This window comes from Halomonas sp. McH1-25 (assembly GCF_022348165.1).
Taxonomy (GTDB): domain Bacteria; phylum Pseudomonadota; class Gammaproteobacteria; order Pseudomonadales; family Halomonadaceae; genus Modicisalibacter.
This window is the reverse complement of record NZ_JAKRFI010000009.1, coordinates 54,767-170,109: the sequence shown is the minus strand read 5'-3', so window position 1 is coordinate 170,109 and position 115,343 is coordinate 54,767. Positions and strand designations below refer to the sequence as shown.

The following is a 115,343-nucleotide window of genomic DNA, read 5'->3' as shown; positions in this document are numbered from 1 at the left end:
AGCTCGATGTGTTGCCCGCCAGTCGCTATCGCGACACCTTGGCGGAGCTGGCCAGGCTCGCGGTCGATCGCCAGGCCTGAAACGCGCGCAAGGGGGTTGCGTGCGTCAGAGCGATGCGTATAATGCAGCACCGTTGAGGCGCAAGCCCAACAGCGTCGGAGTGTAGCTCAGCTTGGTAGAGCACTGTCTTCGGGAGGCAGGGGTCGTAGGTTCAAATCCTATCACTCCGACCAGAAATTCCCGCAAACCGCCACCTTTGGATTCGTCCGGGTGGCGGTTTTCGTTTCCGCTCGCGTTCACTTCTGCCCTGCCGCCGCACCGCCCCCGGCCTCGATCTCCCGCCGCCGGTCCATCCAGCCCATGAGCGGCGCGGAAAGCATGCCATATGACACGATCGAGACCAGCACCACGAAGCTGATCAGTGTCCAGGCCGTATCGACCTCGCCGAAATTCTCGATATTGGTGGCATAGGCCAGATAATAGAATGAGCCGACGCCACGAATGCCGAACAAGCTGACGATCGAGCGCTCACAGCGGTACATGTTGCTCCCGGCCAGGCTCAGCATGCCGACAGCCGGCCGGATGATGAACAGCACCACGATAGCGGCAATGGCGATCGGCCACGTCAGGCCGTCGAGCAGCGGACCGGCCAGGCTCCCTCCGAAGAGTACCAACAAGGTCATCATCAGCAGGTGTTCGGCCTGCTCGGTGAAATCGTAGAGCCGGTGATTGTACTCGTTGTGGTTGTCGCGCCGGCGCATGACCAGCGCCGCCACGAAGACGGCCACGAATCCGTAGCCATGAATCAGTTCCGCCCCGGCATAGGCCACGAAAGTGATCCCCAGTGCGGCAAACCCCTGCCCGGTACGCGCAATGATCTTGTGACGCACGCGATAGACGATGTTGCCGAGCATGCTGCCCACGACCCAGCCAGCTGCAAAGCCGGCAGCCACCCGCCAGACCACGTCGAGAAGCAGCCACTCCCAGGTCCAGGTGCCCCAGCCGATACCGTGCGCCGCCAGACCGATAGCCAGGTAGGTGAACGGAAACGCCAACCCGTCGTTGAGCCCGGCTTCCGAGGTCAGACTGAAGCGCACTTCATCCTCCGGCTCGGCCTGGGGCGGCCCCACCCGCACGTCCGCCGCCAGTACCGGATCGGTGGGGGCCAATGCCGCGCCGATCAGCGCTGCCGTCTCCCAGGGAAGGCCGAGAAAAAAGGCGCCAAGTGCCGCAATCGCTGCGATGGATAGCGGCATGGCCAGTCCGATCAGGCGGGCAGTATTGACCCACTCCCGCCATCGGAGCCGCCTATCGATACTCAGCCCGGCACCGGTGAGCGAAACGATGATCGTCAGCTCGGTCAGAAACGCCAGTGCCTGCGGGTAATCCCGTGGCGTCAGTCCCGCCTCGCCCATCAGGTGGAAAAAGCCGTAGCCGATCGCCACGCAAATGATCGGCAGCGTCAGCGGTAGATTACGGATAAAGATCGGAAACCAGGCCACCAATAGAATCAGCAGCCCGAAGCCCCCGAGAAAATAGATATGCGATTCCACGCCAATAGCCCTCCCTGGACACCCCAGGCCCCGTCGAGGTACTCATCCATGAGCCTCGAATAGACGGAGCGATCGAATAGCGATGCCCTACAGCTTAGCGGCCCGAGCCATAAGTGGCATGCGCAACCTGCAATAGGCCAGACCTATCGGCACAGTGAGCAAGTTCAAACGGCAGAAAACCTCAACCCGGGCCATGGTGATAGGAACACCAACAATAAGCCAAGGGTGCGCCATGCAACGACTGTCATTGGATACGGGAATACTTCGCGTGCGAGACTTGGATGCCATGAAGGCGTTCTGCATCGACATGCTACGTCTGCCCGTATTGCTGGAAACCGCCACCTCGGTGACCTTCGAACTGGGTACGGACGCCCGTGGACAGACCCAGGTATTCATGCTGCTTAGCGACGACCATGCCGATGCACCTCGCCGCCTGACCCTGGAAGTCAGTGACCAAGAATTCTCTCCCTTGTGCGAGCATCTGCGCCAGCGCGGCGCTCATCTGTTCCAGAGCGAGGACAGCAGCGCCCCGGGATGTGCCTGGCGCATTCTGAGCTGCAATGCTCCGGAGGGGCATCGACTGATCGTCGTCGGTATCGATCCAACGCGCTGCGCGCCGACCTCGGCCCTCTCTCCCGCCGTCTCGAGACCATGACGCCTCAGCCCGACATCTCGCCTTCCGAGGCCTTACGAGCGCGCTCGACGGCTGCCTTGCGCGCCTTGTTACGACGATAACGACGCATCAGCGCCACGCCCAGCGCAACGAGTAGCATGACGCCCAGCGTGGCGCCCTGCCAGGGCCGGGCTGCATCCTCCAGCAGGGTCTCCAGGGTAATGATAAGCACGAATCCGAGCGCCTGGCTGGCAATGGCCAGCGCACGCAGCGGATCGAAAGACTTGCCCATGACGGCACTCCAGCGACGCCAAACGCCGCATGATGACAGGAACGAAAGACAACAGTAGGCTGGCTGCATTGTAACCGGCGACGCTCGCCGGAAGAAAACCCGTTTCCCCAAGGACCCTTTGCACCCCATGGATGCCCTCGCGCTAGGCCCACTGCTGATCCCTCTGCCCCGTCTGTACGCCTTCGCTGTGGCCCTGGTCTTGGTGCTGGCCAGTCAGGCGGCCCTGCGACTCCCCAGGTTGCAGCGCGGCCGCTGGTTCAACGGCCTGTTGCTAACCTGGCTGATCGCCGCCCGCCTGGGCCACGTATCGATGCACTGGGACAGCTATGCCGCCGCCCCGCTGGACGCGCTGAAGTTCTGGCAACCCGGCTACAGTGCCGCATGGGGTATGCTCGGCGCTGCCGCATGGAGTGTCTGGTTCCTGCGCCACCGCCTGGTCGCGCTGGTCACTGCCCAGGTCCTGCTGGCCACCGCCTTTGCCGTGTGGCTGGGGCTCATGCTGTGGAATCCATTGGGTAGCGACAGCCAAGTGCAAACATTGCCTGAACTGACCCTGGAAAACCTCGACGGCGATCCCGTGACGTTGTCATCGCTGCAGGGCGAGACGGTGGTACTCAACCTATGGGCGAGCTGGTGTCCGCCATGCCTGCGCGAGATGCCCTTGCTCGCCGAAACCGATGCCCGTGACGGTGTGCGGGTGGTCGTGGTCAACCAGGGCGAAAGTCTGCTGCAAGTGGTCCGTTATCTGGACGCCCATGCGCTGGACTTCGAGCACGCCTTGCTCGACCCTCAGCAGCGGCTGATGGCGCTGACCGCTGCGCCCGGCCTGCCCACCACCCTGCTCTTCGATGCCTCCGGCCGCCTTGTCGATCAACACGTCGGGGAAGTGTCTCGGGCGCAGCTCGATGCCTGGCTATCGCGCTAGGCACCGATCGCGCCTTGAAGCTAGCTCACGACAACGCTTAATCGTCTACATCATTTCCTGTAAGATACCGCGCCCCGTCGCTGCCAACGCGGCTTGGCAGGGTTGATTGCGACGGGCGAGCACCGTTTTTCGAGCATCGAGGCACCATGAGCGAATTCATTCCCGGCCAGCGCTGGATCAGCGACGGCGAGGCCGAACTGGGCCTGGGCACTATCCTGAACGTCGATTTCCGTAGCGTGACCGTCCTGTTCGCCGCCAGCCAGGAGACGCGCACCTACAGCGTGCGCCAGGCACCGCTGACCCGCGTGGTCTTCGGTAGCGGCGATCGCATCGATGCCGCCGAGGGCTGGCAACTGATCGTCGACGACATCAAGGAGATCGACGGCCTGATCGTCTATATCGGCGAGACAGACGACGGCGAGCTGCGCGAGCTATCGGAAGCGCAGATCGCCGACAGCATGCAGTTCAATCAAGCACGCGACCGCCTGCTGACCGGCCAGGTCGACCGCAACGACTGGTTCGACCTGCGCTTTCGCACCTTGCACCATTTCCATCGCATCGAGCAGAACCCCGCGCTGGGCCTGGCCGGTCCCAAGATCGATCTGATTGCCCATCAGCTCTACATCGCCGATGAGGTCTCGCGGCGTCACGCCCCGCGCGTGCTGCTCGCCGACGAGGTGGGACTGGGCAAGACCATCGAGGCGGGGCTCATCCTGCACCGCCTGCTGCTCACCGGACGTGCCGAGCGCGCATTGATCCTGGTGCCCGACAGCCTCACCCATCAATGGCTGGTCGAGCTGTTGCGTCGCTTCGGTCTGGAAGTCACCCTGCTCGACGAGCAGCAGAGCCAGGCCTACGGCGATGCCAATCCCTTCGAGACCGGCCAGTTGGTCCTGGCCAGCCAACAGTGGCTGTTCGCCAACCCGCACCGCCAGTCCCAGGCAGAAGCCAGCCGCTGGGACATGCTGATTGTCGACGAAGCACACCATCTGGATTGGTCACCCGAAGGCAGTGGACCGGGCTATGCCTGTGTCGAACGGTTGTCCCATGCCGTGCCCGGCTTGCTGCTGCTTACCGCCACGCCGGAACAGATGGGCGTGGAGAGCCATTTCGCCCGCCTGCGTCTGCTCGATCCGGACCGTTACCATGACCTGGTCGCCTTCAAGGCCGAGGAAACGGGCTACGTCGATGTCGCTACCGCCATCGACGCGCTCGAGACGTTGCCCGGCGACAGCGACGCCTTCACCTCGGTCGACCGCGTCATCGACGACAGCGATAGCCAAGCCCTGCTCGACATCCTGATCGATGCCGAAAGCGGCGAAGAACAGCGTGCCGCCGCACGCCGCCAACTTCGTGAGCAGCTACTCGACCGCCATGGCACCGGCCGGGTGATGTTCCGCAACAGCCGTCGCCACGTTGCCGGCTTTCCCGAGCGCCACCTCCACGTCGCCTCGCTGGAGCTGCCGTCGGCCTACCGGCGTCTGCTGCGCAAGCTGAGCCGCGACGAGGATGCGCTCGACGAGCTGCTGATCGAGACCGGCCTCGACCACCCCGACGTGGTGCTGTACCTCGATGCCACCTATCGGGCCCTCTCCGACGACCCGCTCAATGCCGAACCCTGGTGGCAGATCGACCCACGCGTGACTTGGCTGCTCGAGCTGCTCACCGACGCCGGCCGCGACAAGGTGCTGGTCATTGCTCACGACCGCGAGACCGCTACCGACCTGGCTGAAGCGCTGCGCGTGCTGGGTGGCATGCACGCCCCGGTATTCCACGAGGGCATGACACTGGTCGAGCGCGACCGCGCGGCAGCCGAGTTCGCCGACGAGGAGGATGGCAGTCAAGTCATGGTGTGCTCGGAAATCGGCTCGGAAGGGCGCAATTTCCAGTTCTGTCGCCATCTGGTGATGTTCGACCTGCCCCAGCATCCCGACCAGCTCGAACAACGCATCGGGCGTCTCGACCGTATCGGCCAGCGCCACGCCATTGAGCTGCATGTGCCGGTCTTTGCCGACAGCCCGGGGGAGCGGCTGCTGCGTTGGTATCGCGAGGGAATGGACGCCTTCAGCGCCCCTCATGGGGTGGGCAGCGATTTGTACGACGCCTTCGGTGACGCCCTGGCCGATGCCCTGCTCGACCCGGAGAGCCTCGACGAGATCATCACCGAGACCCGCTCCCTGTTCGAGGCGCGCCTGGCCGAACGCGACGCCGGGCGCAATCGCCTGCTGGAACTCAACGCCTGCCGTCACGAGCGCGCCGAGTCCGTCGCCGCCGCCATTCGCGAACTGGATGCCGACAAGGCGCTGCCGCGCTATCTCGACCAGGCTTTCGACATTTTCGGCATCGACAGTCAGGACCTGGGTGGCGAGCTGATTCATCTGCGCGCCGGCCCGCATATGCTGGACGGTCTGCCCGGCCTGGCGAAGGGTGAGGAAGGCTTCACGGCCACCGCTTCACGCGCCCGTGCCCTGGCCCGTGACGATGTACAGCGCCTGTCCTGGGAACATCCGCTGGTTCGCGAGATGCTGGGGCGCATACTCGACGGTGCGATGGGCAACACCGCCCTGGCGCTGCTCAATCATCCGGCGATTCCCGCCGGCCGGCTGATGGTGGAACTGGTGTTTCGCACCTACTGTCCGGCGCCGGCGCGCCTGCACGTCAATCGCTTCCTGCCGCCCACGGCGATCCGCGTGCTGCTCGACGAATCCGGAGCCAACCTGACGGATAAGGTGTCCTTCACCGGCCTCGCCAAGAACCTGCAGAAGGTCAAGAAAGCCGTAGCACGCGATCTCATCAAGTCACGCCACGACCAACTGCGCGACCTGCTGGTCCAAGGCGAGAGTGAGGCCGACCGCGAGTTGCCGAGCCTCATCGAGACGGCACAACGACGCATGCGTGACGAGCTCGACAGCGAACTCACTCGTCTGCAAGCGCTTGCCCGGCACAATCCGGCGGTCCGTGACGATGAGATCCAGGCCCTGCGCGACGAGCGTCAGGCCCTCGACGCAGCCATCGAGGGTACCCGTCTGCGCCTGGACGCCGTGCGGGTGATCGTGACCGTGGATAACGAAACACGGCGTTAGCGGTTCAGCGTCCCAAAATGGCAGTGAGCGCTTCGTCCAGTGTCGGATAGAGGAAGGTGAACCCCGCCGCCTCGAGCCGCCGGGGCCGCATGTCGGCCCCGGTCAACAACAGTCGGGACATTTCGCCCAGGGCCAGTTTCAAGAGCGGTGCCGGCGCAGGCACCAGTGCCGGGCGCTGCACATGCTTGGCCAGGGTGCGCGTGAACTCGGCATTGGTCACGGGGCGCGGCGCCGAGCCATTGAAAGGACCCTTCAACGTTGTCTCTCGCAATAGGTACTCGATGCTGCGCACCAGATCGAGACGGTGAATCCACGGCATGAACTGCCGCCCGCCGCCCATACGCCCACCCAGGCCCAGCCGAAAGGCGGGCAGCATCTTCTGCAACGCGCCGCCATCGGCGTCCAGTACCAAGCCAGTACGCAGCAGTGCCACCCTGACATCGTAACGCTCGGCGCCGCGTGCCGCCGTTTCCCATTCGGCACATAACCGATGGGCGAATTCGTCATGGGGTTCGGTGTCCTCGTCGACGGAACGCTGGCCCTGGTCGCCGTAATAGCCCATGGCCGAGCCAGAGACCATGACCTTGGGTGGCGTCGGCAGTCGTGCGCACAACGTCACGAGATCGTGTGTGATCCCCAGCCGGGAGTCGAGCAGACGCTGCTTCTGCGCCTCGCTCCAGCGCCGTCCGGCGATCGATTCGCCCGCCAGATTGACGATGGCGTCAGGTGACGTATCCACGAAATCGAGTACATGCTGGCGGATGTCGCAGCCGGCAGGCAGGTGCCGGCGCGCCTTGTCCGGTGATCGGGACACGACCGACAACGCATGGCCGCGCTCTTGAAGGTAGCGACACAGCAGCTGCCCAACGAAGCCACTGCCTCCGGTGATGAGAATTCGCATGGTGCTCCAAGTTGCTCAGCATTTATACAGATATTCTACATAACTGCTAATCTGCTAAGTCTAGCTGCGATGACCGTTGGCTGCGCCGGTCTCATTGAAGATCGCAAGGATTGTACAATCCAAGCATCTTGTACAAAATAATGACCACGACTTGTCGAGGTAAAACGAGCAGCCAGCCTCGCCAGGGCGCGGCAGCAAGGCTTTTCCAGCGAGAGGAATGCGTGTGCATGAACGATAAGGCGATGAATCCGGCCGATGCGCCGCTTTACCCAATACGCGAAGTGTCCCGATTGACCGGCGTCAACTCGGTCACCCTGCGTGCCTGGGAGCGCCGCTACGGGCTGATTCGCCCTCAGCGAACCCCCAAGGGACATCGTCTTTATGCCCGCGACGATATCGCCCGCATCGAGCGCATTCTGCAATGGCTCGGCCGGGGCGTTCCGGTCAGCCAGGTTCGTGACCTGATCGATCAGCCAGAAGCCGCCACGCCTGCCCCCGATACCGAAAGTGGCGACTGGGTCAGTCAGCGTCAGCAGCTCATGGTTGCCGTGGAGGCGCTCGATCTGCCGAGACTCGAAGCGTTATTCAACCAGAGCCTGGCGCTCTATCCGGTCAATGTCGCCTTGACCGAACTCTGGCAACCCGCTCTTGCCCAGCTCGAAGACGGTTGGAGCGACAAACTAGGGAACGGGCTGCAGCGCAGCTTGCTTGAGGCCTTTCTGCGCACCCGGATAGGGACTCGTCTCTACCACGCCAATTATGTGGCCCGCGGTCCTCGCTTGCTGCTGGCGCGACTGCCCGAGGAAACCAGCCAGCTGGGCGTGCTGTTACTGGCGCTAGCCGCCTCGCACGAAGGGTATCGGGTGGTGTTGCTGGACAGCGTTCCGCCGCTCAACGAACTGTCTCTTGCCGTGGACCGCCTGCATGTTGCCGCCGTGGTGCTGGTCAGCGCCCAGGCAGAACGCTCCGATCTGATGCGCCGCCAACTGCCTCGCCTGGCCGGACAGCTAACCACGCCCATCTGCCTGGCTGGCCCCGTGACACGCATCCGTGCAGCGGAACTCGCAAGCAGTGGCCTGGAAACGCTAGGCGAAGACCCCGTGCAATCGGCCAGTCGACTGGGCCCGCTCCTCAATCAGTAATTTCCCAGGGCAGGAACTCAGCGATGGCTCGCCAACTCGTCTGGTTTCGCAGCGATCTGCGCACGTTCGACAACACGGCCCTGGCCGCCGCAGCGGCAAAGGGACCGGTAATCGCCGTGTTCCTGCATTGCGCCCCTCAGTGGCGGGAGCATGGCCATGGCGCCAACAAGATCGATTTTTGGCGACGCGGCGTCGAGGCGTTGGGTGACGCCCTCAACGGCCTGAACATTCCGCTATTGCAACGCAGCATTGCTCGCTTCGAAGAGGCCCCGGAGATGCTGCTGACGCTGGCACGTGAGCATGACATCGCCTCGTTGCATTTCAATCGCGAATATCCACTTAACGAATGGCGTCGCGATCAGGCCGTCGCCGAGGCTTTCCGGCAGGCCGGGCTAGATGCCCAAGCGCATACCGATGCCGTGGCCTTCGCTCCAGGCGAACTGCTCACCGGTAAAAATGAGTACTACCGTGTCTTTACTCCATTCGCCAAGGCCTGGCACCGTGCAATAGATCACCAACGCCTGGCCCTACGCGATACCCCGGCGCCTCAGGCACGCCTGAAGCTCGATAGCGATCCCCTACCCAAGCTACCTGATGGCTTCGTTCAGCCCATCGACCCTGTCCTCTGGCCCGCCGGCCAGGACGCCGCCGCCGACCGGCTCGCGCGCTTTCTACGCTACCGTGCCCGCCATTATCGCGACGCTCGCGATCTGCCCTCGGTGCCTGGCACCAGTGAGCTTTCGCCTTACCTGGCCCTGGGAATGATTTCCCATCGTCAGTGCCTACAGGCAGTCATGAGCGAGAACGGCGGTCAACTGGCCGATGGCGACGCCGGGCTGACCAGCTGGGTCAACGAACTGATCTGGCGGGAGTTCTATCAGCACATTGCCTTTGGCTTTCCCGAGGTATGCCGCTATCGCCCCTTTCAGGCGCACACGGCGAACCTGCCCTGGCGGGACGACAACGAAGGCTTCCGGGCCTGGTGCGAGGGACGCACCGGCTACCCGCTCATCGATGCCGCCATGCGCCAACTGGTGACGACGGGGTGGATGCACAATCGGCTACGCATGGTCACCGCCATGTTCCTTAGCAAGCATCTACTGATCGACTGGCGACGCGGCGAAGCCTTCTTCCTCGAACACCTAGTCGATGGCGAATTCGCGTCCAACAACGGGGGGTGGCAATGGGCCGCCTCGACGGGAACCGATGCAGCGCCCTATTTCCGGATATTCAATCCCATGACACAGTCACGGCGCTTCGATGCCAGCGGCACGTTCATCGCCGAATTCCTCCCCGAGTTGGCGGAACTCCCCGAGAAAGCCCGCCATGACCCGTCCCGAGAGCAGCGCGAGGCACTCGGCTACTCGCCTCCCCTCGTCGATCACAAGGCGGCGCGTGAACGCGTCCTGGATGCCTTCAAGTCGCTGCAGAGCTCGTCCTGAGTGGTGGCTATCCGGGGGGGGACAGAGCGGCTAGCGTCACTAGATCACTACGCCAGGCTCGCTCAGTTGATCGGCTGGGAGGCGTTGAGATAGCGCGCCTCGATCGCCGTGACCGACTCGGGGCGGGCGAACAGGAAGCCCTGGGTCAACGGGCAGCCATGCTCGATGAGAAAGTCGCACTGGGCCTGAGTTTCTACACCTTCGGCCACTACGTCCAGGTGCAGGCCGCGTGCCATGGCCAGTACCGCCACGACGATGGCGGCATCGGCACGGTCATCGGGCAGAGCCTGGATAAAGGCGCGGTCGAGCTTGAGCTTGTCGACGGGCAAGCGCTTCAGGTAGGCCATGGAGGAGTAACCGGTACCGAAGTCGTCGATGGCGATCTGATGCCCCTGATGTCGTAGCGCCTCGAGACGCGGGGAGATATCGCCGGCACGTTCATCGAGTAACACCGACTCGGTCAGCTCCAGCCCCAACATGCTCGCCGGCACCTTGTGCTGCGCTAATGCCGCGGCCAACCGCGATTCCAGATCGCCCTGAATCAGCTGCAGTGCAGAGATGTTCACCCAGATGGGTACGCGCGGCATGCCACTGGCACGCCAGCTTGCCTGCTGCGCGACGGCGCGCTCGATGACCCAATTGCCCAAGGCAGTCATCAGACCATGGCGTTCGGCCAACGGAATGAAATCGGCCGGCGAGATCATGCCCTGCTCCGGATGGCGCCAGCGCAGCAACGCCTCCATCCCCACCAGCGCGCCATCGACCAGGCGATGCTGGGTCTGATAGAAGAGTTCGAGCTGGCCGCCCTGTGCCAAGGCACGTCTCAGCTCATTGACCAATGCCAGCTGCCGATCTCCCGCGACTTCGAGCGAGGGGCGAAAACGGCGGTCGTGGTTGCGGCCATGACGTTTGGCACTGTAGAGCGCCGACTCCAGACGCTGGAAAAGCACCCCCGAATCGCCGCCATCCTCCGGCGCACGGCAACTGCCGATGGTCAGACCCAGGCGCAGGGAGTTGCCGTTGAGTTCGAAGGGTTCGCTCAGGTGCTCGCGCAGGCTGGCAATCCACTTCTCGTGATCGTCGAAGGTCGTGGTGCGTATCACCATGAACTCGTCGCCGCCCAGGCGTCCGACCACGCCACCGGCCACGAAGGCGGCGAGACGCTGGCCGAAGCGCGCCAACAGGCGGTCGCCGTTGTCCACCCCCAGGCCGTCATTGACCGCCTTGAAGCCGTCGATGTCGATCAGCGCCAGATCGAGCCCCTCGCCGGCACGCAGGCGCTGGAGTCGCGATGTCAGCATGTCGTGCAGGCGGCGGCGATTGGGCAGGCCGGTCAGCGGATCCTCGAAACCGATACGACGCAGGTCCTGCTCGCGGGCCTTATGGCGTGAAATGTCGGTGAACAAGCCCACGTAGTGGCTGACGTGCCCGCGTTCGTCGGGGCAGGACTGAACCCGCAACCACTCGGGGAACTGATCTCCATGCTTGCGCTGGTTCCAGATCTCGCCCTCCCAGCGTCCGGTGGCATGAAGCGTCTGCCAGTAGCGGTCATAGAACGCCTTGTCGTGACGCCCCGCCGAGAGGGCTGACGAGTCGAGGCCGCGCACTTCGTCATGGGTATAGCCGGTGATTTGAGTGAAGGCCGGGTTGACGGTCACGATACGATTGCGGTCATCCGTGATGACAACCCCATCCTCGGAAAGCTTGAGTGCTTCCTCGCTCAGCCGGCGCCGGCGATGCTCACGGCGCACCTGGCGCCAGCAGTCGACCAGGCCGACGATCACGATGGCCAGGCACGCCAGACGCAGCGAGGCAAATGGCAGCCAGGCCATTGCCATCAGGGCAGCCAGGCCCATCCAGGCCAGGGGTCGATTAAGCGAAAAGGAGGGCCACATGGTATCTCGTCGTTGGGTTCGGCAGCCGACATAAGCGGGCATCATGCCCCGCAGAGGAAGTTGGGCGCAAGCCGAAAGCGGTCAACGGCTGGCGTTGCGCCGACCCGAGCAGCGAACTAAGGTGATTGACATGTCGCAAAATGCCGTCAGTAGTAATCCGCATGGCGTGCATTCGCCACGCGCTACCAGTAGACTAGGCGCGTCTGCGCAGGGCGCACGATGCTCAATTCTGACTCTCGGAACGATTCAGTGACCAAGCAACACTCCTTTAGCTACGAAGAGCTGCTGGCATGCAGCAGAGGCGATCTGTTCGGCCCAGGCAATGCCCAACTGCCAGCCCCCAATATGCTGATGCTCGACCGCATCACCCGTATCCACGAGGATGGCGGCAAGCATGGCAAGGGGGAACTGGTGGCCGAACTGGATATCCGCCCTGACCTGTGGTTCTTCGATTGCCACTTTCCCGGCGACCCGGTCATGCCCGGCTGCCTGGGCCTGGATGCCATGTGGCAGCTGGTCGGTTTCTATCTCGGCTGGCTGAGCCATCCGGGACGCGGCCGCGCACTAGGCTGCGGCGAGGTCAAGTTCTCGGGCCAGATCATGCCCGACGCCGACAAGGTTACCTATCACATTCACGTGAAGCGGATAATCACGCGCCGGCTGATTCTAGGTATCGCCGACGGCACGGTGGCTGTCGACGGTAATGAGATATACCAGGCCAATGACCTGCGTGTCGGCCTGTTCACCTCCACTGCGAATTTCTGATCAGGAGGCTTGCATGCGACGAGTGGTAGTCACCGGTCTGGGTATCGTTTCTTGTCTCGGCAATGATCAGCGTCAGGTGCTGGATGCCCTCAAATCCGGACGGTCAGGTATCCGTTTCAAGGAAGAGTACGCCGAGCGGGGTTTTCGCAGTCAGGTCGCCGGTACGGTCGAGATCGATCTCGATGCGCTGGTCGACCGCAAGCAACGCCGCTTCATGGGCGACGCCGCAGCCTACGCTTACGTATCGATGGCCCAGGCCATCGAAGACGCTGGTTTGACGCCCGAACAGGTATCCAATGACCGTACTGGCCTGATCGCCGGTTCCGGCGGCGCCTCCAGCGCCAACCAGGTGGAAGCCGCCGATGTTCTGCGCGAGAAGGGCTTGCGCCGCGTCGGTCCTTACCGGGTCACCCGCACCATGGGCAGCACGGTATCGGCATGTCTGGCGACGCCCTTCCAGATCAAGGGCATCAATTACTCCATTTCCTCGGCCTGCGCCACGTCCGCGCACTGCATCGGCAATGCCGTCGAGCAGATCCAGCTCGGCAAGCAGGATATCGTGTTTGCCGGCGGCGGCGAGGAGGAACATTGGACCTTGTCGTGCCTGTTCGACGCCATGGGCGCCCTGTCCACCGGCTACAATGACACGCCCGAGAAAGCCTCGCGCCCTTACGACAAGGCCCGTGACGGCTTCGTCATTGCCGGCGGTGGCGGCATGCTGGTACTCGAGGAACTCGAACACGCCAAGGCCCGTGGCGCCAAGATCTATGGCGAAGTGGTCGGCTATAGCGCGACCTCTGACGGCTACGACATGGTCGCTCCGTCCGGCGAAGGCGCGGTGCGCTGCATGCGTCAGGCCATGCATGGACTCGAAGGCGGAATCGACTATATCAACACGCATGGCACCTCGACACCGGTCGGCGACCTCGCCGAACTCAAGGCGATCCGCGAGGTGTTCGGCAATGCCACGCCGCCGATGAGTTCCACCAAGTCATTGACCGGTCATTCGTTGGGCGCGACCGGCGTGCAGGAAGCCATCTACTCGCTGCTGATGATGGAGCACGATTTCATCGCCGCGTCGGCCAACGTCGAACAGCTCGACGAGCAGGCCGAGGGCTTCGATATCGTCACCGCCCGTCGCGACGTTCCGGTGAAGCGCGTCCTTTCCAACAGCTTCGGCTTTGGCGGCACCAATGCCTGCCTGGTCATGGAAAAACTGCGCGATTGACCCGGGATATGTCTCGATGCTAAACGGGCGCCCTGCGGGGCGCCCGTTTTTTGTTGCAATTACACCGGCATTTGCGGTGAGGGTGCTTGGGCCCGCTCGGGACGCGGTACCTCGGATATTTCGTCGAGCTGAGCCTCGATCCAGCGCTCGACGTCGACCAACACGTCTTCCGGCGTACGCCCCTCGGTGGCGATGGGATCGCCGACCACCACCGACAGCCTACCGGGGTTCTTGATCCAGTGCCGGCCGGGCCAGCGCTCGCCGGCATTATGGGCAACAGGTAACACCGGTACCCCGGCGCGACAGGCGATCACCGCGCCACTCTTGTTGTAGCGACGCCGCTGGCCGGGGTCGACCCGTGTCCCTTCGGGGAATATCAGCACCGACAAGCCTTCCTTGAGACGCTGTGGCCCTTGGGACAGGACCTGTTTCAGCGCCTTCGAGGGGCGCGAGCGATCCAGCGCGATGGGATGCAGCAGGCGTAGTGCCCAACCGAACAGCGGCAGGCGCAACAGCTCCTGCTTGAGCACGGTACACACCGGTGGCTTGAGCACCTGCAGATAGATGGTTTCCCACTCGCACTGATGGTTGGAGAGAATCACCATGGGTCCTTCCGGGAGGGCCTTGTGTCCGCGAAAGTCGTAGCGAATGCCGCAGATCCAGGAGAACCAGGCAATGATGAAGTGATTGTAGAGATTCAGTAACCGATAGCGGGACGGTAGCGGCAATAGCGGCGCTATCGGCAGGCATAACAAGCCGAAGAACAGTATGGCCAGAAAATAACCCGCATAGAATATGACGCTACGCAGCGCGTTCATTCCTTGCCTCCCTGCGCTCTGTAGGCCTGGCACCAGGTATCCAGCAGGCGCCCCAGCTCCAACCGCCAAGGCTTTTGGTGCACCCCGAAGACATCGAGGACCCGCCGACAGTTGAGGACACGCCGCAGCGGTTGGTCGTGGTGGTGGTTGAGGGCGACCAACCGGCCCAGCTCGACCGTCTCGCCCACCCCTTCGAGGCGTGTCGCCAGTTGCGTGCGCACCACCGAGGTGAACGTGTAGGCACTGACCGGCTCCGTACCAGCCAGATGATAGGCGCCCCACGCATTGGCACCGCAGGCTTGCTGCTGCAGCATGCCGATCAGCGCCATGGCGGCGGCGTCGGCCGACGTTGGGCAGAAGATGACATCCTCGGCGGCACGGACTTCCTGCCCGGTCAACAGACTGTCGACAAGCTCGGTCAGCCAGGCGCCGGCGCCTTCCAGCGCGAACAGTGGTCCCAGCCGCACGATCAGGTGTCGGGCTTGATGCTCCCGGATACGGTCACCGGTCAGTATCAAGCGCTGCAGACTCTCGTCGCGTGGCGCCGGGATGACATGTTCGTCGATAGGCGCCTCGGCGCCGTCTTCATAGAGCTGATCCGAGACACACCATACCAGAGGCACGCCGGCCTGCCGGCAGGCATCCATACACGCCTCGACTGCCTCGGCGTGCGCCGTCACTGCCGCAGGATCGGCACTGATCGGCTGGGCCAAGGGTGGAATCACCAAGGCATCCGGGGCCACCTCGTCGAGGTGGTCGGGACTCACCGTCACGCCCTCCTCGATTTCCAGCACGGTATCACCGCGCCGATTGGCCTCGCGGGCCAGCGCCAGGCTGAGACAGTGCCCGGCATCCAGAATCAACAGCTTCACGGCGCTTCCTTTTCTCGCAAACTCACCTGCCCGGAACGCGGGCAACGGCTCCGTTGCCCTCCTTGGCCAAAAGGGGCCCATACTTAGCATGTCACCCAAGCGCTGTCATCATCACCATTCTCATCGCAGTCGCTTTGCGGCACCATGCCGATAACCATTCCTGACCCACCGAGGGCATTCCATGACCGAGACCGTTCACTGTGTCTGGCCCGGCCGCGCCCAACTCGGCGAAGGCCCGCTGTGGTCGACCGAGCATCGGGCGCTATTATTCGTCGACATTCGCGGCAGTCGGCTGCTGGTGCATTACCCGCAGGACGGGGCCACCCATGCCTGGCCCCTGGAAGAGGCCTGTTGCTGGCTGGTGCCGCACGCCCAGGGCGGTTTCGTCGCCGGGCTGCGCTCCCGCATCGTCCGCATGGAGCTTGATATCGACGGGCCCCGGATCGTCGAGACACTGGCTCACCCGGTCGCCGGCCGGTCGGGACAACGCCTCAACGACGGCAAGGCCGACCCCTCAGGGCGTCTATGGTTCGGCACCATGGACGATGCCGAGCAGGAGGCCAACGGAGGTTTCTATCGTTTCGACCGCCGGGGCCTGAGCGAGGTCGATACAGGCTATGGCGTACCCAATGGCCCGGCGATCGATGCCAGTGGCACCACGCTTTACCATACCAACAGCCCGACCTGCACCGTCTACGCCTTTGACCTGACGGCGACGGGCCAGCTTGCCAACAAGCGAGCCCACCTGCGTTTCGATCCTAGCCATGAGGGCCACCCCGACGGTATGACCCTGGACGCCGAAGGCGGCCTCTGGGTGGCCCATTGGGACGGCGGGTGTATCAGTCGCTTCCTGCCGGACGGCACACTCGATCGCCGGATTTCGCTTCCTGCGTCACGCGTCACCAGCTGCGCTTTTGGCGATGACGATTTCGCTACGCTGTATATTACCACTGCCAGCGTGGGCCGCGATGCCGAACCTCAGGCAGGCGCGCTGTTCGCGGTCCGCCCGGGGGTGGTCGGCCGGGCACCCTGCCACTATGTATGAAGTATCCTCCGCGCTGCCCCGCACATTCTATGCACGCTCGGCCCTGGAGGTCGCCCGAGATCTGCTTGGCAGGCATCTGGTGCGCCATATCGGCCAGGAATGCTTGGTGGGTCGTATCGTCGAAACCGAGGCCTATGGCGGTGCACTTGATTCCGCCAGCCACGCCTCGCGGGGCCTGACGCCGCGCACGGCCCCGATGTTCGGCCCACCCGGCCACGCCTACGTCTATCTCATCTACGGCCTGCACGACATGCTCAACGTGGTGACCGACCCCGACGGCGAGCCCGGGGCCGTGCTGATCAGGGCCATGACGCCGGTTCGAGGTGAGGCGCAGATGATCGCTCACCGTGGCGGCCGACGCGGGCGCGTACTCAGCGATGGCCCTGGCAAGCTGGCCCAGGCCATGAACGTCAGCGTGAGTGAACTCAACCGCCACGACCTGTGCCTCGGCGAACGGTTATGGCTGGCGCCGGGCGAGCCGCCACCCGACGCTCGCGTCACGGCCGGTCCGCGTATCGGCATCGACTATGCCGACCCGGCGGACCGCGAGGCACCGTGGCGCTTTGTGATCGCCTGATCCCGACATGAAAAAAGCCCGCAGAAGCGGGCTTTTTCATGCACATTGCCAGGGCATTCGTCAGAACGGGATTTCGTCATCGAAGTCGTCGAAGCTGCCGGGGCTGGGGGCACCGTAATTGCCGCCTCCCTGCTGGCCGCCGGCCGGGGGCTGCTGGGGCGGCTGCTGAGCGGGGCGCTGCTGAGGCTGCCCACCACCTTGGGGGGCATTGCCGTAGCCACCACCCTGCTGGCCGTAACCGCCCTGAGGTGCACCATAATTGCCCTGAGGCTGCTGCCCGTAATCGGCACCGCCGCCCTGCCCACCACGGGTATCGAGCATCTGCATGTCGTTGGCGACGATTTCGGTGCTGTAACGATCCTGGCCGTCCTGGCCTTGCCACTTGCGCGTCTGCAAACGGCCTTCGATATAGATTCGAGAGCCTTTCTTGACGTACTGCTGGGCGATCTCGGCCAACTTGTTGAACAACACGACCGAATGCCATTCGGTGCGTTCCTGACGCTGACCGCTCTGGCGGTCGGTCCAGCTATCGGTAGTCGCGATACGCAGGTTCGCCACCGGGTTGCCCGACGGCAGGAAACGTACATCGGGATCCTGCCCCAGGTTACCGATCAGAATGACCTTGTTTACACCACGGGCCATGGTTGACTCCTTACATGATCTTGGAATTGAAAGACCTGAGACAGGCCGCGTGACACGCCCTCGTCAGTCAGGCAGCCTGGCTACCTGCCAAGCGATGGCGGTCACACACCGCGATGCGTACGCCCGGAGCCGACGACTCGGGCCAGCGCATCGGCATCGAGCCGCTGGCGATCCACCTTGAGATAGGCGACTCGCTCTTCGGGCACCACGAGCACGTCTTCCACGCCCGCCACATCGGCAAAACGCGCCATCAACGTATCCAGCGCATCACCTTCCTGCTCGTCCAGGGCCACCACCTCGCTCGACAGATGGCGCGGTGCCGGCATCCCCCAGATGACGATCAGCCACACGGCGGCAAGCAGGGCGGTGCCGAGAAATACTGCATCATAACCGAAACGCTGCGCGAGAGCGCCCCCAAGCACGCCTCCCAGGAACGCACCCATGAACTGGCTGGTCGAGTAGATCCCCATGGCGGTGCCTTTGGCCCCAGCCGGTGCCAGTTTGCTGATCATCGAAGGCAGCGTCGCCTCCAGCAGGTTGAAGGCAACGAAGAAAGCCAACAGCAAGCCGAACAGTTCCCAGCGCTGATGGCCAAACTCGCCCAGCAGCAACAGGACCAGGGTCATCGCTGCCACGGTGCCTAGAAAGGTGGCTTTCATGCGGCGATATTTCTCCGCCACGATCACCAATGGCACCATGCATATGAAGGCCAGCCCCATCACGGCGAGATAGACCCAGCCTTGATGGTCGGCCTCGATGCCCACCGCCACCAGCCGAAACGGCAACGCCACGAAGGCGGCCATCAGGATGAGATGCAGCGAGAAGATCGAGAAGTCCAGACGCAGCAGGTCGCTGCGGGCCAGGGTGCTGCGCAACTGGCTACGGTCCAGCCCCACGTCGCGATGCCGGGCTCGCCGCGGTGCAGCCGGCACCAGGCGCCACAACACGATGAGGCTCAATAGAGCCAGCAGCGCCGTGAACCAGAACACCCCGGACAAGCCGAAAGTCGATGCGACCAACGGGCCGACTACCATGGCGATGGCAAACGCGACACCGATCGACAATCCAATGGAGGCCATGGCGGCGGTGCGCACCTGTTCACGCGTCTGGTCGGCCAGCAACGCCATGATCGCCCCGGCCACGGCTCCACTGCCCTGCAGGCAACGTCCGGCGATGATTCCACCGATCGTCGTCGCCTGGGCAGCGACGATGCTACCGACGATGAACAGCACCAGGCCGCCGGCAATGACAACCTTGCGCCCGATCCGGTCGGAGAGCAGGCCGAAGGGAATCTGCAACACGGCCTGGGTCAGGCCGTACGCGCCCAGCGCCAGTCCGACCAGTAACGGTGTGGACCCGGCCAGGTCATCGGCATACAAGGCAAGCACCGGCAGCACCATGAACAGGCCCAGCATGCGCGTGGCATACAGGCCGGCCAGGCCGGTGATGGCGCGACGTTCAGTGGCAAGCAGACGAGAGCTCATGAGCGGGATCGCATACAGATGGAAGCGGGTTTGCAAAACGGCGGCTCGCGCACCGGCAGCCGTCAGCGGGGATAACATTCTACCGGTCCGAGCGGTCGGAGGAAAAGCATAGTGTCGTTTTGTCGCCCTACCCGAGCGTCGGGTCCGGCACACGCTCACTGGCGTGCTATGGTGAAGGCGGCCTAGATCGTATAATTGAAACTTTTGCGATGCGAATGAGGTGGGAATGGACAAGATCCAGGTCAGGGGTGCCCGAACGCATAACCTCAAGAACATCGATGTCGAACTGCCGCGCGACAAGCTGATCGTGGTGACCGGGCTGTCCGGGTCCGGCAAGTCGTCGCTGGCCTTCGACACGCTGTACGCCGAGGGGCAGCGCCGCTACGTCGAGTCGCTTTCCACCTATGCCCGGCAATTCCTGTCGATGATGGAAAAGCCCGACGTCGACCATATCGAGGGGCTGTCGCCGGCGATCTCCATCGAGCAGAAGTCCACCTCGCACAACCCGCGCTCCACCGTGGGCACGATCACCGAGATCTACGACTATCTGCGCCTGCTGTTCGCTCGCGCCGGTACACCGCGCTGCCCCGAGCACGGCACCGATCTGGAGGCCCAGACCGTCTCGCAGATGGTCGATCAGGTGCTGGCCCTGCCCGAGGGCAGCCGGCTGATGCTGATGGCGCCGGTGGTCTCGGGACGCAAGGGCGAGCATCTGCAACTGATCGCCGAGCTGCGTGCGCAGGGCTTCGTGCGCGCCATGGTCGATGGGCATGTCGTCGAACTCGACGACGTGCCCGCCCTGGAGAAGAACAAGAAGCACGACATCAGCGTGGTGGTGGATCGCATCAAGGTGCGCGGCGACCTTCAGCAGCGCTTGGCGGAGTCCTTCGAGACCGCGCTGAACCTGGCCGACGGCATCGCCGTGGTTCACTTCATGGACGGCGAACGGGAAGACATCCCCTTTTCGGCACGCTTCGCCTGCCCGGTCTGCGGCTACTCCATCGCCGAACTCGAGCCGCGGATGTTCTCGTTCAACAACCCCGCAGGCGCCTGCCCTTCCTGCGACGGATTGGGCATGCAGCAGTTTTTCGATGCCGACAAGCTGATCAGCCACCCGGAACTGTCACTGGCCGAAGGCGTGATCAAGGGCTGGGACCGACGCAGCGTCTATTACTTCAACCAGCTTGAGGCCGTGGCCAAGCATTACCGCTTCAAGCTGGAGACACCGTGGAACGATCTCGCCCGGCATGAACGCGAGGTCATCCTGCACGGCAGCGGGCACGATGCCGTCGCCTTCAGCTACGTCAACGACCGCGGCCGCAAGGTGACGCGTGAGCACCCCTTCGAAGGCGTGCTGCCCAACATGCAGCGCCGCTACCGGGAAACCGAATCGAACATGGTGCGTGAGGACCTTGCCAAATACTTGGCGGTTCAGCCCTGCCCCACCTGTCACGGCAGCCGACTGCGTCGCGAAGCCCGCAACGTGTTCATCGATGACCACACGCTACCCGACATCGTGCACTTTCCGATCGGCGAGGCCTGGAACTATTTTCGCCAGCTCGAACTGCCGGGACGCAAGGGTGAGATCGCAGTAAAGATCATTCATGAGATACACGCGCGTCTGGAATTTCTGGTCAACGTCGGTCTCGATTACCTGAACCTCGAGCGCAGCGCCGACACCCTGTCGGGCGGCGAAGCCCAGCGTATCCGCCTGGCCAGCCAGATCGGCGCCGGGTTGGTCGGGGTCATGTACATCCTCGACGAACCCTCCATCGGGTTGCATCAGCGTGACAACGACCGGCTGCTCAAGACGCTGGAGCATTTGCGCAACCTCGGCAATACGGTGATCGTCGTCGAGCATGACGAAGACGCCATCCGCGCCGCCGATCATGTACTCGACATCGGTCCCGGCGCCGGTGTGCATGGCGGCACGATCGTCGCCCAGGGCACGCCCGAGGACATTCTGCGCAACGAGGCCTCGCTGACCGGGCAATACCTGGCCGGGACGCGGCGTATCGAGGTTCCGCCCCACCGGATTCCCGGCAACCCGGAAAAGGTGCTGCGCCTGACCGGTGCACGCGGCAACAACCTGCAGGACGTCGACCTGTCCCTGCCCCTGGGGCTGTTCATCTGCGTGACCGGCGTGTCCGGCTCCGGCAAGTCGACCTTGATCAACTCCACGCTGATGCCCATCGCGGCCCGCGAGCTCAACCGCGCCACCACCTTGACTCCCGAGCCCTACGAGCACATCGAGGGGCTCGATCAGCTCGACAAGATCATCGATATCGACCAGAGCCCCATCGGCCGCACGCCTCGCTCCAACCCGGCGACCTACACCGGCATTTTCACGCCGATTCGCGAGCTGTTCGCCGGCACCCAGGAAGCCCGGTCGCGCGGCTACAAGCCGGGGCGTTTCAGCTTCAACGTCAAGGGAGGGCGCTGCGAGGCCTGCCAGGGCGAAGGCATGATCAAGGTCGAGATGCACTTTTTGCCCGACATTTACGTGCCCTGCGATGTGTGCAAGGGCAAGCGCTACAACCGCGAAACGCTCGAGGTCAAATACAAGGACCGCAACATCCACGAAGTGCTCGAGATGACCGTCGAGGAGGCACTCGAGTTCTTCAGCCCGGTGCCCGCCATTGCCCGCCGGCTGCAAACGCTAATGGACGTCGGCCTGTCCTACGTGCGCCTCGGACAGAGCGCCACCACGCTTTCCGGCGGCGAGGCGCAACGCGTCAAGCTGGCCCGCGAACTGGCCAAGCGCGACACCGGCAAGACGCTGTACATCCTCGACGAGCCCACGACCGGGCTGCACTTCGAGGACATTCGCCAGTTGTTGACCGTCCTGCATCGCCTGCGCGATCACGGCAATACCATCGTGGTGATCGAGCACAACCTGGATGTGATCAAGACCGCCGACTGGCTGGTGGACATGGGCCCCGAAGGCGGTTCCGGCGGTGGGCGCATCATTGCCGAAGGTACGCCCGAGCAAGTAGCGGCAATGGCACACTCGCACACGGGACGTTTTCTGCAACCGCTGCTTGAGCGAAAATCGATGAACATGGCATAAGCGACTCGGGCCCCGATGGTTTTCATCGGGGCCCGGGGTGGTCCGGGGCTTTTCAGAGCGGATTCGGCGCTCAGTATCGGAACGAGCTCGGTTATGCCTGACTCGCCAGAATCTTGTCGGCGACCTCGCCCATGTCCTCGCCCTGTAGGTCCGGCTGGATCCCGACCGGATTGAGCACCTTGCCCGGCCGCGCCACGAATGCCGTCTGGCAGCCGGCACTCGCCGCACCGGCAATATCCCACGCATGCGCTGCAACCATTGTCATCTCGCTCGTGGCAATGCCCAAGCGCTCCGCAACCATCCGATAAGGTTCCGGGGCTGGCTTATATCGCTTCACTTCGTCCACCGCCATGATGGCGTCGAAGCAGTCCGCCAGTCCGGCCAGATCCAACTGCTGCTTCGCCGTATCCAGGCTGCCGTTGGTCAACGCGGTGAGATTCAGGCCATGGTCTCGCAGCGATTGCAACGCTGGTAGCACGTCGGCATGGGGCGGCAACGACTTCAGCCCCTCGACCAGTTCCTGGCGCTGGTCGTCGTTCACCTCGATCCCCCGCCGCGCGCCAGTCATGACCAAGGCCCCCTGGGCCAGCTCACCGAAGGGCTGATAGCGGTCGATGACAGTGGCCGTCAGCCAGTTCTCTTCCAGGGTCAAAAACCATTCGATCCGCGTACGAGCGTCACCGAACAGACGCTCGAAGAAGGAATCGAGCGCAGCGACGTCGAGCAGCGTCTCGTTCACATCGAAGACGATATTCCGTGTCATGTTGCTTCCTCTTATTTCTCGCTCATGCAGTGTCGATAAGCGATCGATCGAAAACCTGCCGCTCGGTGCGGTTCAAGGCGTACGCCACTGGTTACCATTAGCCCATGGACCTCGCTGTTACCAGCCAAGCCGTCGCGCTGCACTCCATTCGCTAACAGCCCTGGAATGCTGCCTTTAGGACTCGGATTGGGCCTGCATGGCATAGTCAAGAGAGATGAAGATGAAAGTATTCGGTAGGAAGAAAAGTACGTAACAATATACGCAGAAACGAAAGCCGCCTCGAAGGGCGACCTCTTTGCAGAAAATCTTCATCAACTGGTTGATTTAACTAACTTAACCATGGTGCCAACCTCAGGAGCCGCACCTAGCCCCCAAAAAGTTCCCTGCCCAAAAAAGCTCCGGCTTAGCCGGAGCAAGATAGACGAAGGGTATTTCATGGCTTTTAAAGGCTAGCTCTTCAGTCCCGCTATGAATTTATCGTTTCTGGCCATTCATGTTTTATTCAGTTAGGCAGAGTGTGTGAAAAACAATGATACACAAATATATCTAAACAAACGTTTCTTGCCTTGCGTGCCACCTATCCTGCATCTAGTTTACCGATACGCCTTTGGTATACAGGCGCTAAGCAATACAAGGGAATATTGCTTACCATGCATTCAGAAACCCCTGAGATAAGGAGAGTTTCAATGGCGGACGATAAGCGTAACCAAGGAAACATGAGCGTAAACGAAGCTGGCAAGAAAGGCGGTGAAGCCACTTCAGAATCTCATGATAGGGAATTCTACGAAGATATCGGCCACAAAGGTGGCGAAGCCACCTCAGAAACGCATGGCAAGGAGTTCTACGAAGATATTGGCCATAAAGGCGGCCAAAACAGCGGTGGTAACTTCAAGAACGATCCTGAACGTGCTGCTGAAGCGGGCCACAAGGGCGGCCAGAACAGTGGCGGTAACTTCGCCAACGATCCAGAAAAGGCCTCCGAGGCTGGCCAGAAAGGTGGTCAGCATAGTGGTGGCAACTTCGCCAACGATCCAGAAAAGGCCTCCGAGGCTGGCCAGAAAGGTGGCAAGCATAGCGGTGGCAACTTCGCCGAAGATCGGGAGAAGGCTTCTGAAGCCGGCAAGAAAGGCGGCGAGCATAGCCATGGCGGAGGCCGCCGCTAATCCTGATTTTAGCGAGCCAAAAGAAGGGATAAGCTAAAAGGGAAAGGAATCCCGTGTCGCTGCAGAACTGAGCCCGGCCTTTATTTATAGGCCGGGCTCAGTAGTATTACCGACATGCCTTGAGCCTGTATCCCTTACATAGGTACCGGGATCAAGTACCTGCTGGTAGTATAAGTATCCCTGTCTAGGTTTCTTGATTCTTACTGGTGTGACAGTGCGTAGATTTAATGCTAAGGGAGAATAGAGCAGGCATTCCTTCGCGAATACAAACTGATTATAATTTTTTCGCCTGCACTATCAGGCGGCCACAGGTTCCAAGACAGTGGAGATCAATGGGCCACTTGAAACACTCTCTTGAGATATTGTATTTATCTGGAGAAGTTACAAAACCAACCAAGTGGCGGATAATTACAATGAATCGCCAGTTGGGCAAGAGAGACTAGTACTACTGTTGGCCTTCCCCCCTGGTTTAGGTCCGCTATCAATGTAAGGAACCGCTCCTCATGCGCACTGCTCAGCATACGCTACCGGTGACAAATAACCCAGTGAGCTGTGCGGTCTGACATGGTTGTAGTGGGTTCTCCATTGCGTGATTTCGTGTCGTGCATCCGCCAGGCTCAGGAACCAGTGCTGGTTGAGGCAGCCGTCCCAGAACTTGCCGTTGAAGCTTTCGATGAACGCATTCTGCGTCGGCTTGCCCGGCTGGATGAAGGCCAGCGTCACCTTCCGCTCACGCGCCCAGAAGAACATTGCCTTGCTGGTTAGCTCCGGCCCGTTATCGCAAACAATCGAGGCTGGTAGAGAGCGCTGCTGAGCAATCTCGTCCAGGAACCGGGCCAAGCGGCGGCCGGAAATGGACGTATCTATCAATTGCCCGACACACTCTCGGTTGAAGTCGTCCACGATGTTCAACACGCAAAACCGACGCCCCGAGGCCAACTGATCCGACACGAAGCCCATCGACCAGCGCTGGTTGGGGCGGTCCGGCAGTGGCATCGGTGTCCTCGGCCGGATCAGCCGCTTGCGCCATCGGGTCCGGACCTGGAGGCCATGCTCGCAATACAGCCAGTAGGTACGCTTGCGATTGATCACCAAGCCTTCCTGACGCAACAGTGCATGTAGCAGCAAGTAGCCATAGCGGGGATAGCAGGTCGCCAAAGCTTGCAGGCGTGCCCGAAGAGGCGCATCGTCACGCGGTATGGCCTGGTACCGAGCCACTGATCTCGCCAGGCCCAGCAGTCGACAGGCGCCTCGCTGGCTGAGTCAGCCGCCTGTCACCAGATGTTGTACCGCACGCCGTTTCGCTGCGGGCGTCACCACTTTCCCGAGACGATCTCCTTGAGCGCGGCATTGTCGAGGGCGCTTTCCGCCAACAGCTTTTTCAGTCGGGCATTCTCGGCTTTACCCTTTCGTATCTTTGCTATTCTCTTCGTAAGTGTGGGGCCCCGGATGATCAAATGAGCTATAGAAGTTATCCTCTGCTGGCAGCCAGAGGGCTTCTAGAGCAGCTCATTTGGGAGCGCAAACGTGGATATCAAACTGCATAAACAAGCCATCACCGCGCGGCAGCTCCTTGCCAAGACCCAGGCGGCACCCAGCGTCAGCGAGTTGGCCCGTCAGTACGGCATACTAGTTTTGCCCTAAGATGCCTTCCAAGCCCGCCGATACCAGAACGAACAGAACGAAGCCGCCGACGAATGACAGTGGCGAGATATGCGTGTCATCACCGCTTTCGTGAGCCTCGGATATCATGTCCTCGATGGCGGCGACCGTAAGAAGACCTGCCGTGAAGGTCAGCGCCGCTAGCTTGAACGTCTCCGGTTGGTTCCTAAGTACGAAGTAAGCGAAGAATGCCGCCGAAAGTACAGGAATTGCAAAGGAGGCAGAGAGCAGTATGCGTTTGCTGCGTGGGATTCCCTTGTCTTTCATGTTGGCGATCGTCGCGAATCCCTCAGGAACATCAGCCAGCACTTGCCCCGCTGCCAAAATCAAAGCAACCGATGGCGATACTGCCGATCCTGCCCCGATCAGAAGTCCATCGCTGAACAAATCAATGGATACGGCGACATAGATCATCCAGACACCAGCCTGGCCGCTTTCACCCTGCTTGCCTTGCCGAGTCTGGATATCTTCTACGAGCTTCTCGATACCTACGTAAACAATACCGCCCAAGGCGAAGGTGAGGGCAATCAGCCACGCTGAAAGGTTTTCCAACGCAAGCGGCATGATTTCAACCGCCACCACTGCAATGACGAGGCCGGCGGCACCGTGAAGGGCGTAATTGAGTCGGCGGCTGGTGGTCCGTGAGGCCTCCGCAGCGAGTCCGCCACTGAAGTTTCCTAACGCAGGAAGCAGCGCCAAGCCGAGTACAACCCAAATGCCATCCATAATCGCCATCCTTAGCCGACTGCTTATTTTCCGTTACTACCAAGCAGATGAATTACCTATATATTATCTCGTAGTTGCACTTCGCTACTAATCGCAATATGGCAGGAATTGCTTCCAGCAATTCCTGCGTCGCCTTTAATTACCTGGACAGCGCCCAGTACTGAAACAGCTAGGCCACTATTGTTCTACTAGACATGCTCTAGGTAATGTACGCTGAACATATCTTTTTCGTCGGTCCAGCATGATCGCGCCGTAAACCCAGCACGCCCCGCTAATGTCTGAAAGCCTTCGATCGTGTATTTGTAGGAGTTTTCAGTATGAATCGTCTCTCCTTCCAGAAAGCGGAAACGCTCCCCTTCAACCGCGACGACTTGGGGCAGTTGGCTGACCAAGTGCATCTCGATACGCGACTGCTCTTCGTTGAAGAACGCCTGATGGGCAAAATGCCGGGGATCGATCTCGGCATTCAGCTCATGACGTAGCCGTTCCAACAGGTTCAGATTAAACGCTGCTGTCACACCTGCCTCATCATTGTAGGCAGCTTCAAGGGTTGCCTTGTCCTTGATCAGGTCGATACCTACCAATAACCCACTGCCCGTGGGCAGCAAAGAATGCAACCCGCGCAGGAAATTTTCGGCGCTCTGTGGATCGAAGTTGCCAATGCTTGAGCCAGGAAAGAAGCCGACGGGTCGTTCGCAGCATACCCCATCGGGTAAAGCCATGTTGCAAGAGAAGTCAGCACAGGCTGCGTGAACCTCAAGCCATGGATAATCGGCAGCCAGACGACGCGTACTCTCAAGAAGAAATTCGCGCGAAATGTCGATGCCCAGATAGCTTGAAGGTCGCATGGCTTCCAACAGGAGCCGCACCTTACGGCTGGCACCACTGCCTAGTTCGATCAAGGTTGCCTCATGCCCAGCGATTTCCGCTATATCAGCGGCAGCGGCAGCAAGAATCAGCTCCTCGGTTCGTGTCGGGTAATATTCCGGCTGTTCACAAATCTGATCGAACAACTCAGAACCACGCTGGTCATAGAAGAACTTTGGCGAGGCGAACTTTTGATCGGCCCTGAACCCCATCAATATTTCATCGCGAAGCGACGTTGCTGCAGGAGTCGGGTGCAAATCGTGGAATTTTACGGCCAGGGTCATGGTCAGCTCTCCTTAGCAAGACGAAAACCGGAAAACGCCCACCGGGCATGTGGCGGGAAGAAATTACGGTAAGTTGCGCGTATGTGATCGGCTGGCGTCGCACAGCAGCCACCTCGTAGCACCATCTGCCCCGACATGAACTTACCGTTGTACTCACCCAGGCTACCCGGCAATTTGCGAAACCCCGGATAGGGTCGATAGGCACTACCGGTCCACTCCCAGACGTCACCGAACATTTGCCCCGGCACTTCCGCTGACTGCGCAGCCGCGACCGGCTGCAGATGGTCCTGGTCGACAAAGTTACCCTTCATCGGCACATCGCGGGCCACCGTTTCCCACTCAGCCTCGGTAGGCAAACGTGCCCCGGCCCACTGGGCATAGGCATCAGCCTCATAGAAGCTGACGTGGCACACCGGCGCATTCATGTCGACCGGCACCAGGCCGCCCAAGGTATAGTGATGCCAGATTTCGTCCCGCTCGACCCAGTAGAGTGGCGCCTTCCAGCCTTCTGCCTTGACCGTGGCCCAACCATCCGATAGCCAGTAGTCAGGTTTGTCGTATCCCCCCGCCTTCATGAACGCGAGAAACTCGCCGTTGGTCACCGGGCGGTCAGCGATCTGGAAAGCCTCGACAAACTGACGATGGCGCCCCATCTCATTGTCATAGGCGAAGCCCTTCTCGGCCTCGTCATGGCCTATGTGCCTAACCCCAGCTGGGTAGGCATGCCAGCCAAGCTCGCCCACGTCATACGCGGGCGGCGGCGTAAGGTCATTCCGATAAGCCGGGCACAGCGGATTCTGGGCCAGAATGTGCTTGATATCCATGAGCAGCAGTTCCTGGTGCTGCTGCTCATGCGGCAGGCCTAGTTCGAGACGCCGAAGAATCTCGGGCAGATGTTCCGGCGGCGGATCGGTAAGCAACTCTGCCATCGCCCGGTCGATATGCGCACGATAGCGATACACATCATCCACGGTGGGCCGTGAGATCATGCCACGCTCGGGGCGGGGGAATGGCGTGCCATGAGTCACGTAGTAGGAATTGAAAAGATAGTCGTACGCAGGATCGAGGGTCTGATAGGTAGGATGAAAGGGTTTCAGGATGAAGGCTTCGAAGAACCAGCTGACATGGGCAATGTGCCATTTCGGCGGGCTGACATCCGGCATGCTCTGCACCATGTAGTCTTCCTTGTGCAGAGGCGCACAAATTACTTCAGTGGCAGCGCGAACCCGCTGGTATGCGCGCAACCACTCCTTGGCATGAAGACTATCTGACGTATCGATAGCCAAACCTTGAGCAGATGACATATATGACTCCCTCCCTAAGTAACACTCCATTGAACTTGCTCAGACAGGCCGCCAGACCTGCCAATACCTACAGTGCAAAGCGTATCGAGTCGGTGAATATCATGAGCGTCTCTGCGCCAAGCCCCCCGACAATTAGCAGCAAGCCAGCCACGACCATGGTGGTTCGTGCCCACTGGCCCATCAGTACATGTACGGTGGTTCGGCTACCACTAAACATCATCGGTGCCACGATGCGCAGGTAATAGAACAGCGAGACAACCGTATTGGCGGCCGCCACGAAGGCTAGCCAGGTATACCCCCCTTCGATCGTGACACTGAACAACATGAATTTGCCAAAAAAACCAATCAGCGGCGGGATGCCCACCAGGGATAACAGCGAAGCAATCAGTATCGTTGCAGCAATCGGTACTTTTCTGGCCAGCCCCTGATAATCGTCCAGTGCGGTACGCCCTCTCAGGTGTGTGACCACGGCGAAGGCCGCCAGGTTGGCAATGGCGTAGCTAGCCAAAAAGAATACCAGAGCCGACAGGGCCTGCTCGCTGGCTCCCATCACCACAACCGCCATCAGGGCATAACCGGACTGGGAGACCGATGACCAACCCAGCAGGCGCCGCACGTCTGTCTGTCGCAGTGCGGCCACGTTACCCAGCGTCATGGTTGTGACCGAAATCATGGCTACAATCGCTCGCCAGGCAACATCCGGCGGGAGTATTGATACAAAACGGGCCAACGCGACGGCAGCACCGATCTTGGGAATGACTGTCAAGAAAGCAGCCACGGGCGCCGGGGAGCCCTGGGCTACATCTGGCATCCAGGCGTGGGCAGGAAAGGCCGCCAGCTTGAAGGTCAGGCCCAGTACAATTGAAGCCGTGGCGATGGTTAATGCCAGGCTGTCGTAACCCTCCATAAGCCTTTGTGCGATGTCTGGATAACCTGTATTGCCAGTCAGGCCGAACAACACGACAACACCTATCGTCAGCAAGGTGTTGGTCAAGGCGCCAACCAGGAAATACTTCATGCCGGCTTCCAGCGCAGGTGCCCAGCCACGGTGATAGGCGGCCAACGGGTAGCTAGCTACCGAGGACAGCAGCACACCCAGCACCAGCTCCATCGTGTCACTGGCTGATGCCATCATGATTACGCCCAGCAGAGCGAACAGCACCAGCGCGTAGTATTCACCATGGCGGCGGTCGGTCCGCATCCACTCAGGGGACATGGCAACGACCAATGCGCCGGCAAACAGCACAACCAGTTTGCTGGAGAGCGCCACACCATCCAGAGCCCACACACCAGAGAACGTCAACCGCGGCGGTCCATCCCACTGCGCGAAGGTCAATCCAACACAAAGCCCAATCGTGAACAACGCCAGAACGGCTGCCCAGACATGCTGCTGCTGTCGGGTAAAAGCCGAGAACAACACGATAATCACAGCGCCGAGCGTCAGGCTGATTTCAGGCCACACATCACCGATAGGCATCAGCGGGCTCCTACCAACAGCGTTGCTGAAGCCTCTATCAGCGTCAGCAAGAACTGCGGCGCTATACCGATGATCACGAAGCCTGCCGACAACACCCCGAGCACGCCCCACTCAGTGGATCGCAGATCGTCAAACTTTGCCCAGCGCTGAGGCATTGCCCCGAAGAACAGTTTCTGCAGCATCTGCAGGAACAACGCTGCCGTGATAAGGATACCCAGCACACCAATGACAGCGAGCCAGGGGTAGACGGCAAAGGTCCCTGCAAAGATGTGAAACTCGGCCACGAAACCGGCCAGACCAGGAAGACCCAAACTGGCAAACGAGGCGAGTATGGCGAACGTTGCCAATAGCGGTGCCTGCCGGAGCAGCCCACCATAGCTATCCAAATCGTATTCCTCGGTGCGCTGCCAGAACGAGCCGCAGATCAGAAACAACGCCCCGGTAATCAGGCCGTGTGCCACCATCTCTACCGTGGCCCCTACCAGTGCCATCTCGCGGGCATATTCCGCATCCTGGAACAAGGCGCCAGCCACGGCGATCCCTAGCACCGTGTACCCCATATGATTGATCGAGGTGTAGGCAATGCGTCGTTTCAAACTTCTCTGGCCAAATGCCACGAGGGCACCATAGAGGATAGAAACCACAGCAAAGAGAGCGATAATCAGAGCGTAGCGGGCAAAGATCTCCCCCATCATCGAGTACGGAATTCGCAGAATCCCGTAGGTGCCCATCTTGAGCAACACCCCGGCGAGAACCGCCGAGGCCGGTCCGGGAGCGTCGACATGCGCTTGGGGCAACCAGGTATGCACGGGCACGATGGGAGTCTTAATGGCGAAGCCGAGCATGAGGGCGAGAAATATTAGGCCAGCAACCACACCCGCCCCCGCCAATGGCTGCTGCTCGATGAGCACACGCATGTCAAAGGTATGCGGCTCGACTGACAGATAAAGCCCGATGAATGCCAGCAGCAAAAGTAGCGAACCACAGAAAGTGTAAAGAAAGAATTTGAATGCTGACTGCTGAGCCTGGCCGTGCCCCCAGCGGCCGATCAGGAAAAACATTCCCACCAGGCTCAGGTCGAAAAAGACATAGAAGAGCAGCAGGTCCAACGCGAGGAAGACGCCAAGCGACACGGACTGCAGAAAGAGCATCCAAGCATAGTACTGCCGAGGCTGGTTCTGCGTGTTCATGGGATAGGCGATACTGGCGGCAAACACCAAGGCACTCATCGTCGCGATAGCCAGCGCAATGCCGTCCACGCCTAACCGGTATGCCATACCCAGGCTGGTTACCCAGGGCACCTCTTCGACAAACTGAAATAGTGCGCCTTGCGTATCGAACTGCAGCCAAGTCCAGGCCAGTAATAATACAGGTAGCAGAGAAACCCCTACGGCAAACAGGCGAGCCGTACTTTCTGTCCAACGGCGTGAAACGGCGAGTACGAGAGCCCCCAGCATGGGGAGCCCCAAGGTTGCGGTGAGAATCAAAGGAGCGCTCCTATGCCCAGAATTATCAGGATCACGGCGAATCCTGCCGCGATGCCGGAATAGTAATGATGTGTCTGTCCGGTGTGTGCCTGGCGCGCTACCTGGCCCGCCCAGTCGACGCCTTTCGTAAGCAGGCTCGTTGCGCCATCGAATGCCCCTTCGCCGCGTCGATCACTGACTTTGGCGAGCCACACGCCCAAACGGGCGCTGGCGCGAATGCCGGCATCCACCGCTCGATCGTCGAAGCGCGCCAGGCCATGGCTGAACGCCATCGCGGCACTTACGCCATAACCCCACAATCCGGCATCCACTACGCGATCATCGAAACGTGCCAGGCCACGGCTGAACCGTATGACTGTATCAACGCCCTGTTCTGCTAGAGCCGGCAGGCCAAACCAGTTCGCCATAGCGGCACGCTTCTCGCTCTGCCGGCTCTGGCTCGACACTTCCCGGCGCACCGCCCAAAACCCAACGCCAATGCCCAGCGCCACCAACAGTAGCGACAGGATCAGTTCCCACAGTTTGGTTTGAGGAAGCTGGATCGACAGCAGGTCAGCAAGGGTACTTCCGACCCCGGGCCACCAGAGGAAAGATAGCGCTAGCGTGCCTGCCGAGAGCAGGTAGAGCGCACCGGCTTCCACCGAGGAGTGCCCTGGCTGGGATGGGGGCGTTCTCGTGCGGCCATGTAGCCCTCGCCCAAATGCCAGTAGCTGAAAGCGTGTCGCATACAACGCGCTGAGCCCTCCAGCGATGGCAGCGATCACGGCCAGCCAGGACGCCTGATGACCAGCGGCAGTGATAATCTTCTCCTTACTCCACGCCACACTCAGCGGAGCGCCCCCTGCCAGCGCCAGACTGGCGACCATGGTCGCCGCTGCAATTCCAGGAAGCAGGCGCCCAAGGCGCATCGTATTTAGCAAGTAGCTGCCGACATGACGTTCGGCAATGCCAGTCGCCAGGAACAAAGCCGCTTTCGTGAAGGCGTGGGTGACGAAGTGCACCAGGGCGACACCGGGAAAACCTGCCCCTACCGCCACCCACATCAGGCCATACTGGGCCGATGTCGAAGCGGCCAACAGCTTCTTGGCATGCCCCTGTAGATAAGCCACGACCCCACCCGCCAAGGCGGTGGCCAAGCCCAACGTAATGGCAACCGGCCCAAACCAGGCAACAGCGGCCATCTCCGCATGCAGCCGGATCACCAGATAGATACCTGCAGCGACCATGGTCGCCGCATGAAGCAATGCCGACACCGGGGTCGGCCCGGACATGGCAGCAAACAACCATGGCGAGAAGGGAAGCTGGGCGGACTTTGCGGCTGCGGCCAACACGGCGCCGGCAACGAAGACGTCCAATAGCCATCCATCGAGCTGTGACAGGTCCGCAAAGGCAAACGAGCCTGTGCCGGCAAACGCTGCCGCCGCGGCAATATACAGCCCTAGGTCCCCAAAGCGGGTGACCAGGAACGCCCAGGCGGCATCCCGTAGGTTATCGGCCTCTTGCCACTCATGGGCAATCAGCGCCCACGAGCAGGCCCCGACCAGTTCCCAGGCGATGAGCAGGGTTACCAGGTCCTCGGCCAGTACGAGAAGCTCCATCGCCCCGATAAATGCCGTCAGCAGGGCGATCAGCCTGACGGGCGGACGCGTTGGCATGCCCTCACTGATGGGCTCAGATTCATGGTAGGCACTATAGGCAATGATCAATATCGCGATCAGTGGCACAACAATGGCGAATACGCCACTTGCTGGTGTCATCCCCATCGACAGGACGATCTGAGAGCTCCAGCGATAGGCGCCGCTCCAATCCCCCATAAGAGCCACACCCGCGAGCAGCAAGGTAACGACAGCCACTGCCGCCCCCACTAGGCTCAACAAGGCACGGCCACTCTCCTTGCCAGCCCAGTGCTTGCCAAGCCAATACATTCCGGGGGCGGCAAGCAGCGGCAAAAGAGGAACGAGCCACAACATCAGTGCTTCAACCCGGTCAGTGACTCGGTCATGTCGGCCTGTTTGCCGCGGAAAACCGCCACCACCAAGGCAAACCCCATGGCCATCTCGATGGCCATCACTGCCATGACGATGATCGTCAGCAGTTGCCCTTCCGGTACACCTGCCCCGCTAAAGGCCCAGAACGCCACTGCAGCGAGCATGACGCCATTGAGAATCAGCTCCAGCCCCATCATCAGCATCACGAACGATTGCTGGGAAAGCGCGCCATAGATCCCGATACCGATCAGTGCCGCTGCCAATAGCAAGAGTGTTGTCAGTGTCATGCAAGCCTCCCTGCCTGTCTGCTCTGGTTCAGTGATGATGATGGTGGTGTTGATGACCGCCACCCTCGCCCTCTTCGTCCTCCTCGGGCTTGCCCGCCGGGTCACCACCCGGATCCAGGCCCGGCGGTAGCGAGCCCTCCGTAGCTGCCCCATAGCGCCCTCGGTGGCTTGATAACACCACCACACCGATCATGGTGGTGAGTAGTACGATGCCCGCCGACTCGAAGATCAGCATCGAGTTACCGAGCATCTCATTGCCTAGGGATCTAACTGGATCGAGGTCTGCCGAGACCGGCTGGTCAGGAAAGGCAGCAAATAGCGCCATGGCGCCCAACACCAGGAAGCCGACAATCCCCGCCCCGATAGCGATACGCTCCTGGTGAACCATGTTCATCGGATTGAGGCCGGCGGGATTCATCATGAACATGACCATGAACAGCGCCATGACCGTCATCTCCACGGCCATCATGAAGAACATCGCCACGCCTAGGTATTCCGCTGCCAGCAGAATCATGATCACGCCCACGGCGATGAACGACACCAGCAGGAAAAAGGAGGCGCGTACCATCGAGTCGGTACGAAACACTCGCCACCCGGTGACCACCGCGAGCGTGGCCAACAACAGAAACGCGATATCTATGCCAATGCCGTGATTCATAGCAGCGCTCCTATGCCAGCCCACACCAGGTCGATAAACGACAGTGGCAACAGCACCACCCACATCAGAGTGACGCAGCGCTCAGGGGCAATACGCGGCAGTAACCGCCCAAGCAGTAGCAACACGAGCAGTACCGCCAGCATCTTTATCGCCATCCATAACGGACCGGGTAGCCAAGGCCCCAGCCAGCCACCCAAGAAGGCGCTCGCTGCCACACCACTGAAAGCCACCAGCATGGCCGCTCGCGCCACGTCCCAGACCAGCCGCGGGGGGCCAGAAATTTCAGAGGCCGTGCCACCAGCCAGGTCCGCCGAATCGGCCAGGTTAAGCGGTCCCCAGAAGGTCATGCCCAGGCCGACGATCAGAAACAGTGGCAACCCCAGCGGCTGGCGTATGACATTCCATAGCGAGTCTTGCGAGGCAACCACTTGGGTGAACTGCAGCGATTCGGCCGGCAATGCCACGCCAATCAGTACGAACATACTAATCAGGATGTAGGAGAGCCCTAGCGCCACATAACGATAGCCGCCAATAAGTGCCAGCAGTGCGTTCGCCGACCAGCCATGCAAGAAGATGACCACTGTCGCCAGTGCTTCCACGCTGCCCCACAGCACTACGCTGGTGACCAAGTCAGTGGCGACCAGCGACTCCGACCACGGCACCACCGCCAGTCCGATTGCAGCCAGTGCCAAATACAGTGCTGGCGCCAGCCGCCAGGCTTGCCAGTCCGGGGCTTCGGTGGCATTGGCGTGCTGGGTCATCAGCCAAGCCCCTCGGGCCATGGGGGCAAGCCAGACACTGCCTGCCTGAGGGGCGCCGAGTGCGCCAGCGATAAGCCGATCAAGCACCGCCACGACATATGCACCGACAGTCAGCATGAACGTCACCATCAGCACTGGCAGGAACAGCTCATTTAAAAACATTTCCGGAGCCTCCCTGGACTACCCGAAGTTCATCAGGCGTCTGTGTTCCGCCCCCCTCGTCGACTACTGCCGCAACATCCAGGCTCGCCACAGTCGCCAGCGCCTCGCCCCACTCCAGGTCTGGCAGCACTTCGTCGAGGAGCGAGCTGGCATCCTCTGGTCCCTGCTCGGACCAAGGGCCACGCGGCGTCTCGATGTGATTCACCTCGCTCGTGTGTACGTCATCGCATTCGGCCAGGCGAGCCAGATGAAGGGATTGATCGATTTCTTCGAGAACCTGCCACCAGCGAGCATAGGTATTACCTTCGGTCTGGCACACGGGAGAGAACCCCAGCCGGCGATAGCCGGTATCGTGTGAGCGCAAGTCGTTAGCTAGCCCAGCAGCACGAGCGGCAGGCCCACCAATCTTGCGGGCCTGTTCGTGATTGAGCACACCGCCTTCCATCGAAGACAGACTAAAGAAGCCAACACGCACCAGATGGCGGCGCAGCCCGCCCAGCGAGCTTGAGGTCGAGAGGTTTTGTGCCAGGCGCAAGACTTCCAGACTGGCGCTCTCCAGCCCGGCAAGATGCAGGGCATGAAACAGGCGATGCAGATGATGGCGGGCCCGGGCGAGCTCAAGCTCGGCGATGGGGACCGGACGTTCCCGGGCGATGATGAATACCGGGTCGAGGCTCTGCGGATACGGGGCGAGCTGGGTGTTCCATGTCTGAACGAGATCGCCCTGTAGAGTGATTTCCGCCACCATGCCAGGCGGAAATGCCGTGAAGAACGGCCCGAGCCGGAAGGTCAGCGAATCCAGCGTCAACCCATCGCGGATGTCGTCCTGCATATTCATGGCCATGGGCCGCCCATAGGGCACTCCTCCCATCATGCCTTCGCCACCCTGACCGAAATCGCCCTCGCCTTCCCAGGGGTTGGGCGGCTTATCCGTCAAGATGCGGGGCGCGCTGTCACGCTGGCCTGCCATCAGTTCCCGATGTGCCGTAATCAGGGCCCCAGGCAACTCGTCGAGTTTTTCAACACTGGGCACGTTTTCCAGATGAGGCCACGGCTCGCTGCGAAACCACAGGGTGGTAAAGGGATATGGCAACTGGTCGTGGACACGCCGCAAGGGCTCGAATCGGTCAGCCGGAATCTCCCCCGCAATCAGTAACACACTGGCATGGCGTGGCGAATCGACCAGCTCGATTTCCGGCGATAGCGCGAGGTACCGCAGCGCTCTATCGCCCTGCTTGCCTAGCACGGGAAATACGGGAACCCGCGTGCGCGAGGCGAGCTTCCGTAACCAGCTCACTGCCACTTGAACACCCCCTCACGCCAGGCATAAACGATGCCCACCGACAGGATGGCAAGAAACATGCCCATCTCCATCATCGCCTTCATGCCCTTCGCGACGAAAACCACCGCCCACGGATACATGAACATCATCTCCATCTCGAAGGCGATCAGCAGTAGTGTCATGGGATAATAGCGGACGTGATAGCGGCTCCATGCGTGGCTGTCAGGTGTGCCACCGCCAAGAAAAGGTGCGCGCTGAGGATAGGTGGGCATCGGCTGGTGGCGCACAGGCAGCCACTGCACTAGCAGGCCGGCACCTAGACTAAGTAATAAAACAAAAAGTAGAGTCAACAGCTCCATGCGAATCCCTCGCGTCGCTGGCCAGCAATCCTTACCGTCACTACAAACGTAGCAGCCTTACCTACTTATTATTCTATGTATTCAGACTTCAAGCTTAGATAGCAATCCTGAACGCAAGCTGAATCCACTTATGTAAAAATGTAAAATACAGTAACCATGTGCAATACTCAGCATTCATCGCTTCAGATTCACCTCATCAAATGTACCATTCTATCTATCCAATTGATTAGACAGCACTTAGCTTTATGATTTTAATCAGATCGCTTCCTCTTCCAACTAGCACCTGCTAGCTTAGCTATTGCCGACAGGAGTTATCATCTTATTTATAGAGAAAGAATGGAAACATTGAGCTCCATCAATTCACGAAAAGCAGAAACCGTCCATCCTTTCTCTATGTATTTAACGAAGGAGGAGTACGCAATGCCCCTTTCCAGATTAGTGATGTTGTCATTGGCTGCACTAACGATTTCGAGCCCTGCCTTGGCACAACAGGAAAACCATAATATGGAGGAAGGCATGAGCGACGGCCATATGATGAATGGTGGCCAGGGCGACATGATGCCCATGATGCGTGAGCATATGGAACAGATGCAGCAGCACATGGAACAGATGTCGGCTGCCAATACTCAGGAAGAACGCTCGGCCATGATGCAGGAGCACATGCGCCAGATGCAGAAGCACATGCAGATGATGCAACAGATGATGGGCAACATGCATGGCAGCAACGGCGAAGGTATGGGCAATATGCAAGGCGAGGAGCACAAGCACTGACCTTCGTGTCAGCCAGCCACGGAAATTAACAACCTAGAGTTTGAGCACTTTTCCCGCCTGTGGATTTCCACAGGCGTTCGTTTCGCTCGTCAGGGAAACAGCCATGCAAGTTGAATACCGCCTGGGCGTCTCCACGGTCAGCCTGGTGAAACGTCGCCTCAAGCTCAAGCCCAGTAACTCTGAAAAGCGCCAGGTAGCCATCGCTGAAATCGATCAGCTCTAGGGCCTGGATAGCGTATCTTTCAACGAGAGTAAGCAGCGGCTCGATCTGGCCTATGATGCATCACGTCTGTGCATCAATTGTGTGGAGGACATTCTAGCCAAGCATGCTGTTGAGGTAAGCCATGACTGGTGGACCCGCTTCAAGGAAGATCCCTATCGGTTCGTCGACCAGAACGTGGAAGACAATGCCCACCACGAGCCCTGGAGTAGCCATCAGTCCCCGCCGGGAGCAGGAAAATGAGCGGTACTTGACCGCTCAAACACATTCAGGCTCACCATAATGGAATGTCATAGCGCGCCCTGCTTTCGCATATCCATTCCGCTTCTTCTCGTCTTTAGGGTCGCTGCCGTTCTCGTTGTGCCGCGCGCAACAAGTACTTCCATCTACAACGTCATGAAAGGTGCTGCCTCCTGCTCCTCAAAGCTAATGATCTCGAATGGCGCCTGCTTGGGCCCCGGCATGCCCGGAGAGCCCTGAGGCATACCAGCCAGGCCAATGCCGTCGGCGTCCGGACGCTCGGCAAGCAGTTTGTCGATAGCGGCCAAGGGAACATGGCCCTCAATTACGTAGTCGTCCAGCATGACTGTATGGCACGACCCGTAACCGTAGGGGACGCCAGCCTCCAGTTTGACATTACTAAGATCTTGGCTTTCAACGATTTCGACCTCGACACCTCTGGCTTCCAGATGCTTAGCGTATTCATCACAACAGCCACATGAAGGATTCTTGTAGAGTCTAGCGCTATCAGGCATCACCGCTTGAACGTTGGCTGCACCGACCAGCAAAAAGCCGGAAATCAATAGCATAGTAAATCGTTTTTTCATGAGAATTTCCTCACTTCCTGCCGTGAAAACAAGTATTTAATCAAAGCAGCAATTCCTAAGCCTACCAGTAGCAGTAAGCTGCCTCCCATCAGGAGCATCATCCAGCTCATGGAACCAGTCATCATGGTGCAGTCAGCAAACATTGAACACCTCGATTACATTAAAAACCGCTCAGCGGGCATATAGGAGGCATTACATCAGGCCAGCCGCGCGCTTCCTTCTAACGTAATGTAAAACGTATGTGCTGCTCATAGGTCAATAGATAAAGAAGGAAATACCTATCTCTGATAAGCAATGTAGAACTGCCACATCCACCCTTATATTACTATTTCAACAGACGTTCTAAGCATCGCACTTTAACGGCCTTCCTTTACTGGTAGACGTTGGCAACCCTGATGAGAAAAAATGCTAACTTAAATCCTAGTTTTTTGCACATGCCGAGACAAGTTCAGCTCGGAAACTGCTAACCACCTACTTTCTCTCGACGAGCATGAAACCATGCGCATCGCCTGAAATAGCGGACGATAAAAAATATGTAACAGCATGATCTGCCGATCAGTTGAGGATCCGGGACATGCCCCGGCCTTGTGCTCTCCGCCACTAGCACTTCTTCAACTTTCCAAACTGCAGCTAGAAGTGATTAACAGGGCAGCACGATGCGCACGTGGAGGCCTTCGCCAAAGGGAGAAAAGAACGTCACCTTGCCTCGATATTGTGAAACGATCTGCTTCAGAATGGCTAATCCCAGTCCATGGCCGTAGGTGTTCTCATCGAGTCTTTTCCCTCGCTGGCCAAGTTGCGATAAATCGGACGGTTCCACCCCTACACCATCATCCTCTACTTCAATGATCAGTCCGTCATCTCTGAATATGCGACACGCCACAAATTCGCGAGCCCATTTGCCACCGTTATCAAGTAGGATGCCAAGCATCTCGTTAAGGTCTTGGCGCTCGATGGCAATACTATGTGCGGGTGGAAGCGAGACATCCAATTCAAAGCGCTTATCGGGATAAAGTGTTCGCATCATATCAATGAGCGTTTCCGCCTCCTTAGCCACATTGGCTCGCTGTCCACTCATTGGCCCGGCGAAACGAGCTCGACGTAACTCGGAGGACAATTGCGCCTGCATACCTTCCAGGCGTTCAAGCATGCGCTTTCTCCGCTGATCATCAATCGGGCGGCTACCTCGTAGAACTTGGGTAACAGCCGCTAGCGGCGTCTGCAGTGTATGCGACAGGTTGGCCACAGCCTCACGCGAACGAAGCAGCCGTTGTTGTAACTCATGCATGAAATTATTCAACTGAGCAAGCAAGTCGTCCAATTCGGATGGCGTGTCAATATCGAGCTGCCCCCGCTGGCCCGACTGAAACTCGGCCAGCTGTCGTTGTAAGCGAGACAGTGGACGTAAACTACGGTTGACTGCGACTAAATTCAGAAGAATCAACAGTAGCAGCAGGATACCGGCGATGCTTCCCACCCACCAATGCAGAGTCTCAAGGCCGGACTCTACCTGAGCGAAGTCCTCACCAATCAATAAGACACCGGGGCGGCCATCTACCATTAGCGTTTCACGATAGATGAGCAGCTGATGCCCCTGCCACTGGACATCAAAGACCTCTGCGTCGGCGCCATCAAAAAACGGCGCCAGGAAGGCGAGCCAATCTGGATGTGAAGAGAAAACCTGATCCCCCACCCGCAATACATATAGGTGATGGAAGACCTCCGAGGCGAACGAGCCCGGTTCGAGCCACTGGCTTGGTGGCTCGCCAAGCTGCTGCAATCGCTCGATGGTGTAGTGAGCCTCCTGACGCAACCGCTCCCCGAGAAATTCACGAGCCAGATCACGCAGTAAGATGCCGTGTAATAGCCACGTCACACCGACGACGACTAACGCGACCAACCCTAGCCGGGTCAGCAGGCGGACTCTTAGGCTCCTACGATCTATGCGAAGGAAAAACATAGCCCTGTCCACGCCGCGTTTGAATGCTGTGCTTGCCTAGCAGACGCCGTAGCCGGCCAATATAGACTTCTATCAGGTTAGGCGCAGCAGCATCCTGGCCTAGGGTATAGAGTTGGCTCAGTAAGCTCTCCTTCGAATGTACCCGATCCGGATACCGCATCAGGTAGCGCAGTAGACAATACTCGGTCGAGGTGAGTGTGTGCCAAGAGCCGTCAGCACCACTAGCCTGTTTCGCCACCTCGTCGAGAGTAATCCCGTTCACGCTTAGGACCGCTTCCACAGCTCCCGTGCTACGCCTTAGCAGAGCATGAAGCCTGGCCAGCAGTTCGGCCTCATGGTAGGGCTTGGTAAGATAGTCATCCGCACCGCGACGTAAGCCATCCACCTTATCTTCCCAGCTATCGCGGGCCGTCAGGGCGAGGATCGGCAGGCAGCGTCCATCGCGCCGCCAGCGATCCAGCAATTCCAAGCCGGAACCATCGGGTAGTCCCAGATCAAGAATCACTAGGCTATATTCCTCGCTGGCCATCAGGGATACAGCTTCTCGCATCCGCGCCGAGACATCTACCCGATATCCTTCGTCCTCCAGGGTTTCCGACAGGCTCTCGGCCAGCAGATCGTCATCCTCTACGAGTAACAACCGCATGACATGCCTCGCTGGTCCGACTCTTAGTGGCTGTGGCCATCAGCATAGTGGCCTTCTTTACTCTCATCCGCGCCCGAGGATGTCTCAGATAGCTTGCTGTCATCATGCCCCTGGTCGGCCTTGTCCAGGGCAGCTTTCGATTCCTTGGACGTCGACCCCATTATTCCACTTGTGTCTCCGTGCTCATGGCCATGACCATCATCCTGCTGGGCCTCAGAATTGCTTTTTGTTGGCGAGCCCGTCATTCCACTTGTGTCTCCATGCTCGTGAGCATGACCATCGTCTGCTTGGGCGTTGGTAGGAGACCCAGCCGGTTGCAACAGCTCGCGATATTCCTGCTCGGAGAGCTCGGGTAGCTTCTGCAGGAATGCCACTATTTCCCAGAGTTCCTTATCCTCGTGTGTTGCGCCCCAGGCCGGCATGCCGGTCATTTTGATGCCATGCTTGACGATCCAGAATTGCTCGGCCGGTTCCCAATGGCTCTGCTCCGTCAGGTTGGGCGGCATCGGGTTGAGCCCTGCACGTAGCACCGTGTCCTTGAGCCCGGGTTTGAGATGACAGGCTGCGCATAGCGAATCATAGGCGCTCGCACCCTGCTGGATCATGGCATTGTCGCTCAGGTCAGGCACGGTGATATCGTCAGCTGACGCCCTGACGGAGTTATGCATCGTTGTATGCATTACCCATTTACCCAGCGCCGTATGATCGTCGCTTGCGGCAACGTTATACGCTCCGCTATAGATAACAGCGACACCGCCAATAGCCAGCACGGCCAGTGCCAGGATGGCTCCATAAAATATCGGCATCTTATTCTCCTTCAGATCGCCTGCAGGTTAGAACCACATCCTGACACCAGCGACGACGCCGGTGCCTTCGACCTCACCGAACTCTTCCCGCGTCATGTCCGCAGTATTGCCGTACTGTTTTTCCCAGTAAGCGCCGATATAAGGCGCAAACTTGCGAGTAAGCTCGTAGCGCAGCCGCATACCTAGACGGGTAGAATTCAGCCCCTCGCCGATCCCGAACGCCTTGACGTCACTGGCCGCCACTTCGATTTCAGCTCTTGGCTGTAGGATGGTTCGCTGTGTCACTCGAACGTCGTATTCTGCTTCCAGGCTTGCCGACACATCGCCTTCATCACTGACTCGCAGTGAGGTGTCGATCTCGATGCTGTAAGGCATCGTGCCGAGGAGGCTGAGTACCGCATATGTGCGCTCAGGATGATCGCTGGATGCGATACCGCCCTGGTAGCCGACACCGCCCTGCAGTTCCCAGAAATCGGCAATCAGGTGGCTATAGAGCACTTCGAGCGACTCGAACTCGGCATCTTCCCCATCGCCCTGTTCATTCTCGCCCTCGCCCTTGATGTATACGCGCTGGAAGTCACCGCCATACCAACCTTGAAAGTCCCAGACCACGGCTTCTTCATTCTCGTCTGTCCAGGCATACTCCAGGCGATCGACGAGAAACGTGCCAAAGTTATGCTGTTCCATCGGCAAGCCCCATCCTGGCGGAACATCATAACCCTCATCGGAAACGCCATCGGCATGCACCAAGGTAGCCGAGGTAAACGTCAGGAAGCCTAGCCCCGCCAATAAATGAGTAGTAAAACGCATGATCCGCACTCCTTAAGCGACCTTGACGACCCGGAACATGCCGGCATCCATGTGGTAGAGCAGGTGACAATGGAAGGCCCAGCTTCCTGGTGCGTCGGCGCTGACTAGGGCGGACACCCGCTCCCCCGGCTTGACGTTCAGCGTATGCTTACGCGGGATCAGCTTACCGGCGCCGTTTTCCAATTCCATCCACATGCCGTGCAGGTGAATGGGATGCTCCATCATGGTGTTATTGACGAAGATCAACCGCAGGCGCTCGCCATGTTCGAAGTGAATGGGACCATTGACTTCACTGAACGTCTTGTCATTGAACGACCACATATAGCGCTCCATGTTGCCGGTCAGCTGCAGTTCCAGCTCGCGTCCAGGCGGGCGAACATCCGGCCAGGGGGTGTAGGCCTTGAGATCGCTATAAACCAGTACGCGCCTCTCGCTGGGATCGATGCCGATACCCGCCTGGTCATAGCGCGAGCCTGGCTGGGCCGTGCCCACCGGTAGTAGCCCAGTAGTACGGCTCTCTGGGGTGGGCTCCTGCTCGCCGGGGTAGTCCATGCCCTGCATGTTGGAGTGATCCATGCCCTGCATGCCGGAGTGATCCATGCCCTGCATGCCGGAGTGATCCATGCCCTGCATGTTGGAGTGGTCCATGCCCTGCATGTTGGAGTGGTTCATGCCCTGCATGCCGGAGTGATCCATGCCCTGCATGTTGGAGTGATCCATACCCTGCATGCCGGAGTGATCCATGCCACCATGTGCCGCCATCGCTTCCATGCCGCGATCTGCGATCTTACGGCGCGGCGGAATCGGCGCCACCATGCCTAGCCGAGGAGCCAGAGTGCCGCGTGCGTAGCCGCTGCGATCCATGGATTCGGCGAACACGGTATAGGCACGGTCGCCTTCGGGCTCGATGATCACATCGTAGGTCTCGGCCACGGCAATCCGGAACTCATCGACGGGTACCGGCTGTACCGGCTGGCCGTCGGCGGATACTACGGTCATCTTCAGGCCAGGAATACGCACGTCGAAGTAGGTCATTGCCGAGCCATTGATTACTCGTAGACGCACCTTCTCGCCAGGCTTGAACAGCGCCGTCCAGTTATCGTTCGCCGCATGTCCATTCATCAGGTAGGTATAAGTGCTGCCCGTGACATCGGCGATGTCACGGGAGCTCATGCGCATTCGCTCCCACATCGAGCGCTGCGCCACCGTATCGGCAAAGCCGTTCTCCGCCACATCGGCGAAGAAATCGGCAAGCGTGCGCTCCTGGTAGTTGTAATACCCCTCCGCCACTTTCAAGTGACGGAAGACATCCTGTGGGTCTTCAAAAGTCCAATCGGTAAGCAGCAACACATGTTCACGGTCATATGTGAACGCCTCAGGTTCTGCAGCATCGATAATAAGCGGACCCGCGTGGCCAAGCTGCTCCTGTAGACCGGAGTGGCTGTGATACCAGTAGGTGCCGTTCTGGATGACAGGGAAACGTGCCGTGAACGTTTCACCCGGAGCAATGCCAGCAAAGCTGACGCCAGGCACTCCATCCATTTCCGGTGGCAGGATGAGCCCGTGCCAGTGCACCGATGTTTCCTCATCCAGCAAGTTGGTCACCTTCAAGACCGCATCCTGCCCCTCGCGCAGTCGTATCAAGGGCCCTGGACTGGTACCGTTAAGCGTAATCGGTTTCCCCATCTTGCCGGCGATAGGTAACGACTCGCGCCGTACCGTAAGGGAGATTTCGTTGCCTTGCTCCACCCCTTGGGGATAGATGTTGCTGAGGCCTGCGGAACTGGCCCAGGCGGGGCGCAAACCTAGTGCAGCGGTAGACAAACCTAGCGCGGAAGCGACCTTTAGCAGTTGACGCCGTGATAGCGTCTGTACTGTCGATGAGGATGCCATAGCACGGTTCCTGTAATGAGTGAACAGAAGCACGAAATGGCAGCCAGTCTAACGCAGCAAGCTGAAATTAAGCTGAGTGCAGCTTAAAGTGGTCCAATTGAAGCGGACAACCCAATAAGTCTCATTGTGAAGATGGTAGAGACGTTCAAGATCAAGAAGACTTCTGGTGGCCCAATAAACCGACTATCCACATGAGAAGTATCCTTGCCATCCTTAGAAAGCTGCCTGATGATCAGAAAACGAAGCTCCTTCACGCCCACGCTCAGGCAGGAAGCTGCCTGTTTCATGCTGGACTAGGTGAAGCCAGTCCCTCATTCGGCATTGTTGAGAGCATCCTGCGACGCTGAATAAAACAGCTTGCAGGAAAACATGACGGTATCACGTCCAAGTTCAAGGCGCTGAAGCCAAAGGGATAGCGGATACAGGTAATGGAAGTCCGGATCTATCGCCTACCTGACCAACAGCCTTGTGCATTTTGGTTGCCTTACGGTCTGTCCGAAAACTAATGCCCTGCTGGACAACATAAGTTATTCGAGAGCGCAACCTAATAGCTTACAATCCGTAAGTTACGTTACGAGGCGCAGCAGGCCCGTAGTGCTATCACTACCTTTCCCCGGAGTCCGCTGCCTGTGAGCCTTCAATCGAGCGTCACCATTCGTCAGTTCAGTCAGTACTGCACGTTAACGACCGAGGACAAGGAGATACTACTCTCCTTGGAGCAATACCCCATCCGTGTGAGCACAGGACAAACTATCTGGCCGGAGGGCGCCCAGCCCGACCAGTTCTTCACTGTCAGGGAGGGCTGGGCCTTCTCGTTCCGCACCCTAGACGATGGGAGTCGACAGATTCTCAAGATCTATCTCCCGGGTGACATCATTGGGATGCGGGACTTCTCGTTTTCTCAGCGCCTGGCCGGTGTCGCCATGATCACCCCTGGTGTGCTCTGCCCTTTCAACCACCAGCAGCTACTCTCGATCTTTCACCGTTCGGGGAACCTGACGGTTGGCTTCTTCGCGATTGCTAGCCGTCAGCAGGCAATGCTGACTGAGCGCATGATTTGCCTGGCGCAGCGGACCGCACAGCAGAGGCTGGCGCATTTCCTGTATGAGATGTACCTACGCCTAAAGCGGATCGGCGCGGTACAGGACGGGCAATTTCTATTGCCCCTGTCCCAGGAGCAGATCGGGGAGGTGGTGGGGCTCAGTGCCGTTCATGTCAGCCGCACCTTCACTGCCTTTCGTGAAGAGGAAATAGTCAGGCGGGAGCGCCACCAGGTGTACCTTCCCGATCCTACAGTTTTGGCCGGCTTGGCTGAGTTTGATGAGGGTTATCTTAAAAGCGATGTTCCACCCGAGTTCTTTAACCCACAGTGGGCGAACCTGTCTTCTATCGAGACTCTTTCAACTTCGTGAAGGCGGCTACAGTCACCTTTTTTCGGCCACTGTCATTGCCCAGACTGCGGCGGTGCCATTTCCAATTGTGCCGCTCTGGCATGCCTCCCTACAGGAGGCATGCACATGACCACTGCCATCGCTCAACCCATGATCATCTGCTGGCCGCGAAGGGACCGTAGTCTGGTCTTTAGAGGTCTTCATCTCTATCCGCCACTTCTGTACCCTACCTTGGCAAAGCTATAAGCACACGAGGAAATCAGCCCAATGGACAGATTGCTGTTATCTGCACTGACGCTCGGCTGCCTCTCGGTGGCACTCGTCTACTTATCTTTGCAGGAACCAGGCGAGCCCGAAGCCATTGCCATCCAGGCCATGGAAAGAGCTCACAAACCTAGCGCAGCAGACATTCGGCCACGTACTGTGAGTCAACACATCTTCCTGCACTCAGCTTCCCCTGCCCTCTCTGGACCGAGGCTCCACGTTTACAAGATCTAAGATCGCGGGATGAATGCGAAGGTGGTTGCAGGTCAGGTTAAGCTAGTGTAAATAAAAGAAGCCGCTATTGTAAGCGGCTTCTTTAGGATTCTACTAAGCTTCTGATTTTCTTGCCATTTGGTGCCGACACCAGGAGTCGAACCCGGGACCTACTGATTACAAGTCAGTTGCAGTTTGTAACTAAATGTAAAGCCGACTTGTACCGGATCGGTGTGGACCAAGGAAAAGACAGTGATGGCGGGAGGACCGCTTTACGGTGCCTGACTGCCCCCTGCACTGCATTGGCGCTTTGAATCATGGCCAACCTCCCCGTAGTTGTCAACCCACTAATGTATTGGTATGACGAGGGAGGTCATCTCCCCCGCCGCGCCCTGTCCTCACACCGGTGGCCGGGCATTGAGCGCCCGCCGCATGGCTTCGACATCGGGATGGATGTATTCCATCGTGGTGCGGATGTCGGTGTGGTTGAGAATGTTCTGGGTGAGATGGATATTGCGCTCGGGGCTCTCCATCAGGCTGGTGCCCAGGAAGTGCCGGAACCGGTGCGGCGACAGCTTGTAGCCGGTCATCTCCGATAACACCTGAAAGAAGTGCTCGACCTGCCAGGTATCCATGTCTGTGCGCCGATGCCGGTGACTGAACCGGTTCACGTTGAAGAGCTGATCCTGACGCTTGAAGCCCGAGTTGTGGGCCGCGACGATCAGGGTATAGAGGTGCGGATACAGGCCATCCGGAATCGGCAGGATGCTTTCCGAGTGCGTCTTGGAGCCCACGGCCGAGGCGCGGAACAGCCGCTTCTTCAGATTGACGTCCCCGGCCTGGATATGGAGCAGCTGGTTGAGCCGGATCCCGGTGTAAAAGAAGGTCTCCATCAGCACCTGCCAGAACCAGGCCGGATGGATCTTCGAGCACTCGTCGTAGGCGGTCTCGAAGCGCCGGCACACCTTGAGGACTTCGCGCGCGTAGCGTATCTGCAGCGGCTGCAGGGATTTCTTCGGCGCTTTCGGCTGCTTGACCGAGACCTCCAGGAACGGATTGTGGGAGCAGGCAATCAGCTGATGCTTGATGCCGAAGTTGTAGAGCGCCTTGAGGTGGCGGACGTAGTTATTCCAGCTCGCCTCGGTGATGCCGTCGGGTCGCGCCGGCGTGCGGATGATCGCCGTACGCCACTCGATGACCATGGACCGCGTGACCATGCTGGGATAGGCCTCGTGACCCAGATAACGCCGAAACAGTCGGACGACGGCGGTATAGGTGCTGACACTCTTGGGGCGCAAATGCTTGTCGGCGGCGTAGCGGCTCACCAGTTCCAGAAACGACACATCATACATGGGACTCTTCCCCTTCTGCGGGGGCGGTCGCGAGCGTCAACACCCAGTTATCGGGCAGCAGCGTGCGACTCACCTGGTACGGATCCTTGATCAGGTACCCCATCAGCGTTCGGGTCTTGTTCGGTCCCTGGACGGTCACCTTGTGAATGTTCTGTCCCCGGGTTCTGACGTGGCGTCCCAGCTTCTGGAAGCGCTGCTGGACCGTCTTCCACTGCGCCTCGTCGTTCAGCACTTCCGTACTGAAGCGCTTGAAGATGCCGGGGCTGACCAGAAACCAGGTGCCGTTCACCGTGTGCACCGGCGCCTTCGTGTCGTTGATGACCAGGGCATGGTTCGCCAGCCCCGTCGTCAGCCATTGCCAGAACTGTTCGCCCAGGTCCGAAGTGTTGTCAGGTTCTTGCGCTGCCTTTATTTGCGAAACTTCTGTTTTAGCAGAGCCTGAGAGGCATTGCGTGTCGGCAATGTCTGAAAATTCTGTCTCCGAATGCTGACCGTCGCTTGCGATGACTTTATCTGAGTCACGGCCCTCGACTTCAGGAAACAGGTCCATGATCTCCTCGTCCAGAGACGCTGCCGGCGTGTTTCGTGGTGCTTCAGGTATCTTCTGTGGTGCTTCAGAGGTAGAAGAGATTGACGTTCTAGCCTGGGCAGGCGGCGTCTGATCTGTTACCGGCGGAGCGTCAGGCTCCTCGGCCCGTGCCGGTACGTTGCCGGTGGAGCGCCTCGAGTCGGGCTCGCCCAACTGATCGGGTGTCTGGTCCTCCGGCGTCCCAGCGCCCTGAACCGTCAAGGTGCCACTGAACTCGGACGGCCTACCCTCCACGCCCCAGATCAGCGTGGGTGACACCTTGACCATGCTGAAGGTCTGCTGCCAGTCGCCGTCGACGATCTCGCATTGCCAGACGGCCTTGCCTTCGCTGACCTCCTCGATTAACCCATGGGCCTCCAGCTCGCCATAGAGTCGGTTCAGGTCGGCGGGGATACTTTTGATGCCTTGCGCGTAGAGGTGGGCCTTGAGCTCGTTGACCGCCCGCGGCGAGACCAGCCAGAGCGCATCGTCGGTGAGCCACCCCACCCCGCCCTTCTGATTGAGTTTGAACTGTTCCCTGACCAGATAGCGCAGCCCCTCGGCCAGCTTGCGCTGAAGGGAGTCGGTCGGTGCCGCGAGGGCCTGGACCGGATCGCCACCCAGTGCCCTGGCGACGCTGGCACGATCCGCCTTGTGAACCAGCTCGGCAATGATCCCGCCGCGCTCGGTGTGGCCGCTGATCGTGTACATCAGCAGCGCGAAGAGCCTGGGCTGGCTCATCAACCAATCCAGTACCCTAGCGCCCAAGACCTGCTGAGCCAGCAGCGGATTGACGGCGCTGTGCAGATGATAGTCTCGGCCGGCTCGGTAGCGCATGCGGTAGGGCCCCGGAATCGTTCCATGCCATAGGCGCCACTCGCGGCCGTCCTCGAGATGGATCTCGATGTCGACCAGGGCCTTGGCGACGTCGTGCATGAGGGCCGCGTAGATGATGGCCACACTCCAGAGCTCACCGGCCGAACTTTGATCCTCGGGCTTGGCGCCGGGCGGCAACAGGTGGCGCTGTCGTAGGCGCAGTCCATAGCAGGCCATCTCGAGCGCGTGATCGAGCATCCCGCCGGGATAGGCATGGTGATGCGACTCAGAGGCCGGCAGCAGCTGGACAAGCTTGGCGTAGCGCTCAATGGGTGCCAGCAGGTACTCGTCGAAGACGGGCCGCGTCAGGGACGTGGTATCCCAGAGCAGCTTGAGCATGGCTTGGCGGCGTGGAGTCGCGAGCAGCTCCTTGACGGACTGAGGGCGATGGGCCCCTTCGCCAGTCTGTGAGGCAGCGACTCCAGGTCGTGAAAAAAGACGTACAAGCATAAAGTAGACTCTGTCACCAGGATTCCTGTTGTTGTGACAGAGCCGGCTCTCAATGCTAAGAAAGAATGTTAAGCCGGCTTGAGAGGCATTCCAGTCGATACTGAATGAATCGCCCCGGGTATTCTAGACACCCCTCAAGCTCTGGAAGTAACGCCGCTCATACTCAACGGGTGCCAGGTCATCACTCGTCCCATGGCGGCGCCTTGGGTTGTAGAACATCTCGATATAATCGAGCACATCGCTCCGGGCAGCTTCTCGGGTCGGATGGATTCGCCGCTTGATCCGTTCACGCTTGAGGAGTTGGAAGAAGCTTTCTGCTACGGCGTTGTCGTGGCAGTTACCACGACGACTCATACTGCCCACCAGTTGATTGGCTTTCAGAAAGCTCTGCCAGTCGGTGCTGCTGAACTGACTTCCCTGGACGCCCTTCTAAGGTCAAGCGGTGATTTTGAGCCTGATTGATTTTCCGATGACGGTTGCGCAGCACATAGTACAGTTCCCGGGCGATATAGCGTTTCAGGCACCGGATAGCTTCTAGCTTGGAGTGGCCCTGTGCCACTCGTCGGGCAATGTATGCCTGAGTGCCGGCATCCAGCCGGAGGCGGCCGATGGCGATGATATGCAGCGCACTATTGGCAGCTCGATCACCCCCGCGGTTAAGCCGATGTCGCTGAGTCTTCCCCGACGAGGCGGGAATGGGGCTAACGCCACATAGCGTCGCAAAGCTGGCTTCCGAGCCAAGGCGGTCCGGATTGTCGCCCGCCGTAATCAGTAGCTGTGAGGCCGACTCGTAGCCTACTGCCGTGCGAGCTACCAGCTCCGGTGCCAGCTCATCGACGATGGCCTTGATTATGATATCCAGATCAGCAATCTCATCGTGCAGTGCCAGGTAGCGACGCGCGAGGGATTTCAGGGCAATGCGGTAAGCCATCGTGACATCCCGATAGCCGTTCAAATCGGGTCGCCAGGCCGCGAGTGTCCGGAGCAACTGCATGCGTGTCATGTTCCTCAGCAGGTCGCGCAATTCCTCAGGCGCGGAGATTACCTGAGTCTGGGTCATCTGAAGGGCCACCCAGCGCGCTGCGACCGCCGTTTTCGGCAGACCTTCAGTACACGCAAGGACTCGATCATCCCGTCGCGTGTCTTCGGGGTGACCGTGCGAATACCCGCATAGGCTGCGTGGGCGGCATTCTCTGCATCAATGGTGTCATTCTTGCCACGCTTGCGCCGTACGCTCTTGTCGGGCGTGGTAACCTCCAGGATAGGGATGCCTGCGTGCTGCAAATAGCGCAGCAGGCCAGCGCCATAGGTGCCGGTACATTCGATTCCCACCCGACTGACCTCGCCGAAAGAGCGCATCCAGGTCAGCAGGGTCTTGTAGCCGTGCCGAGTGGTCGGAAAGCTGCCGGTACCAAGCACGCGATTATGGACATCCACGACGGCGGCCACATGTAAGTCTTTATGGGTATCAACACCGCCAATAATGACAGGGTGATCGCTCTGCTGATAGACCATGGCGAGTCTCCAGACTATCAGGGTGGCTTCACCGAGTTCGATAGCCTGGACACGACAGTAACGAGACAGGCTGTCAGGCCCTTCTTGAGTCACATGCTTCGACGAGGCGAAACCTCGCCGCCAGTGCTCCCGGTCACCGACAGGTCCAGGAAAGACACACTGTCCGGGTCGATCGGAATGTGAGTCAGGAGACCCGGGAGCTCTCACGGCACCAGGTCTTTCAGTCAATTCATTAGACCAACCCAGAGATGCCCGGCACCCGGTAGTCTTACTATCCGAATGCACCATGACAACCCCTTGCGGCTTTCGCCGCCAAACCGCTGCCAGCAAGGCATCCAATGCCAAGTCAGTGGTCATGCGAGACTTCATCGACCACCACCCGTCGAGAGAACAAGTCGATAACTACCGACAGGTAGAGCCAGCCCTTGTAGGTACGGAGTAGAGTAAGAAGCAGGGCGTAGTCGCGCTATTTCCCTGCTTCTCCTCTCCGAACCGTACGTGCACACCTCTCAGCGCATACGGCTCTCCATTCAAGCGTGGCTCATAGCCAAGGCAACATCGCGGTAACGAGAAGTGACCGCATTGCGTGCGTCTTCCCTTGGCAAATACGGGTTTGCCTCGGGCAGCCGCCACCGGAAAGACATTTTCCGACTTGATACCAATCGACGCAGGCTTACCACACAGAAGTTGCCAAGGTGGTTGGGCCCGAAGAACTGCCATGTCTTGGTTTCTTTCTCACGCGGTCAGCGGAAGTGCTTTCGCATCAACGCTTTAATAGATGCTCTATACTTCCGTGCCAGCCAATGAGCGAGTCGCCAGAAGACAATGCCATCAATCTTCCTGTACGTCATCGCGGTATAGTCAGTAAATTGGTAGAACGTGGCCCAGCCCGCCAGGCGGCGGTTCAGGCGATCTACCATGTCGATCCGGTTTTCGCTGTGATTGCTGGACAATTCCTTCACCAAAGAAGCAGCGAAGTTTCTGGCCTTGGCGCGGGGGATAGACGTGACGGGACGCATCGTGCCATTGGGCCCGCGTTTCCGAATGATTCGGTGTCCAAGGAAGGTGAATCCATCATTGACGTGTGTGATATGGGTCTTTTCCATATTCAGGGTCAGCGAGAGACCCTCTTCCAGAAACCGACGACATTCTTCACGGATGGCTTCGGCTTGCGCCTTGTTTCCCTTTATTACCAAAACGAAATCATCAGCATAGCGGCAATAGGCCACCGCCGGTTTCCACTGGCGGCCTTCACGCAGGGCAACAGGCCGTTGCAGCTGAATACTGGAATTCCAGTACCAGCGGTCATTACGGGCTTTCTTGCTCAGGTAGCGTTGTTCCAGCCACTGGTCGAACTCATTGAGCATGATATTCGAGAGCAATGGTGAGAGTACGCCACCTTGTGGTACGCCGTCGTGGGCAGCATGGAACAGCCCCCTGTCGACGTGACCTGCTTTGGTGAATCGCCATAGCAGCATCAGGAAACGACCGTCCCGAATTCGCTTGCGGACACACCGCATCAGTTTCCGGTGATGTACAGTATCGAAGTAGCTGGCCAGATCACCTTCGATGATCCAGCGCCCCCTCGTTTCATTACTGTCCGTCAACTGAAGTTTCACAGTGCGAATGGCATGGTGCACGCTGCGCTCCGGCCGAAACCCATAGGAAAGGCGATGGAAATCACTTTCCCAGATGGGCTCCATGGCCATCAGCATGGCACGCTGCACAATCCTGTCGCGTAAGGTCGGTATCCCCAGCGGGCGCTGTTTACCGCTGGATTTCGGGGTGTTGATGCGGCGTGCCGGCAGCGGCTGATACGTGCCGTCCAGCAGTTCAACACGAATCTCCTCCAGATGCTGGCTGGAATTCTGTTCGAACACTCGCCGATCTACTCTGTCGATACCCGCGGTTCTGGCCCCTGACGACGCCAGCGTTCTGAGCGCCGCCTCTTGAAGCCAGTCGCGCCGTGCAACCAGTCTCAACAGTGGATCGAACCGCTGGTTCGGATCCGCTGCTGCCCAGGTTGCCAGCTTGCTCTGCATTTCCCTGATTATCAAAGGTCTTCACCTCTCTAGGGTCAGGTAATCCGAGGAGCAAGGCACTTGAACTGCCTCCCTTCGCCATGTAATGGGTTTTCCCCATCGCGGACTACTACGGAGGCTCCGCCAGCTTGCCGGGCGTCGGGGTCGCACTCCCTTGGCATCCCATACAAGCCTTCCCTCGTTCACATGCTGGACTCAAGCATACGGAGGAGGTTGCCGATCGCAGTCTTTACCCTTGCATGCTGCAAGTTGGCGCATCTGTCACGAGTTAGCTGCACACTGCTCGTGACTCCGCCGGCAGTGGGCTACATATCCACTACCGACAGCAGCAGCGGGCCCTACATATACCACTGCTGAGGATGCGCACCTCCTGTTAAGCCGTGTAGGAGGTGGCGACATGTTCAGCCCACAGACACGGATTAATCGGTTCGTGTTCCTCAAGCTTTCCAAACTCAGCCTAGGGGTGCATCTTGGCGTAACGGCTTCGCCTCACACCCCGTTTCCTACGGGTTACGTCACCCTGCCAGTGCACGGCAGGTCACCGCCGCTTCGGCTCATGCCCTCTCGCAGCAGAGAGCAGTCCTTCGCTGAGAACATCCTGTTCGACACGAAGGTATTCCAGTCATGCTTGTGCTCGTTCAGCTGCCTCCTGCAGCCTTCAGAGTCGAGGCACACTGTAGGTGATGTCGGTGACCCACACGATATTGGGCGCTGTTACCTCAAACCGTCGGTCTAGGCGGTTGGGCGATACCATTGCCGGTGTACCGCCGTAGCAACCAGGGCGGCGTCGGTAACCCGTTTGGGAACGTAGCCCTTCCTGGCGCATCAGGCGGGCCACCCGATGCTTGCCACAGGCTTCGCCAGCCTCCCGCAGGTCCTGATGGATTTTACGATAGCCATACACACCGCCACTTTTGAGCCAGGCGTGCTTAATCAGTCCCAGCAGGCGCTGGTCATCCCGGGCCCGCTCAGAAAGAGCATTACGGCACCAGGCGTTGTAGCCACTGGGCATCGTTGATGTCGGTCTTTCGGCCAGGGACGTTTTTGGCATCGCGAGCGTTGACCAGGATGACATCGAACCCGCGCTCTTCGAGAAGCTCATACACCGGTATCCAGTAAACGCCGGTGGACTCCATGGCAACGATGGTTACCTGCTTTTCGCCGAGCCAGTCGGCCAGGAGGCAGAGGTCGCCGGTAAAGGTGTTGAAGGTCCGTACTGGCAGCGCATCCTGATCGAGCGGGATGGCAACCACATGGAAACACGAGCCAACGTCGATGGCGGCCGCGTGAGGGTGGACGACCTGTAACGCGTCCTTGTTGCTGCGGGAAAGTCGGGATGCCATGCGTGTCATGGTAGGGCTCCTCATGAACCCGGGCAGAGAGTCAGAGGAGGAATCGTAGTCAGCGCAAACCTTCCTAAATGGGATCACCCGTGGGGCATCACCACTTTCAAGTACAGAACGATTCCCGAGCCACTTTTTTGACGGGGACAGGGCCACCAAAAAGCCAACGGCTGCGCCTCTGACACGGATTGAGTATAGGAAGCGTCAGAGTTTCTGGCGCACAAGCTGGTAAAGACCCTTAATGGTTCTCGTTCTCCTGATACACGCTTCAGCTCTGCCTTCAAGCGCCGGTTCTCAGCTTAAAGATCAGCATCCTGCTGTCGATGTTCCGCAGGCTTGGCGTAGCGTTTTATCCATTGAAACAGGCTTTAGTCGGACACGCCCAGCCGGGCGGCGACTTCAGCAACGGGATGGCCTCGCTCCGTCACCTGCTTGACGGCTTCGATCTTGAATTCTTCGGTGTATCGTTGACGGCTCATGGAACCTCCTGATGCCTTCAGTATAAGGCCTGGGAGTGTCTACGAAACTAGGGGCGATTCACAGGGGTCAGGAGGTCGCTCAGCTTGGCACACCTCACTCGCGGTTAGGTGACCAACGAAGTATAGCGCTTATCTCCAACTAGTACTAAGTGGCTTCACCTTCAGATACAGGCAGAGGCGGTGGAACTCATGTTTTCACACAGCCTCGGCCAATTCCAGCCGTTAAGTGGATAATGAAATAACTCCATCAGCAGGGCCTTCTGCCAGGCACTATTAACGGTATTAGATAGTAAATGAGCCCTCTCGACACTTGACTGCCAGACGATGAGCGCCACTCCCAGTTGGGCATTTACGTAACCTTACCAAGGGACGCTAACCTTAAACTCTTTCGTCCCTATAGCTTGCATTAGGGTAAGTTCAATATTTTTTCTCTTTCGCACCTCCGCTATTCTCTTCGAAAGCTCAGGGAACCCGCTGGATTTTTTGAATGAATCAGCCGCCATCAAGGAGCCGTAAATGCTAATATGACCATTTTGGTCGTAGTTATAAGGAATATTCTCTTCTGTCACTGCAGATGGAACTCCATTTACATGAAATAGGGAACTTCTATCAATATAGAGAACATTAAGGAACTGATTTGCATAATTCTTTATCTCTTGGTTTACTTTGGCGGCTCCCGCATCCTCTACCCTGCTAAACCTATTGACATCAAAATCCATGTCAAACATCACGCTTCTTGCATACATATCCCTAATATTAACATCAAAGTAAGTAGGTGCAGCCATTACAACAACAAGCTTAGCCTGGCTGGCCGCATAAGAAATTGCATCATAAACCCCCTTCATTTGGTCAGCCAAGTCAATTTTCCACCATGACCCCGAAAGCACCACAAAGTCATAGCTCGAAGCGTTGTCTAAAAAATATTTCCTGTTTATCAGGCACTGGTCGTAGCTTCTCGAAGATGAGTCGCCATATATAACCTCATCGGCACTTGGATAACACCAATTGGTCGTCACAGAGTTAATTTCCGCAGATACTTCTTTCCCTATCCGATCCCAGAAAGGCTCATAATGACCTGCAAAAGAATCCCCAAATAACAAACCCTTCAGTGAAGACCCTTTGTTTCCCAATGTGCATTTAAGTCCTTCCTCACCGATAATAAGACTCTCGTCAGTATTCACATCATAAAAGCACCAACCATTTGTGGCCCGTGGAAGGTCAAGCCTTTCCATGGCCGCATAAAATTCGTCGCTCATACGCTGAGGAAAGCCATGCGATAAAACTATTATCGTCCCAACGGCGGCGGCAAAAGAAGTAGGTATACCGATATTCAATAGTGGGCTATCTGCACTTCTTGCAGGTGTCACTTTTCTCTTTCTTGCTATGTTTTCTACAAAAGTATATGACAGGTAACCAAACAGCACTGAAGCCGAAATTCCTAGAAACACCCAAAAGGGATGTTTTCCCAAACCAAAGTAATTTATCCAGACGACTATTGGCCAGTGCCACAAATAAATTGAGTAGGAAGTTTTTCCCAAGAACTGAGAGAGACGATTAGCAGTTACTAAGGAGTTCTGCCGCGATTGAATGATAATCAAAGCAGTACCGAGCACAGGCAGGGAAGCCAGCCAGCCAGGCCAAGCGACTTGCGAATTAATAAATATTGCGCTTAATACAATCAAACCTATCCCAACCAGCTCCCAGCTTTTTTGACTAAGGTAGCCAATTCGGATTGAAAAAAGAAAAACTAGCGCCCCTACCATCATTTCCCAGGCACGGGTTGGCAATAAATAGAATGCGTGGGTTGGCCATCGACCGGATGCATAAACAGATAAAACAAACGAGAGAATGGCCGCAACCAAGATAAACCAGCGCATCTTCTCTAGCGACACGAATTTCTCTAAGACCACGATAGCCAGCGGGTATATTAGATAAAACTGCCACTCAACAGATAGTGACCAAGTATGCAGCAGCCATTTCTCATATACAGCCTGCTCAAAATAGCCAGGCTCTTGGGAGTAAATGAAGTTCGATATAAAGGCCAAGCTCCCTAAAACCCGTTTTCCTAATTCCTCGTAATTAGAGGGCAATAGCAGAATCCAGCCGACCAGGAGAACCGCAAGGCAAACGAATGCAAGCGCAGGAATTATTCGGCGCGCCCTATCAAGATAAAACCCTAATGTGGTGAACTTTTCTTTTTCCATTCTTGAAAATATAATTCCGGTCATAAGATAGCCCGAAATTACAAAAAATACGTCGACCCCGATAAAACCACCCTGCATTCCAGGAATTTCAAAGTGAAAAAGAACGACGAGAGCAACAGCAATCGCTCTTAAGCCATTTATGTCCTTCCTAAATTCCATGGCGCTACGCCTCAATCACTAAGCAATTTCCTGGCAACCCATGCCCCTTGACACATGAGCAAAAAAAGTTATCAAGCAGCTTCCTTACGGGGCAGATTTTATGGTGGCGTAATACTGGAAATCATTTGGCCATAGGCTTTCTGTAGCACATCGCCCGCTGGCTTACAGGCAGCATTAACAACCAACCTACTTTCCTTTGAAATTATTGGTTTCACAGCACCCACCTTGCTCTCCACAATTAACGAAAACCCATTAAATTTAACAATGGCCGGTACTTTGTGCCAGCGTCCCCAACCATATTGTCGCGGCATAACCCCGCTCTTTTAGAAACCCTATGAACCTAATACGCCCTGAACGGCCTGGAGTCAAGAAGGCAAAGCTTCAACTAATTGAGTTTCAAAAAAAAGAACGGCTTGCATGCTAATTTAGCCATCACAGTACTCAGTTACTTTTAGGGACGGGGGATCGTTCGCTTCATTCCTTACTTAACTATTTTGTTTAGATAGTAGCATTAAGCAGTCTCATCTTTCTCAGATTGACCATCTTCTCAACCTTTACTGCTGCGCCAGATTGAGACTTGTCATGGCCTTGCGATGGCAGGGCAAAGGAGGTTATGCGCAGAGAAAAGTGTATGGAGGAAACTTAAGAGGGTGTTTACAAAAACAATAAGTCATTGAGACGATGGGGATTCTACCACTCAGGGAGAGATCCATTGTCGCAAGGCGGTCGGCCAAGAAAGCTCGGCGAAGCTGAAAAAAAACCTGCTACGTCAGCTTGTTGAAGAATCCCACTGGCAGCACTCAGCGAGCTCACAGATGCCTTCTGCTGGCGAACAGGCCTCTCCGTGCATCACATGACCATACGCAGGCGCCTGGAAAAGATGGGCTTTCGGCGTGAGCGCGCGGCAACACTCCCTGCCCGCCAGGATGAGCCAGAACGTCGTTATGGCTTTCAACCAGCCTATCGCCGTCAACGCCCCGTACAACGCTATCCCAGCTCATTGACCGACGCGGAGTGGCGTCTTGTTGCTGACCTTTTCGGGGAGGAAGGCCAACGCGACACGCCACCTCGCTATCCTCGGCGACTGCTCATCGACGCCTGCTGTTATGTGGTTCGCAGCGGTTGCTGCCCAGGGGCTTTCCACCTTGGCAGAACGTCTATCGAGCGCTCCGCCTCTGGAGCCAACAGGGCAGGTTCGTACGGATGCATGATCGATTACGGGCGCAATGGCGAGAACGTGAGGGGCGCGACCCGATTCCCGGCGCGGCTGTACTGGATGCCCAATCGACACGGAGTTCACCGCAGGGTGGAACCAGCGGCTACGATGCAGGAAAGAAGATCAAGGGCCTAAACGTCATGTGCTCGTTAATACCTTGGGGCTGGTACTTGCCGTGAGTGTAACGGCGGCCAGCGTGCAGGACCGTGACGGTGCTCACCCGGTCATGGCCAATGGCATGGAGAAGTATGCCGGAATAGCCACGGTCTTCGTTGATGAAGGTTATGCAGGACGCTGTGCACAGACGATCCATCACCAGCATGATATTGCGGTCGAGGTCGTACGCCATCCAGCCAATGGCAATGTTGGCCGTTCGTGTACGCCGGGCCAAGGGGATCTCTTCACGCGCCGCCCTGATGCTAATGGCTTTACAGTGCTGTCGAAGCGATGGAGCATTGAGCGAACACATGCCTGGATCGAGAAGGCACGCCAGCTGGTGATGCACCATGACCGACGTGTTGAAGTATCGGAGGCCTGGGTCTGGCTAGCGGCGGGACGTCAACTCCTCAATCGGTTAACTCGCTTGGCCTGAGAATTTGTAAACACCCTCTACATGGACCCGCCTGTTATTCCAGTCCAGAGCAAAAATTCCTACCTAAATATAAACCTAACAGAGCTTTTTTACCTGCCTCCTAGGTGTACGGTCCCGAAGAGTAATGGTCTATCTTATGAGCCACTATCGGAGGATTACCCATGGCAGCCCCAGCATAACAGGAGATAGAGCATCCATATGAAATTCCTATATCAAGGCGTGCAGCCAGTAACTTCTCAATGTATATGGCTGCTCTTTCCCAATTCGCTTCTCGTTAACAATAGCAGATTTTTTGTAAAATTTGGCGGATCGCAGTCATGTCGACTCTCTGTCTGATCGACCTTCTCGCTTTTCCTTGTCCTAAACTTGACGCTGCTAATGTCCAGATGTGCTTGAGCCGTCTCCACCGTTTCTGGGCAGTCTGGAGCAATTGGAGCCCATCGCCAGAATTGTGTCCGGGGAGCCGCAGGTCCGGTTTCGCTCTATTTTCAGGGGACCATGGCGAAGGTCTGAACGTTCCCATTGACTGATGTAAGTCGGGTTCTAACATTGGCGGACCCAAACCAAAGGCAGTTAATTTACTTTACCTGCTCCGTGTTTTGAACACCGCAGTCAGGGTCGGCGTCGCAGGCTCGGCGGGCAGCCGCATCCTCCGGTTGCAGCGTGCTGTGTGAAATGCCGAAACGCTCCTGGAGCATCGTTTGCAGTTGCGGGAGAACAATCTCCCAGCGAACCATTGTTTCCATGTCAACATGCGCGGCCAGCGCGTGGCTGCTTGAGGACAAGCTCCAGATATGCATGTCATGAACTGCGCGCACCCCCTCAATTTCGGTCAGTGCCTGCCCGACTTCATGGGCATCAATACCGTGTGGCACCCCTTCCATTAATACTCGGACCACCTCGCGTAGCAGCCGGACGGCGGATACGAATATTAGCAAGCTTACGAACAGCGACAATATCGGGTCTACTATAGACGGACCGCCCAAGTAGATGGTCGCTCCCGTGGCGAGTGCTGCAATCGAACCCAGTAGATCGCCCATTACATGTAGTAGCGCGCCCCGCACATTCATAGTCCGTTCGCCGCGCATCAGTACCCAGGCGACGATGATATTAACCAGAAGGCCAACCCCACCGATAACCAGAACCACACCACCGTTGACCTCAGGGGTGTCAGCCAGGCGACGAATCGCCTCGTAGGCTATGTACGCGATAACCCCGAACATGAACAGGACATTGACCAGCGCGCCAAGTACTTCTGCGCGCTGTAGGCCGAAGGAATGGTGATTGGATGCGGGTTTACTCGCCAGCCATGCGGCAAAGGCACCGACCCCAAGCGACAGCGAGTCAGTCAGCATATGACCGGCGTCCGACAGGAGTGCCAGCGAGTCGGCCATTAAGCCGCCAATAACTTCAATGATCGCGAAGCCGGTCGTGAATACTAGTGCGAATAACAACGTCTTGCCGCTACCGTGGCTGTGGCTATGACTGTGGCTGTGGCTGTGGCTGTGGCTGTGGCTGTGGCTGTGGCTGTGGCTGTGGCTGTGGCTGTGGCTGTGGCTGTGGCTGTGGCTGTGGCTGTGATCAGGCACGTTCGACTCCTTGTGCTCTCCCTGAATAGACAGGATTCATGCTAGGGGCTGTTGACGTTTCACATGGGTAGCCAGAGGAATCCACACGCCATGGCCACCATACTCTCGTAATTCCGCTTCAGCTTGTCATAGCGGAACGCCACTGCGCGGTAGTGCTTTAGCCGCGCAAAGGCATTCTCGACCAGATGCCGGTAGCGATACAGCCCTTTGTCCAGGTCGGTATTGCCCTTAGTCGAATTACGTTCTCTCAGGAGCACCGGATGGGCTCCCGGATCCTCGGTCTGCTCCGGATGCGTTCATTATTATAGCCCTTGTCAGCCATGATCATCCCGCCAGCGGGTAGTTGCGCTATCAGCTCCGGCACCTCGGTACTGTCATTAACGTTGCCTCCGGTGAGGCTGAAGGCGATAGACAATCCATAAGCATCGACGGCCGGATGAATCTTGCTCGTGTAAACCCTCGCGGCTTTTGCCAATGGCTTCAGGCTGACTGCTGGCAGCGCCGGCACTGTGCTGGTGAGCCTTAACATACGTCCCGTCGATGAATAGCCACTCGACATCAGACTCCTCGACTAGGGCGTTGAATACCTTGAGCAGCTTCCTGCCGCCGACCAGGTATTGAAGCATTTGTAAACCGAGTTCCAGTGTCCAAAGGCACGGGGCAGGTCCCGCCATGGGCAACCCACGCGCATCCGGCAAAGGATGCCTTCCACAGTCATCCGCAGCCCGGGCTTGCGGTAGATAGATGGCCTGCTGAACCAGAATTTTCTCCAGCTTCGACCAGAGTTCGTCACTGAGCATCAATCGGGGCATTGCAGACTCGCAGATTGTTGGCGTGGGAGCCTCAATTCTGCGGGTCTGCTCTTATTCAGCAATGCTCCGTCAACAGTCCCTAGGAATATTAACGATTAACAACAGAGTCAGCGTTCATCACTGTCTGGCTGATGACGAACTTCAGCCCAGATAAAGAGGGCAGCACCGATAAAAATCCATACGTCTGCCATGTTGAACGATGGCCAGTGCCACTGGGCGTAGTAGAAATCCAGAAAATCCTCTACGTAGCCTAGCCGTAAGCGATCTACAGCGTTACCCAGCGCGCCACCAAGGATGGCGCTGAGTGCGAGCCGATAACTTAGTACGCTCGGAGAACGCCATAGCCAGTAGATGAGGAGTATCGAGATAACAAGGGCCAGCCCGATGAAAAGCGGCTGTTGCCAACCACCGGCTTCAGCGAGAAAGCTAAACGCTGCCCCAGAATTGTGGCGATGAGACCAGTTGAAAAAAGATGTGACAGCGACGCTTTCGCCATACGGGAGCATGAAGCTGGCAAGATACTTGCTCAACTGATCTACCAAGAATAACAGGAGCGAAAACCCCAGCCAGTACGTTACCTTTCCCGGCTCACGGTCTTTCTCTGCGAGCCCACTATCGTAAGTGGACATATCACCTTCCCTCTTGTTTACATTACACCGAGAGCCAACACGACAAAAGGCTATGCTGCAGGGGTCAATACGGCGCGTTAGCTTTGCCCCAGTACTCCTTCTAAGCCAGCCGATACCAGCACGAACAGGACGAAGCCGCTTATGAACGCTAGTGGCGAGATATGCGTATCGTCCCCGCTCTCATGTGCCTCGGAGACCATATCTTCGATGGCAGCGACCGTAAGAAGACCTGCCGTGAACGTCAGTGCCGCTAGCTGGAACGTCTCCGGTTGGTTCCTGAGCACGAAGTAAGCAAAGACGGCCGCAGTGAGTACAGGGATCGCAAAGGAGGCAGAGAGCAGGATGCGCTTACTGCGTGGGATCCCTTTGTCTTTCATGTTGGCAATCGTCGCGAATCCCTCAGGGACATCTGCCAGCACCTGGCCCGCCGCCAGGATTAAGGCAACCGACGGTGAGACCGCCGACCCTGCCCCGATCAGAAGACCATCGCTGAACAGATCTATGGATACAGCAATATAGATCATCCAGACGCCGGTCTGGCCGCTTTCGCCCTGCTGGCCTTGCCGCTTCTGGAGACCCTCTACGAGCTTCTCGATACCTACGTAAACAATACCGCCCAAGGCGAAGGTGAAGGCAATCAGCCACGCTGAGAGGTGTTCTAATACTCGCGGCATGATTTCAACCGCCACTACGGCAATGACGAGGCCGGCGGCGCCGTGAAGGGCGTAATTGAGTCGGCGACCGGTAGTCCGGGAAGCCTCCGCAGCGAGTCCTCCACCGAAGTTTCCTAGCGCAGGAAGCAGCGCCAAGCCAAGTACAACCCAAATGCCATCCATAACCATCCTTCCCTGGCCGATTTCTAGATATGATCTGCTAGATGCCCGCCGGCGAGCCGACGCGTGTCGGTCCTTCCGGCGACGCAGCGGCCGACGTTCCTCCACCGCGTGTCGGACCCTGTCGGCTCTCGAAGCGTAGCAGACGCAACGCGTTAAGCGTCACCAGCACCGTGGCGCCGGTATCGGCCATAATGGCTATCCAGAGCCCAGTCAGGCCAAACATGGTCGTCAACAGGAAAACCGCCTTCAGTCCCAGTGCGATAGCGATATTTTGGCGGATATTGTTCATGGTCGCGCGAGCCAGACGAATCATTGCCGCTATGTCGGTCACGCGATTGCGCAGCAAGGCACCATCGGCCGTCTCCAAGGCGACATCAGTACCCGACCCCATGGCCACGCCAATGTTAGCCGTGGACAGCGCCGGGGCGTCATTGATCCCGTCGCCAACCATTAACACCGTATCCTTGGAGATTATTCCCTTGATCGCTGATACCTTGTCGTCAGGTAGCAGTCCAGCCTGGTATTCCAGGCCGATGGTATCGGCAATGGCCATAGCCGTACGCGGATTGTCCCCAGTCAACATAATCGAGCGGATGCCCAGCGCCTGGAGGTCCTTAATGCCGTCGATGGCGTCAGCACGCGGCTCGTCTCGCATGGCAATCAGCCCAATGAGCGAGGCGTCTCGGAGTACCATGACGACAGTCTTGCCCTGATCCTCTAACGTTGAGATTCGAGGCTTCAGAGCGTTCGTCACTACGCCCCTCTCTTCGGCGTAACGCGGCGAACAAACATAGCTGCGCGAGCCGTCAACTTTCGCCTCGACGCCATGGCCCGCGATGACACGTGCATCAGATCCTTGCGTAAACCTAATGTGATGCGACTCAGCATGGCTTAGCACAGCTTCGGCTAGCGGATGGCTGGAACCACTCTCGACGCTGGCGGCCAAGGCAACAACGTCATCCTCGCCGCAGCCATCAGCAGCGGGTATAACGTCGGTAATGACTGGTTTCCCGGCGGTCAGGGTACCGGTCTTGTCAAAGGTCACGAGGCTAGCCTTGGCGGTGGACTCGATCACCGCGCCCCCCTTCATCAACAGTCCTCGGCGTGCACCGGTAGATAGCGACGAGGCGATAGAAGCCGGCACCGAAATCACCAACGCACATGGACAGCCGATCAGCAACAATGCAAGAGCACGATAGGTCCACTCCCCCCAGGCGCCACCGAATATTAACGGCGGAACGATCGCAACCAATATTGCGGTGCCGACCACCGCGGGCATATAGACCCGGCTGAAGCGATCGATGAAGCGCTCAGTGGGCGCACGCGCTTCCTGTGCCTCTTCGACCAGGCGGATAATCCTGGCGATGGTGTTATCTTCGGGTGCCTTGGTGACACGAATGCGCAGCACAGCATCGTTATTGATGGACCCGGCGAAGACCGGCTCGTCCGTGGTCTTGCTCTTGGGCACCGATTCACCGGTCACCGGCGACTCATCAATAGCCGATGTTCCTTCAATGATCTGCCCATCGGCAGGGATCCGATCCCCAGGTCGCGCGATGACGACCTGACCAATCTTCAGTTGCGCTGCATTTACCTTGCGGGTCGCCCCTTGGGCATCTTCGATCAGTGCAGTCTTGGGCACCAAATTGCCCAGAGCGCGGATACTCGATCGGGCACGGTCTGCGGCCACCCCTTCGAGAACCTCGCCGACGGCGAACAGGAACACCACGAGCGCCGCCTCCTCGGCGGCACCAATGATCAGCGCCCCACCGGCAGCGATGGTCATCAGCATCTCGATGGTGAATGGCATGCCTGCTCGCGCCGCAGCAAGGGCACGTTGCGCTACGGGAACCAGCCCGACCAGACATGCCAGGAAGAACGCCCAATAAGCCAGCGACTCCGAACCCAGCAAGCGGACGACCGCGGCGGCCAGCAGGACTGCACCCGTCATCAGCACGAGCCAGCCTTTGCCACGCAAGAACCAGCGTTTGGGTGAGGTTGAGACAGCATCAGCGGCATCGCCGTCAGCCGCATCACTCTGCGATGCGGTATTGCCGTCGGACATATCAGGAGTCATGGCAGCGCGGGGCGCTACGCTATAGCCGAGCCGCTTGACCGATTTCTCGACGCTTTCTGGCGACGTCTGCTGTTCGTCGAGCTTCAGCGTGAGGGTTTCGTTCATGACCGATACTTTGACATCGGAGACACCAGGCAAACTCTCAACTGCGCCACGAATTTTCGCCGCGCAACTGGCGCAATCCATACCGCCGACTTTCCAGCTGAGCGTGCCCTCGGAGTCGGTCCGATCAGGTGTCGTCATCATATCGTGGCCGTGGCTGTGAGCATTACCGCCACAGCCGCAGTGTGAATGACTCTCGGCGGGGTCATTCCTTGGCCTGACGCTATTGGGCAAGGATTGGGCGGCATAGCCAAGTCGCTCGACGGTCTTCTCGACGCGCTCGGGCGAAGTTTGTTGCGTGTCCAGCGCAAGGGTCAGGGTTTCCTTCATCACTGAGACCTGCACGTCGGATACGCCTCGCAAGCGCTCCACCGCGCCACGAATCTTGCCGGCGCAGCTTGGACAATCCATGCCATGAACGGTCCACTGGTACGTATTATCGGATAGCTCGGTATCTGCAACCGTCATGAAAAGTTACCTCGACCAAATTGGTTGACTAAATCCTAAACCCTCTAGTGGCTATAGGATCAAGTCGTACCGCTCCCCCTAGCCTCGAGATGGCATACTGGTGGGCTGCTGGCCGATTACCGTCTGTGTCGACCTGTTCAGCGATGGCCTGGATCGAATGACGGTCGTCGCGGTCAAGGGGAAGTTATCGAAGCCCACGAGAGCGAAGAGGGTACCTCATCTGTCGGTTCTGACCTCGTTCGTGGGCGGCTTCGCCCTGCTCATGCTGATCTCTGCGGTCCTGAAAAATTCCTGGGCACAGGCTGAACGCATAAATGGACCCTGCCGTTCCATTGTTTTAGTTTACGACCTTCTGGGTGGGCACCGCCTTCGCCAGTACCTAGGAAAGAGTGGAATGCGAAAAAACAGGACGCGGCCAATGCAAGCAAGACTTCCAAGGGTATTTCATTGTCTAGTACTGGGCCTGCTGGCGATACCGCGTGTGCTCATGGCACAGGAATCGTGGCCGATGGGCCATTATCCCCTGCCCAAGGAGGGAGACTTCATAGGCGAAGTGAAGACTGTCGAGGCAGATCATGAAGACACCCTGATCGATATCGGCCTGCGCCATGGCATCGGCTACAACGCCATTCGTCAGGCGAACCCGGACACCCGGGTCTGGCTGCCTGGTGAGGGCACCGACGTTGTGGTCCCGACGCGCTTCATCCTTCCGCCGGGCCCGCGCGAAGGTATTGTGATTAATATCGCGGAGCTGCGACTCTATTACTATCCTTCAGTGGAGGAGGGCGAGGCACCACGTGTCGAAACCTACCCCATCGGCATCGGCCGTATGGACTGGCAGACACCACTAGGTGAGACGCAAATCACCGCTAAAGTAGAGGACCCCACCTGGTACCCTCCGCAAAGCATCATAAAGGAGTATGCAGAACGCGGTGTAGATTTGCCGAGGATCGTGCCTCCCGGGCCTGATAACCCCTTGGGAGACTTTGCCATGATACTCAGCATACCAGGCTACCTGATCCATGGCACCAACCGTCCCCAGGGGGTCGGGATGCGCGTCTCGCATGGCTGCATTCGCATGCTTCCGGAAGACATAGAAGATCTTATCTATCGAGTTCCTGTCGGGACGACGGTTCGTCTGATCAATGAACCGCTGAAGCTTGGCTGGACACCACAGGGCACGCTCCAGGCCCAGGCCTACCCGGTGCCCGACACCTCGCCGGAAGAACTATCGGCTCGCATCGAGAAGGCCTTCGACGCCGCTACCCTGGCGGCCAACGATCGCAAGTTCCTCGTCGATTATGCCCGCTTGAAGCAGATGGTGGAGAACCCCAACGGCATACCCCAGCCGTTGCTGCTGGCTGAAGCACCGTTCGAGATCCCTGCAGGCTCCTTTTATAACCACGTCGAGCTCGACCATGCCCTCTATAGCCAGCTGGAGGCCTCCCTGCCCGAGGAGGCAACCAACGAGTAGGCAAGCTTGAGGACGGCAGTAGCTCGGCGACCGGGTGCGCACCATGCTGGCCAATCACGGCATTCGTCGTAGCGTGACCGTAGAGGGGTTCCAAGCCTCCCGAGTAGTAATCAGCCACACCGACAATACCGTGATTGCCGGCAAGTTCGCCCAGGCCGGCCTAGGATCAGCAAGTGGCTCAGGCGTGCCGCTGATGCGCGACGAGGCAATGAATTCAATACGTCCCGCATCGGCCTATTTAGCCACGGTAATCCGCATCGTACAGGACCCTGAGCGAGCACTGGAAAAGATGGAAATGTAGGGACTACGAAGTGAGGGAAGCGATCAGCGCCCCGGGCTTGCACCACAACCTGACCATCTCTATCTCTTCGGGGTATCCGGATTTTTTGGTTGATTGGCTCGACCCACAAGGTCGCAGCCAATCGCTTACCACAGCGGATTACTTGGTTGATGACACGCCTATAAGGAGGATCAACCTCACTGGCCTAGCAATTTTCCACTTGAGTAGCGGAATAGCATAGAGCTAACTAATGGGATCCCACTTGACCCAGTATTCTTCCAGCAGGTATATTCAATAATATCAATATATCTTGAAGTATTGGAATGAGAGAAGCCCAAGCAGTTAAAGCCTTTGCAGCACTTTCCCAAGAGACAAGACTCCGCATCATCAAGCTGCTGGTGGTAGCAGGGGCCAGTGGTTTACCCGCTGGTGAGATAGGAGCCTCGCTGGGTGGTGTGTCATCGTCTCGGCTCTCTTTTCACCTCAGCCAGCTTGAGCATGCTGGTCTCGTCAAAAAGCGGCGAGAGGGGCGCTTAATCATTTACAGCGCTATTTCCCGGCGCTGTCTGACCTCGTTGCGTTTCTGATGCACGACTGCTGTCAAGGGCACTGTGCCTATTGCGACGAAGCTATTGAGTTATTTGCTAAGTGCGAAGGGTGCCCCACATCAACCAGTATTTCGGATTTGGACACATGAGCCGACTAATCTCTTTCGTCGAATCCAACCTTGTATGGTTTATCATTGTTGTAGCCGGGCAAGCCGACGCAGAATGCGTTCATCGAAAGCTTCAACGGCAAGTTCCGGGACGGCTGCCTCAACCAGCACTGGTTCCTGAGCCTGGCGGATGCACGACACGAAATCACGCAATGGAGGACCCACTACAACCATGTCAGACCGCACAGCTCACTGGGTTATTTACTACCGGTAGCGTATGCCGAGCAGTGCGCATGAGGGGCGATTTCTTACATTGATCGCGGACCTAAACTAGGGGAAAGTTCAGGAGGGGCCTCAGCGCTTCTTAAACCAGATAATCCGGATACACAGTTTCACTTTGTAGCACTGGGTCCCGTTCGTGTTTCCAAGGCGCTTCTGGTACAAAAGGCCCGTTACGCCAAGGAGTGTCTCATGCGATTTTCCTGCCGCCCCTGGATGGGGTACGTAATAGCGCTCTTCGCGGGGGCCCTAACGACGCTGACCTTCTCTCCCTTTGAGCTTTGGTGGCTAGGGCCGGTCGCCGTCGGCCTCATGTACTTAGGCCTGCATGACCTGACCCCGGGCCAGGCGGCCCTGCGAGGCTGGTGTTATGGCATCGCGCTGTTCGCCACAGGGACGTCATGGATCTACGTGTCGATCCATGAGTACGGTTACACGGGGGTGCCGCTATCAGTCTTCCTTACGTCCCTGTTTGCCGCCACCTTGGCACTGTTCTATGCCATTCCCTTTTGGTTTTATCGGCGCTTTACTGGTTCGCGGCTAGCCTTTCTATCCTTCGCCGGGACATGGGTACTGATTGAAGTGCTACGGACGTATCTCTTTACCGGTTTCCCTTGGCTATTGCTGGGAAGTGCGCACGTCGACTCTCCTTTGGCGCCGCTGGCCCCCGTTGGCGGGGTATACCTGTTGACATTGGCTACTGCCATGACCGGCACCCTGGGGGTGGAGCTCCTGCGTCATCGCTGGTGGGCAGGGGGCGCGATCGCTGCTCTATGGCTATCCCCCCTGATGTTTCCTACTCAGTGGACGATACCCAGCGAGGAGCCCGTACAGGTGAGTCTGTTGCAGGGCAACCTGCCCCAACTGACTAAATGGACGAGCGAGGGGAAGCGCAACGCAGCCAGTACCTATGCCCGCTTGACCCGCGATATTGCCGATGATGTAGATTTGGTTGTATGGCCGGAAACGGCGCTCCCCATGTATGAGTATCAAGCCGAGCCGCTGTTGGAGCGGGTTGATGCCACCCTGCCATCAGGGACCGGGCTACTCACTGGTATTGTGCAGCGCGACGACTCGGGCCGCTATTACAATGCTGTAGTCGGCGCCGGCGAGGTGACGGATGTGTATCGTAAGGCGCATTTGGTACCGTTCGGTGAATACATCCCACTGGAGAAACTGCTGCGTGGCATTATCGCCTTCTTTGATCTGCCGATGTCAGACTTCACCGCAGGCGATTCCGAACAGGACCCGATCCGAGCCGCTGGCCTGCGCATCGGCACGGCGATCTGTTACGAAATTATCTTTCCGAATCTAGTGGCGCAACGCGCCGATGATGCTGATGTATTGCTCACTGTGTCCAATGATACTTGGTTCGGTGACTCCATTGGGCCGCTTCAGCATCTGCAAATGGCCCGGCTACGTGCCCTTGAGAATGGCCGCTATGTCATGCGTGCGACTAACAATGGGGTAACGGCCATTATCGACCCGCAGGGTCGAGTTATCGAACGCGCAGCTCAGTTCAAGGTTGCCACCCTTCGCGGAGAAATCCGGGCCATGCATGGCCTGACACCGTTCACGCGTACCGGAAGCTGGCCAACCTGGCTATTGGCTACGGTGCTGATTATACCAGGGATACGCAAGCAAGATGGCTAGTAGAGATATGGCTTATAGCCAATTCGGTAAGCAAAGAAAAAATGTAACACAACGTAGAATTATAGTAACTATTATATCACTTGCTATTCTTGTCGCCTGGGTTGGTGATTACTTATATACGATAAGCGAGCCCAAGGCCGGGGCTGCTCACGAAGAGGGTCAGCTCGTTCGTCCTTACTCCCCTATCCTCGGCCCTAGAAACGCGCCAGTAACCATCGTCGAGTTCTTAGACCCCACCTGCAGGGCCTGCGGTAGTTATTACCCTCTAGCAAAAAGAATAATGCAGCAACACCCTGGTAAAGTTCGTCTCGTAATCCGGTATGCTGCCTTTCATAAAGGGGACAAGGAAGCGATAAAGATGTTGGAAGCAGCACGATTACAGGGGGTGTTTGAGCCAGTGCTCGCTTCACTAATAACCTCTCAGGCTGTCTGGAATACCCAAGAGGGAACAGACCTTGCCAAGGCGTGGCAAATAGCTGCCCAGTCCGGCCTGGATGTGGAAAGCGCTAAACGCGATGCTGCTCAGCCCATGATTAACGCTAGGTTCGATCAAGAAGCCAGGGATGTGCTTGCGGCAGGGGTGCGTCAGGCACCGATGTTTTTTATCAATGGCCGCCCTTTGTCCCAAGCCAGCCAACAGCAGCTTATCGACCAAGTTCGAGCGGAAGTCATGGAACTCTAAGCTGGCAGGGAGCGGCCACTGAAAACAGCATCGCGGGGAATCGCTTAGCCCCAACGACACGACGAGGCCCGCTGGGCCCCGTCGTCGCTCAGTGTATCACGCGTCACTGCTCGTTCTGAGCGAGGCGCAATGCCACGAACAGGGAGCGCCCATCGCGATAGATGCGTAGCGGCACCACACGGTTGCCCTCGATCTGCGCGAACACTTCGGCAAGTCGCTCGGGGGAATCGATGGCTTGCTGATCCAAGGCGACGATGATATCGCCGGCACGCACGCCTGCGGCGGCAGCCACGCCCGAGGGGGCGACCGCTGTCACGCGTACTCCAGATGGCAGGTTGTTGCGCTCCAGTATTTCCGGTTCCAGCGGCGCGACCGCGATTCCCAGACGAGTCTGAGTATCGTTCATGCCATCCTCCGTCGCTGCCTGCGTCCCGTCCTCCGGCCAGTCGCCCACGGTGACGGTCTCGTCGATACGCTCACCGTCACGCAGCACTTCGAGTTCAGCGTCGCCGCCGGGAGAGACGCGTCCAATTAGGCGCGGCAGGTTGCTGAAACGCTCGACCTGCTCATTGTTCACGGAGAGGATAATGTCGCCCGCCTGAAGCCCCGCCTCGGCGGCCGGTGAATCGAGAGCCACGTCGGCGATCAGCGCACCGCGTACACCTTCGAGGCCGAAGGATTCCGCCAGGTCACGCGACACCGGCTGAATCACTACCCCCAGCCAACCGCGGCTAACCCGCCCATCCGAGCGCAATTGATCAGCGATGTTCATCGCCACGTTGATAGGAATGGCGAAGGACAGCCCCATGAAACCGCCGCTGCGGGTAAATATCTGCGAGTTGATCCCAACCACTTCTCCATCCAGGTTGAACAGCGGCCCGCCGGAATTGCCGGGGTTGATCGCCACATCGGTCTGGATGAAAGGTACATAGGTATCGCTGGGCAGGGTGCGGTTGATGGCACTGATGATACCCGAGGTCACCGAATGGTCGAAACCGAACGGCGAGCCGATGGCGGCCACCCACTCTCCCACCTCAAGCTGTTCCGAATCGCCGATGCTCAGTGTCGGCAGGTCGGTTGCGTCGACCTTGAGCAGAGCGATATCGGTCTTGGCATCGGCACCGACCAGTTCCGCCTTGAGTTCGCGGTGATCGTTCAGGCGGACCACAATCTCATCGGCACTATCGACCACGTGGGCATTGGTCAGAATATAGCCGTCTTCACTGATGATGAAGCCGGACCCCAGCGAGCTCCGTTCCTCGCTATCACCGGGACCGCCCGATCCGGGGCCGGGTCCGAAGGGCATCTGGTCGCCAAAGAATTGGCGAAATCTCTCAGGAATCTCCTGACCCTGCGGTCCGTTGAACCGCATGTTACGCCGCTCGATTTCACGGGTAGTCGAGATATTGACGACCCCTGGCGCCGCCTGCTTGACCAGCTCGGTGAAGCCGGGTAGCTCGCGCGCCTGCACGGCCTGCGCACCGAGCATAGCCACTATCAGTAACAGCCACAGGGAGAATTGTCGTCTGACACGTTGCATTGAGTACTCCTGCTTCCATTGCGCTTGAGCAGATTCAGCATGTTGTTGGTTGCAGAGGACAGCGTGCCGTCTGCATTACGCTCGCCTTCGTTCAGTGACATTGGATGGCAGCGGAAGTGGAGAGTTCAGTGAGTGCGAAAAATCTATCGCCACCCTCTACGGCTCTCAGGACAGAATAGCGAGCAGTATGGGAACGATAACGGCACCGACTTCGCTGCAACTGATGAGGGCTCGCGAGCCATCCCAGCAGCAGGCTGGCAGCGGCATGCCGACAAGGAAGCAAGGCTTCGGCTGGCCCCGCATACGGCGTGATTGCTGATGCGGTACTTGCTCGCCTTGCTTGCGGCATGCGTGCGGAACCCGAGCCGCCCTGTTAAAGTCCCAGGGCTCCGGGTCAGCACTTATGCGGCACCGGCAATGCAACCGCAGACATATCGATCCCAGAGGAACCTTATGAAAATACTGCTGACCGCTGCTGCCTTCACCGCAGCATTGAGCGCCGCTCCGTTCGCGCTGGCAGCGCCCCAGAGCGACCAAGAAAAACTCAGCTATAGCATCGGCGCCACGCTGGGAAAGAGCCTGTCCCAGGATGTTGAGAACCTCGATATCGATGCCTTCACCCAGGCCCTGGAAGACGTCTACGCGGGTAACGACCTGCAGATGAGCCAGGAGGAAATGGCTCAGGTGCTGACCCAGTTCCAGCAGCAGAATCTGGCCGAGCAGCAGGCCAAGGCCAAGGAGGCCGCTGAGGCCAACAAGGCCGAAGGCGAGAAGTTCCTGGCCGAGAACGCCAAGAAGGCAGGCGTCGAGGTCACCGACTCCGGCCTTCAGTATAAGGTGCTGAAATCCGGCGACGGCGCCACGCCCGGGCCTAAGGACAACGTTACGGTCCACTACGAAGGTAAGCTGCTCGACGGCACCGTCTTCGATAGCTCCTATCAGCGCGGCGAGCCGGTCGAATTTCGCGTCGGCCAAGTCATCGAAGGCTGGCAGGAAGCCCTGCAGATGATGAGCGTCGGCGACACCTGGATGATCTACTTGCCATCCGACCTGGCCTATGGCCAGGCAGGCACCGGCGGTCCGATTGGCCCCAACGAGACGCTGACCTTCAAAATCGAATTGCAAGGCGTCGAAAAAGCTGGCGGCGAGAGCGAGGGCGACTGAGTGCCGTTGAAGGCGCTTCCCGCTCTTGCGGCGCTGTTAGTGACGATTCCGGTTGCGGCGGAGGAAAGTGCCTCGTCGCCGCTACCGGCGCTGACTATCGAAGCCGGTGCGATTAGCGTGATGGGCGTCTCCTCCGGCGGTTATATGGCCACCCAACTGGCGGTCGCCTGGCCGGAGCGCTTCTCGGGGTTGGCATCATTTGCTGCCGGTCCCTGGGGCTGCGCCCAGGGGGCCCTGTCACGGGCAATAACGCAGTGCATGGAGACCCGCCTGGGCCTACCCGACTTGGCGGAGCTGGAGCGCCGCTATGCGCAGTATCTCGATAACGGTCGGGTCGGCGATTCCGCAGCGCTGGCCGAGCAGCGCGTCTATCTTTGGCATGGTGGAGATGACGAGGTCATCGACCCTCGCCTGGGAGAGCTACTTGCAGAACAGTATCGCGACTGGCTCACCAATCCCGAAACTCAGCTGGCGGTCGAGCGGACGCCGACCGCCGTTCATGGTTGGCCGGTGTCGGCCGCGCAGAATAGCAATACCGATACGGTCGGCTGTACCGAAGGCGGTAGCCCGCATCTTCTGGATTGTGGCGTGGATGGCGCAGACGAGGCCCTGCAATGGCTGTACGGTACGCGAATGGAACCACCCGAGGGCGAGGGCCGCGGCAAACTGATGCGCTTCGATCAGACGAGGTATTATGACGGGCGACGCCTGGCCGACGAAGGTTATGTTTTCGTGCCCAAGGCCTGTGAGGAGGGCGCATCCTGCGGCCTAAGTGTGGTACTGCACGGCTGTCGCATGAGCGCTGGCCAGGTTGGCGAGGCGTTCGTGCGCTATTCAGGACTCAACGAATGGGCCGCACAGAATCGCCTGGTCGTGCTGTATCCCCAAGCCGAGCCCAGCCTGCCTAACCCGCAAGCCTGCTGGGACTGGTGGGGCTACGACGAGAGTAGCTGGCAACGCGATCCGGTCCATGACAGTCGGCAGGGTAAGCAGGTCCAGGCGATCAAGGCAATGGTCGATCAGATCGCTTCGTCGGGCACCTGATCGAGCGCCGCGGTTAAGGTGTGCTCGTCGAGACCTTCGGGATGGTGGCCTGCCTAGCGTGGATACCCTCGTGAGCTGTTTTGACAGAGATCATTCATCGCTCTGCCGGGCCGACGGTTAAGTGACCCATGGGTGCACGTGCAACCGTATGGCTACGATGCAGGGAAGTCACAGTATGATCTATGGCTATCTTCCAGGTTAGCGCTCTGTCAGTGATTCGATACAGGCTATTATTATGCCTACCCTAGTGGAGCGAATCCTCACGAAACCGGGATCAGAACGCTGGTAAGTATTGGCTCCGCCATGAGCGGCAGGCCTATGTCCCGATCATATCAGCGAAGCACACCGGACAAGGAGAGTCCTGCCCATGCTGGGATTAGATACCGTCGACCTGGCCCGCCTGCAATTCTCGACCACGGTGATGTATCACATCATCTTCCTAGCACTGAGTATCGGGCTATCTACCTACCTGGCCTTTCTCGAGGCGATGTGGCTGAAAACGGGCAACCGGGTCTATCTCGGCATCTATCATTACTGGTTGCCTCACTTCGCCGTAAACTACGCCGCCGGCGTGGTCTCCGGTGTCATCATGGCGTTCGAGTTCGGCACCAATTGGAGCGGTTTTTCATCCAAGGCAGGCGGCATCAACGGCGTGTTGCTGACTTACGAAGTCATTACCGCCTTTTTCCTGGAAGCCGGCTTTTTCGGCATCATGATGTTCGGCGAAGGCAGGGTCAGCCGCAAGGTGCACTTCTTCGCCACCTGTATCGTGGCCCTGGGAGCCTACATCTCGACATTCTGGATTCTGGCCTCGAACAGCTGGATGCAGACGCCGGCGGGCTATGCCATTGAGAATGGCCGGTTCATTCCGGAGAACTGGTGGCATGTAATATTCAATCCCTCCCAGCCCTTCCGCTTCGTACACATGTCGCTGGCCGCGCTGATCGCCACGGCCTTTGTCGTGGCCGGCATCGCCGCCTGGCACCTGTACCGTAACAACCGCGATACCGTGGCCCGCAAAATGCTCTCGATGGCCCTGTGGATGCTGACCTTCGTCGTGCCGTTGCAAATCGTAGCGGGTGACGTGCATGGTCTGAATACGCTTGAGCATCAGCCGGCCAAGGTGGCTGCCATGGAAGCCTACTGGAAGATCGAGCCCGAGCGCGCCGGCATGCCTATGGTGGTGTTCGCCTGGCCGGATCCGGAACAGGAGAAGAACCGCTATACCCTGGAGATCCCACGCCTGAGCAGCCTGTACCTGACCCACTCGCTGACCGGCAAGATACAGGGCCTGGAACAGTGGCCGGAAGACGAACGGCCCTACGTTCCGCTGGTGTTCTATGCGTTCCGACTGATGGTCTACCTGGGCTTTGCCATGCTTGGCCTGGTCGCGCTCTCGCTGTGGCTGCGCAAGCGCAAGCGACTCTACGATTCGCGCTGGTTTCTGGTATTGACGATGCTGGCGACACCGGCCGGTGTGATTGCCATCGAGGCGGGCTGGGTCACCACCGAAGCCGGGCGTCAGCCTTGGATAATCTACGGCCTGCTGCGTACCGTCGAGGGCGTCTCGCCATTCAGCGTCTCTACCTTGGTCACTAGCCTAGTGGGGCTTTGGGGTATCTATACGCTAATTTTCGCCATCGGTGCCTACTTCTTCTTCAAGCTGGTCCGTCGCACACCCGAAGAATCCCTACCAGCCGAAGAACAGCATGATGACGCGCAGGAGAATCGTGCCCCCAGGCATCCCTTCAGCCGGCGATCCCGGCGAGACTCATGATACTGCGCCTGTCAAACAGGGAAGTGAAATGGAGCAATACGTCCAAGGACTGGGCAAACGGCATAGGAAACACGCATGAACAATGAACTCTTTCCCATCGTCTGGTTCGGGCTGATCGGCTTCGCGCTGACCCTGTACGTGATTCTGGACGGCTTCAGCCTGGGTATCGGGATCCTGTTTCCTTTTGTCAGGGACGACGAACAGCGCGGCATCATGCTCACCTCTGCCTCGCCGTTCTGGGATGGCAACCAGACCTGGCTGGTCCTCAGCACCGCCGGACTGTACGGTGCTTTCCCGCTGGTTTACGCCTCGCTGCTGCCCGCCATGTACCTGCCGCTGGTCCTGATGCTGATGTGCCTATTCTTTCGCGGCATGACGTTCGAGTTTCGTTCCGAAGCGGACTCCTACAAGGGCTTCGACATAGGCTTCAGCATCGCGACCCTTGCCGTCGCCTTCATCCAGGGCATGATCGTAGGCAGCGTGATCGGCGGGCTCGCCTCGGATGATAGCAACTTCGCCGAGGATGCCTTCGGCTGGTTTTCCTGGTTTGGCCTCTGTACCGGTGCCGCCCTGGTGATCGGCTACGCCTTGCTGGGGGCCGCCTGGCTGATCGTGAAGACCGAAGGCCGGCTGCAGCGGAGATTCTACTCCATGGTTCGGCCGCTGATGAGCCTGTTCGTTGTCTCAATGCTGACGGTCGTGGTCTGGACCCCGTTCGTCAACGAACGTATTGCCGAACGCTGGTCCCGGTTCCCCAACCTGCTGTGGCTGGGCCTTGTCGCCGTGCTGATGCTGGGCCTAGCCGTCGCCACCGTACGCAGTGCCGCACGCCGCCATGAAAAGCGTATCTTTCTGCTGGTGGTAGCCATGTTCGTCTTGGGGCTGATCGGCCTGATCGCCAGCCTCTATCCCATCATGCTGCCGCCGGATATCACTCTCTGGAAAGCCGCCTCGAGCCGCTCCAGTCAGCAATTCCTGCTGGTGGGCTACGCGATCATGATACCCATTACTCTGGGCTATACCGCGTACAGCTACCGAGTGTTCCGCGGTAAGGTGCGCGAGAGCGAAGAGTGACATCACTGTCGGAGCGGACATGAAGAAAGATACCCTGACTCTACGCCGATGGCTGGCCGCCAGGGCCCGCCAAGGTGGCGTCTGGCCGCGTATCGCAGTGCTCGCCGGCAGCGCGTCGACATTGCTGCTCTTCGTACAGGCCTGGGCTATTGCCACCGTCGCGCAGCGCATGGTCATCGACGAAGCGCCTTTTACCAGCCTTGCCGTTCCCTTGCTCGTTCTGCCCTTTGCCTTTATTGGACGCGGCGCACTGGCTTGGCTAAAGACCGAGGCCGGCACACACGGCGCCCTTCTCGTCAGGCAGTCGATTCGCCATGAGCTGTTTCAGCGTATCGGTGAACTCGGCCCGCTGTGGGCGCGTCGTCAGCACAGCGCGACCCTGGGCAATCGTGTCTGGGACCAGGTCGATGCTCTGCATGGTTATTACGCCGACTATCGTCCACAGGTCATGCTGTGTTTGACCATTCCCGTGCTTATCCTGCTCGCCGTATTCCCGCTGAACTGGGCGGCGGGCCTGATCCTGCTGGTCACTGCACCCTTCATACCGCTCAACATGGCCATGGTCGGCATCGGCGCCAAGCAATGCCAGCAAGCGCAGTTTCGCGAAATGACGCGCATGAGCCGGCATTTCCTCGATACCCTCCGCGGCCTGCCGACCCTCAAGCTGTTCGGGGTCAGCCGCGCACAGGCCGACGTGGTACACGAAGTCTCAGAAAACTTTCGTACACGCACCATGCGTGTGCTGCGCCTAGCGTTTCTTTCGTCCACGCTGCTCGAGTTCTTCAGCTCGCTGTCGATTGCATTGCTGGCGATCTACATCGGCTTTGTCTATTTGGGGCATTTTGACTTCGGCACCTGGGAACGTGAACTGGACCTGTTCGCCGGTCTGTTCATCTTGGTAGTCGCCCCGGATTTCTACCAGCCTCTACGCGACCTGGGCTCGCATTATCACGCCAAGGCCGAAGCGGAAGCCGCCGCCGAGGACTTGATGCCTCTGCTCGAATCGTCCGCAGCCAACGGATCGAATGGATCCGACTGGCCGGTGCCCGAGTGCCTGGGCCTGACCTTGGAAAACGTCACCTGCCGCTACCCCGGGCAACAGGCTCCCGCTCTCGATGGGGTCAGTGTCGACATTCGTCCGGGCGATACCTTGGCGGTCATCGGCCCGAGCGGCGCAGGCAAGACTACCCTGCTCAATCTGCTGATGGGGTTCCTGTCGCACGAGGCCGGTACATTGATGACGCATGACGGCACGCGCATCGATGCGCTGGCTCCCGAGGCTTGGCAGCAGGCTATCGGCTGGGTCGGTCAGCATCCAGCCATCCTGTCCGGCACGCTGGCCGACAACCTGCTCCTGGCCGCCCCGGATGCCGATGATGAGGCGATCTGGCAAGCGCTGGTAGACGCTGACCTGGCCGATTGGGCCAATGTGCTACCCCAGGGATTGGCGACGCCGCTGGGCGCCGGTGGCCAGCCGGTTTCCGGCGGGCAGGCACGGCGAATCGCTCTGGCCCGGGTATTTCTGCGCCAAGCGCCGCTGATTCTTCTCGACGAGCCAACCGCCAGCCTGGACCGTGACAGTGAGGCACGTATCATGCGAGCCCTCGCGCGTCTCAAGCCAGATCATACTGTGGTGATGCTGACTCATCGCCTCGATCTGCTGCAGTTGGCCGATCGCGTTCTGGTACTCGACCGCGGTCGGGTCCGGGGCGTCGATACCCTGGATGCGCTACGCACGCGCCACGATCTCTGCGACGCCACCCGTTTCGTGGAGGACAGCCATGCCTGACGCCTCTCGCTCGGTAAAACATACGGACCTTCTCCGGCCCTACCTGAAACAGATGCAGCCGTTATCCCTATGGCTGGGCCTTGGCGTTTTTCTCAGCCTGGTGACGCTGCTTTCTAGCATCGGCATGATCGCACTTTCTGGCTGGTTCTTGAGCGCCTCGGCCTTGGCCGGGTTGTCGTTCACCACGGCAGCCGCCTTCAACTATTTTTTGCCCTCAGCAGGCATTCGCCTGTTCGTGTTGACGCGCACCGCCGGCCGCTATGGCGAACGCGTGACCTCCCATGAAGGCACGTTGAGGCTGCTGTCGCTGCTGCGCCGGCATATCTACGAAGCCATTGAGCCGCTTTCGCCCACCGCCCTGCTTCGCTACGGCAGTGGCGATCTGCTGACGCGTCTCACGGCCGACATTGATGCGCTGGACAGCCTGTATCTCCGGGTACTGTCACCCTCGCTCGTCGCCCTGTTCGCCATCGTTGGCTGCGGCGTGGCGATCGGCGTTTTCGCCCCAGGGGTCGGTCTGTTCGCCGGCGCCGCCCTGCTGGCATCCGGTGTCATCGGTCCATGGCTCGCCTGGCGATTGGGCCACAACCACACGGCACGCTGGCATGCTATCAATGGCCAGATTCGCAGCCGGCTGATCGAGCGGCTCGCCACGTTGCCGGAGCTGCTGCTGTACGGCCGCTGGCGGCACGAGACAGATAGCCTTTTCGAGGCCCAGTACTATCGTGACGAGGAGGAGCGCCATTCGGCCAGGCTATGGGGAATGTCGCAGCTGCTATCGCAAACACTGCTGGGTCTGACCCTGACTGCTACGCTGGCCATGGCCGCCTGGCTGGCCAGCCATGATAGTCTCGATCCCACACTGATCATCCTGATGGGGTTGGCGGTCCTGGCCGCCTTCGAGGCCATTGCCCTGCTGCCCCAGGCCTGGCAGAACCTGGGACGAATCCGGCACGCCGCACAGCGGCTCGATACCCTGCGCTCGCAGGTTCCGGAGATTGCCTACCCAGAGGCCGACCATGCCTGCCCTGCCGATGCCAGCCTCGCCATCGACGATGTTCATGTCGCTTTCGATGATGGCACCCAGGCGCTGAAGGGCGTAACGCTGAGCGTCAACGCTGGCGAACACCTCGCCCTGCTGGGCCCTTCGGGCAGTGGCAAGACCACCCTATTCGATGCCCTGGTGCGCTTTGTCGAACCCCAACGCGGCGAACTGCGCCTGGGTGATGTTGCGCTTGGCAACCTGAGCGAGGAGACCTTGCGTGACTCGTTCGCCGTGGCGCCACAGGATATTCACCTGTTCGTGGCAAGCTACCGCGAGAACCTGCGATTGGCCGCCCCCGAGGCTACCGATGCGGATATGACCGACCTATTGGCGGCACTCGGCCTGGATGAGTGGCTCGCCAGCCAACCCGAAGGGCTCGACAGTTATCCCGACGAAGGCGGTAGTTCGCTTTCCGGCGGGCAATTGCGTCGCTTTGGGGTGGCCCGCGCCCTGCTGTCTCCGGCCCCGGTCGTGCTTCTCGATGAACCCACCGAAGGGCTTGATGAGACCACGGCAGCCCAGGTATTTGACGTGATCGAACGCCGCTGCAGCGAACGCACTTTGTTACTGATCACGCATCGTCCGGCCGGCCTTGAACGCCTGGACCGGGTCGCTGTAATCGAAACCGGGCATTTACAGGAGATCGGCTCGCCCCAGGCGTTGCTGGCACAGCCGGACAGTCGCTTTGCCGCCCTCAACCGGCAGGTCGCCCTCTAAGTTACCGGCTGGATCTATCGTTGTTGGTCTTGTTGGGAGGTCCGGGCAGGAACAGGTTCTGATAGTGCGGCATCAGCACTCTATCGATGCCATAGAGAATGCCGTTGCTGGTATGCTTTGCTGGCACCACGACCTTGGCATCGTTGGCCATCAGTTGGCCATCCTGTCGCTTGATATAGAACTGCTGCGTCAACGCCTGGACATGCCCGACCACATCCGCCTCGTCCTCGGGAATTCGCCCAGGCACGATATAATAGCGAAGCAATTTCCTCAGGTCGGCGACATGTTCAGAACTGAACAGAATCTCTCGCTTGTCCTCGGGCATCCGGGCAAAGGCCTCATCGGTCGGCGCAAAGATCGTGAAAGGACCGTCCCCCTCCATCTCAGCTACCATGCCGGTCTTGGCAAGTGCCTTCATATACACATCGAAATGGCCGGATTGCCTGGCCGCATCAAGCAGATCGCCAGGCTCCGTTTTAGCATGTGCTGACAAGACGACCCCTGAAAATGTGAGGACGATCCAAGCTCTCAGAAAGACGGTTCTATTCCTTATCATGCAATCTCCGTTAATTAACGCCTACAAGTGTCTCAATTGTAGTTGAGCTTCCCCTAGTGGCAGGGGCTGCGGCCTGAGGACGCATATTGTAAGCCTCGTCCCTCTATAGCAAGCGAGCAGTGGTGTGTGGTCAATATTTTATATAGCCGATCAGGGGCTTAATCTTCGCAACATAGTAGCGGTATTGTTTTAAACAATTAAACACTGTTACCTTACAGTTACAGTTCAGTTATCGCGAAAAGTTAGGCATGATCCTGGAGCTTGGTCATAAATGCATTTCCGCCCAATATAAATGGCTGGGAACCTTGCAATATGGTCAACGTCGTTCTAGCTTACCCAATAGTATTTTAGAAATCATCAGTCTAGTTAGCAGTTTACCTTTATGGGGATAACATTGTGTTAGCTGAAGCGCTGCTTAGAGGGGGAGTGATTGGTCTCATCGGCATGTTATCATTAATTGCCGGTGGCATTTGGTCAGCGCTTCGCGAGCCTTCAAGGCGTACCCGTTCAGTGGTTCAGCACCTTGCGGCTGGTGCAGTATTTGCTGGCCTGACAGCAGAAGTCCTTAAGCGGCTCTTAGAAGACCCCTCCGGGCCTTGGATCATGGGAATTGGCATGGCATTGGGCCTCGGCTTGATGCTGTTTATCAGAAGCTATGGCCAAAGTAGTGGCAGTGTATAGCCCTCGGTTTCACTATCATTGCTGATGTGCTGGCAGATGGCGTACTAATGGGCCTTGCTATCAATTCCAGCAGTAACCCACCGAGCATGGTCTCTATCGTTTTTGTGATTGCCCTTATTCCAGAGCTTATCTTCTTGGGATTAACGCTAACTGATGAAATAGGAGGGGATGACTGGGGTAAATTTAAACGAATAGGAATGCCTGGGCTAGTCGGCATTGGCGTTGTTGTTGGCGGCATGTTAGGAGGTTGGGCTAGCACAGGAGGCGATAACATCAAGACATTTATCGAAGCGTTTGGGGCAGTAGCACTGGCTTATCTGGTTGTGGAAGAATTACTACGAGAGGCACATAAGCAAGAATCCAATCCTCTGATCGCCGGAATGTTCTTTGCTGGTTTCATCCCATTCTTTATAGCTGCGGCGATTTTTAGCTAAACGAAGCTCGATACCCGTTCTCCGGCAGTATTCGTCTTCCGAGGCCGGCGCGTCGATCGGGTAATGCTGCTCTGGTGGGACGACCAATGGCTGCCTCTTCTTAAATGCTTGATCATGACCGCTTCGCCTGGCTCCAAGCAAAGGAAGGTATCATCCATCCAATATCAGCCGAAGCGCCGTACTGCTCGAAGGCATTGGCTGGCGACTGCCCGCCCAGCCCTGCTGCCTGATCTATCGTTTCACGCTATGCTGTGGTGTCATGACCACTCGCTTGGGAGGATCCCAATGACCAGAAAGACTATCTCCTTTACCGTCATAATCGTCGCCGTGGCCATAGCAGCGGCTATGTTTATTTATTCCAGCACTGCATCGCTGCAAGCAGCGGATACTGAGCCATCCGCAGAAGATCGGGAAAACCGTCTGGAGCGTTCCTATTCGCCTAGTTTTGGCCCACAGGATGCTCCCGTGACCATCGTGGAGTTTTTTGATCCCTCCTGTGAGGCTTGCCGGGCCTTCTACCCGATAGTGAAGCGAATCCTCGCCGAGAATCCCAACGATGTCCGCCTTGTCCTGAGGTATACACCATTCCATAAGGGCTCGGAGGAAGTGGTACGCCTCCTTGAGGCTGCAAGGCTACAAGGAGTTTTCAAGTCAGTTCTTGAGGCGGTGCTTGCCGCGCAGCCAGAGTGGGCAGCTCACGGCAGACCGCGTCTCGATAAAGCTTGGGTAGCAGCGGAAGCTGCAGGTCTTGATGTTGAAACAGCACGGCAAAGTATGATCAGGCCGGATATAGACGCTACCATTAACCAGGACAAAGAGGATGTAGCGGCGCTAGGCATCATGAAAACCCCGACATTTTTCGTCAATGGCCAGCCACTTCCCTCATTTGGTGTGCAGCAACTAAAAGACCTAGTTCGTGAGGAGATCGCCTCCAGTAATTAAAGATATAACCCGCCACGCCGTTTGCTACCCGGCTGACTGAGGGGTAATCCTGGCTGGCATGTGGCCAATGGCCGTTATATGAAGGCAGCCATAGACGGCCTGCATGCTCAATCCGACGGGCTGTGCCGCTATCGGGAGGACACAGGCCATCGTTGCGTACTGTGGCTGGGTAGCAGAAACTAGCTGTTACGGCTCGTATCGAGGGGATGAGTGTCCTGCGTTGGTCTGCAGCCTGATCGGTATAGGCAAGCTCAACGTTCTCGATCCCATGTCTGTCTGGGCGATGTAACAAGAGGCTCAAAGGTTAACTGCTGGCTAGGAGCTGACGCAGGTCGCCGACAACGGCCTCCCTTGGGTCGCTCTCACGTATCAGAAGTTGCACTTCCCCGTCGCGATCGAATGCGAATACAGCACTTGAATGCGACACATCGTAGTTGCCGGCTTCATCCTTTTCTCCGTAGCCGTAGGTCACGCGATAGCGGCGCGTTAGTGCCTCCAATGCGGCCTTGTCACCGGTAAGACCGATGAATTCGGCGCCAAAGGCATCAGTATATTCGCTTAGTGTCTCGGGATCGTCGCGGGCCGGATCGACTGATACAAATAATACCTGCAAGTTACCACGTGCCTCTTCCCCCAACTCATCTGAGATTGTTGCGAGATGCGAGAGCGTCGTCGGACAGATATCGGGGCAGTGAGTGAAACCGAAAAAGAGCAGCGTGACTTGCCCACGGTAATCCTCAGCACTGACCGTCCTTCCATTCTCGTTTGTCAGCTCGAATTCCAGTGGCGGCATGAGCCCAGAGATATCTTTAGTCTGCCAGCTTGGCTCGGAACAGCCGACAAGCAACATGACCCCTAGCAACAGCAGTAGCTTCTTGCACATTGTTCTCACCTATAACGAAGCCGGCGAAACGGCGCGAAAAACCACCGGCGTGCGCCTGCCATCTTCAAACTCGAGCGTGACGGTCACCTCATCACCCAAAGCCAGAGGCTGTCCGCGCTCCATGAGCATGAGGTGATAACCGCCCGGTGCGAACTCGACAGTCTCTCCCGGCGCAAGCTCAAGGCGCGGCACTGGCTCCATGCTTGCCACTCCGTTCTCTTGTATGCTTTGGTGCATCCTCACGCGCCCGAAAGTGGCGCTATCCGCGCCCACCAAGGCCGCGGATTCGTCACCAGTGTTGCTCAGGCTGAAGTAGCCCGCCGCAGGCAAATCTCCCGGTAGCAATCGCAGGCGGGGAGTCTCGACTTCGATATCGGCGGCGGCTAGAGAAGAAAGCAGGAGCAGCCCCAGGTTCCACAGCAGTCGCCGGTCAAACCGCAACATCTTTCTCCTCTTCACTGTAAAGATAAAGCTTGCCATCGGTTTTCCCCAAGGAGGTAGCGGATCACGATCAGAACCCCGAGCACGCTCATCATGGTCGCCGGAATCCAGGTAATCAGGCCGCCGAGCTGTTGATCCGCCAATGGCGCGAGCGGCCAAGCACGGCCGCACACAGCATAGACGTCAAACAGCTCATATTTACTGAAGGTGAGATAAGCGCCCAGAAAAATCTGTGGCGGCACCACCGCAAGAAGCACGACAATACGCGTTCCATAGCCGAGCCCGCCCTGCTCTGGCGTCCGTGGGTCGAGCATCAACCACCAGAACAGCAGCCCATCAAGCATCATGCTCCAGTTCATTACTTGGTAGAGCTGGCGGCTCAACATCGCGTCAAAGTGAACCTCTGGAATGAGCCAGAAGTAGATCAGCCCGACGAATAACATCGGCGCTACAACCGGATGCTGCAGAAGACGATACAAAGGCCAGAGTATGCGCACTGCGATCGCACGCCCTGGGAAACCTTTCATCTGATTCGGCACGCCTGCGGCCAGCACCGGTAGCGGTGCAGCCAAGGCGATGAGAAACGGTGCTGCATGGTGCAGGACCAGATGCTGAGCACGGTGCGTGAAGAACATGTACTGCGCTAGGTAGTCGTAATGGGTCTGCGTCACTGCATAGATCGCTACGACACCCAGGAAGAAGGCGAGCGGTCGCCAAAAGCCTTCAGCCTTCCCGCTACGCCGCCGCCGGCTTAACCACGCAGGTATAGACCTACCATAGCTAGGCAGGCGAGAGCCCAAGCCGGCGAGAATTCCCAAGGCAACAGGTAGGCGAGAACCCGCTCCAGTTCTACCATCTCTCCTCCTCTACAGAGGCGGACCTACCTAAACGCCTCGCGCGCTGTTCACGCAGCGAAACTGCCATGGCAAGCACATAAAGGCAGTCGGGAGCGTGCTTGGTCCGACCTTGTCGCCTCATGTACGACTGCTTCGCCTACGAGCCCCAGACAATGGCCACCTCGCGGGTATCTTGGTCGCTGCAACCCCAGTGCGCCCCATTCCTGCAAGACCCACCGCCTATCATGGTGTGGACATCCGAGACCCGCGTCTAAACCTAAGATAGGATTAAACACTAATTTTACCAACCCCTGATTATCCACTAATTATACGGCTGAGATGCCCTCAACCTGGCTAAGATTACGCTCATTGCCGCCTATTAGGATGAAATTTATTTCCTTCCTCACCTATCACGGTGGGCTTATCGCTAGGGAATTTGTTGACTTAGCTTGAAGAGAAGCATAGCGTTCCGCATAATAATTACATTGTTGCAATGATTCGCCATGTGGCATCAGCTTGCCCTGTAGGGTAGGCATATCGTGCTGCTTGGGTTAAGGTGCTGTCATTTCACTTCACCTGACCTGTTGCTAAGTTTCCATGCCAAGAGTCCTTCACTCACTGCCCCGCACCCATAAGCTACTGATTTTGCCCGTAGCTACGATAGTTACGTTTCTGGGCGCACAAGAAATATTCTCTTTTTTAGAGGCTTACGATAGGGACAGCATGCCCCCCGCCGAGGCCAGCTTGCTAAGCATTGGGCTGCCAACCGATTTTCAGGCGCAGGCTGACATCAAGCCGGATGCCAAAGCCAGCATCAACTATGCGAGTCCCGTTCAGGAGCCGACCGGGCTCGTCAAGCCCACTGTAGATTCTTCGCAACAGACCTCCCTGCCGCCCCGCCTGATAGCAGGCGAAGTTATTGATACCCGCTTTCTTAGCGCAACGACCCAAGGCACCACCATTCGTGCGTCCACGCTGGCAAGACCCAGCGCTCACACGCCTAAGCCAGAAGGTGATGAGGAGGCTGACAAATTGGACAGCCAGGCGCTGCACTTGGCGATGCAGCTTACCGGACCGGTAAATGGAACCAGCGATAGCGAATCTGACGGTACTTCCTATGATGGCTTATCTATCGACCCACTGATACTCAACGATGGGGAGGTCGATCTGCAGGAGGAACTGGCAGCCAACGAGAAGTTTGTCCCATCATGGGAAACTTACACCATCCAGGCCGGTGATACCTTCGCAGACATGGCTGAACGTACCCTAGGGCTAGGCTATAGCGACGTTATGAAACTTCTCGAAGAGATCCCGAACAAGAAGGCCTTCACACGCTGGCGTATCGGTGACAGCTTCGACTTCAAAATTAACGAAGCCGGTGAATTGTTGGCGCTACGGATCATGGAGGACGCACGTTCCGGCCTCCTGATAAAACGCGACCTCGATAGCAAGAGCTTCGAGGTTACTCGCTTTGAGAAAGCGGCTCAGACAACGGAGCGATTGTTTGCGGGCACAGTCAATGGCAGCTTTGCTCAGTCAGCCAGCGCCACTGGCCTATCTTACGCAGAAGTGGCGGAACTGAGCTCTCTTCTTTCTAAAAGGATTAACTTCCGCCGTGACGCCCGGCGCGGGGATCAGTTCCAGGTGCTAGTAGAAACCGACATGATCGAGGGCCAGGCTACCGATTCACGTATCCTTGCTGCTCACTACGCAGGCGAGAAAATAGACTTAGCTGTCGTTCGCAACTCCACGGATGACCGTTTCTATACCCCGGAGGGTTACAGTCTTGCCCCAGCCTTCAACCGGAAGCCATTCGATGGTACTTACAGGATCAGCTCGTCTTTTAACTTGCGCCGTAAGCACCCGATCACTGGCCGAATTAGTCCGCACCGAGGCACTGACTTTGCAGTAATTACTGGCACTTCTATTCAGTCTCCAGCGGATGGGCGCGTTGTAAAATCGGCCTATCAGGCAAATGGGGCGGGAAATTACGTTGTGATCCGCCATGACAACGGCTATAAGACTCGCTATATGCACCTGTCCAAGCGCTTGGTGTCTGAGGGTGAGCGCGTCTCCATAGGCCAGGAGATCGCACTATCCGGCAACACAGGCCGCAGCACGGGACCACATCTTCATTACGAACTGATGGTCAATAACAGCCAGGTCGACGCCATGCGTGTCAAGCTGCCGGAAGGCAAGCGTTTATCTGGGCAAGCGCTCGCAGCCTTTAAAAAGGAATCCAAGCAACTGTTAGCTCAGCTTGAGCATGATACGGACGGCTCCATGGTCGCTAGTCGATCGAAACTACCCTCACAGAACGAGGGTAGTTGATTTGATGGAGGGCTAGCGATGCATGTCAGCGGGTTCGCTCTAGATAATGCGTGACCCTCTTGGACTGTATCTCAGGGAGGCGAAATCCCGCCTCCTGAAGACTGCTGGTTTCTTAGGGGGACCAGCCACTCCTTCAACCTGCCTCAGCTATCGCAACTTGCATGAAACAAATGAATAAGCTTTTGTTATCCGCACTGACTCTGGGCTGCCTCTCAATGGCGCTCGTCTACCTCTCCACGCAAGAACTAGGCGGGCCTGAAGCTGTTACTATTCAATCAATAGAGAGAACCCGCAAGCCCAGCGCAGCGGAGGCCAAGAACACTTCAAAACACCAGCAAGGCCCTCGACACTCAGCCGCCAGTGAGGCCTACCCTCCTCACTTCGAGCCGAAGCCCCACGTGTATGAGATCTAAGCTGTTTCCGGAACCATGGATAGGTTTTCAGTTGCGACTTGATCAGTGAAGCCGTTGTCCTTCCTTTCATGAGCAATCTTTTCCCTTTACCCATATGTAGTGGTCGACTAAGAGGATGTTTACAAAAAAATAAGTAGCTGAGACGATGGGGTTTCTACCACTCAGGGAGAGATCCATTGTCGCAAGGTGGACGACCAAGAAAGCTCGGTGAAGCTGAAAAAAAGCCTGCTTCGTCAGCTTGTTGAAGAATAACAACTGGCAACACTCAGTGAGCTCACGGATACTTTTGCCGACGGACAGGCCTCTCCGTGCATCACATGACCATACGCAGGCGCCTGGAAGAGATGGGCATTCGGCGTGAGCGCGCGGCAACACTCCCTGCCCGCCAGGATGAGCCAGAACGTCGTTATGGCTATCAACAAGCCAATCGCCGTCAACGCCCCGAACAGTGCTATCTCAGCTCATCGACCGACGCGGAGTGGCGTCTTGTTGCTGACCTCTTCGAGGAGGAAGGCCAACGCGGCACGCCACCCCGTTATCCTCGGCGACTGCTGGTCGACGCCTGCTGTTATGTGGTTCGTAGCGGGTGCTCGTGGCGCATGCTGCCCAGGGGCTTTCCACCCTGGCAGAACGTCTACCGAACGTTCCGCCGCTGGAGTCAACAGGGCAGGTTCGAACGGATGCATGACCGATTACGGGCGCAGTTTACGGGCGCAGTGGCGATGTCAACGTCACTGAAGGTTGTCAGGTTTTCATCAGTCTGAACTTGGTACAGGGTCAGGTTCGTGTGAGGTCTCATCCTCCTTTGTGGTGGGTGTGTTCACCAAGCCGGCTCGTCGCTTGTCTTTCAGCCGGTAGCTCTCGCCTTTGATGTTCAACGTGGTCGAGTGATGCAGCAGCCGATCCAAGATCGCCGTGGCGATGACCTGATCACCCAAGATCTCGCCCCAGTCCATGAACGACTTGTTCGAGGCGAGGATAGTGCTGGCCCGCTCGTATCGGCGGTTGATCAAGCGAAAGAACAGGCTGGCCTCTTCGCGGGTCATCGGCAGATAGCCCATCTCGTCGAGGACCAGAACCTTGGGGTAGGTCAACTGCTGGAGTTGTCGATCCAGGCGATCCTCCTGGCGTGAGCGCACCAGGGTGCTGACTAGTCGATCCAGGGTCATGAACAGCACTTGATGGCCCGCTTCGGCCGCCTTCACGGCCACGGCCAGGGCGACGGCGAGATGGGTCTTGCCGACACCGGGCGGACCGAGCAGGACGACGGACAATGCCCTCGTCGAGTCCTCTAACGGCAAGTTTCGAGCTGAATGCCTGAACACTCATTGGTTTCTATCTCTGGACGATGCCCGGCAGAAAATCGAAACTTGGCGGCAGGACTACAATCAAGTCAGACCCCATTCTTCCTTAGATTGGCTAACGCCTGAGGAGTTCGCTGCAAGTCTCTGTCGAACGGAGACTTCCAGCGAAACATCGGAATTTCTACTGAGAGCCGGTTTTGATATGGGGTGAGGGTCATGAAAACACCTCGAAAGCAGGATCGGTGTCCAACTTACGGGGTGCAGTTCAAGACCGGGGCTTTGACAAATCCAAGCAACGAGAACGGAGCGTGATTGCACGAGGCTTCAGCTGAATCAAGGAGCTACGGCGCATCGCCACTCGATATGACAAGCTCGACAGGAGTTTTCGCGCCATGGTATGGCTTGGCTTGTATAGACCATTATCTACGTTGCGTAGCTTTTCGTAAAAGAACCTAACTCGGCATCATCTTTGCTATCACTGGATTGGTAAGGCTTGCCCCCTGATTGGGCTTGCGGTCTCGTCGTAGGCTTGGCCGCCTCAGAAATTAACGAAAAATACTCGTGGGCAACCTGCCAATTTTTAGATAGCCTTAGGTTATTTCTATAACCATGGTTAACTAAAGATGCTCTAAGATGTTGAATTCAATCTCTGATCAGTCCATACGTAGCAAGGCGACTCACATCCTCAATGGAAAGCGGCGCCGCTGGGGGTGGGTACCATTTATCGGCCCTGCGCTGATTGCAGCCGTTGCCTATATCGACCCTGGCAACTTCGCTACCAATATTGAGGCTGGCTCGCGGTATGGCTACGCTCTGCTTTGGGTCGTACTAACGGCCAATCTGATGGCCATGCTCATTCAGAGTTTTTCTGTGCGTCTCGGCCTTGCAACCGGAAAAAATCTACCCGAAGTCATTCGTGAGCGGTTTCCGCGTCCAGCGGTGTGGGTTTACTGGGTGCAAGCTGAAATCATCGCCATTGCCACCGATTTGGCTGAATTCTTGGGTGCTGCCTTAGCTTTCAATCTCTTGTTTGGCTTGAGTCTGATGGAAGGCGCCTTATTGACCGGGGTGATTACCTACATTGCGTTGCTTCTTCAGCGCTTCGGTTTCAGGCTATTGGAGATAATTATTGGCGCCATAATCATAGCGATAGCGGCAGGATTCTTGCTAGAGATAATAATAAGCCGCCCGGCTCCAGCTCCCTTGCTCAAAGGATTACTTATTCCAGGGTTCCCCGAAGAATATGCGCTTTACTTGGCAGCTGGCATGCTAGGGGCCACAGTTATGCCCCATGTAATCTATCTGCATTCAGCCTTATCGCAGCGGCGGATACAGGTCATTGATGATCGGCAGCGTTTGCGCTTAATGAGATTCTACCGATGGGATGTGATTGTCGGCATGGCGATAGCTGGGTTAGTCAATTTGAGTATATTGGCACTAGCTGCAGCGGTATTCCACGCACAGGGCCGCACTGATATTGCGACAATTAGCGATAGTTATGAATTGCTTTCCCCCATGCTCGGGGAACAAGCAGCCAGTCATATATTCGGCATAGCACTGCTGCTTGCCGGACTCTCTTCGTCGATTGTAGGTACATTGTCTGGCCAGGTAATCATGCAAGGATTCGTAAACTTCACCATCCCAGTGTGGCTACGCCGTCTAGTTACCATGCTGCCAGCGTTGGTGATTATCATGCTAGGCGTATCCGAGCAAAAAGCACTGGTTGCTAGTCAGGTCGTACTCAGCTTCGGCATCCCATTTGCTCTGCTGCCGCTGCTTTTTTTTACAGCAAATCATAAAATCATGGGGAACCTTACAAATAGTAAAGCGGTAACCGGCCTTGGAGGAATCATCTGCTCTATAATCATTGGGCTAAATGGCTACGTTTTATACTACGCCTTCCTTGGTCTCTGAAATTCACTAGAAGTAATATTATTACGACAGGTTACGGCATTATCAGCCACGCTGGAATAGGCATGATTACGTATATATAACTTCCATTTACTGGGGCCATGATGGAACCTGCTCTACATTCTGTCTGAAAAATAGATTCACAAACAGCGCTCGATGCAGGCCAGCGTGACCATGACCTTCCCCCGGTTTAGGTCCGCTCACAATGTGAGAAATTCCAGCTTCATGCGCACTGCTCGGCATACGCTACCGGTGGTAAATAACCCAGTGAGCTGTGCGGTCTGACATGGTTGTAGTGGGTCCTCCATTGCGTGATTTCGTGCCGTGCATCCGCCAGGCTCAGGAACCAGTGTTGGTTGAGGCAGCCGTCCCGGAACTTGCCGTTGAAGCTCTCAATGAACGCATTCTGCGTCGGCTTGCCCGGCTGGATGAAGGCCAGCGTCACCTTCCGCTCGCGCGCCCAGAAGAACATTGCCTTGCTGGTCAGCTCCGGCCCGTTATCGCAAACAATCGAGGCGGGTAGAGAGCGTTGCTGAGCAATCTCGTCCAGGAATCGGGCCAAGCGACGCCCGGAAATGGACGTATCTGCCAGTTGCCCGACACACTCTCGGTTGAAGTCGTCCACGATGTTCAGCACGCGAAACCGACGCCCCGAGGCCAACTGATCCGACACGAAGTCCATTGACCAGCGCTGGTTGGGGCGGTCCGGCAGTGGCATCGGTGTCCTCGGCCGGATCAGTCGCTTGCGCCGTCGGGTCCGGACCTGGAGGCCATGCTCGCAGTACAGCCGGTAGGTACGCTTGCGATTGATCACCAGACCCTCCTGACGCAACAGTGCATGCAGCAGTAAGTAGCCATAGCGGGGATAGCTCGTCGCCAAGGCTTGCAGGCGTGCCCGAAGCGACGCATCGTCACGCGGTATGGCCTGATACCGAGCCACTGATCTTGCCAGGCCCAGCAGTCGGCAGGCGCCTCGCTGGCTGAGCCAGCCGCCCGTCACCAGATGCTGTACCGCCCGCCGCTTCGCTTCGGGCGTCACCACTTTCCCGAGATGATCTCCTTGAGCGCGGCATTGTCGAGGGCGCTTTCCGCCAACAGCTTCTTGAGCCGGGCGTTCTCGGCTTCCAACTCGCGGAGGCGCTTGGCCTCCGAAACCTCCATGCCGCTGTACTTGGCCTTCCAGCGGTAAAGGGTCTGCTCGGTCACGCCGTTTTGGCGGGCCAGCTCGGCGATTGAGACGCCGCGCTCGTTGGCCTTGAGAATACTGATGATCTGCTCTTCGGTATGGCGATTACGCTTCATCGCGAGATCTCCTGCTATCAGAGTAAACGTAGCGGAAATCTCACATTGCCGATGGACCGGTTTCTGGGGAGAAGGTCAACCATGGCGCGGTAACTTTTCGCCAGCTTGTCGTAGCGAGTACAGAGTCGCCGCTTTTCCTTCATCCAGCCAAATAGACGCTCTATCACATTGCGACCAGCATATCGAAGCCAGCCTGGTGCGACTGGCGGCAGCCCGCACCGTGCTGGAAGCGCCTTTGCCAGTTCCAAGGCACCGGGAATCGAATCCCAACGTCCAGGCCTTTGACATACGTGGTGTGTTGTATCGTGTAGTCGGTACGGACCTGACCCAACTGAGCGGGATCGGTTCCTATCTGCCCTTGAAGCTGATCGACGAGTGCGGCCTCGACATGACTCGTTGGCCAACCGCCAAACACTTCACCTCCTGGTTGGCGCTGTCGCCTTGTAACAAGATCTCGGGCGGCAAGGTGCTGTCCTCCCAAGAGCCGAGCGGCGGCACTGCTACGCTTGGCGGCGGTCACCCTGAGCCGCACCGCGACTGCACTGAGTGCCTTCTACCGCCGACTATCCAGTCGCATTGGCAATGCCAAAGCCGTGACAGCCATAGCACGCAAGATCGCCGTGCTATTTTACAACACGCTGTGCTTTGGACGGGTCTACCAGGATCCTAGCGTTAACTATTATCGGCAGAAGGTTCTAAAAATCTACGTCACCGTGCAGAGGGCTTGGGTGATGAACTAACCCCAGCGGCAACCATCAAGCAGCGGGCTTTTTAGGAAACCGTAGCAGAAACCAAGGGAGTAAAAACTTACTTGGCTGTATGTTTCTTTGGTCAACACTAATTACAAAGAAAAGCTAGCTTTTTATAGTGCTGTTTTCAATTCTGTCTCGAGAGAGAATTCTCGTCGTAGTACCCCTGTTTTTGGGTGCCCATTGATAAAGTCATTAGGATAGTATCCGTAATTCATGTTTCCAGCGTCGCGGATCAATTCCATCCACTGGGCAAGCGTCTCGCTGGGCACAGGGGATTGGCTCCGCCAGTCCACGGCTTGAAGCTCGAAGACCAAGCGCTTTGCCGGCATCACTTTTAGCGCTTCTGCTGCAAGCCGCCTTAGCCACGCCTCAGCATTCTCAGCTCCTTCCATATAGGGCATGACCATGACGGCAGCGTAATCGTACGCTTGGCCAAACGCCTCTATGTTCTGCGCAAACCACACTTGGCTCTCAGGGTTGAGCACTACCGGTGCGTATATATTGCGGGCGATGAGAAAGCATTTAATGTCATACTGACGATAATAATCGGCGGTATCGCGTAATTTATAAGTAAAATCAATTAATAACTGCGTCTTGCGCCGGGTCCATTCAGCCATTAGCTCTTCATCTTGGTGTATTTGGGCGATATTGGCCGGCAAATTCCACTTTTGTTCGTACCATGACAATGCAGCTGAGCTGGCATCCTCGTAATCGGTCATGAGCCCATCATCGTGAAAAAGCAGACTGTCGAAATTAGCCATCCGGCCAAGTATCTGCCAAAAGGGCACCGATCTCTCGGTATACAGCCAAGATGAACTCAATGCGATCGCTGATTCGCTGAACACACGGCCACTCAAGGCATTGGTTTGACGGACGCCGCTGGAGGTTTACGCGGACGTTCTCAAGAAATCAATCGCTGGACAAGCCACCCTTCAATAGTGTTGCACTTGGAACTTGAGGCCACCCACCCTCTAACCGAATCACGAAAAAACGCCCTGGCCATTTGGCCAGGGCGTGAATGCCTTTCACTCAGGGCAGCCAAGGCTACACAGGGCTACAGGGACAAGCTAGTGCGCAGGAAGCCCTGGGGTTGGGCGTCGGCGAGCATGGCCGCCGGTTCCACCCTAAAATCCACCGCCATCATCACGCTTAGCGCCGTGATCATCACGATCGAGAAGGCGAACTGTTTCTTCGCCCAAGCGCAGTCATCGTTCTTGCGGTAGCCCAGCGAAGCAAGATACAGCCAGTACAGGCTCATCGTCGCTGCCACGGCAAAGTAACCATAGCCGGCATACCCCAGCACTGACAACGCCAGCGCAGCCGCCATGAACGCCACGATGTACAGCACGATGGAACGTTTCGCTGCGGCGATTCCCTTCTTCACCGGCAGCACCGGAATCGATGCGGCACGGTAGTCGTTGAAGCGGAAGATGGCGATCGCATAGGAATGCGGCATCTGCCAAAGGCTGAAGATCAGCAGCAGAATGGCCCCTCCCATGTCGAACTGGCCACTGGCGGCACAATAGCCAATGACCGGCGGTGTAGCACCGGACAGGCTACCGACCAGCGTACCGTAGACCGAGTTGCGCTTCAGGTAGAGGCTGTAAAGCACGACATAGACGAAGAAGCCCAGCCCGGCGAACAGGGCAGACAGCGGATTCGCGCCCCAGTAGAGAAGCGCGACCCCGGCTAACCCCAATGCCGTGGCGAAAGCCAACGCGACACGCGGTGATACCAGCCCCCGGGCCAAGGCCCGGTTGCGGGTACGCTCCATCTTGACGTCGATATCGCGATCGATGACGTTGTTGAACACGCAGCCGGAAGCGATTACCAACGCGACCCCAGCCAGCGTAGCGAGAAACAGGGGGAGATCGAACTCCCCCCGGGCGGCCAGAAAATAGCCGCCCGTCACGGAAATCAGATTACCGAAGATGATTCCCGGCTTGGTCAGGTTCAGATAGCGCTTGATCATCGCATTGCCAGCTTAGTCGAGCATCATGTTGAGATGCAGATTCTGCATGATCCACAGCGAACCGCCGATAACCAGCACCAGAATCTTCACGGTGAAAACGAACGACATCAGATTCCAGCCTTCATCGGCCTTGGTGTTCATGTGCAGGAACATGATCAGTTGAACAAGAAGCTGCAGCACTGCAGCGCCAACAATGACGATCACCGTGGTCAGCGTACTGAATGCCCCGGTCATGACCATGCCGAACGCGACGACGGTCAGGACGATGGACAGGATCAGGCCGATCACATAGGACTTGACGCTGCCATGACTGGCATCATCGTGACTAACGTGTGAACCGCTCATGCCATGGCTCCCATCAGGTAGACGAAGGTGAATACGCAGATCCAGACGATATCCAGGAAGTGCCAGAACAGGCTCAGACACATGATGCGCGGACGCGTGATAGCGTTCAGGCCCTTGGTCTGAAGCTGGACCAGCATCACCAGCATCCAGATCAGGCCGAAGGTCACGTGCAGGCCATGGGTACCCACCAGCGTGAAGAAGGCCGACAGGAAACCGCTACGCTCCGGACCAAACCCTTCGTGGATCAATTCCCGGAATTCGTAGACTTCCATCCCCACGAAGCCAGCCCCCAGTACGAAGGTGACCCACAACCAGGCCTTGAGCTGGCCGAGCCTGTTGTCGTTCATGGCCAGCACGGCCATGCCGTAGGTGAAACTACTGAACAGAAGCAGCATGGTACCGACGAGGATGAACGGAAGGTTAAAAATCTCACTCGGTGTCGGTCCGCCTGCCGTGCCCTTGATTAGCACGGCATAGGTGGCGAACAGCGTCCCGAAGATGATCAGGTCGCTCATCAGGTAGACCCAGAAGCCGAACACCTTCATGCCGCCAGCATCGTGATGGTCGTGTTGATGCGCCTGTACGTCGTGGCCTTGGTCATGCCCGTGCTCGCTCGGCTGAACAATCTGGTTGCCAAGAGTATCGGTAGCCATTACGACTGCCCCCCCATAGTTCCGATCCGCCCATTGCCATGTGCGTCGTGCTTGCTGGCTTCGGCGAGACGCTCATGGTGCGCTCGCTCGATAAGCTCGACTTCCGCAGCAGGTACGTAGTAATCCACGTCATCGTTGAAGATACGCGCCAGGAAGCTGACGAAGACCCCCAGGGCGCTGACGATGGCCAGCCACCAGATGTGCCAGACCAGGGCGAAGCCGAGAATTGTCGCGAATAGGCTGATGATCGGCCCGGCCGCCGTATTCTTGGGCATATGAATATCCTGGTATGGCGGCCTGGAGGTCTCAAACTCGCCGGCCTGCTTCATTTCCCAGAAGGCATCAATGGCCTTCACATTCGGTAGGTGCGCGAAGTTATAGAACGGCGCCGGTGACGAGGTCGACCACTCCAGCGTACGGCCGTCCCACGGATCGCCAGTCACGTCACGCAGTTGCTCACGGTTACGATAACTGACCACAAACTGAATCACGGTGCAGGCAATACCCATCAGGATGATGAGTGCGCCAATCAGCGACACAATCATCAATGGCTGCCACTCGGGGTTGGCATACGACTGCATACGACGCACAGCCCCATAGAAACTCAGGATGTAGAGTGGCGTGAATGTGACGAAGAAACCGATAATCCAGCACCAGAAAGAGCGCTTGCCCCACGTCTCGTCCAGCTTGAAGCCGAACGCCTTGGGGAACCAGAAGGTCAGGCCGGCCAGCATGCCGAACACCACCCCACCGATAATTACATTATGGAAGTGCGCAATGACGAACAGGCTGTTGTGCAGCACGAAGTTGGCCGCCGGCACCGCTAGCATCACTCCGGTCATGCCACCCAGGGTGAAGGTGATGATGAAGCCCAGCGTCCACAGCACCGGCGAAGTGAACTCCAGGCGTCCGCGGTACATGGTGAACAGCCAGTTGAATATCTTCACCCCGGTGGGTATGGCGATGATCATTGTCATGATGCCAAAGAAGGCATTGACGTTGGCGCCCGCTCCCATGGTGAAGAAGTGGTGCAGCCAGACGACGAAGGCCAAAAACGAGATCGCCATCGTTGCCCACACCATGGTGTGGTAGCCGAACAGGCGCTTCTTGCTGAACGTCGAGATGACTTCGGAGAACACACCGAACGCCGGCAGGATCAGGATATACACCTCGGGGTGACCCCAGGCCCAGATGAGGTTGACGTACATCATCTGGTTGCCGCCAAGATCGTTAGTGAAGAAATTCATTCCCAGGTAGCGGTCCAGCGTCAGCATCGCGATGGTCGCCGTCAGGATCGGGAAAGAGGCAATGATCAGGATGTTGGCGCAGAACGACGTCCAGGTGAAGATCGGCATGCGGAACAGGGTCATACCCTTGGTGCGCATCTTGAGGATCGTCACGAAGAAGTTGATACCGGTCAGTGTCGTCCCTATCCCCGATATCTGTAGTGCCCATATCCAGTAATCGACCCCGACCCCGGGACTGTAATCTATCCCCGAGAGCGGCGCATAGGCCAGCCAGCCAGTCTTGGCGAACTCACCGACGAACAGGGACACATTGACCAGGATGACACCGGCGGCGAACAGCCAGAAGCTCAGGTTGTTCAGGAACGGATAGGCCACGTCACGCGCCCCGATCTGTAGCGGCACGACCAGGTTCATCAGGCCAATGACCATGGGCATGGCCACGAAGAAGATCATGATCACGCCATGCGCGGTAAAGATCTGGTCATAGTGCTCGGGCGGCAAATAGCCCTCCGCCCCGCCGACTGCGATGGCTTGCTGGGAACGCATCATGATCGCATCGGCAAAGCCACGGATCAGCATGACCAGGGCGACGAGGAAATACATGATACCGAGCTTCTTGTGATCGACGGAAGTGATCCACTCCTTCCACAAGTACCCCCAGCTCTTGCTATACGTAATCCAGCCCACGAGCCCGGCGATAATCACCGCCATAACGGCGACGACCGACATGATGATCGGCTCGTGATAGGGGATCGATTCCCAATTCAATTTTCCGAACATAATAATTTTACTCCGCTACCGCTGCGTTCGTTGGTTTAGCTTGCCCTTCCGCGGGGGGGGCTTCCGCTGCAGCGTGCTCCTCACCATTTCTATCATTTTGACCCGGCTGGATAACCTTGCCGCTCTTAAAGCTCTGAACGATGTTTTCATAAAGTTCAGGCGATACGTTCGAGTAGTACTCGACCGGATGGCCAATGGTCGGCGCAGCGAGTTCCTCATAGCCTTGCTCGAAAGAGAGCGACTCAGGGGCCTGTCGCACCTTCTCGACCCAGGCTTCGAACTCTTCCGGTGAAGTGACTTGCGCTTCGAAGAGCATCTCCGAGAAGCCGGCACCACTATAGTTGGTGGAGCGACCGGGATAGACACCCTCTTCCTCGGCGATCAGGTTCAGGTCGTTGTCCATGCCGGCCATGGCATACAGCTGACTGCCCAGGCGCGGAATCATGAACGAGTTCATCACCGTGCCGGAGGTGATGTTGAAGTGCACCGGCGTGTCGACCGGAAACGCGACTTCATTGACGCTGGCGATGCCCAGGTCGGGATAGATGAATAGCCATTTCCAGTCGAGCGCGACGACGTCGATTTCCACCGTTTCGACGCCTTCCTCGGTCTCGATAGGCTTGCTTGGGCTGAGCGAATGCGAAGTCTGCCAGGTAATGACCGCCAGAAACGCGATGATCACGAGAGGGATGAACCAGACGATCGACTCAATCACGTTGGAGTGGGCCCAGTTCGGTGTGTACTTGGCCTTGTAATTGGTGTTGCGATAGCGCCAGGCGAACAGGAACGTCATCACGATGACCGGGACGACCACAATCATCATCAGCCAGAAGGCAGTGATGATCAGCGACTTGATCTCACTGCCGACTTCCCCTTTGGGATCCATCAACGCCATGCTGCAGCCACTCAATAGCAGCGGCAGGATCAGCAATGGCAACGTTTTGAAAAAAATGAGGTTTTTTATCCTCATCCTACGGCTTCGTTCAGGCATGGAAGTGGCCATCTAATACACCTTGGCTAAATATTATCAGGCTAATAAGGTGACTAATCAGAGATCGGATGCTGTTCCGCCTTCCTGGCGACACCCGCGCGAGAGTCCACTCGAACGACGCGTCCCGATACGTGAACACGCCTTGGACGAGCCTGCTTCACTACAGAAGGTATGAAGAGGTTGCCAATCGAGAGAGCGGCGAATTGTCGCGTAATCGGTGCGACACAAAAAGGGGCGTTTTGTCGCAGCTACAGAGATAAACCGATCGAGCGCCACATACCAGCAACGTACGCAGACAGCTGTCACTATACTCCCTGTTCTCCAGCCTGATAATTGAGTCGCCGATTCTGCGTTGCCACGGTGTAAGACTCAAATCAGACGGCAAAAGCGTCCCCGCATGAGCCTGAGCTCCCCCAGGCCGCCGGCTTGCGCGCTAGCAGTAATGGTGACAGCATCCCAAGCATCACTTGAAGCCCCCGGATGCAGAAACTCGCTTGTGCCAAGGCGGCCTCAAGCGATGCTAGACGATTTACCTTTACAACTCTCTATCAATATGCCTGAAAGAGGTGCAAAGGCTCAGGATGTCTCTGAAGTGCTCCTAGAAGCACGTACATGCTCTTCGAGCTCGCTAAATGTTGGGCGCTCTGCGGTAAAGAGCGCCTTGCGACCGAACTCGACTGCCAACTGTGGGGCATAGCCATTGAGGCTCGCCATTAAAGTGACACGGATGCAGTGCAGCATTTTAACAGCCTCGGTCACCTGATGGTGAATCTTTGTTGCAACCGGATTAACAAAACCATAGGCTAGCAAAATTCCCAGGAAGGTCCCGATTAGTGCATTGCCAATAAGCATACCCATCTCTTCAGCCCCTTGGTCAGCCGAGCCTAGCGCATGAACGACGCCCATGACAGCGGCTACGATACCGAAGGCAGGCAAGCCGTCTCCTACCGTTTGCAAAGCATTTGCCGGAACTTCTCCTTCTTGCTGAAAGGTCTCGATCTCATGTTCCATGAGAGCGTCAATTTCGAACGGGTCCATGTTTCCGCTAACCATGAGTCGCAAGTAGTCAGTAAGAAACGCCATGATCATTGGGTCTCTGACTATTTTGGGGTAATCGGCAAAGACCTCGCTATTATCAGGATCTTCAATGTCTCGTTCGATGGCCATCATTCCATTGCGTCGAGCCTTTGAGAGAAGCTTGTACTGAAGGGCCATAAGTTCCATGTACATGGCCTTGTTATACTTCTTCGTCCGCTTGAGCTTGGAAAATGAGTAAAGAGTTGCTTTGATAGCCTTACCGCTATTGGATGCTATGAAAGCGCCTACTCCTGCGCCACCAATCATTACGATCTCAGCCGGTTGATAGAGCGTACCGAGGTGCCCACCGATCATTACGTAGCCACCAAATACCGATAGAGTAACTATGATATAGCCAAAAAAAAGTAACATGGGATACAGCCTTCGTTTGCACATCCAAGCCTGTATATCGGCAGAATCCCTTTTGACTGAAGGAAAGGTTGGCGTTTTCAATGACCGAGTGCAACACCTGACCCATCAGGCACTGTGTTGCGTGAACTCACAGTGTTGCCGCAGGCTACGATGCCAGCCTGGCGAGCTATCGGGCACGGCTGGCACGCCATCGGCCCCGTCGGCTGACCTTCACCCCATATCAGGACCGGCTATCAGTAGAAATTCCGGCGATATTTCGCTGCAAGTCTCCGTTCAACAGAGACTTGCAGCGAACTCCTCAGGCGCTAGCCAACCTAAGAAGAATGGGGGTCTGACTTGATTGTAGCCCTGCCGCCAAGTTTCGATTTTCTGCCGGGCATCCAGAGATAGAAACCAATGAGTGTTCAGGCATTCGGCTCGAAACTTGCCGTTGGAGGACTCGACGAAGGCCTTGTCCGTCGGCTTGCCCGGGCGACTGAAGTCCAGCGTGACGCCTTGTTTGTAGGCCCAACAATCCAGTACGCGTGAGATGAATTCCGGACCGTTGTCGACCCGGACTGCGCAGGCTGTCGACCTGTCTCGTTCAAGCGAGTCATGACCTCGACCACATCCGCAGCAACGATCGAGACATTCTCGACTGAACTCGTCGACCAACGTCAGGGCCCGCAGACGCTTACCGTTGAACACTGCATCGCTGACGAAGTCCATGCTCCAGACCTGATCCAGCCCCGTGGCTAGAACGCGTTCGCGCCGAGTGGCGGACATCCGGTGGCGCCTGGGCCGCTTGAGGCGCAGGCTAAGGCCAGCTTGGCGGTACAGCCGGTACACACGCTTGTGGTTGATCTCCCAGCCCTCGCGCTTGAGCAGTTCATGTACCCGTCGATAGCCGTAACGTACACGGGTGGCGGTGATCTCGCGGATCCGCTGCATCAGCGGTCGCTGATCCTGGACCTGACTGCGGTAGTAAAACACCGAGCGCGCCAGGGCGAGGACGCCACAGGCCTGCCGTGTACTGGCACCGAACTGTTCGATCAGGCTCTTGGCCAGTTGCCGCTTGCGCGACGCGCTCAGAGCTTTTTTGATAGGATCCTGAAACATCGTCTTGTCCAGCGAGAGATCAGCAACCAGCTGCTTGAGCTTGCGATTCTCGTCCTCCAACTGCTTCAGGCGGCGTAGCTCCGATGGCCCGAGACCGCCGTACTTCTTGCGCCAGGCGTAGAACGTAGCTCGCTGATGCCCATCTTGCGGCACACCTCTCCGACCCGGGTACCCAGCTCGGCCTGCTTGAGGGCGAAAGCAATCTGCTCCTCGGTGAAACGGGATTTCTTCACGGCACAGTTTCCTAGGAGACTTTCACAGTGTGCCGGAATCTCTCGATATGCCTGTCCAGGATTCGGGGAGAGAGTCATACGGCTACAGCGACACGGCGTATTTCTTTTTGAAGATCCGTGCCGCGTTTCCCGGCAAAGTGCGATGAACCAAAATATTGGCGGTTGTACTCGTTGCAATGAAAGTAAAACGGTGGCGTTTTTTCTTACCTAGGTCCAAGTTAATATTGACTAAGAAAGAATATACATTGACATGGGGCAAGATGAGAATTAACGGCAAGACCACTCAGGAGATATACGACTGCATTCGTGCTCTGGTGCAAAGCGGCAACCTGCTGCCCGGCGATTTACTTCCGCCCGTGCGTGAGTTAGCGGAAACGCTTGAGGTGAATCGCAATACGGTTGCGGCAGCTTACAAGCATCTGTCGAAAGTGGGCATCGCTGTTACTCAGAGGCGCCTGGGCACGACCATCTGTGCGCCGCCCCAGGCAGGCGAGCAGGAGGGATTGAGTCCCGAAACAGCATTGATCGATCTTGCCCACGGCAACCCTAATCCACAGTGGCTGCCCGAGCCGCAGGCGTTGCTCGCCGAGGGGCTGCCTAGGCCGTTTCTGTATGGTGAGGACACGATCCTTCCCGAACTGCGCCAGTTGGGACGCGATTGGTTCAGGCTGGATTGCCCGTCCGATCACGAGTTGGAGCTGACACATGGTGCCGTAGACGCCATTGAGCGCCTAGCGGCTGCGCAACTGCTGCCAGGCGATCAAGTTGCTGTGGAAGATCCTTGCTTTCTGGGCACTATCAACGCGCTGCGCTTGGCCGGCATGCAAACAGTCGGTGTCGTAATCGACGAGGAGGGAATGCGGCCGGAGGCATTGGAGGCGGCCTTGGATAAAGGCGTGCGGGCAGTTCTGGTCACGCCGCGCGCTCACAATCCGACGGGATGCAGTTTGTCCAAGCATCGCGCGGACGCATTGAAGCGGATTTTCGCGGCGCATCCGAATGTACTGATTATCGTCGATGATCACTTTGCCCTGCTGGCCGAGACGCCATATCACTCCATCATCCCAGCCACAACGGCCCGCTGGGCGCTGATACGCTCTATCTCAAAAGGCCTGGGGCCGGACCTACGCCTTGCCTTCGTCGCCTGCGATCCAGCAACTGCGGACAGGCTGCGAACCCGCCTGGCACCGGGTATGATGTGGGTCAGCCACATTCTCCAGGCGCTCGTCGGTAACTGTCTGGCCTCAGTAGATGTTCGCAAGCGACTCGACTATGCGTGCAGCGAGTATGCATGCCGCCGCAATGAGCTGCGCACAGCCTTGCAGGCCCAGGGAATCGAAGTGCCGCCTGCCACGGAGGGGGTTAATGTCTGGGTGCCGTTGCCCAAGGACGCGAAGGAGGTGGCCCATGCACTCGCCAAGAAAGGCTGGCTGGTTAGGCTCGGCAGCGCTTTCGAAGTGCAAGCTTCGGCGCAGGCAATCCGGGTCACGATATCCAAGCTGCAGGACGGCCAGGCCCAACGCTTTGCTGAGGATCTGAGATCGAGTCTTGCACATGGCCATGACGCCACCTAGCTGTGGTTCTTGGTAGATACCGTCTTACGTATCAGCGCACAACAGCTAATATTGGTTCAAACGGCATGCCGGCTTTCAGCACGCCATAAACGATATGCAGCAATTTCGTATAGCGGCGCAACTACGCTAGCAGTGCCGCAAAACCACTTTCATCATTGGCGAGCTTGAGGCGAGTGCGATACTTGCCATTACATAGGCGCGTGGCTACGTCGAACGTTTTTTTGGCAATATCAATTCCGACGACACTGGCCATGATTGAACTCCTCTAACCTTGAATCGACGATCCTCACGTCGCTCAGCTTGACCTTGTCCATGCGAGCTTCCGCAACATCGGGCTCCAGATACCGTTCTAACTTTCCTGAGCGAGTGTTGACGGGTCGGGGCACTATCTACGGAGCAGGCTAATAGCCTGAGGTTGCTCACGGCTTACCGACCCGTCACCCGATGATCAGTCGGGACCAGCTGTTCTGACTGAACAGCTGGCGAGATACAAGATTGCTCATCCGGAGCCTACCCGGAAAATTGGAGATGCGAACCAACCAACCTCTCTAGGAACCCCGGATGAATACCCATAAGAATGCCCGTCTCACCCCCCATGGTCGAGCCCTGCTGGATGCCCGTGTCATCAATGAAGGGCTTCGGCCAAGGGAGGTGGCACAGGCCCAGGGTGTCAGTGAAAGAACGGTTTACAAGTGGGTGCGCCGTTACCGTGAGGTGGGCTACGCTGGTCTTCAGTACCATACGTCACGCCCTGCTCGAAGCCCTTTCGCAACAGACACGATCACCGTAGAGCAGATCATCGCGCGTCGTCAGCAGCGCCAGACCTATCGTCAGATTGTCCAGCCGCTGGGAATCGGCCAGAGTACGGTGGCGCGCATGCTCAAGCGCCGAGGGTTGAACCGGCTGGCCGTCCTGTCACCGACACAGCCAGACAATCGCTATGAGCACGACGTGCCCGGCGACCTCTTGCATCTGGACATCAAGAAGCTGGGCGCTTCGAGCGTCCGGGACATTGAGTGACCGGCAATCGTCAGCAGAACACGCTTGGCGCAGGGTGGGAATAGGTCCATGTAGCCATCAATGACCACTCGCGAGTGGCCTTCAGCAGCGTCCACCCTGACGAGACGAGCTGGAGCGCTTGCCTGGCCCTGCTTCGGACAGTCCGCTACTACGCCAGCCTGGGCATCCGCTTTGTCCGAGTGCTGACCGGCAACGGTGCCTGCTATCACTCCCGCCGCTTCCAGCGCCTATGTCGGTGACTGCAGCTGAGACATCGTCGGACCAGGCCTTACGGTCCACGCACCAATGGCAAGGCGGAGCGGTTCATCCAGACCGTACTCCGTGAGTGGGCCTACGCATGGTCGCACGCGAGTTCGGAGGAGTGTGGCAGGCATCTGCCTGCCTGGCTCCATCAGTACAATTGGCATCGGCCACATGCCAGTTTGAACTATCAACCTCCGATCAGTCGGCTGGGGCTTTGCGTGAACAACCTGATGGGTTTACACAACTAAACCTCAAAAATCTTGGTTTCAAAGGTATCGACCCGCACACGACAGGTCGGCCCGCCTACTATCCCGCTGTGCTTTGAAGCTTACATCTATGGCTGCCCCAATCGCATCCAGTCGAGTCGTCGCCTGGAGCGCGAGACGCAGCGCAATGTCGAGCTAATGTGGCTGACTGAGCGACTGACCCCGCATTTCAAGACGATCGCCAATTTCTGCAAGGATAATGGCATAGCCATACGCCAGGTCTGTCGAGAATTTATCGTGCTTTGCCGCCGTCTGGAGCTTTTTCCCCAGACATCGTGACCATCAATGGAAGCAAGTTCAAGGCCGTCAATAACGTGGCCGTAACTTCACAGCCACTAAGGTGGATCGTCGCCTTGAGCAGATTCAAAACAGTTTTGAACGATACCTCACCCAACTTGATGTGGCAGGTCGCAAGGAGCCAGCCCTGACAGAAGCAAGGACCGCCCATCGGCATAGAGATCAAGGATCCGTACACGCTGGTCGTGTGACGTGCTCAGCGCATTCAGCACACGCTCGAGCGTGGCCTCGTCGGTCGGGTAGTAGCCATTCTTGGCAAAGTTGCGTGCCAGGCGTGGAAACATCAGAGCCATGGTGGCCTCCTGGATTATTGGATGGTGAGTTCACCGGAACGAATGCGGTGACCGATCGCCTCCTGGACTGAAGCCAGCGAGAGATCGATCCAGACGCCGGACAGACGCTCGGACGTGCGATCGAGCATACGGATGGCCCCGTGCTTGAGGAGCAGCTGCACGACCGTAGGCCGCCAGTGATCCAGGAGTGGATACGCCGCCAGGTCACGCAGCCGTGACCAGAGCATGGCGCTCTTGTCCTGTCGGGGATCTCGTTCGTTGAAGATGGCGTAGCACTGTCGGTTAGCCCGATCGGGCTCATGACAGCGCTGATCGAACAGCCAAAGGTTCAGCAGACTACCGAACCGCGTTTGCCGATAGGTCCGCGTGGTGCGTCTCCCCAACCGGTCGCGATTCAGGTGCAGCCGGACTGGCTGCTCTCCCATCAGAGTCAGGCTGTCGAAGCCGCCTTCGCCGATCGGCAGCGTTAGCTTGGCCATCAGTTCATGAATGGCGGTATCCCTCCCCCAAAGAGAAAGGAACACTGCGCTGTCGCCGTCAGCGATGTAGCTGTCCAGAAATAGCTCCGGGGCCTCCTTGAGGCGCCGGAGCCGGGGTTGAGTCGTCATGCTCGCCTCCGTGGTAATGAGAATGGGGCGAGCAGCCCCCCCAGGGGGGGGCAAACATCGCCCCCAGGGGTGGATATGAGTGTCGTTAGACGGGTCTGAACCGACGTTCCTCGGGTGCATAACGGCGTGCGTTATTGCCCTGGCGGATCGGAGTTTGCCCCTCCTCGTAAATCTCGGTGAGGTACTGGTCACGATAGGCTTCGATTGCCTGTCGTGCCGGTGTCACCGGAATGCCTTCTTCGATAAAGAACTCGAAAAGCTCCTCATCGGTTGAGGATTCGTTATTGGATAGCTGGTCCTCGATCATTCGCAGCTGTGCTTCCGTGAGGGCTGCAAAGGCCGGGTCCATGGATTTAGTCGCTGGCATGTTCGTCTCCATCAGGTTGCTGATGGGCGATCCCACCCCGACGGGCTGGAATCGCCCGTTGGGGGAAGGATCTTTCAGTCAGTCAGGCACGCAGACGCTGGGTCCAGCTACCGCTGGCCAGTGCCTGCTCAGCCTGGTCGTGTGTAGTGAAGTACTCCGCCGACTCGCGCGAGACGGGAAACCCTGTTTCATCGGACGTACCCAGATAGAAGCCTGCCGCACTGCACAGGACGCCAACGGGCAACGTCAGGCCCAGCTCACGATAGGCGAGGTGGCCATTGGGTATGTCGAGTGTGGACGTCATGCACTGTCTCCTTGGTAGAAAGCTCAGGCGGCTGCAACAGCCGAGTAGTTCCAGGTCTGCGACGCAGCATCGAACCGATAACCGAGCTGCTTCAGGCGCGAAACCTGAGCCCGGAACGTGCCTCGGCCGACCGTAGGGTCCAGCTTGACGCTATCGCCCAGCGGTCACTGATGGCCGAACAACTCGATGTCCTGGTCATCCGCCTTGGGACGCGGTTGAGACGCTGCCTCGATACGTTCCCGCTGTGGTTCGTCAGTCGACGCCGGCGCACGGTTTTCCTGGTAAGCCTGCTTCAGGAACTCCGCTGCCAGGCGTGCCGCGCCGGTTGCCCGAAATATGGCTCTCTTGTCATCCCGCAACGCCTGAATCCAGCTGGCGATGTAGGCGGCATCGAAAGCCTCGTTTCGGATCCCGAAATGACCACACAGAAACGCACTCCCCAGCTGAGCGACCAGCTCCTCGAGCGCGTACTTCGGCGAGCCGTAAGTCGCGTCGGGGTCGGTGATCCCTGGGCGTGCCAGGCGTGATTCGTGCCCTGTAGCGTGCGTAAGTTCATGCAGTGCGACGCTGTAATACCCCTCAGCATCGTGAAACCGCTCCTTTGCCGGCAGCAGTACGCGATCCTGTTTGGGGTAGTAACCGGCAATCTCACGATCCAGCGAATGCACCACCTTGATGCCACAGCCGCCGATGAAGTCGTCCAGCGCATCCACGCTGTCGAATCCCTCGACTGCCGTCGGCGGTGGGTTCGTGATCTCGTCAGGGAGCCCATCACACTGATCAATGTTGAAGAGGTTAAAGCCCCGCAGAATGGCAAAGTGCTTCTCCTTCGGGTTGCCCTCTTCATCCAGCACGGGTTCGCCGGCATCGTCGACGATTTCCCGTTTCATGGGTTTGTAGAAACACGCCAGGGTACTGCGTTCGCCCTTGCGTACCGTGCACCCGGCCTCTTTCGCCTGGCGAAAGGTGAGCCAGCGGTCCTGAGAAAAACCGCGCTTTTCCGCCATGTCCCAGAGCAATGGCACGTTGATGCCGTTGTACTGGCGACCGGAGACGGCGTTGCGCGGTATGAGCGGCGTCCGACTGGAGGAGTCCCAGGGACGCCCGACACCGGGAAGCACCCCCTGCTCGAGACTGTCCAAGATCCTGTCGGTGATGGCTTGGTAGATGTCACCCATGGTTGCATCCTCAAATTGAGGACCGGGCCGCCCCCAACCGGGAGCGAATCCCGGTCGGGAGTGAAGAACCCGGCACGCCGGGTTTGTAGCGTTAAAAAATTCAGAGCAGGCGATGTTCGGCGAACGAATACGCTCGCCCATGGCCAACGATGAAGTGATCCAGCACGCGGCAATCAACCAGTCCCAACGCTTCAACCAGCTTTTTGGTGATATGGCGGTCAGCCGCACTGGGCTCCGTCACACCACTTGGATGGTTGTGCGCCAGAATGACCGCACCTGCGTTGTGCTTCAGAGCGGCCTTCACGACTTCGCGGGGATAGACCGCCGCAGCGTCGAGGGTGCCCTGGAACAGCTCCTCGCATGCGATCAGGCGATGCTGGGAGTCCAGAAAGAGGACGCAGAACACCTCGCGCGCGCTCTCTGCCAGCTGTATGTCCAGGTAGTCGCGAACCGCGTCTATGGTCGAAAAAGAGACTTGCTGAGGCAGCCAGCGGCTTTCGCGAAGCCGGCGAGCTTCAGCAGCAATCGTCTCGGGAGGGGCCGGGGCGTAGTTACCGCAGGCTTCTTGAATCATCAGTACCGACATTTTCGTATTCCTTTGAAAATGACCGGGCCGCCCCTACCGGGAGCGAGTCCCGGCGGGGATTGAAAGAAGCCCGGAGGAACGGGCTTCATGGCTTAACGTGGAGTAGCTCAGGCAACCAGGCGTTGATGACCGGCCAGCGAGAGCACAAGTGCGTGCTTGTTAAGGAAGGTCTCGATCTCCGCATGAATCTCGAGGCGCAGTGGCTGACGGAAGTCGCCGGTGCTAGGCAGTGCCGTTATGTCGAAGTCGAACGACCGGCAGCCGTCCGGTGCTTTCGCCAACGCGACACGCACCTGGTCTATGAAGGCGTCAAGACGCTCCAGCCAGTGCAGGCTGGCCATGACGTCGTTCGCGGCCGCCGTCTCCGTGAGCATGGCAACCTCGTTCATGAGGGCCTGCTCCATTTGCACCATGACGTCGCGGCGCTCGGGGCAAAGCCCTCGGCACTGCGCCTTGGTGGTGATATCAATGCGGATGGGGCTAGGGTTGATAGTGCGATTCATGGTGCTTCTCCTTGATTGAATAAAAAAGGGAAGCACCTCGCCCCCATGGGGAAGGAAACTTCCCCATGGGGTGAATACTGCTTGGTTTATGCCGACAGGACCTTGGCCGACCAGGAGTAGCGATGCGTATTGATCTTCTGATGATCAACGATCCTTCCTTGGTCATCGCGGATCGGCTTCTGGACGACGACGGCCTGGCGTCCGAGGAACTCGAGCGCAACCGTGTCATCAACCGCCAGGGATGTCTCGCGCGCGACGCGCCTCAGATCGACACCCCACAACGTCTTGTCGTTACCACGCCCTGACCGCAGCGTGATGTAGTAGCTGAGACTGTTCGCCTCATCGAACTGATAGGGAGCGCTGCCCAGGGCAACGATCTTCCCTTGATGCGCAGAGCCCTCACGTTCAGACGAACCAGGCGAGGACGCCGGATCGTCGTCAGATTGGAGATTGGGATCAAAACCGATCTTGATGATCCCCAGGCGCTTGAGCGCCCAGAGAACTACCAGGGTCAACCAGATCCACAACAGTGGCTCAGGCAGGACTTGCGGCAGCATGATCGGTATGAGTACAGCGAACAGGAAGGCGCGTGAGCCTTTGAAGGGATTCATGGCGTTGCTCCAGTGGATCGGATCCAGGAGAAACACCATCCCCAGCCGGGGAAGTGTTTCCCCGGATGGGTGGTACGGCAGCGTGCCGTAAATTCGGAAGTGGCATCCAGCTCATTCGAGCGCCGTCTCTCGGGATGCGTTACGGCTTTGGGAATTGCCCGAAGGCAAAAGGCGCTGTCGTTACCGTCAACAGCCAACGTCATGCAGGACAAGTATCGGATTGCAGGAACTTCGGGTCAAGTGTGAGAAACATGCCTAGGCGAGTCCCTTTGGGGCTTCCTTTGGCCCGTCCCTTTGGGGTTTCCGCTATAAAGGCCGGGTAAGCCCCTTCCCCTTACTCCCCTTCCCTTCCAACCCTTTGGGTGAGCCCTCTGCCCTTTCCCTCGTGGGGAGACCGCCAGGCGTTAGCTAACAAACATGACGAGAAGCGACCGATAGTGGATCATGAGAAACAATAGCTGACCTTCCAAACTATACGCAGGCTGCGTACACTACATGAAAGCCCTGTTTGTTGAACTGCCAGCGTTTCAGCGCTACAGGACGGATTACTGGGACGACGAGACATTCACCACGTTCCAGCAGTATCTGCTGCTGCAGCCTCATGCTGGCGATGTGATTCAAGGTACTGGTGGACTACGCAAGGTCAGATACCAGGATCCTGGGCGCTCGAAAGGCAAGCGTGGCGGAGTCCGGGTCATCTACTACTGGTGGCTCGGTGGCGCCCAATTCTGGCTGTTCACGCTCTATAGCAAGGACGTCCAGGATGATCTGACTCCAACCCAAAAGAGGGTGCTGAAGCAAATGCTAGAGACCGAGATCAAAGCGAGGGCAAGCAAATGAGCCGCAACGTATTTGATGAACTTGTCGAAGGCTTCGACGCTTTGGCTGAGGCCCGTCAGGGCAAGCGCACTCTGCGTTCTCATGCAGTGAGCGCTGCCGAGCTACCAGACATCACTTCTCAAGAATTGATTCAGATACGCGAAAATCTGAATATGTCTCAGGGGGTCTTCGCTCAGTATCTGAGAACCAACAAGCGAACGCTTGAAAATTGGGAGCAGGGCCGGTCCAAACCCAACGCTCAGGCGCAGACCCTGATTCGCTTGGTTAAACGGCACCCCGAGACGATCGAGTATCTCGCTGAGCTGGAGTGAAGACAGGGCCCGCTCGGATAGCATTGCGATGGCTGCTGGGCTAGTCTGCTGATATAGACTATGACACATGGGAGGTATCCCCATGAAACTTGCTGAACTCCTCACTACTGCCAAAGGCCGCAAGGCGACCGCGAAGCTGGCCACGGATATCACGAAGGTCACGGGCAAAGTAGCTACAGTAGGCACCGCTGGTTTAGCGGGAGCGCTGGTCAACGCAGCTGTAAGCGTACCTGTCAGTAGAGATGAAGAAGAAAATTCAAACGTCCAGTACGGGTGGACTGCTGAGGATCTAGGTGGCTCTCCTAGAGCTGAAGATCCAGAGTGGAATTGAGGCCGACACATTTCAACGCGCCGGCCCCACACTACTTACCCTTAGTTGCTGCCTTTGAGGCTATATCCGCTCCTTTATCTCCTGCGCCTTTCGCACCTTTTGCACCTTCGCCAAAACTCTGACTAAAGGTGCTTCCTACCTTCATACCAGTCCATGCGAGCGTTGCGACCCAGATTGAAGGCAAAAGCAAGAACGTCGCCCACTCCACGAATACCAGGACTAGCCTGTCGTAGCCGTTCTGTGCTGCCGCGACAAAGCTCAGCTTGGCCGCCTCGGAGTTGTACAGCAGATCGATCAGGTTCGAGTTGATCCAGCGGGCCAATTCCCACCAGAACGTCAGGAACCAGAGCGCAAACAGCCCGAAGGTCGCTGTACCGGCCACCTTGAACGAGTAGCCGGAAACCGTCATGACGAACGGCAGACAGATCACCACCGCCATGATCAGGATGTACTGGACCATCGGCAGGGCCCGCTTGAGCATGTCCATGCCGGCTTTGCCCATGACCGCGCCCAAGGCTCCCCCAACGCCACCGGCAGCCATCAAGAGCGTATCACCCACATCGCTGACAATACCCCCGTCCAGGTTGCCGTAGCCCGCCACGGCGATCGATTGGTTGCCATTGGCTGAGCCTGCGCGATGGCTGATCAACCGACGAATCACATAGCCCTCGGCATCGGAGCTGGTGAAGACGGAAGCCACGGTGTCCCACAGCCCCGTGTCGACCTGCTCATGCAACCGGGCATAGAGGCCATTGGTACTGTCTGACCACCATTCCTTGCAGCTTGGATAGCCTGGCCGTCCAGGGCCGGTACTCGGGCGTGCCTGGTCACGGCTGGCCTGGTAGGGAAACCCCTCCACCGGGCGACCGGCATAGAACGAGTCGTAGTAACCTGGTGTGTTCAGGAAGAACTCGCTACCCAGCCAGTCGACATCCTGGGCGTCGGTCGCGGTAATAGCCCCACCCTGCTGGAATAGCAGGTTACGAGCAGCGCCGTAGCACTGACGCTGGAACTCCCCCAGCTCGCGCTTGAGTCCAGGATCGGTGATGGACTGAGCATCGATCTCGGACGTGATGGCTTGGAGATCGGGAGTGCAAGGAATGCTTGAGACGGCGACATTGGTTACGCCCTTGGAGACGGCATGAACCAGCCCCCACCAGAGGGGGATCTCTGCGGTCTGCCCACTGATCGAGTTGAGCGTCGTGCTGTCCCATTCGCCCTGCCCAATCACGGCCACGCTGCACTGAGTGCCATCGGGATTGGTGCGCTCGACGGTGTTCACTGGATTGAAGGAGAGCGGCATCATCGGCACGCAGGTGAACGCATAGCACAGCACCATCGCGTAGAGCTGCGTCTCGATGCGAGCGATCAGCAGCACCCCCTTGTTACCCTCGTCCTCGCCTTCCTGGCGAACCTTGTACCATTCGGACACGATCAGCGCGACGAAGGGGACCAAGGCCAGCCCAGTCTGCAGCAGTGATGACCAGATGGCATTGTTTACCACCCACCCGATCATCAGCATGACCATCTCGAAATAGTCACTGACGTTAAGATCGGCCGTCATGGTTTTCCTCCCAGCCAGTCGATGAGGTTGAGGACCTTGATGCAGACCATGGCACCCAGCACCAGATACTCGAGACGTGCGAGGCGTGCTCGAGCGGCGTCACCGCCGTCACGATCCTCATTAAGGCGCTTGACCACGCGAGGCTTCCAGAGGCGTAGCCAGCCAACGATGAGGCCTGCATAGCAGGCCCATCGCCAGAGGAAGAGCCACGGCAGAGCAGCCTGCTTGGCCGCGGCGAAGGCTTCCTGGCTGCCCATCAGCCGGATGGCCAGCGAGACGGCGGCCCCGCTGAGCAAGAAGACCAGGATAAGAGTCGTCAGAAATACGATTGGCGCTGGCCAACGACGAGGATCGATGAGGCGCTTGAGTGCCATTCGTTACCTCACCATCATTGGGCGACCTCGCTCGTCCAACACCGGGGTTGGCAGCGTGGTCTCAGCCGGGCTGGATCCGGCGGCACGGATGGACGCCCGGCGCATTGCCTGCAAGGCTGCATTGCTGGCAAGCGACTGACGGATCTCCATTTCGCTCTGAAGCAGCTCGATGTCCCGGTTCAAAGAATCGATCTTGCGGTCCAGCGCGGACATGCCTTCCTGGTTACTCTCGATGCCGGGATCGCTTGAGCCCGCCATAAGTGCCCGTCGAGCCCACATGGCTTTGGTCAATATCCTGGCCAGAGCCATCTCACTGGCCAGTCGCTGTGCCAGCAAAGGCCCCTGGGGGTCGGAGCGCATCGCCTCGATGACGCCACGCGATACCGCCAGGCCATTGCCAGCGGACACATCGTCGAGCTTGGCCTGGGTAATCTCGCCACCATTGAGCATGTCGACCAGGTTGTCGTGAATCTCTTCCTGTTCCTCCTCTAGCTCGCGGATCAGGCCGGTACCGGCAATGCTTTGCACCTTCTCACAGCCGTCACAAGTGCGGATCTCGGTGTCGCCCACGATTTTTCGGGTCCACTCGGCCGCTTCGGTCGGTGTGGCCCAGACCGTGCACATCCCGCCCTTGCAGTCACCGCTACCGCCACCGCCGC

General features: G+C 58.0%; 95 protein-coding genes, 1 tRNA gene and 16 pseudogenes (2 of these 112 running past the window's edge). 41 read left to right on the top strand and 71 right to left on the bottom strand.

Annotated features, from left to right (window positions below; all coding sequences use genetic code 11):
* Positions 1-80: the 3' end of an octaprenyl diphosphate synthase gene (gene ispB, locus MHM84_RS19250; RefSeq protein WP_239268277.1), read on the top strand. It extends 895 nt beyond the left edge of the window; only the last 80 of its 975 coding nucleotides appear in the window; its start codon lies beyond the left edge, outside the window; it ends in the stop codon at positions 78-80.
* A gap of 76 nt (positions 81-156) precedes the next feature.
* Positions 157-233, top strand: a tRNA-Pro gene (locus MHM84_RS19245).
* Between the two features lie 63 nt (positions 234-296).
* Here the strand turns inward: MHM84_RS19245 and MHM84_RS19240 are convergent.
* Positions 297-1,553: a cation:proton antiporter gene (locus tag MHM84_RS19240; RefSeq protein WP_239268275.1), complete on the bottom strand. Its 1,257-nt coding sequence runs from the start codon at positions 1,551-1,553 to the stop codon at positions 297-299.
* A gap of 232 nt (positions 1,554-1,785) precedes the next feature.
* Here MHM84_RS19240 and MHM84_RS19235 point away from each other — a divergent pair, with 232 nt between their 5' ends.
* Positions 1,786-2,208, top strand: coding sequence for a hypothetical protein (locus MHM84_RS19235; protein WP_239268273.1), 423 nt, complete (start codon positions 1,786-1,788; stop codon positions 2,206-2,208).
* Between the two features lie 4 nt (positions 2,209-2,212).
* On the opposite strand, the gene MHM84_RS19230 is transcribed toward MHM84_RS19235, so the two are convergent.
* Positions 2,213-2,458, bottom strand: a complete 246-nt coding sequence (locus MHM84_RS19230) for a hypothetical protein (protein WP_239268271.1) — start codon at positions 2,456-2,458, stop codon at positions 2,213-2,215.
* Positions 2,459-2,585: 127 nt separating this feature from the next.
* Between MHM84_RS19230 and MHM84_RS19225 the strand changes: the two genes are divergently transcribed.
* Together MHM84_RS19225 and rapA are read left to right on the top strand one after the other, a co-directional pair.
* Entirely contained in the window at positions 2,586-3,383 is a 798-nt protein-coding gene (locus MHM84_RS19225) for a TlpA disulfide reductase family protein (protein ID WP_239268269.1), read from the top strand.
* A gap of 146 nt (positions 3,384-3,529) precedes the next feature.
* Positions 3,530-6,466, top strand: a complete 2,937-nt coding sequence (gene rapA / locus MHM84_RS19220) for an RNA polymerase-associated protein RapA (protein WP_239268267.1) — start codon at positions 3,530-3,532, stop codon at positions 6,464-6,466.
* 4 nt (positions 6,467-6,470) lie between these two features.
* Here the strand turns inward: rapA and MHM84_RS19215 are convergent, their stop codons facing one another.
* Positions 6,471-7,367 carry a TIGR01777 family oxidoreductase gene (locus tag MHM84_RS19215; RefSeq protein ID WP_239268265.1) on the bottom strand — a complete coding sequence of 299 codons (897 nt, stop codon included), beginning with the start codon at positions 7,365-7,367 and terminating at the stop codon, positions 6,471-6,473.
* Between the two features lie 227 nt (positions 7,368-7,594).
* Here MHM84_RS19215 and MHM84_RS19210 point away from each other — a divergent pair, with 227 nt between their 5' ends.
* Together MHM84_RS19210 and phrB are read left to right on the top strand one after the other, a co-directional pair.
* The gene (locus MHM84_RS19210; protein ID WP_239268263.1) at positions 7,595-8,509 is read left to right on the top strand and encodes a MerR family transcriptional regulator; all 915 of its coding nucleotides are present in this window, start codon (positions 7,595-7,597) and stop codon (positions 8,507-8,509) included.
* A 23-nt stretch (positions 8,510-8,532) separates the two neighbouring features.
* A complete protein-coding gene (gene phrB, locus MHM84_RS19205; RefSeq protein ID WP_239268261.1) occupies positions 8,533-9,951 on the top strand; it encodes a deoxyribodipyrimidine photo-lyase in 1,419 nt (472 codons plus the stop codon).
* A gap of 62 nt (positions 9,952-10,013) precedes the next feature.
* Here phrB and MHM84_RS19200 read toward each other — a convergent pair whose 3' ends face one another.
* A complete protein-coding gene (locus MHM84_RS19200) occupies positions 10,014-11,846 on the bottom strand; it encodes a GGDEF domain-containing phosphodiesterase (RefSeq protein WP_239268259.1) in 1,833 nt (610 codons plus the stop codon).
* A gap of 249 nt (positions 11,847-12,095) precedes the next feature.
* On the opposite strand from MHM84_RS19200, the gene fabA reads away from it, so the two are divergent.
* Both fabA and fabB read left to right on the top strand, forming a co-directional pair.
* Positions 12,096-12,611: a 3-hydroxyacyl-[acyl-carrier-protein] dehydratase FabA gene (gene fabA / locus MHM84_RS19195; protein ID WP_239268257.1), complete on the top strand. Its 516-nt coding sequence runs from the start codon at positions 12,096-12,098 to the stop codon at positions 12,609-12,611.
* A gap of 13 nt (positions 12,612-12,624) precedes the next feature.
* Complete coding sequence (gene fabB / locus MHM84_RS19190; protein ID WP_239268255.1) at positions 12,625-13,839, top strand: beta-ketoacyl-ACP synthase I; 1,215 nt, start codon at positions 12,625-12,627, stop codon at positions 13,837-13,839.
* A gap of 59 nt (positions 13,840-13,898) precedes the next feature.
* On the opposite strand, the gene MHM84_RS19185 is transcribed toward fabB, so the two are convergent.
* Together MHM84_RS19185 and MHM84_RS19180 are read right to left on the bottom strand one after the other, a co-directional pair.
* Positions 13,899-14,657 (bottom strand): lysophospholipid acyltransferase family protein, encoded by a 759-nt coding sequence (locus MHM84_RS19185; RefSeq protein ID WP_239268253.1) that lies wholly within the window; start codon positions 14,655-14,657, stop codon positions 13,899-13,901.
* Complete coding sequence (locus MHM84_RS19180) at positions 14,654-15,529, bottom strand: sugar nucleotide-binding protein (RefSeq protein WP_239268251.1); 876 nt, start codon at positions 15,527-15,529, stop codon at positions 14,654-14,656. Before MHM84_RS19180 ends, MHM84_RS19185 begins: the two co-directional genes overlap by 4 nt.
* Positions 15,530-15,710: 181 nt before the next feature.
* Between MHM84_RS19180 and MHM84_RS19175 the strand changes: the two genes are divergently transcribed.
* Complete coding sequence (locus tag MHM84_RS19175) at positions 15,711-16,574, top strand: SMP-30/gluconolactonase/LRE family protein (protein WP_239268249.1); 864 nt, start codon at positions 15,711-15,713, stop codon at positions 16,572-16,574.
* The gene (locus MHM84_RS19170; RefSeq protein WP_239268247.1) at positions 16,567-17,151 is read left to right on the top strand and encodes a DNA-3-methyladenine glycosylase; all 585 of its coding nucleotides are present in this window, start codon (positions 16,567-16,569) and stop codon (positions 17,149-17,151) included. Before MHM84_RS19175 ends, MHM84_RS19170 begins: the two co-directional genes overlap by 8 nt.
* A 60-nt stretch (positions 17,152-17,211) precedes the next feature.
* On the opposite strand, the gene ssb is transcribed toward MHM84_RS19170, so the two are convergent.
* Entirely contained in the window at positions 17,212-17,793 is a 582-nt protein-coding gene (gene ssb, locus MHM84_RS19165) for a single-stranded DNA-binding protein (RefSeq protein ID WP_239268245.1), read from the bottom strand.
* Positions 17,794-17,894: 101 nt separating this feature from the next.
* Positions 17,895-19,277: an MFS transporter gene (locus MHM84_RS19160; RefSeq protein WP_239268243.1), complete on the bottom strand. Its 1,383-nt coding sequence runs from the start codon at positions 19,275-19,277 to the stop codon at positions 17,895-17,897.
* A 226-nt stretch (positions 19,278-19,503) separates the two neighbouring features.
* Between MHM84_RS19160 and uvrA the strand changes: the two genes are divergently transcribed.
* Positions 19,504-22,347, top strand: a complete 2,844-nt coding sequence (uvrA, locus tag MHM84_RS19155; RefSeq protein ID WP_239268241.1) for an excinuclease ABC subunit UvrA — start codon at positions 19,504-19,506, stop codon at positions 22,345-22,347.
* Positions 22,348-22,438: 91 nt separating this feature from the next.
* Here the strand turns inward: uvrA and MHM84_RS19150 are convergent, their stop codons facing one another.
* Entirely contained in the window at positions 22,439-23,110 is a 672-nt protein-coding gene (locus tag MHM84_RS19150; RefSeq protein ID WP_239268239.1) for a haloacid dehalogenase type II, read from the bottom strand.
* 686 nt (positions 23,111-23,796) lie between these two features.
* On the opposite strand from MHM84_RS19150, the gene MHM84_RS21615 reads away from it, so the two are divergent.
* Positions 23,797-24,273: a general stress protein gene (locus MHM84_RS21615; protein ID WP_343218307.1), complete on the top strand. Its 477-nt coding sequence runs from the start codon at positions 23,797-23,799 to the stop codon at positions 24,271-24,273.
* A 501-nt stretch (positions 24,274-24,774) separates the two neighbouring features.
* On the opposite strand, the pseudogene MHM84_RS19125 reads toward MHM84_RS21615, so the two are convergent.
* A pseudogene (locus tag MHM84_RS19125) lies at positions 24,775-25,676 on the bottom strand (IS3 family transposase); the annotation flags it as partial.
* Positions 25,677-25,800: 124 nt separating this feature from the next.
* Here MHM84_RS19125 and MHM84_RS21610 point away from each other — a divergent pair.
* Positions 25,801-25,902 (top strand): annotated as a pseudogene (locus tag MHM84_RS21610) (IS481 family transposase); the annotation flags it as partial.
* Here MHM84_RS21610 and MHM84_RS19115 read toward each other — a convergent pair.
* The 11 genes from MHM84_RS19115 to MHM84_RS19065 all read right to left on the bottom strand — a co-directional run bounded on the left by MHM84_RS19115 (position 25,903) and on the right by MHM84_RS19065 (position 37,577).
* A complete protein-coding gene (locus MHM84_RS19115; RefSeq protein ID WP_239268237.1) occupies positions 25,903-26,661 on the bottom strand; it encodes a peptidoglycan-binding protein in 759 nt (252 codons plus the stop codon).
* A 188-nt stretch (positions 26,662-26,849) separates the two neighbouring features.
* Complete coding sequence (egtD, locus tag MHM84_RS19110) at positions 26,850-27,812, bottom strand: L-histidine N(alpha)-methyltransferase (RefSeq protein ID WP_239268235.1); 963 nt, start codon at positions 27,810-27,812, stop codon at positions 26,850-26,852.
* 2 nt (positions 27,813-27,814) lie between these two features.
* Positions 27,815-29,116, bottom strand: a complete 1,302-nt coding sequence (egtB, locus tag MHM84_RS19105) for an ergothioneine biosynthesis protein EgtB (RefSeq protein WP_239268233.1) — start codon at positions 29,114-29,116, stop codon at positions 27,815-27,817.
* 67 nt (positions 29,117-29,183) lie between these two features.
* On the bottom strand, positions 29,184-30,593 hold the full coding sequence (locus MHM84_RS19100) for an NADH-quinone oxidoreductase subunit N (RefSeq protein ID WP_239268231.1): 1,410 nt from the start codon (positions 30,591-30,593) through the stop codon (positions 29,184-29,186).
* Complete coding sequence (locus tag MHM84_RS19095; protein WP_239268229.1) at positions 30,593-32,080, bottom strand: NADH-quinone oxidoreductase subunit M; 1,488 nt, start codon at positions 32,078-32,080, stop codon at positions 30,593-30,595. The genes MHM84_RS19100 and MHM84_RS19095 overlap by 1 nt, the downstream gene beginning before the upstream one ends.
* A complete protein-coding gene (locus MHM84_RS19090) occupies positions 32,077-34,050 on the bottom strand; it encodes a proton-conducting transporter membrane subunit (RefSeq protein ID WP_239268227.1) in 1,974 nt (657 codons plus the stop codon). Before MHM84_RS19090 ends, MHM84_RS19095 begins: the two co-directional genes overlap by 4 nt.
* A complete protein-coding gene (gene nuoK / locus MHM84_RS19085) occupies positions 34,050-34,355 on the bottom strand; it encodes an NADH-quinone oxidoreductase subunit NuoK (RefSeq protein WP_110061041.1) in 306 nt (101 codons plus the stop codon). Before nuoK ends, MHM84_RS19090 begins: the two co-directional genes overlap by 1 nt.
* A gap of 28 nt (positions 34,356-34,383) precedes the next feature.
* Positions 34,384-35,013 carry an NADH-quinone oxidoreductase subunit J gene (locus tag MHM84_RS19080; RefSeq protein WP_239268225.1) on the bottom strand — a complete coding sequence of 210 codons (630 nt, stop codon included), beginning with the start codon at positions 35,011-35,013 and terminating at the stop codon, positions 34,384-34,386.
* Positions 35,010-35,936, bottom strand: coding sequence for an NADH-quinone oxidoreductase subunit H (locus MHM84_RS19075; protein WP_239268223.1), 927 nt, complete (start codon positions 35,934-35,936; stop codon positions 35,010-35,012). The genes MHM84_RS19080 and MHM84_RS19075 overlap by 4 nt, the downstream gene beginning before the upstream one ends.
* Positions 35,923-37,233 (bottom strand): hypothetical protein, encoded by a 1,311-nt coding sequence (locus tag MHM84_RS21605; protein WP_239268221.1) that lies wholly within the window; start codon positions 37,231-37,233, stop codon positions 35,923-35,925. The genes MHM84_RS19075 and MHM84_RS21605 overlap by 14 nt, the downstream gene beginning before the upstream one ends.
* On the bottom strand, positions 37,230-37,577 hold the full coding sequence (locus MHM84_RS19065) for an NADH-quinone oxidoreductase subunit A (RefSeq protein WP_239268219.1): 348 nt from the start codon (positions 37,575-37,577) through the stop codon (positions 37,230-37,232). The genes MHM84_RS21605 and MHM84_RS19065 overlap by 4 nt, the downstream gene beginning before the upstream one ends.
* 336 nt (positions 37,578-37,913) lie before the next feature.
* On the opposite strand from MHM84_RS19065, the gene MHM84_RS19060 reads away from it, so the two are divergent.
* Positions 37,914-38,348 (top strand): DUF4175 domain-containing protein, encoded by a 435-nt coding sequence (locus MHM84_RS19060; RefSeq protein WP_239268217.1) that lies wholly within the window; start codon positions 37,914-37,916, stop codon positions 38,346-38,348.
* A gap of 606 nt (positions 38,349-38,954) precedes the next feature.
* On the opposite strand, the gene MHM84_RS19055 is transcribed toward MHM84_RS19060, so the two are convergent.
* From MHM84_RS19055 to MHM84_RS19030, 6 genes are all read right to left on the bottom strand, one after another.
* On the bottom strand, positions 38,955-39,395 hold the full coding sequence (locus tag MHM84_RS19055; protein WP_239268215.1) for a DUF411 domain-containing protein: 441 nt from the start codon (positions 39,393-39,395) through the stop codon (positions 38,955-38,957).
* A 640-nt stretch (positions 39,396-40,035) separates the two neighbouring features.
* On the bottom strand, positions 40,036-41,355 hold the full coding sequence (locus MHM84_RS19050) for an ATP-binding protein (RefSeq protein ID WP_239268213.1): 1,320 nt from the start codon (positions 41,353-41,355) through the stop codon (positions 40,036-40,038).
* Entirely contained in the window at positions 41,330-42,001 is a 672-nt protein-coding gene (locus MHM84_RS19045) for a response regulator transcription factor (protein ID WP_239268211.1), read from the bottom strand. The genes MHM84_RS19050 and MHM84_RS19045 overlap by 26 nt, the downstream gene beginning before the upstream one ends.
* Positions 42,002-42,024: 23 nt before the next feature.
* Positions 42,025-42,807 (bottom strand): c-type cytochrome, encoded by a 783-nt coding sequence (locus tag MHM84_RS19040; RefSeq protein WP_239268209.1) that lies wholly within the window; start codon positions 42,805-42,807, stop codon positions 42,025-42,027.
* A 27-nt stretch (positions 42,808-42,834) separates the two neighbouring features.
* Complete coding sequence (locus MHM84_RS19035; RefSeq protein WP_239268207.1) at positions 42,835-43,617, bottom strand: copper resistance protein B; 783 nt, start codon at positions 43,615-43,617, stop codon at positions 42,835-42,837.
* Positions 43,618-43,629: 12 nt separating this feature from the next.
* Positions 43,630-45,510: a copper resistance system multicopper oxidase gene (locus MHM84_RS19030; protein WP_239268205.1), complete on the bottom strand. Its 1,881-nt coding sequence runs from the start codon at positions 45,508-45,510 to the stop codon at positions 43,630-43,632.
* Between the two features lie 629 nt (positions 45,511-46,139).
* Here MHM84_RS19030 and MHM84_RS19025 point away from each other — a divergent pair.
* The gene (locus MHM84_RS19025) at positions 46,140-46,922 is read left to right on the top strand and encodes a Crp/Fnr family transcriptional regulator (RefSeq protein WP_239268203.1); all 783 of its coding nucleotides are present in this window, start codon (positions 46,140-46,142) and stop codon (positions 46,920-46,922) included.
* Between the two features lie 854 nt (positions 46,923-47,776).
* Here the strand turns inward: MHM84_RS19025 and MHM84_RS19020 are convergent.
* The 10 genes and pseudogenes from MHM84_RS19020 to MHM84_RS18975 all read right to left on the bottom strand — a co-directional run bounded on the left by MHM84_RS19020 (position 47,777) and on the right by MHM84_RS18975 (position 58,366).
* Positions 47,777-48,730 (bottom strand): site-specific integrase, encoded by a 954-nt coding sequence (locus MHM84_RS19020; RefSeq protein WP_239268201.1) that lies wholly within the window; start codon positions 48,728-48,730, stop codon positions 47,777-47,779.
* Positions 48,723-50,624, bottom strand: coding sequence for a MobH family relaxase (mobH, locus tag MHM84_RS19015; RefSeq protein WP_239268199.1), 1,902 nt, complete (start codon positions 50,622-50,624; stop codon positions 48,723-48,725). Before mobH ends, MHM84_RS19020 begins: the two co-directional genes overlap by 8 nt.
* A 123-nt stretch (positions 50,625-50,747) precedes the next feature.
* Positions 50,748-51,044 (bottom strand): annotated as a pseudogene (locus MHM84_RS19010) (IS3 family transposase); the annotation flags it as partial.
* 37 nt (positions 51,045-51,081) lie between these two features.
* Positions 51,082-52,139 (bottom strand): annotated as a pseudogene (locus MHM84_RS19005) (IS110 family transposase); the annotation flags it as partial.
* A gap of 273 nt (positions 52,140-52,412) precedes the next feature.
* A pseudogene (locus MHM84_RS19000) lies at positions 52,413-52,587 on the bottom strand (DDE-type integrase/transposase/recombinase); the annotation flags it as partial.
* A gap of 295 nt (positions 52,588-52,882) precedes the next feature.
* The gene (gene ltrA / locus MHM84_RS18995) at positions 52,883-54,181 is read right to left on the bottom strand and encodes a group II intron reverse transcriptase/maturase (RefSeq protein ID WP_343218306.1); all 1,299 of its coding nucleotides are present in this window, start codon (positions 54,179-54,181) and stop codon (positions 52,883-52,885) included.
* Positions 54,182-54,857: 676 nt separating this feature from the next.
* Positions 54,858-55,187, bottom strand: a pseudogene (locus tag MHM84_RS18990) (IS3 family transposase); the annotation flags it as partial.
* A complete protein-coding gene (locus MHM84_RS18985) occupies positions 55,162-55,524 on the bottom strand; it encodes a transposase (RefSeq protein WP_239268337.1) in 363 nt (120 codons plus the stop codon). The pseudogene MHM84_RS18990 and the gene MHM84_RS18985, both read right to left, overlap by 26 nt.
* A 236-nt stretch (positions 55,525-55,760) precedes the next feature.
* Positions 55,761-56,003: pseudogene (locus MHM84_RS18980) on the bottom strand (transposase); the annotation flags it as partial.
* Between the two features lie 359 nt (positions 56,004-56,362).
* The gene (locus MHM84_RS18975) at positions 56,363-58,366 is read right to left on the bottom strand and encodes an acyltransferase family protein (protein ID WP_239268197.1); all 2,004 of its coding nucleotides are present in this window, start codon (positions 58,364-58,366) and stop codon (positions 56,363-56,365) included.
* A gap of 928 nt (positions 58,367-59,294) precedes the next feature.
* On the opposite strand from MHM84_RS18975, the pseudogene MHM84_RS18970 reads away from it, so the two are divergent.
* Positions 59,295-60,174, top strand: a pseudogene (locus MHM84_RS18970) (IS5 family transposase); the annotation flags it as partial.
* A 578-nt stretch (positions 60,175-60,752) separates the two neighbouring features.
* On the opposite strand, the gene MHM84_RS18965 reads toward MHM84_RS18970, so the two are convergent.
* The 5 genes and pseudogenes from MHM84_RS18965 to MHM84_RS18945 all read right to left on the bottom strand — a co-directional run bounded on the left by MHM84_RS18965 (position 60,753) and on the right by MHM84_RS18945 (position 66,687).
* Positions 60,753-61,763 (bottom strand): cation diffusion facilitator family transporter, encoded by a 1,011-nt coding sequence (locus MHM84_RS18965; RefSeq protein WP_239268195.1) that lies wholly within the window; start codon positions 61,761-61,763, stop codon positions 60,753-60,755.
* A gap of 59 nt (positions 61,764-61,822) precedes the next feature.
* Positions 61,823-62,575, bottom strand: a pseudogene (locus MHM84_RS18960) (IS5 family transposase).
* 107 nt (positions 62,576-62,682) lie between these two features.
* Positions 62,683-63,204 (bottom strand): signal peptidase II, encoded by a 522-nt coding sequence (gene lspA, locus MHM84_RS18955; RefSeq protein ID WP_239268193.1) that lies wholly within the window; start codon positions 63,202-63,204, stop codon positions 62,683-62,685.
* Between the two features lie 77 nt (positions 63,205-63,281).
* Positions 63,282-64,040, bottom strand: a complete 759-nt coding sequence (locus MHM84_RS18950; protein ID WP_239268191.1) for a ZIP family metal transporter — start codon at positions 64,038-64,040, stop codon at positions 63,282-63,284.
* 37 nt (positions 64,041-64,077) lie between these two features.
* A complete protein-coding gene (locus tag MHM84_RS18945) occupies positions 64,078-66,687 on the bottom strand; it encodes a heavy metal translocating P-type ATPase (protein WP_239268189.1) in 2,610 nt (869 codons plus the stop codon).
* A 508-nt stretch (positions 66,688-67,195) separates the two neighbouring features.
* On the opposite strand from MHM84_RS18945, the gene MHM84_RS18940 reads away from it, so the two are divergent.
* From MHM84_RS18940 to MHM84_RS18915, 6 genes and pseudogenes are all read left to right on the top strand, one after another.
* Complete coding sequence (locus MHM84_RS18940; RefSeq protein WP_239268187.1) at positions 67,196-68,161, top strand: L,D-transpeptidase family protein; 966 nt, start codon at positions 67,196-67,198, stop codon at positions 68,159-68,161.
* Between the two features lie 43 nt (positions 68,162-68,204).
* On the top strand, positions 68,205-68,462 hold the full coding sequence (locus MHM84_RS18935) for a hypothetical protein (RefSeq protein WP_239268185.1): 258 nt from the start codon (positions 68,205-68,207) through the stop codon (positions 68,460-68,462).
* 302 nt (positions 68,463-68,764) lie between these two features.
* A complete protein-coding gene (locus MHM84_RS18930) occupies positions 68,765-69,028 on the top strand; it encodes a metalloregulator ArsR/SmtB family transcription factor (RefSeq protein WP_239268183.1) in 264 nt (87 codons plus the stop codon).
* 149 nt (positions 69,029-69,177) lie between these two features.
* Positions 69,178-69,393 (top strand): annotated as a pseudogene (locus tag MHM84_RS18925) (transposase); the annotation flags it as partial.
* A gap of 174 nt (positions 69,394-69,567) precedes the next feature.
* Positions 69,568-71,028, top strand: coding sequence for an apolipoprotein N-acyltransferase (gene lnt, locus MHM84_RS18920; protein WP_239268181.1), 1,461 nt, complete (start codon positions 69,568-69,570; stop codon positions 71,026-71,028).
* Positions 71,021-71,710 (top strand): thioredoxin domain-containing protein, encoded by a 690-nt coding sequence (locus tag MHM84_RS18915; RefSeq protein WP_239268179.1) that lies wholly within the window; start codon positions 71,021-71,023, stop codon positions 71,708-71,710. Before lnt ends, MHM84_RS18915 begins: the two co-directional genes overlap by 8 nt.
* A gap of 103 nt (positions 71,711-71,813) precedes the next feature.
* On the opposite strand, the gene MHM84_RS18910 is transcribed toward MHM84_RS18915, so the two are convergent.
* Positions 71,814-73,250, bottom strand: a complete 1,437-nt coding sequence (locus tag MHM84_RS18910; RefSeq protein ID WP_275445863.1) for a DegQ family serine endoprotease — start codon at positions 73,248-73,250, stop codon at positions 71,814-71,816.
* Between the two features lie 453 nt (positions 73,251-73,703).
* On the opposite strand from MHM84_RS18910, the gene MHM84_RS18905 reads away from it, so the two are divergent.
* The 6 genes from MHM84_RS18905 (at position 73,704) to cydC (ending at position 81,860) form a co-directional block, all read left to right on the top strand.
* Complete coding sequence (locus MHM84_RS18905) at positions 73,704-74,414, top strand: FKBP-type peptidyl-prolyl cis-trans isomerase (protein ID WP_239268177.1); 711 nt, start codon at positions 73,704-73,706, stop codon at positions 74,412-74,414.
* A gap of 39 nt (positions 74,415-74,453) precedes the next feature.
* Complete coding sequence (locus tag MHM84_RS18900; RefSeq protein WP_239268175.1) at positions 74,454-75,458, top strand: PHB depolymerase family esterase; 1,005 nt, start codon at positions 74,454-74,456, stop codon at positions 75,456-75,458.
* Positions 75,459-75,825: 367 nt separating this feature from the next.
* Positions 75,826-77,235 carry a cytochrome ubiquinol oxidase subunit I gene (locus MHM84_RS18895; protein WP_239268173.1) on the top strand — a complete coding sequence of 470 codons (1,410 nt, stop codon included), beginning with the start codon at positions 75,826-75,828 and terminating at the stop codon, positions 77,233-77,235.
* Between the two features lie 75 nt (positions 77,236-77,310).
* A complete protein-coding gene (cydB, locus tag MHM84_RS18890) occupies positions 77,311-78,309 on the top strand; it encodes a cytochrome d ubiquinol oxidase subunit II (protein ID WP_239268171.1) in 999 nt (332 codons plus the stop codon).
* Positions 78,310-78,328: 19 nt separating this feature from the next.
* Positions 78,329-80,098: a thiol reductant ABC exporter subunit CydD gene (gene cydD, locus MHM84_RS18885; protein WP_239268169.1), complete on the top strand. Its 1,770-nt coding sequence runs from the start codon at positions 78,329-78,331 to the stop codon at positions 80,096-80,098.
* The gene (gene cydC, locus MHM84_RS18880) at positions 80,091-81,860 is read left to right on the top strand and encodes a thiol reductant ABC exporter subunit CydC (protein WP_239268167.1); all 1,770 of its coding nucleotides are present in this window, start codon (positions 80,091-80,093) and stop codon (positions 81,858-81,860) included. Before cydD ends, cydC begins: the two co-directional genes overlap by 8 nt.
* Position 81,861: 1 nt before the next feature.
* Here cydC and MHM84_RS18875 read toward each other — a convergent pair whose 3' ends face one another.
* A complete protein-coding gene (locus tag MHM84_RS18875) occupies positions 81,862-82,353 on the bottom strand; it encodes a fasciclin domain-containing protein (protein WP_239268165.1) in 492 nt (163 codons plus the stop codon).
* Between the two features lie 791 nt (positions 82,354-83,144).
* Here MHM84_RS18875 and MHM84_RS18870 point away from each other — a divergent pair.
* Positions 83,145-83,531, top strand: a complete 387-nt coding sequence (locus MHM84_RS18870; protein WP_239268163.1) for a hypothetical protein — start codon at positions 83,145-83,147, stop codon at positions 83,529-83,531.
* Between the two features lie 285 nt (positions 83,532-83,816).
* On the top strand, positions 83,817-84,473 hold the full coding sequence (locus MHM84_RS18865) for a thioredoxin domain-containing protein (RefSeq protein WP_239268161.1): 657 nt from the start codon (positions 83,817-83,819) through the stop codon (positions 84,471-84,473).
* A 304-nt stretch (positions 84,474-84,777) separates the two neighbouring features.
* Here the strand turns inward: MHM84_RS18865 and MHM84_RS18860 are convergent, their stop codons facing one another.
* Genes MHM84_RS18860 through MHM84_RS18850 form a run of 3 tightly spaced genes read right to left on the bottom strand, consistent with a single transcriptional unit; the run spans position 84,778 to position 86,597 of the window.
* Positions 84,778-85,356 (bottom strand): SCO family protein, encoded by a 579-nt coding sequence (locus MHM84_RS18860; protein ID WP_239268159.1) that lies wholly within the window; start codon positions 85,354-85,356, stop codon positions 84,778-84,780.
* Positions 85,357-85,365: 9 nt separating this feature from the next.
* Positions 85,366-85,836, bottom strand: coding sequence for a copper chaperone PCu(A)C (locus MHM84_RS18855; protein WP_239268157.1), 471 nt, complete (start codon positions 85,834-85,836; stop codon positions 85,366-85,368).
* Positions 85,812-86,597 (bottom strand): cytochrome c oxidase assembly protein, encoded by a 786-nt coding sequence (locus MHM84_RS18850; RefSeq protein ID WP_239268155.1) that lies wholly within the window; start codon positions 86,595-86,597, stop codon positions 85,812-85,814. The genes MHM84_RS18855 and MHM84_RS18850 overlap by 25 nt, the downstream gene beginning before the upstream one ends.
* A gap of 759 nt (positions 86,598-87,356) precedes the next feature.
* Between MHM84_RS18850 and MHM84_RS18845 the strand changes: the two genes are divergently transcribed.
* Entirely contained in the window at positions 87,357-88,964 is a 1,608-nt protein-coding gene (locus MHM84_RS18845; RefSeq protein ID WP_239268153.1) for a peptidoglycan DD-metalloendopeptidase family protein, read from the top strand.
* A gap of 1,168 nt (positions 88,965-90,132) precedes the next feature.
* Here MHM84_RS18845 and MHM84_RS18840 read toward each other — a convergent pair.
* Positions 90,133-90,657 (bottom strand): annotated as a pseudogene (locus MHM84_RS18840) (ATP-binding protein); the annotation flags it as partial.
* Between MHM84_RS18840 and MHM84_RS18835 the strand changes: the two are divergent.
* Positions 90,644-90,892, top strand: a pseudogene (locus MHM84_RS18835) (transposase); the annotation flags it as partial. The pseudogenes MHM84_RS18840 and MHM84_RS18835 overlap by 14 nt on opposite strands.
* Before the next feature lie 422 nt (positions 90,893-91,314).
* The gene (locus tag MHM84_RS18830; protein ID WP_239268151.1) at positions 91,315-92,595 is read left to right on the top strand and encodes an Nramp family divalent metal transporter; all 1,281 of its coding nucleotides are present in this window, start codon (positions 91,315-91,317) and stop codon (positions 92,593-92,595) included.
* A 220-nt stretch (positions 92,596-92,815) separates the two neighbouring features.
* On the opposite strand, the gene MHM84_RS18825 is transcribed toward MHM84_RS18830, so the two are convergent.
* Together MHM84_RS18825 and MHM84_RS18820 are read right to left on the bottom strand one after the other, a co-directional pair.
* A protein-coding gene (locus MHM84_RS18825) for an IS3 family transposase (RefSeq protein ID WP_239268149.1) occupies positions 92,816-93,894 on the bottom strand; the annotation gives its coding sequence in 2 pieces (ribosomal slippage) (positions 92,816-93,639 and positions 93,639-93,894; 1,080 coding nt in all).
* Between the two features lie 17 nt (positions 93,895-93,911).
* Positions 93,912-94,079: pseudogene (locus MHM84_RS18820) on the bottom strand (transposase); the annotation flags it as partial.
* A gap of 11 nt (positions 94,080-94,090) precedes the next feature.
* On the opposite strand from MHM84_RS18820, the gene MHM84_RS21520 reads away from it, so the two are divergent.
* On the top strand, positions 94,091-94,564 hold the full coding sequence (locus MHM84_RS21520) for an IS110 family transposase (protein ID WP_253562278.1): 474 nt from the start codon (positions 94,091-94,093) through the stop codon (positions 94,562-94,564).
* A 192-nt stretch (positions 94,565-94,756) separates the two neighbouring features.
* On the opposite strand, the gene MHM84_RS18815 is transcribed toward MHM84_RS21520, so the two are convergent.
* The 8 genes from MHM84_RS18815 to MHM84_RS18780 all read right to left on the bottom strand — a co-directional run bounded on the left by MHM84_RS18815 (position 94,757) and on the right by MHM84_RS18780 (position 103,414).
* A complete protein-coding gene (locus MHM84_RS18815) occupies positions 94,757-95,434 on the bottom strand; it encodes a poly-beta-1,6-N-acetyl-D-glucosamine N-deacetylase PgaB (protein ID WP_343218308.1) in 678 nt (225 codons plus the stop codon).
* 266 nt (positions 95,435-95,700) lie between these two features.
* Positions 95,701-96,618: a heme o synthase gene (gene cyoE / locus MHM84_RS18810; protein ID WP_239268145.1), complete on the bottom strand. Its 918-nt coding sequence runs from the start codon at positions 96,616-96,618 to the stop codon at positions 95,701-95,703.
* 12 nt (positions 96,619-96,630) lie between these two features.
* Positions 96,631-96,963 (bottom strand): cytochrome o ubiquinol oxidase subunit IV, encoded by a 333-nt coding sequence (gene cyoD / locus MHM84_RS18805; RefSeq protein ID WP_239268143.1) that lies wholly within the window; start codon positions 96,961-96,963, stop codon positions 96,631-96,633.
* Positions 96,960-97,616 (bottom strand): cytochrome o ubiquinol oxidase subunit III, encoded by a 657-nt coding sequence (gene cyoC / locus MHM84_RS18800; protein WP_239268141.1) that lies wholly within the window; start codon positions 97,614-97,616, stop codon positions 96,960-96,962. The genes cyoD and cyoC overlap by 4 nt, the downstream gene beginning before the upstream one ends.
* Positions 97,616-99,643: a cytochrome o ubiquinol oxidase subunit I gene (cyoB, locus tag MHM84_RS18795; protein ID WP_239268139.1), complete on the bottom strand. Its 2,028-nt coding sequence runs from the start codon at positions 99,641-99,643 to the stop codon at positions 97,616-97,618. The genes cyoC and cyoB overlap by 1 nt, the downstream gene beginning before the upstream one ends.
* 7 nt (positions 99,644-99,650) lie before the next feature.
* Positions 99,651-100,613: a ubiquinol oxidase subunit II gene (gene cyoA, locus MHM84_RS18790; protein ID WP_239268137.1), complete on the bottom strand. Its 963-nt coding sequence runs from the start codon at positions 100,611-100,613 to the stop codon at positions 99,651-99,653.
* Between the two features lie 597 nt (positions 100,614-101,210).
* Positions 101,211-102,083, bottom strand: a complete 873-nt coding sequence (gene motA / locus MHM84_RS18785) for a flagellar motor stator protein MotA (protein WP_239268135.1) — start codon at positions 102,081-102,083, stop codon at positions 101,211-101,213.
* A gap of 273 nt (positions 102,084-102,356) precedes the next feature.
* A protein-coding gene (locus MHM84_RS18780; protein ID WP_239268133.1) for an IS3 family transposase occupies positions 102,357-103,414 on the bottom strand; the annotation gives its coding sequence in 2 pieces (ribosomal slippage) (positions 102,357-103,309 and positions 103,309-103,414; 1,059 coding nt in all).
* Positions 103,415-103,659: 245 nt separating this feature from the next.
* Between MHM84_RS18780 and ptsJ the strand changes: the two genes are divergently transcribed.
* Positions 103,660-104,988: a transcriptional regulator PtsJ gene (gene ptsJ / locus MHM84_RS18775; RefSeq protein ID WP_239268131.1), complete on the top strand. Its 1,329-nt coding sequence runs from the start codon at positions 103,660-103,662 to the stop codon at positions 104,986-104,988.
* 121 nt (positions 104,989-105,109) lie between these two features.
* On the opposite strand, the gene MHM84_RS18770 is transcribed toward ptsJ, so the two are convergent.
* A complete protein-coding gene (locus tag MHM84_RS18770; protein WP_239268129.1) occupies positions 105,110-105,241 on the bottom strand; it encodes an IS110 family transposase in 132 nt (43 codons plus the stop codon).
* Between the two features lie 308 nt (positions 105,242-105,549).
* Here MHM84_RS18770 and MHM84_RS18765 point away from each other — a divergent pair.
* Positions 105,550-106,499, top strand: a pseudogene (locus tag MHM84_RS18765) (IS481 family transposase).
* Positions 106,493-106,947, top strand: a pseudogene (locus MHM84_RS18760) (transposase); the annotation flags it as partial. The pseudogenes MHM84_RS18765 and MHM84_RS18760, both read left to right, overlap by 7 nt.
* A gap of 28 nt (positions 106,948-106,975) precedes the next feature.
* Here the strand turns inward: MHM84_RS18760 and MHM84_RS18755 are convergent.
* The 9 genes and pseudogenes from MHM84_RS18755 to MHM84_RS18715 form a co-directional block, all read right to left on the bottom strand.
* Positions 106,976-107,107 (bottom strand): annotated as a pseudogene (locus tag MHM84_RS18755) (class I SAM-dependent methyltransferase); the annotation flags it as partial.
* 14 nt (positions 107,108-107,121) lie between these two features.
* The gene (locus MHM84_RS18750) at positions 107,122-107,715 is read right to left on the bottom strand and encodes a hypothetical protein (protein ID WP_239268127.1); all 594 of its coding nucleotides are present in this window, start codon (positions 107,713-107,715) and stop codon (positions 107,122-107,124) included.
* An 85-nt stretch (positions 107,716-107,800) separates the two neighbouring features.
* The gene (locus MHM84_RS18745; protein ID WP_239268125.1) at positions 107,801-108,082 is read right to left on the bottom strand and encodes a hypothetical protein; all 282 of its coding nucleotides are present in this window, start codon (positions 108,080-108,082) and stop codon (positions 107,801-107,803) included.
* 82 nt (positions 108,083-108,164) lie between these two features.
* Positions 108,165-108,386 carry a hypothetical protein gene (locus tag MHM84_RS18740; protein WP_239268123.1) on the bottom strand — a complete coding sequence of 74 codons (222 nt, stop codon included), beginning with the start codon at positions 108,384-108,386 and terminating at the stop codon, positions 108,165-108,167.
* A 23-nt stretch (positions 108,387-108,409) separates the two neighbouring features.
* Positions 108,410-108,547 (bottom strand): DUF3275 family protein, encoded by a 138-nt coding sequence (locus MHM84_RS18735; RefSeq protein ID WP_275445866.1) that lies wholly within the window; start codon positions 108,545-108,547, stop codon positions 108,410-108,412.
* Between the two features lie 3 nt (positions 108,548-108,550).
* Positions 108,551-109,564: a zincin-like metallopeptidase domain-containing protein gene (locus tag MHM84_RS18730; protein ID WP_239268121.1), complete on the bottom strand. Its 1,014-nt coding sequence runs from the start codon at positions 109,562-109,564 to the stop codon at positions 108,551-108,553.
* Positions 109,565-109,664: 100 nt separating this feature from the next.
* Complete coding sequence (gene radC, locus MHM84_RS18725) at positions 109,665-110,150, bottom strand: DNA repair protein RadC (RefSeq protein WP_239268119.1); 486 nt, start codon at positions 110,148-110,150, stop codon at positions 109,665-109,667.
* Between the two features lie 107 nt (positions 110,151-110,257).
* Entirely contained in the window at positions 110,258-110,653 is a 396-nt protein-coding gene (locus MHM84_RS18720) for a hypothetical protein (RefSeq protein WP_239268117.1), read from the bottom strand.
* Positions 110,654-110,739: 86 nt separating this feature from the next.
* A complete protein-coding gene (locus MHM84_RS18715; protein ID WP_239268115.1) occupies positions 110,740-111,264 on the bottom strand; it encodes a hypothetical protein in 525 nt (174 codons plus the stop codon).
* Between the two features lie 495 nt (positions 111,265-111,759).
* Here MHM84_RS18715 and MHM84_RS18710 point away from each other — a divergent pair, with 495 nt between their 5' ends.
* From MHM84_RS18710 to MHM84_RS18700, 3 genes are all read left to right on the top strand, one after another.
* Entirely contained in the window at positions 111,760-112,104 is a 345-nt protein-coding gene (locus MHM84_RS18710; protein WP_239268114.1) for a type II toxin-antitoxin system RelE/ParE family toxin, read from the top strand.
* Entirely contained in the window at positions 112,101-112,415 is a 315-nt protein-coding gene (locus MHM84_RS18705; RefSeq protein WP_239268112.1) for a helix-turn-helix domain-containing protein, read from the top strand. Before MHM84_RS18710 ends, MHM84_RS18705 begins: the two co-directional genes overlap by 4 nt.
* 82 nt (positions 112,416-112,497) lie before the next feature.
* Positions 112,498-112,746: a hypothetical protein gene (locus MHM84_RS18700; protein WP_239268110.1), complete on the top strand. Its 249-nt coding sequence runs from the start codon at positions 112,498-112,500 to the stop codon at positions 112,744-112,746.
* Between the two features lie 31 nt (positions 112,747-112,777).
* Here MHM84_RS18700 and MHM84_RS18695 read toward each other — a convergent pair whose 3' ends face one another.
* The 3 genes in view from MHM84_RS18695 to MHM84_RS18685 are tightly spaced (at most 3 nt apart) and all read right to left on the bottom strand, a layout consistent with a single transcriptional unit that may run on beyond the window.
* Positions 112,778-114,310, bottom strand: coding sequence for a conjugal transfer protein TraG N-terminal domain-containing protein (locus MHM84_RS18695; RefSeq protein ID WP_239268108.1), 1,533 nt, complete (start codon positions 114,308-114,310; stop codon positions 112,778-112,780).
* The gene (locus MHM84_RS18690; RefSeq protein WP_239268106.1) at positions 114,307-114,684 is read right to left on the bottom strand and encodes a hypothetical protein; all 378 of its coding nucleotides are present in this window, start codon (positions 114,682-114,684) and stop codon (positions 114,307-114,309) included. The genes MHM84_RS18695 and MHM84_RS18690 overlap by 4 nt, the downstream gene beginning before the upstream one ends.
* 3 nt (positions 114,685-114,687) lie before the next feature.
* Positions 114,688-115,343 carry the end of an integrating conjugative element protein gene (locus tag MHM84_RS18685; protein ID WP_239268104.1) on the bottom strand. It continues 763 nt past the right edge of the window, so only the last 656 of its 1,419 coding nucleotides appear in the window; its start codon lies beyond the right edge, outside the window; the stop codon is at positions 114,688-114,690.

What these genes read in the sequence shown, in the direction of transcription:
- MHM84_RS19160 (WP_239268243.1), bottom strand. Translation starts at nt 19,277, where the DNA reads ATGAGCTCTCGTCTGCTTGCCACTGAACGTCGCGCCATCACCGGCCTG.
- MHM84_RS19035 (WP_239268207.1), bottom strand. Translation starts at nt 43,617, where the DNA reads ATGCGTTTTACTACTCATTTATTGGCGGGGCTAGGCTTCCTGACGTTT.
- MHM84_RS18750 (WP_239268127.1), bottom strand. Translation starts at nt 107,715, where the DNA reads ATGACGACTCAACCCCGGCTCCGGCGCCTCAAGGAGGCCCCGGAGCTA.
- MHM84_RS19215 (WP_239268265.1), bottom strand. Translation starts at nt 7,367, where the DNA reads ATGCGAATTCTCATCACCGGAGGCAGTGGCTTCGTTGGGCAGCTGCTG.
- MHM84_RS18865 (WP_239268161.1), top strand. Translation starts at nt 83,817, where the DNA reads ATGACCAGAAAGACTATCTCCTTTACCGTCATAATCGTCGCCGTGGCC.
- MHM84_RS19075 (WP_239268223.1), bottom strand. Translation starts at nt 35,936, where the DNA reads ATGTTTTTAAATGAGCTGTTCCTGCCAGTGCTGATGGTGACGTTCATG.
- MHM84_RS21615 (WP_343218307.1), top strand. Translation starts at nt 23,797, where the DNA reads ATGGCGGACGATAAGCGTAACCAAGGAAACATGAGCGTAAACGAAGCT.
- ltrA (WP_343218306.1), bottom strand. Translation starts at nt 54,181, where the DNA reads ATGCAGAGCAAGCTGGCAACCTGGGCAGCAGCGGATCCGAACCAGCGG.
- MHM84_RS19115 (WP_239268237.1), bottom strand. Translation starts at nt 26,661, where the DNA reads ATGGATGGCATTTGGGTTGTACTCGGCTTGGCGCTGCTTCCTGCGTTA.
- MHM84_RS19060 (WP_239268217.1), top strand. Translation starts at nt 37,914, where the DNA reads ATGGAAACATTGAGCTCCATCAATTCACGAAAAGCAGAAACCGTCCAT.
- MHM84_RS19080 (WP_239268225.1), bottom strand. Translation starts at nt 35,013, where the DNA reads ATGAATCACGGCATTGGCATAGATATCGCGTTTCTGTTGTTGGCCACG.
- radC (WP_239268119.1), bottom strand. Translation starts at nt 110,150, where the DNA reads ATGTCGGTACTGATGATTCAAGAAGCCTGCGGTAACTACGCCCCGGCC.
- MHM84_RS19230 (WP_239268271.1), bottom strand. Translation starts at nt 2,458, where the DNA reads ATGGGCAAGTCTTTCGATCCGCTGCGTGCGCTGGCCATTGCCAGCCAG.
- MHM84_RS18985 (WP_239268337.1), bottom strand. Translation starts at nt 55,524, where the DNA reads ATGGCATCCCGACTTTCCCGCAGCAACAAGGACGCGTTACAGGTCGTC.
- MHM84_RS19170 (WP_239268247.1), top strand. Translation starts at nt 16,567, where the DNA reads ATGTATGAAGTATCCTCCGCGCTGCCCCGCACATTCTATGCACGCTCG.
- MHM84_RS18945 (WP_239268189.1), bottom strand. Translation starts at nt 66,687, where the DNA reads ATGACGGTTGCAGATACCGAGCTATCCGATAATACGTACCAGTGGACC.
- MHM84_RS18855 (WP_239268157.1), bottom strand. Translation starts at nt 85,836, where the DNA reads ATGGCAAGCTTTATCTTTACAGTGAAGAGGAGAAAGATGTTGCGGTTT.
- motA (WP_239268135.1), bottom strand. Translation starts at nt 102,083, where the DNA reads ATGTTACTTTTTTTTGGCTATATCATAGTTACTCTATCGGTATTTGGT.
- MHM84_RS18935 (WP_239268185.1), top strand. Translation starts at nt 68,205, where the DNA reads ATGCTGGCCAATCACGGCATTCGTCGTAGCGTGACCGTAGAGGGGTTC.
- MHM84_RS19225 (WP_239268269.1), top strand. Translation starts at nt 2,586, where the DNA reads ATGGATGCCCTCGCGCTAGGCCCACTGCTGATCCCTCTGCCCCGTCTG.
- cyoB (WP_239268139.1), bottom strand. Translation starts at nt 99,643, where the DNA reads ATGTTCGGAAAATTGAATTGGGAATCGATCCCCTATCACGAGCCGATC.
- MHM84_RS19020 (WP_239268201.1), bottom strand. Translation starts at nt 48,730, where the DNA reads ATGTATGATGTGTCGTTTCTGGAACTGGTGAGCCGCTACGCCGCCGAC.
- MHM84_RS19050 (WP_239268213.1), bottom strand. Translation starts at nt 41,355, where the DNA reads ATGTTTTTCCTTCGCATAGATCGTAGGAGCCTAAGAGTCCGCCTGCTG.
- MHM84_RS19210 (WP_239268263.1), top strand. Translation starts at nt 7,595, where the DNA reads ATGAACGATAAGGCGATGAATCCGGCCGATGCGCCGCTTTACCCAATA.
- MHM84_RS19100 (WP_239268231.1), bottom strand. Translation starts at nt 30,593, where the DNA reads ATGCCTATCGGTGATGTGTGGCCTGAAATCAGCCTGACGCTCGGCGCT.
- cydB (WP_239268171.1), top strand. Translation starts at nt 77,311, where the DNA reads ATGAACAATGAACTCTTTCCCATCGTCTGGTTCGGGCTGATCGGCTTC.
- MHM84_RS18740 (WP_239268123.1), bottom strand. Translation starts at nt 108,386, where the DNA reads ATGACGTCCACACTCGACATACCCAATGGCCACCTCGCCTATCGTGAG.
- fabB (WP_239268255.1), top strand. Translation starts at nt 12,625, where the DNA reads ATGCGACGAGTGGTAGTCACCGGTCTGGGTATCGTTTCTTGTCTCGGC.
- MHM84_RS18950 (WP_239268191.1), bottom strand. Translation starts at nt 64,040, where the DNA reads ATGGATGGCATTTGGGTTGTACTTGGCTTGGCGCTGCTTCCTGCGCTA.
- MHM84_RS18940 (WP_239268187.1), top strand. Translation starts at nt 67,196, where the DNA reads ATGGGCCATTATCCCCTGCCCAAGGAGGGAGACTTCATAGGCGAAGTG.
- MHM84_RS18705 (WP_239268112.1), top strand. Translation starts at nt 112,101, where the DNA reads ATGAGCCGCAACGTATTTGATGAACTTGTCGAAGGCTTCGACGCTTTG.
- MHM84_RS19090 (WP_239268227.1), bottom strand. Translation starts at nt 34,050, where the DNA reads ATGTTGTGGCTCGTTCCTCTTTTGCCGCTGCTTGCCGCCCCCGGAATG.
- cydC (WP_239268167.1), top strand. Translation starts at nt 80,091, where the DNA reads ATGCCTGACGCCTCTCGCTCGGTAAAACATACGGACCTTCTCCGGCCC.
- MHM84_RS18720 (WP_239268117.1), bottom strand. Translation starts at nt 110,653, where the DNA reads ATGAATCGCACTATCAACCCTAGCCCCATCCGCATTGATATCACCACC.
- MHM84_RS18860 (WP_239268159.1), bottom strand. Translation starts at nt 85,356, where the DNA reads ATGTGCAAGAAGCTACTGCTGTTGCTAGGGGTCATGTTGCTTGTCGGC.
- mobH (WP_239268199.1), bottom strand. Translation starts at nt 50,624, where the DNA reads ATGCTTGTACGTCTTTTTTCACGACCTGGAGTCGCTGCCTCACAGACT.
- MHM84_RS18715 (WP_239268115.1), bottom strand. Translation starts at nt 111,264, where the DNA reads ATGAATCCCTTCAAAGGCTCACGCGCCTTCCTGTTCGCTGTACTCATA.
- MHM84_RS19200 (WP_239268259.1), bottom strand. Translation starts at nt 11,846, where the DNA reads ATGTGGCCCTCCTTTTCGCTTAATCGACCCCTGGCCTGGATGGGCCTG.
- phrB (WP_239268261.1), top strand. Translation starts at nt 8,533, where the DNA reads ATGGCTCGCCAACTCGTCTGGTTTCGCAGCGATCTGCGCACGTTCGAC.
- MHM84_RS18700 (WP_239268110.1), top strand. Translation starts at nt 112,498, where the DNA reads ATGAAACTTGCTGAACTCCTCACTACTGCCAAAGGCCGCAAGGCGACC.
- ssb (WP_239268245.1), bottom strand. Translation starts at nt 17,793, where the DNA reads ATGGCCCGTGGTGTAAACAAGGTCATTCTGATCGGTAACCTGGGGCAG.
- egtD (WP_239268235.1), bottom strand. Translation starts at nt 27,812, where the DNA reads ATGACCCTGGCCGTAAAATTCCACGATTTGCACCCGACTCCTGCAGCA.
- egtB (WP_239268233.1), bottom strand. Translation starts at nt 29,116, where the DNA reads ATGTCATCTGCTCAAGGTTTGGCTATCGATACGTCAGATAGTCTTCAT.
- MHM84_RS19055 (WP_239268215.1), bottom strand. Translation starts at nt 39,395, where the DNA reads ATGAAAAAACGATTTACTATGCTATTGATTTCCGGCTTTTTGCTGGTC.
- MHM84_RS18745 (WP_239268125.1), bottom strand. Translation starts at nt 108,082, where the DNA reads ATGCCAGCGACTAAATCCATGGACCCGGCCTTTGCAGCCCTCACGGAA.
- MHM84_RS19185 (WP_239268253.1), bottom strand. Translation starts at nt 14,657, where the DNA reads ATGAACGCGCTGCGTAGCGTCATATTCTATGCGGGTTATTTTCTGGCC.
- MHM84_RS18930 (WP_239268183.1), top strand. Translation starts at nt 68,765, where the DNA reads ATGAGAGAAGCCCAAGCAGTTAAAGCCTTTGCAGCACTTTCCCAAGAG.
- lspA (WP_239268193.1), bottom strand. Translation starts at nt 63,204, where the DNA reads ATGTCCACTTACGATAGTGGGCTCGCAGAGAAAGACCGTGAGCCGGGA.
- uvrA (WP_239268241.1), top strand. Translation starts at nt 19,504, where the DNA reads ATGGACAAGATCCAGGTCAGGGGTGCCCGAACGCATAACCTCAAGAAC.
- MHM84_RS19040 (WP_239268209.1), bottom strand. Translation starts at nt 42,807, where the DNA reads ATGCCGATATTTTATGGAGCCATCCTGGCACTGGCCGTGCTGGCTATT.
- MHM84_RS18910 (WP_275445863.1), bottom strand. Translation starts at nt 73,250, where the DNA reads ATGCAACGTGTCAGACGACAATTCTCCCTGTGGCTGTTACTGATAGTG.
- MHM84_RS18870 (WP_239268163.1), top strand. Translation starts at nt 83,145, where the DNA reads ATGGGCCTTGCTATCAATTCCAGCAGTAACCCACCGAGCATGGTCTCT.
- MHM84_RS18845 (WP_239268153.1), top strand. Translation starts at nt 87,357, where the DNA reads ATGCCCCCCGCCGAGGCCAGCTTGCTAAGCATTGGGCTGCCAACCGAT.
- MHM84_RS18730 (WP_239268121.1), bottom strand. Translation starts at nt 109,564, where the DNA reads ATGGGTGACATCTACCAAGCCATCACCGACAGGATCTTGGACAGTCTC.
- MHM84_RS18975 (WP_239268197.1), bottom strand. Translation starts at nt 58,366, where the DNA reads ATGGAATTTAGGAAGGACATAAATGGCTTAAGAGCGATTGCTGTTGCT.
- MHM84_RS18830 (WP_239268151.1), top strand. Translation starts at nt 91,315, where the DNA reads ATGTTGAATTCAATCTCTGATCAGTCCATACGTAGCAAGGCGACTCAC.
- MHM84_RS18690 (WP_239268106.1), bottom strand. Translation starts at nt 114,684, where the DNA reads ATGGCACTCAAGCGCCTCATCGATCCTCGTCGTTGGCCAGCGCCAATC.
- cyoD (WP_239268143.1), bottom strand. Translation starts at nt 96,963, where the DNA reads ATGAGCGGTTCACACGTTAGTCACGATGATGCCAGTCATGGCAGCGTC.
- MHM84_RS19150 (WP_239268239.1), bottom strand. Translation starts at nt 23,110, where the DNA reads ATGACACGGAATATCGTCTTCGATGTGAACGAGACGCTGCTCGACGTC.
- MHM84_RS19235 (WP_239268273.1), top strand. Translation starts at nt 1,786, where the DNA reads ATGCAACGACTGTCATTGGATACGGGAATACTTCGCGTGCGAGACTTG.
- cyoA (WP_239268137.1), bottom strand. Translation starts at nt 100,613, where the DNA reads ATGAGGATAAAAAACCTCATTTTTTTCAAAACGTTGCCATTGCTGATC.
- MHM84_RS18710 (WP_239268114.1), top strand. Translation starts at nt 111,760, where the DNA reads ATGAAAGCCCTGTTTGTTGAACTGCCAGCGTTTCAGCGCTACAGGACG.
- cydD (WP_239268169.1), top strand. Translation starts at nt 78,329, where the DNA reads ATGAAGAAAGATACCCTGACTCTACGCCGATGGCTGGCCGCCAGGGCC.
- MHM84_RS18895 (WP_239268173.1), top strand. Translation starts at nt 75,826, where the DNA reads ATGCTGGGATTAGATACCGTCGACCTGGCCCGCCTGCAATTCTCGACC.
- MHM84_RS19065 (WP_239268219.1), bottom strand. Translation starts at nt 37,577, where the DNA reads ATGGAGCTGTTGACTCTACTTTTTGTTTTATTACTTAGTCTAGGTGCC.
- MHM84_RS19175 (WP_239268249.1), top strand. Translation starts at nt 15,711, where the DNA reads ATGACCGAGACCGTTCACTGTGTCTGGCCCGGCCGCGCCCAACTCGGC.
- MHM84_RS18905 (WP_239268177.1), top strand. Translation starts at nt 73,704, where the DNA reads ATGAAAATACTGCTGACCGCTGCTGCCTTCACCGCAGCATTGAGCGCC.
- cyoC (WP_239268141.1), bottom strand. Translation starts at nt 97,616, where the DNA reads ATGGCTACCGATACTCTTGGCAACCAGATTGTTCAGCCGAGCGAGCAC.
- nuoK (WP_110061041.1), bottom strand. Translation starts at nt 34,355, where the DNA reads ATGACACTGACAACACTCTTGCTATTGGCAGCGGCACTGATCGGTATC.
- cyoE (WP_239268145.1), bottom strand. Translation starts at nt 96,618, where the DNA reads ATGATCAAGCGCTATCTGAACCTGACCAAGCCGGGAATCATCTTCGGT.
- MHM84_RS19030 (WP_239268205.1), bottom strand. Translation starts at nt 45,510, where the DNA reads ATGGCATCCTCATCGACAGTACAGACGCTATCACGGCGTCAACTGCTA.
- MHM84_RS18695 (WP_239268108.1), bottom strand. Translation starts at nt 114,310, where the DNA reads ATGACGGCCGATCTTAACGTCAGTGACTATTTCGAGATGGTCATGCTG.
- MHM84_RS19045 (WP_239268211.1), bottom strand. Translation starts at nt 42,001, where the DNA reads ATGCGGTTGTTACTCGTAGAGGATGACGATCTGCTGGCCGAGAGCCTG.
- MHM84_RS18915 (WP_239268179.1), top strand. Translation starts at nt 71,021, where the DNA reads ATGGCTAGTAGAGATATGGCTTATAGCCAATTCGGTAAGCAAAGAAAA.
- lnt (WP_239268181.1), top strand. Translation starts at nt 69,568, where the DNA reads ATGCGATTTTCCTGCCGCCCCTGGATGGGGTACGTAATAGCGCTCTTC.
- rapA (WP_239268267.1), top strand. Translation starts at nt 3,530, where the DNA reads ATGAGCGAATTCATTCCCGGCCAGCGCTGGATCAGCGACGGCGAGGCC.
- MHM84_RS18770 (WP_239268129.1), bottom strand. Translation starts at nt 105,241, where the DNA reads ATGGCCAGTGTCGTCGGAATTGATATTGCCAAAAAAACGTTCGACGTA.